The 84,074-nt window shown below is 45.4% G+C and carries 78 protein-coding genes and 1 other RNA gene; 36 read left to right on the forward strand and 43 right to left on the reverse strand.

Features of this window, described 5'->3' with window-relative positions; all coding sequences use genetic code 11:
• Positions 1-233: 233 nt before the first annotated feature.
• The 4 genes from QUA80_RS14915 to QUA80_RS14930 all read right to left on the reverse strand — a co-directional run bounded on the left by QUA80_RS14915 (position 234) and on the right by QUA80_RS14930 (position 4,277).
• Positions 234-515 (reverse strand): peptidoglycan-binding domain-containing protein, encoded by a 282-nt coding sequence (locus QUA80_RS14915; RefSeq protein ID WP_333425699.1) that lies wholly within the window; start codon positions 513-515, stop codon positions 234-236.
• A gap of 515 nt (positions 516-1,030) precedes the next feature.
• Positions 1,031-2,485: a hypothetical protein gene (locus QUA80_RS14920; protein WP_333425701.1), complete on the reverse strand. Its 1,455-nt coding sequence runs from the start codon at positions 2,483-2,485 to the stop codon at positions 1,031-1,033.
• A 142-nt stretch (positions 2,486-2,627) separates the two neighbouring features.
• Positions 2,628-3,248, reverse strand: coding sequence for a DUF3177 family protein (locus QUA80_RS14925; protein ID WP_333425703.1), 621 nt, complete (start codon positions 3,246-3,248; stop codon positions 2,628-2,630).
• Between the two features lie 792 nt (positions 3,249-4,040).
• The gene (locus QUA80_RS14930) at positions 4,041-4,277 is read right to left on the reverse strand and encodes a Calvin cycle protein CP12 (protein ID WP_333244407.1); all 237 of its coding nucleotides are present in this window, start codon (positions 4,275-4,277) and stop codon (positions 4,041-4,043) included.
• Between the two features lie 46 nt (positions 4,278-4,323).
• Here QUA80_RS14930 and QUA80_RS14935 point away from each other — a divergent pair, with 46 nt between their 5' ends.
• Both QUA80_RS14935 and QUA80_RS14940 read left to right on the forward strand, forming a co-directional pair.
• On the forward strand, positions 4,324-4,476 hold the full coding sequence (locus QUA80_RS14935; protein ID WP_333343631.1) for a hypothetical protein: 153 nt from the start codon (positions 4,324-4,326) through the stop codon (positions 4,474-4,476).
• A gap of 270 nt (positions 4,477-4,746) precedes the next feature.
• Positions 4,747-6,000 carry an FIST N-terminal domain-containing protein gene (locus tag QUA80_RS14940; RefSeq protein WP_333425705.1) on the forward strand — a complete coding sequence of 418 codons (1,254 nt, stop codon included), beginning with the start codon at positions 4,747-4,749 and terminating at the stop codon, positions 5,998-6,000.
• 135 nt (positions 6,001-6,135) lie between these two features.
• Here QUA80_RS14940 and QUA80_RS14945 read toward each other — a convergent pair whose 3' ends face one another.
• A complete protein-coding gene (locus QUA80_RS14945) occupies positions 6,136-8,229 on the reverse strand; it encodes an iron uptake porin (RefSeq protein WP_333425707.1) in 2,094 nt (697 codons plus the stop codon).
• 793 nt (positions 8,230-9,022) lie between these two features.
• Between QUA80_RS14945 and QUA80_RS14950 the strand changes: the two genes are divergently transcribed.
• Genes QUA80_RS14950 through QUA80_RS14960 form a run of 3 tightly spaced genes read left to right on the forward strand, consistent with a single transcriptional unit; the run spans position 9,023 to position 11,883 of the window.
• A complete protein-coding gene (locus tag QUA80_RS14950; protein WP_333425709.1) occupies positions 9,023-9,301 on the forward strand; it encodes a hypothetical protein in 279 nt (92 codons plus the stop codon).
• 17 nt (positions 9,302-9,318) lie between these two features.
• Complete coding sequence (locus QUA80_RS14955; protein ID WP_333425711.1) at positions 9,319-10,932, forward strand: glycosyltransferase family 39 protein; 1,614 nt, start codon at positions 9,319-9,321, stop codon at positions 10,930-10,932.
• Positions 10,933-10,938: 6 nt separating this feature from the next.
• Complete coding sequence (locus QUA80_RS14960; protein ID WP_333425713.1) at positions 10,939-11,883, forward strand: hypothetical protein; 945 nt, start codon at positions 10,939-10,941, stop codon at positions 11,881-11,883.
• Between the two features lie 58 nt (positions 11,884-11,941).
• Here QUA80_RS14960 and QUA80_RS14965 read toward each other — a convergent pair whose 3' ends face one another.
• Both QUA80_RS14965 and QUA80_RS14970 read right to left on the reverse strand, forming a co-directional pair.
• Positions 11,942-14,056: a hypothetical protein gene (locus QUA80_RS14965; protein WP_333425715.1), complete on the reverse strand. Its 2,115-nt coding sequence runs from the start codon at positions 14,054-14,056 to the stop codon at positions 11,942-11,944.
• Between the two features lie 128 nt (positions 14,057-14,184).
• Positions 14,185-15,444: a CHAT domain-containing protein gene (locus QUA80_RS14970; protein WP_333425717.1), complete on the reverse strand. Its 1,260-nt coding sequence runs from the start codon at positions 15,442-15,444 to the stop codon at positions 14,185-14,187.
• Positions 15,445-15,561: 117 nt separating this feature from the next.
• Between QUA80_RS14970 and QUA80_RS14975 the strand changes: the two genes are divergently transcribed.
• The gene (locus QUA80_RS14975; protein ID WP_333425719.1) at positions 15,562-15,708 is read left to right on the forward strand and encodes a hypothetical protein; all 147 of its coding nucleotides are present in this window, start codon (positions 15,562-15,564) and stop codon (positions 15,706-15,708) included.
• Positions 15,709-16,170: 462 nt separating this feature from the next.
• Here QUA80_RS14975 and QUA80_RS14980 read toward each other — a convergent pair whose 3' ends face one another.
• A complete protein-coding gene (locus QUA80_RS14980; protein ID WP_333425721.1) occupies positions 16,171-16,395 on the reverse strand; it encodes a hypothetical protein in 225 nt (74 codons plus the stop codon).
• 129 nt (positions 16,396-16,524) lie between these two features.
• On the opposite strand from QUA80_RS14980, the gene QUA80_RS14985 reads away from it, so the two are divergent.
• The 4 genes from QUA80_RS14985 to QUA80_RS15000 all read left to right on the forward strand — a co-directional run bounded on the left by QUA80_RS14985 (position 16,525) and on the right by QUA80_RS15000 (position 20,887).
• Complete coding sequence (locus QUA80_RS14985) at positions 16,525-16,662, forward strand: hypothetical protein (protein ID WP_333425722.1); 138 nt, start codon at positions 16,525-16,527, stop codon at positions 16,660-16,662.
• Positions 16,663-16,698: 36 nt separating this feature from the next.
• Positions 16,699-18,699: an FAD-dependent oxidoreductase gene (locus QUA80_RS14990; protein ID WP_445302238.1), complete on the forward strand. Its 2,001-nt coding sequence runs from the start codon at positions 16,699-16,701 to the stop codon at positions 18,697-18,699.
• Positions 18,700-19,130: 431 nt separating this feature from the next.
• On the forward strand, positions 19,131-19,817 hold the full coding sequence (locus QUA80_RS14995) for a class I SAM-dependent methyltransferase (RefSeq protein WP_333425724.1): 687 nt from the start codon (positions 19,131-19,133) through the stop codon (positions 19,815-19,817).
• Positions 19,817-20,887, forward strand: coding sequence for an aromatic ring-hydroxylating dioxygenase subunit alpha (locus QUA80_RS15000; RefSeq protein ID WP_333425726.1), 1,071 nt, complete (start codon positions 19,817-19,819; stop codon positions 20,885-20,887). Before QUA80_RS14995 ends, QUA80_RS15000 begins: the two co-directional genes overlap by 1 nt.
• Positions 20,888-21,138: 251 nt before the next feature.
• Here QUA80_RS15000 and QUA80_RS15005 read toward each other — a convergent pair whose 3' ends face one another.
• The gene (locus QUA80_RS15005) at positions 21,139-21,612 is read right to left on the reverse strand and encodes a hypothetical protein (protein ID WP_333425728.1); all 474 of its coding nucleotides are present in this window, start codon (positions 21,610-21,612) and stop codon (positions 21,139-21,141) included.
• Between the two features lie 468 nt (positions 21,613-22,080).
• On the opposite strand from QUA80_RS15005, the gene QUA80_RS15010 reads away from it, so the two are divergent.
• The 3 genes from QUA80_RS15010 to QUA80_RS15020 are packed head-to-tail and all read left to right on the forward strand — an operon-like array spanning position 22,081 to position 23,171.
• On the forward strand, positions 22,081-22,458 hold the full coding sequence (locus QUA80_RS15010) for a transcriptional regulator (RefSeq protein WP_333425729.1): 378 nt from the start codon (positions 22,081-22,083) through the stop codon (positions 22,456-22,458).
• A 4-nt stretch (positions 22,459-22,462) separates the two neighbouring features.
• A complete protein-coding gene (locus QUA80_RS15015) occupies positions 22,463-22,807 on the forward strand; it encodes a type II toxin-antitoxin system RelE/ParE family toxin (RefSeq protein WP_333425731.1) in 345 nt (114 codons plus the stop codon).
• Positions 22,779-23,171, forward strand: a complete 393-nt coding sequence (locus QUA80_RS15020) for a transcriptional regulator (RefSeq protein WP_333425733.1) — start codon at positions 22,779-22,781, stop codon at positions 23,169-23,171. The genes QUA80_RS15015 and QUA80_RS15020 overlap by 29 nt, the downstream gene beginning before the upstream one ends.
• Positions 23,172-23,187: 16 nt before the next feature.
• Here QUA80_RS15020 and coaBC read toward each other — a convergent pair whose 3' ends face one another.
• The 4 genes from coaBC to QUA80_RS15040 form a co-directional block, all read right to left on the reverse strand.
• Entirely contained in the window at positions 23,188-24,387 is a 1,200-nt protein-coding gene (coaBC, locus tag QUA80_RS15025) for a bifunctional phosphopantothenoylcysteine decarboxylase/phosphopantothenate--cysteine ligase CoaBC (protein ID WP_333425735.1), read from the reverse strand.
• Between the two features lie 261 nt (positions 24,388-24,648).
• The gene (isiD, locus tag QUA80_RS15030) at positions 24,649-24,861 is read right to left on the reverse strand and encodes a protein IsiD (protein WP_190743522.1); all 213 of its coding nucleotides are present in this window, start codon (positions 24,859-24,861) and stop codon (positions 24,649-24,651) included.
• 45 nt (positions 24,862-24,906) lie between these two features.
• Entirely contained in the window at positions 24,907-25,533 is a 627-nt protein-coding gene (locus tag QUA80_RS15035; protein ID WP_333425736.1) for an alpha/beta hydrolase, read from the reverse strand.
• A 282-nt stretch (positions 25,534-25,815) separates the two neighbouring features.
• Entirely contained in the window at positions 25,816-27,906 is a 2,091-nt protein-coding gene (locus QUA80_RS15040; RefSeq protein ID WP_333425739.1) for a CHASE domain-containing protein, read from the reverse strand.
• Between the two features lie 222 nt (positions 27,907-28,128).
• Between QUA80_RS15040 and QUA80_RS15045 the strand changes: the two genes are divergently transcribed.
• Complete coding sequence (locus QUA80_RS15045; RefSeq protein ID WP_333425741.1) at positions 28,129-29,343, forward strand: transposase; 1,215 nt, start codon at positions 28,129-28,131, stop codon at positions 29,341-29,343.
• A 224-nt stretch (positions 29,344-29,567) separates the two neighbouring features.
• Here the strand turns inward: QUA80_RS15045 and QUA80_RS15050 are convergent, their stop codons facing one another.
• Positions 29,568-31,478 (reverse strand): ATP-binding protein, encoded by a 1,911-nt coding sequence (locus QUA80_RS15050; protein ID WP_333425743.1) that lies wholly within the window; start codon positions 31,476-31,478, stop codon positions 29,568-29,570.
• A 352-nt stretch (positions 31,479-31,830) separates the two neighbouring features.
• On the opposite strand from QUA80_RS15050, the gene QUA80_RS15055 reads away from it, so the two are divergent.
• Together QUA80_RS15055 and QUA80_RS15060 are read left to right on the forward strand one after the other, a co-directional pair.
• Positions 31,831-32,028, forward strand: coding sequence for a hypothetical protein (locus QUA80_RS15055; RefSeq protein ID WP_333425745.1), 198 nt, complete (start codon positions 31,831-31,833; stop codon positions 32,026-32,028).
• Positions 32,029-32,394: 366 nt separating this feature from the next.
• A complete protein-coding gene (locus QUA80_RS15060; RefSeq protein ID WP_333425746.1) occupies positions 32,395-33,240 on the forward strand; it encodes a cyanophycinase in 846 nt (281 codons plus the stop codon).
• A 167-nt stretch (positions 33,241-33,407) separates the two neighbouring features.
• Here the strand turns inward: QUA80_RS15060 and QUA80_RS15065 are convergent, their stop codons facing one another.
• Positions 33,408-33,656, reverse strand: coding sequence for a hypothetical protein (locus tag QUA80_RS15065; protein ID WP_333425748.1), 249 nt, complete (start codon positions 33,654-33,656; stop codon positions 33,408-33,410).
• Between the two features lie 624 nt (positions 33,657-34,280).
• Positions 34,281-34,466, reverse strand: a complete 186-nt coding sequence (locus QUA80_RS15070; RefSeq protein ID WP_333425750.1) for a hypothetical protein — start codon at positions 34,464-34,466, stop codon at positions 34,281-34,283.
• 113 nt (positions 34,467-34,579) lie between these two features.
• Here QUA80_RS15070 and QUA80_RS15075 point away from each other — a divergent pair, with 113 nt between their 5' ends.
• From QUA80_RS15075 to QUA80_RS15095, 5 genes are all read left to right on the forward strand, one after another.
• On the forward strand, positions 34,580-34,726 hold the full coding sequence (locus QUA80_RS15075) for a hypothetical protein (protein ID WP_333425752.1): 147 nt from the start codon (positions 34,580-34,582) through the stop codon (positions 34,724-34,726).
• Between the two features lie 6 nt (positions 34,727-34,732).
• On the forward strand, positions 34,733-35,392 hold the full coding sequence (locus QUA80_RS15080; RefSeq protein WP_445302239.1) for an alpha-amylase family glycosyl hydrolase: 660 nt from the start codon (positions 34,733-34,735) through the stop codon (positions 35,390-35,392).
• Entirely contained in the window at positions 35,347-35,550 is a 204-nt protein-coding gene (locus QUA80_RS15085) for a hypothetical protein (RefSeq protein WP_333425756.1), read from the forward strand. The genes QUA80_RS15080 and QUA80_RS15085 overlap by 46 nt, the downstream gene beginning before the upstream one ends.
• A 255-nt stretch (positions 35,551-35,805) precedes the next feature.
• Positions 35,806-36,183 carry a BON domain-containing protein gene (locus tag QUA80_RS15090; RefSeq protein WP_333425758.1) on the forward strand — a complete coding sequence of 126 codons (378 nt, stop codon included), beginning with the start codon at positions 35,806-35,808 and terminating at the stop codon, positions 36,181-36,183.
• A gap of 368 nt (positions 36,184-36,551) precedes the next feature.
• The gene (locus QUA80_RS15095; RefSeq protein ID WP_333425760.1) at positions 36,552-36,968 is read left to right on the forward strand and encodes a DUF2294 domain-containing protein; all 417 of its coding nucleotides are present in this window, start codon (positions 36,552-36,554) and stop codon (positions 36,966-36,968) included.
• Here the strand turns inward: QUA80_RS15095 and QUA80_RS15100 are convergent.
• Positions 36,937-37,395 (reverse strand): response regulator, encoded by a 459-nt coding sequence (locus QUA80_RS15100; RefSeq protein WP_333425762.1) that lies wholly within the window; start codon positions 37,393-37,395, stop codon positions 36,937-36,939. The genes QUA80_RS15095 and QUA80_RS15100 overlap by 32 nt on opposite strands.
• 551 nt (positions 37,396-37,946) lie before the next feature.
• On the opposite strand from QUA80_RS15100, the gene QUA80_RS15105 reads away from it, so the two are divergent.
• Positions 37,947-38,750: a DUF2267 domain-containing protein gene (locus tag QUA80_RS15105; protein WP_333425764.1), complete on the forward strand. Its 804-nt coding sequence runs from the start codon at positions 37,947-37,949 to the stop codon at positions 38,748-38,750.
• Between the two features lie 402 nt (positions 38,751-39,152).
• A complete protein-coding gene (locus tag QUA80_RS15110; protein ID WP_333425765.1) occupies positions 39,153-41,804 on the forward strand; it encodes an EAL domain-containing protein in 2,652 nt (883 codons plus the stop codon).
• Positions 41,805-42,093: 289 nt separating this feature from the next.
• On the opposite strand, the gene QUA80_RS15115 is transcribed toward QUA80_RS15110, so the two are convergent.
• Both QUA80_RS15115 and QUA80_RS15120 read right to left on the reverse strand, forming a co-directional pair.
• On the reverse strand, positions 42,094-43,746 hold the full coding sequence (locus tag QUA80_RS15115; RefSeq protein WP_333425767.1) for an alpha-amylase family glycosyl hydrolase: 1,653 nt from the start codon (positions 43,744-43,746) through the stop codon (positions 42,094-42,096).
• A 495-nt stretch (positions 43,747-44,241) separates the two neighbouring features.
• Complete coding sequence (locus tag QUA80_RS15120; RefSeq protein WP_333425769.1) at positions 44,242-44,961, reverse strand: response regulator transcription factor; 720 nt, start codon at positions 44,959-44,961, stop codon at positions 44,242-44,244.
• A gap of 398 nt (positions 44,962-45,359) precedes the next feature.
• Here QUA80_RS15120 and QUA80_RS15125 point away from each other — a divergent pair, with 398 nt between their 5' ends.
• Entirely contained in the window at positions 45,360-47,222 is a 1,863-nt protein-coding gene (locus QUA80_RS15125) for an ATP-binding protein (protein ID WP_333425771.1), read from the forward strand.
• A gap of 386 nt (positions 47,223-47,608) precedes the next feature.
• On the opposite strand, the gene QUA80_RS15130 is transcribed toward QUA80_RS15125, so the two are convergent.
• Complete coding sequence (locus QUA80_RS15130; protein ID WP_333425773.1) at positions 47,609-48,136, reverse strand: orange carotenoid protein N-terminal domain-containing protein; 528 nt, start codon at positions 48,134-48,136, stop codon at positions 47,609-47,611.
• Between the two features lie 327 nt (positions 48,137-48,463).
• On the opposite strand from QUA80_RS15130, the gene QUA80_RS15135 reads away from it, so the two are divergent.
• A complete protein-coding gene (locus QUA80_RS15135; RefSeq protein ID WP_333425774.1) occupies positions 48,464-48,829 on the forward strand; it encodes a hypothetical protein in 366 nt (121 codons plus the stop codon).
• A gap of 206 nt (positions 48,830-49,035) precedes the next feature.
• Here the strand turns inward: QUA80_RS15135 and QUA80_RS15140 are convergent, their stop codons facing one another.
• The 13 genes from QUA80_RS15140 to QUA80_RS15200 all read right to left on the reverse strand — a co-directional run bounded on the left by QUA80_RS15140 (position 49,036) and on the right by QUA80_RS15200 (position 63,562).
• Positions 49,036-50,217, reverse strand: coding sequence for a glycerate kinase (locus QUA80_RS15140; protein ID WP_333425827.1), 1,182 nt, complete (start codon positions 50,215-50,217; stop codon positions 49,036-49,038).
• A gap of 129 nt (positions 50,218-50,346) precedes the next feature.
• Positions 50,347-50,652: an NADH-quinone oxidoreductase subunit NuoK gene (nuoK, locus tag QUA80_RS15145; protein WP_199292736.1), complete on the reverse strand. Its 306-nt coding sequence runs from the start codon at positions 50,650-50,652 to the stop codon at positions 50,347-50,349.
• Between the two features lie 127 nt (positions 50,653-50,779).
• Positions 50,780-51,403: an NADH-quinone oxidoreductase subunit J gene (locus tag QUA80_RS15150; RefSeq protein WP_333240447.1), complete on the reverse strand. Its 624-nt coding sequence runs from the start codon at positions 51,401-51,403 to the stop codon at positions 50,780-50,782.
• 116 nt (positions 51,404-51,519) lie between these two features.
• A complete protein-coding gene (ndhI, locus tag QUA80_RS15155) occupies positions 51,520-52,095 on the reverse strand; it encodes an NAD(P)H-quinone oxidoreductase subunit I (protein ID WP_333425776.1) in 576 nt (191 codons plus the stop codon).
• A 101-nt stretch (positions 52,096-52,196) separates the two neighbouring features.
• Positions 52,197-53,315 carry an NADH-quinone oxidoreductase subunit NuoH gene (gene nuoH / locus QUA80_RS15160; protein WP_333425778.1) on the reverse strand — a complete coding sequence of 373 codons (1,119 nt, stop codon included), beginning with the start codon at positions 53,313-53,315 and terminating at the stop codon, positions 52,197-52,199.
• 351 nt (positions 53,316-53,666) lie between these two features.
• Positions 53,667-54,063, reverse strand: a transfer-messenger RNA (tmRNA) gene (gene ssrA, locus QUA80_RS15165).
• A gap of 258 nt (positions 54,064-54,321) precedes the next feature.
• A complete protein-coding gene (locus QUA80_RS15170; protein ID WP_333425780.1) occupies positions 54,322-56,112 on the reverse strand; it encodes a serine/threonine-protein kinase in 1,791 nt (596 codons plus the stop codon).
• Entirely contained in the window at positions 56,100-56,333 is a 234-nt protein-coding gene (locus tag QUA80_RS15175) for a hypothetical protein (RefSeq protein ID WP_333425782.1), read from the reverse strand. Before QUA80_RS15175 ends, QUA80_RS15170 begins: the two co-directional genes overlap by 13 nt.
• A gap of 17 nt (positions 56,334-56,350) precedes the next feature.
• Positions 56,351-58,663 (reverse strand): hypothetical protein, encoded by a 2,313-nt coding sequence (locus tag QUA80_RS15180; RefSeq protein WP_333425784.1) that lies wholly within the window; start codon positions 58,661-58,663, stop codon positions 56,351-56,353.
• 1 nt (position 58,664) lies between these two features.
• A complete protein-coding gene (locus tag QUA80_RS15185; RefSeq protein WP_333425786.1) occupies positions 58,665-62,618 on the reverse strand; it encodes a hypothetical protein in 3,954 nt (1,317 codons plus the stop codon).
• A gap of 164 nt (positions 62,619-62,782) precedes the next feature.
• Positions 62,783-63,019, reverse strand: a complete 237-nt coding sequence (locus QUA80_RS15190) for a type II toxin-antitoxin system Phd/YefM family antitoxin (RefSeq protein WP_333425788.1) — start codon at positions 63,017-63,019, stop codon at positions 62,783-62,785.
• 58 nt (positions 63,020-63,077) lie between these two features.
• A complete protein-coding gene (locus tag QUA80_RS15195) occupies positions 63,078-63,347 on the reverse strand; it encodes a ParE family toxin-like protein (RefSeq protein WP_333325934.1) in 270 nt (89 codons plus the stop codon).
• Positions 63,344-63,562, reverse strand: a complete 219-nt coding sequence (locus QUA80_RS15200; RefSeq protein ID WP_333042039.1) for a hypothetical protein — start codon at positions 63,560-63,562, stop codon at positions 63,344-63,346. Before QUA80_RS15200 ends, QUA80_RS15195 begins: the two co-directional genes overlap by 4 nt.
• Positions 63,563-63,586: 24 nt before the next feature.
• Between QUA80_RS15200 and QUA80_RS15205 the strand changes: the two genes are divergently transcribed.
• Complete coding sequence (locus QUA80_RS15205) at positions 63,587-64,198, forward strand: hypothetical protein (protein ID WP_333425790.1); 612 nt, start codon at positions 63,587-63,589, stop codon at positions 64,196-64,198.
• Between the two features lie 23 nt (positions 64,199-64,221).
• Here QUA80_RS15205 and QUA80_RS15210 read toward each other — a convergent pair whose 3' ends face one another.
• From QUA80_RS15210 to QUA80_RS15225, 4 genes are all read right to left on the reverse strand, one after another.
• On the reverse strand, positions 64,222-64,464 hold the full coding sequence (locus tag QUA80_RS15210) for a hypothetical protein (RefSeq protein WP_333425792.1): 243 nt from the start codon (positions 64,462-64,464) through the stop codon (positions 64,222-64,224).
• A gap of 137 nt (positions 64,465-64,601) precedes the next feature.
• Entirely contained in the window at positions 64,602-65,129 is a 528-nt protein-coding gene (locus tag QUA80_RS15215) for a GNAT family N-acetyltransferase (protein ID WP_333425794.1), read from the reverse strand.
• Between the two features lie 42 nt (positions 65,130-65,171).
• Positions 65,172-67,325 (reverse strand): glycosyltransferase family 39 protein, encoded by a 2,154-nt coding sequence (locus QUA80_RS15220; protein ID WP_333425796.1) that lies wholly within the window; start codon positions 67,323-67,325, stop codon positions 65,172-65,174.
• 165 nt (positions 67,326-67,490) lie between these two features.
• The gene (locus QUA80_RS15225; RefSeq protein ID WP_333425797.1) at positions 67,491-68,066 is read right to left on the reverse strand and encodes a hypothetical protein; all 576 of its coding nucleotides are present in this window, start codon (positions 68,064-68,066) and stop codon (positions 67,491-67,493) included.
• A gap of 356 nt (positions 68,067-68,422) precedes the next feature.
• On the opposite strand from QUA80_RS15225, the gene QUA80_RS15230 reads away from it, so the two are divergent.
• A complete protein-coding gene (locus tag QUA80_RS15230) occupies positions 68,423-68,755 on the forward strand; it encodes a DUF565 domain-containing protein (RefSeq protein WP_333425799.1) in 333 nt (110 codons plus the stop codon).
• 98 nt (positions 68,756-68,853) lie between these two features.
• Here QUA80_RS15230 and folB read toward each other — a convergent pair whose 3' ends face one another.
• The 3 genes from folB to QUA80_RS15245 all read right to left on the reverse strand — a co-directional run bounded on the left by folB (position 68,854) and on the right by QUA80_RS15245 (position 72,372).
• The gene (folB, locus tag QUA80_RS15235) at positions 68,854-69,210 is read right to left on the reverse strand and encodes a dihydroneopterin aldolase (protein WP_333425800.1); all 357 of its coding nucleotides are present in this window, start codon (positions 69,208-69,210) and stop codon (positions 68,854-68,856) included.
• Positions 69,211-69,335: 125 nt separating this feature from the next.
• The gene (locus tag QUA80_RS15240; protein WP_333425802.1) at positions 69,336-70,694 is read right to left on the reverse strand and encodes a serine/threonine-protein kinase; all 1,359 of its coding nucleotides are present in this window, start codon (positions 70,692-70,694) and stop codon (positions 69,336-69,338) included.
• A 394-nt stretch (positions 70,695-71,088) separates the two neighbouring features.
• A complete protein-coding gene (locus tag QUA80_RS15245) occupies positions 71,089-72,372 on the reverse strand; it encodes a glutamate-5-semialdehyde dehydrogenase (protein WP_333425804.1) in 1,284 nt (427 codons plus the stop codon).
• 226 nt (positions 72,373-72,598) lie between these two features.
• Here QUA80_RS15245 and QUA80_RS15250 point away from each other — a divergent pair, with 226 nt between their 5' ends.
• The 8 genes from QUA80_RS15250 (at position 72,599) to QUA80_RS15285 (ending at position 82,369) form a co-directional block, all read left to right on the forward strand.
• On the forward strand, positions 72,599-74,323 hold the full coding sequence (locus QUA80_RS15250) for a zinc metalloprotease HtpX (RefSeq protein WP_333425805.1): 1,725 nt from the start codon (positions 72,599-72,601) through the stop codon (positions 74,321-74,323).
• 266 nt (positions 74,324-74,589) lie between these two features.
• Entirely contained in the window at positions 74,590-75,570 is a 981-nt protein-coding gene (locus QUA80_RS15255) for an SMP-30/gluconolactonase/LRE family protein (RefSeq protein ID WP_333425807.1), read from the forward strand.
• Between the two features lie 276 nt (positions 75,571-75,846).
• Positions 75,847-77,592, forward strand: a complete 1,746-nt coding sequence (locus QUA80_RS15260; RefSeq protein WP_333425808.1) for a hypothetical protein — start codon at positions 75,847-75,849, stop codon at positions 77,590-77,592.
• 154 nt (positions 77,593-77,746) lie between these two features.
• Complete coding sequence (locus QUA80_RS15265) at positions 77,747-78,343, forward strand: Uma2 family endonuclease (RefSeq protein ID WP_333425810.1); 597 nt, start codon at positions 77,747-77,749, stop codon at positions 78,341-78,343.
• 308 nt (positions 78,344-78,651) lie between these two features.
• On the forward strand, positions 78,652-80,112 hold the full coding sequence (locus QUA80_RS15270; RefSeq protein ID WP_333425812.1) for a DUF1565 domain-containing protein: 1,461 nt from the start codon (positions 78,652-78,654) through the stop codon (positions 80,110-80,112).
• Between the two features lie 239 nt (positions 80,113-80,351).
• Positions 80,352-80,687, forward strand: a complete 336-nt coding sequence (gene psb28 / locus QUA80_RS15275; protein ID WP_333425814.1) for a photosystem II reaction center protein Psb28 — start codon at positions 80,352-80,354, stop codon at positions 80,685-80,687.
• A gap of 83 nt (positions 80,688-80,770) precedes the next feature.
• Positions 80,771-81,277, forward strand: a complete 507-nt coding sequence (locus QUA80_RS15280; protein WP_333302386.1) for a MogA/MoaB family molybdenum cofactor biosynthesis protein — start codon at positions 80,771-80,773, stop codon at positions 81,275-81,277.
• Positions 81,278-81,757: 480 nt separating this feature from the next.
• Positions 81,758-82,369, forward strand: a complete 612-nt coding sequence (locus tag QUA80_RS15285) for a hypothetical protein (RefSeq protein WP_333425815.1) — start codon at positions 81,758-81,760, stop codon at positions 82,367-82,369.
• Here QUA80_RS15285 and QUA80_RS15290 read toward each other — a convergent pair.
• From QUA80_RS15290 to QUA80_RS15300, 3 genes are all read right to left on the reverse strand, one after another.
• Entirely contained in the window at positions 82,349-82,684 is a 336-nt protein-coding gene (locus QUA80_RS15290) for a transposase (RefSeq protein WP_333425817.1), read from the reverse strand. The two genes, QUA80_RS15285 and QUA80_RS15290, sit on opposite strands and share 21 nt — an antisense overlap.
• A gap of 238 nt (positions 82,685-82,922) precedes the next feature.
• Entirely contained in the window at positions 82,923-83,231 is a 309-nt protein-coding gene (locus QUA80_RS15295; RefSeq protein ID WP_333425819.1) for a helix-turn-helix domain-containing protein, read from the reverse strand.
• The gene (locus QUA80_RS15300) at positions 83,224-83,421 is read right to left on the reverse strand and encodes a hypothetical protein (RefSeq protein WP_333425821.1); all 198 of its coding nucleotides are present in this window, start codon (positions 83,419-83,421) and stop codon (positions 83,224-83,226) included. The genes QUA80_RS15295 and QUA80_RS15300 overlap by 8 nt, the downstream gene beginning before the upstream one ends.
• An 89-nt stretch (positions 83,422-83,510) precedes the next feature.
• Here QUA80_RS15300 and QUA80_RS15305 point away from each other — a divergent pair, with 89 nt between their 5' ends.
• Complete coding sequence (locus QUA80_RS15305; RefSeq protein ID WP_333425823.1) at positions 83,511-83,762, forward strand: hypothetical protein; 252 nt, start codon at positions 83,511-83,513, stop codon at positions 83,760-83,762.
• The last annotated feature ends 312 nt before the right edge of the window (positions 83,763-84,074 follow it).

Genomic DNA, 84,074 nt, shown 5'->3' on the forward strand with positions numbered 1-84,074 from the left:
AAACTTATGTTTTGCCGAGCTTGAATTGCCCATCAAGTGCGATCGCAATTTTTCCTAACTTATTCAGTAAGCCCTAATTAATAGTCCTGGATGCACTTTTGACGGGCATAAACGAGGTTTCGGCTTCGCTCAACCACCAAGTTTTTTAGCGTTTCTGGGGGGGTAAAGGAAGTCTTGCTGTGAAAAAAACCAGTTTCTTGCTACTCGTGCACCTAGGATTAGTTAACTTGGACTTAACATCCGGGTTCATCTGTATAACAAGCCCCTAATAGACTCCAAGTTTGAGGGCCGACAATGCCATCAACAGCAATCTTATTTTCCTTTTGAAATTTGATGACTGCTTGTTCGGTTTTTGGGCCGAAGAATCCATCAGTTGCGACGGGATATCCCTTTTTAACTAAGGATTGTTGGAGATAGCGCACGTTTTGATTGGCAGTGGTACTATTATTTCGTTGCAGTGTGGGCAGTGAAGAGCAAAGAGGCAATTGGGTGTAAATTGAATTTGTGGTTTGCATGGTTTGATTGGGGATTAGTGGTTTGCAAGTCGTTTGAACTTGCTATTCCCCAGTTGTAGCTGTGGGGGGAAGTGCTTTAACAGTCGCTTTTTATAGTGACGCTTATCTGAGGTAGCTCAGATGAGTGACAGCCAGCTATCAAATCCGTTTTGTATAAAATAATTGTCAAAGGCAAACAGCGGCGAATTTCCATTGTTTATCAACTTTTAGCATCTTTGCCACCAGCCCCACACCATAAGTAGGGCGGCGCGAAAAAACGCCCCTATTTAAACGAGGGCAAAGTCTCCAAAGGCTCTCTACTGGCTGATTTAAACCTGTTTACATAGTGTTGCATTATGCGGTTTAATCCCGCCTAGCTACTTACCTGTACGGCTGTCGGTGTCGGGATGGATAGGCAGATTGACGTAGAGAAAGCGAGGCAATCAATCCTGTCACGGTGTAATCGATCCACTGTTGTATAAGCTGAGTAAGGGTCTTTTCTATAGAGGAGGCAAAAATACTGTATTTAAAGCTAGTTAACCATTTAAGCGAAAAGGGCGATCGGGAAAATTAATCTGAGGTTGGGACTTTAACTTAGAAGTGATATCATAGAATCGGTAGATAGTAGATTTGCGGCTGTCAAACAACTTGACAATTGAATCAATAACACTTTCTGTAACTATCGGGTTAAAGTCGGAAATAAAGCCGTCAGCGTCCAGATTTTGCCGAAAAAACTCCTTAGCTCGATCGCACTGATAGCGCATTTCGTCAAAACCAACAATTTTCACCACAAACGTTGTCAGCGGTGAGTTATCCAAATCCGTATTAGAAATGCTTTTAGCCCGCCCATTTTCTAATAAATTCAATACTTCTGCTTCTAAACCACTTTTAGGTTTGTAAGGTTTATCTATTTCTGGAAAAAAGCTTTCCAGGCCCACGCATCGAGTAGCTCGATCTGGAAGTTCTCCCATCATCATCGCCAGAGAGACATCGAGTCCAAAACCCGAAGAAAGAACTTCCAGCAGTGCGATAGCAGCCAGTTTGCAGCCCAAATAAAGCTTCGCAATTTCAAGATTGTACTTAGCAGTAGTTTCCCAGCGCTGATAGGTGCGATCGTCTGGATATCCCTGAAACTGCCGAAAAATCACCTCTGGCTTGAGATTATTCAGAAAACCTTCCATCTTCAGCAAAGCAACTCGGTAGTCCCGAACCGTGTAAAAACCCCAGGATGTGAGATTGTGATTGGTTTCCGGCAGTAAATTCCAGGTATTTGCCAAAAAATGGGCTGAACTCTGGTGAGCAAAACTCATCACATCCCTGTTAGAAATTCGCACAGCTTTTTTCACCGTTTCCTGCAGTTGCTCGTCTGTAAAACTGAGTTTAAACAGGCTATTTATTGCTTGCAAGCGGTCATAAAGGTGCTGGCTTACCGTTACTCCCCACTCAGCGGAACGAAACGGAATGGTTGCTTCTATGCAGGCTGAAATTTGAAGCAATTGCTCGCGTTTGAGAAATGGTTCTAGAGCTTTTGCTGCTACCAAAGCGCTGAGAAATTCGTTTTGTCCTGTGAAAGGATTGAGCACTTCCCCCGGTACAAAACCGAATACTAGCATTACCATCTCAAAGGTAGCATCCGCAGACAGTTCAGATTGCTCCCGAATTTGTAGCTGTTTGTTAACTTCTTTTGTAACAGGAGTGATGTAGTAGCTGACGTTAAAGTTAATGCTGTGATCGACTTGCACGTAGACTGTATCGTGAAATAAAGCTGCCAAAACCTCGATCGCATCTTCATTTCCCCCCACATCAAAAATATGTTCGGGAGTGTGAAAAAATCGCCAGGGCCCCATCATCGGCTGAACTATCAGTTCGGCAATCCAAGCGAGTTCACTTGGTTCGACTTTTGCTTCTAGGCGATCGATCGCCCAAGTCAGCCTTTCTAAGCACTGCAAGTATGCCTGTTTGCTATCCATCACAGTCTTTTCCAATAACATTACTGTCACGCCAGCGATCCCGATATTGTTGTTAGTTTGATTGTTTCGTAGATGCGCCCCTGATTTTTTGATTTGAAATTTTTGAGTTTTTTGTTGAATATTTTAGCTAGAATTTAGGAGGCAAATACTTAATTGAAATCACTTAATTTCCGGTAGCTGACCTCCCCTGTTTTCCCAGTCTAATTAGGACAAAGTATGACAAGTAAAGTACATAAATTGCCAAACCTATCAGACCCAACAATCCCAAAAATTGAGGGTTTGCTGTAGCGTGAAACATCTCTTTGTACAGCCAAGGCGGGTCTAACCAAACGCGGCAAAAAGGTTCGTCAATTACCTGAATTTGAGATTTAAAGGCACAGCTTAAGAAGGGAATTTGAGCGATCGCGCCCAAACTGCTGTAAACAGTAATCGCCCACCGCCAAGCTGTAAAAGCCAGTTTCAGGGGCGACTGCGGTCGATCGGCAATTTCTTCGTTTAAATCCTGCCAAAACCACAGACAAGCAGGAATCAAAGCCCTCCCCATCACCGACGAGACAAAGCTCACTGGCAGCGCAGCCATCATCAGGTAAAGTGTAATTGCCAGCAAACTCGCCACCCGCCAATAAATAATCGACAAACGGACAATAGCCTCAGCTTTTGCAAAAACAGCCCAAATCAGAACTACCAGCGGGATCGAAATTGTTAATAACACAGACAACCGGTAATCCATCCAAACTAGCGGTTGAAACCAAGGCCCGGTGGCTGCCAATAAAAGACTCAACATCTTTGGGAAAATATACTCACTTATTTATGACAAATTCTACTTTGACACTCTGTACACTCTTGGTGACTGAGATTCTTGGTTCAACGAAGTCACTTGCTTGCGACAGGATTTCTCCAGCCTAAGTAGAGGTGTCTTCTCCCCAAGCGTTAATTCCGGTATGCCCTACCGTACTCGATCGGTTGTCTGTATGTATTTAGATTTTGGTTCAAATGCAAGTTTTCCCAGACAGCAACAACGTTAAGCGTGACTGCGCACTCAACAATAAGAGGGCGAGTTTTTGCGTTGTCTAGTTATACTCAATTTTTAACCTACGACAACGATCGTATCACGCCTAGTACAAGACTCACGAACACTCTTGACCCAACTCCAGAAGTGTCGCTCAAGTCAAGCGGACTAAAGTCTCGATCTTTTTCCGCCTCCAGTCTTTTTCTATAAAAATGCTAAAAAATCAGCGTTGCACAACTTGAGGATGATGCTTGTAGGGAGTAGGGGTTAGGTGTCCCACCTGCTGTGCAAATACACCCGACGGGATCGGGGGATCATCCGACACCACAATCAAAATCACCCCCCAATTATGCCATGCCAAAAAATCAGCAACTGGAACACTCTGCTTAATGTTCCAGTTGCTGCTGCAAAAATTGCCATATTCACTTGGCACGCTTTCAAATTTCGTATTTGAGACAGGATAGAGGGAAAATCTCGCCATTACCTGAAGGCTGAACCCGTGAAATCCTCCCGCGCCCAAAGTTAGACGGAGGCGCGGGAGGGAAGGCGTAGAGCTAAATTGCTCGTTTATTCGTCGTAGATGCGGCATTCAGCAGCGTCAGGGTTGTCGTCGCAATACTTTTCAAAAGAATTCTTAGGTTTGACTTGCTTTTGGTGGGAAGCTTCTGCTTGCAGTTCTTCAACTGCGTCCCACGCGGCCGCGCATTCCCCGGAAGTGGCGCCCTTGAGGTCACAGACGCTACGAGCGCTTTCTAGTTCTTCTGCAATTTGTTCTTGGATGTTGCCTGCGGGTGTTGTTGTCATAGTCACCTTATTGAGTAAGAAAGGTTTTCTTTTTGGATGTTAGTTTGTGTTGGATTGGCAGTTTCGGTCTGGCGACCAGGCTAATAGTAGCTGGAGATGCGCTGCTGTTGCAGCGGGCCAGATAGAAACCATCCATCAACTGCGGTTGCAGCAGGTGTCTCTACTTCCTGCTTTACTCTATCCCGTTGGCGGGTTTTAGTCGCCAGGCATCAATGTAGGTCGAGCCGACCTTACTTTCGATCAAAACATTACATGAAGTTGGTGTGTCAAACTGTATTGAGCTTTATCTTTTAAGATTTAGCGGAAGACGACATTTAACACCAAACAGATTTATTCGACCCTCATGTTAACTTATGTTAACACAAGAACCGCCTTCTGGGGGAATCGATCGCCCAAGAATACCGTCCCGCCAGCGGCCAGTTGCGGTTAGCCTAATGTATAGAGATAGTTTTATAGAGAAGTTCGCCGTATGTACACCAAAAACAAAATGCAGTGGGTCAGCGCTTTATCAACCCGCCCCTCTTTGGAATCAGCCCTCAAAGAAGTTATAGAACAAGCAGATCGAACCTTAGAAGGCCGGGCAGATTTAGCCCTGATATTTATCTCGTCTGCCTTTGCCAGCGAGTATTCTCGGCTGATGCCTTTACTCCGAGAACTGCTGCCGGTGCCAGCGATCCTGGGCTGCGGCGGGGGAGGAGTCATCGGCACGAACCGGGGCGGCCTCACCGAAGAAGTCGAGGGAGCTCCAGCAGTCAGCCTGAGTCTGGCGCGCTTGCCGGGAGTGAACGTCAGAACTTTTCACGTCAAGGCAGAAGAACTACCGGACTTAGACAGTCCCCCGGATACTTGGGTGAATCTGTTGGGCGTGCCAGCCCGGGAAGAACCGCAGTTTATTATTTTCGCCGACCCATTTTCGGCAAAAATTAACGATTTGCTGCAAGGGCTAGATTATGCCTATCCGGGTGCGGCGAAGGTAGGGGGGCTCGCCGGCGGGGACGGTGCGGGTAGGGGCGCAGCGCTGTTTTGCAACTATCAGCTTTATCGAGAAGGGACGGTTGGAGTGGCTTTGAGCGGCAATATAGTTTTGGAAACAATAGTCGCTCAAGGCTGCCGGCCGATCGGGCATCCTTATCGGGTGACGGAAGGAGATCGGAATATTTTGCTGAAACTCGAAGAACAAACCGACGATAGCAGCAGCGGGGGCATCGAGCGATCGCCCTTAGAGGCACTTCGAGAGTTAGTTCAAACTTTGAGCGAAGAAGACCGAGAATTAGCCCAGCACTCGTTATTTGTAGGCTTAGTCAGCGATGAATTCAAGCTGAAATTAGAGCCGGGAGATTTTTTAATCCGCAATCTGTTGGGAGTAGATCCGAAAGTGGGGGCGATTGCGATCGGCGATCGAGTCCGTCCCGGACAGCGCATCCAATTTCACCTGCGGGATGCCCGCACCTCCGCAGAAGACCTAGAAATGCTGCTCGATCGCTATCAGCGGGCCGCCGAGTACAGAGGTACATCCACTGCCGGGGCTTTGATGTTCTCTTGTCTGGGGCGCGGTGAAGGACTTTACGGCCAATCGAACTTTGACTCCCGACTCTTTGGCCGATACCTCAAAAACATCCCTCTGAGCGGCTTTTTCTGCAACGGCGAAATCGGCCCCGTCGGCGGCAGCACATTTCTGCACGGCTACACCTCAGTATTCGGGATTTGCCGCCAAAATTCATAATTTCTGAACTGTTGACTGTTGACTGATGACTGATGACTGTTGACAATCTCAAATCTCAAATCGATCGACTGATGACCAATAACTAAAAGCGGCAGTCGCCTGCCGCTTTTAGCTGTCACTAAATGTCTGGAAACCTTAGAAACTAAAGGTAGTCCGCAGGAGTCCGACCCAGATATCGTCGTTTCTGTTGTTGTGTTCGGGATTCAGAATCACGTAAACGCCCGGTGTCACCGCAATAAAGTCATTGACTTGGAAGCGATAGAAACCCTCTAAGTGATAAGAGGTGTTGCGGTTTCTGGCGACATCACTCTCAGTAACTTTTGGCGGTACACCGAAGACGAAGCCGAGGAGGTTGCCTTGCCGGCCAAAATCTGCCAGGGCCAAAGTGATAGCACCATTCTGGATGGTAGCGTCATTGTTGCCGCCCCGCAGTTGTTCAGCCTTCGTATAACCGTACCAACCGCCAATCTGAAAGCGGCTGCTGGGTTTGAAGTTAACCTGCACCCCAAAGTTATCGGATGCAGTGGGTGCTAGACCGAAGGGCTGGTTCGCCAAAGAACTGCCGGTGCTATTCAAGATGTTAACATCGCCTGCGCGATTGTATTTCCGGGTGTAAGTCAGGCCCAAATCAAACGGTTTGCTAAAAAAGCCTATCTGACCCAGAGCGCTGAAAGAACCGTCGGCAACCCCCCTGCCGTTTGCGGGGTTGGGAGCATCGCTCTCGCCGGCCAGATAGCCCGCGGTAGCTTGGAAGTTGCCGAAGTTGTAAGTCATACTTGCGCCAGCTCCCTGCGGCCCGCGGAATACGGCCGGGTTACTACGAGATCCAAATCTGGAAATTGAAGTTGTACCTGTAGACTTAAAGGGACTAGCTGTGTTTGCAATTTCATCCAGGTCAAGTCCTAGAGGACCGACAATGAATGTAGCGTTACCCGTCGGGAAACTATAGTACAGCTCCTCAAGTATGAAATTGCTACTCTCACCCCCCTCATAGCTTAGGCGAGCCATGTTGGTACCGGTAGCCGTGGCTCTGTCGTAGCGGGCGATGTTGCCTGCTTGCAAGCGGGTTTTGAGCAAATCTCGACCGGTGAAGCTTGTCAATAAGCTCAAGCGCACCCGGTAGCCGAAGTTGGTGACTGTTTTGTCGTCGCGAGTGCCAACTGCATCTCCGAAGGTGTCGCTGGCGGCAAAAATGACTTCTCCTGCCAGTTTGGTTGTGGTGGAGAACTGGTTGGCTTCGAGTTCTGCGGTGCGAGCTTCTAGGCCGTCTACCCGTCCGCGCAGGGTAGCGAGTTCGGCAGCAAATTCTTCTTGCAGGCGTTGCAGGATGGCTAAGTCGTCTCTGGTGACCAAGTTACCTGTTGACCCAATTAGTTGGGTTATGTTGTCTAAGCAAGCGTTGACGCCGGCTGCAAATTCGTAGCGAGTCAGGGCGCGGTTGCCGCGGTAGGTGCCGTCGGGATAACCTACGATACAACTGTAGCGTTCGACTAGGGATTGCAGGGCTTGGAATGCCCAATCTGTCGGGCGCACGTCGGAGAGCTGAGTGACTGATGTCACCTGGGACATGGTTCCGGACTGTTGGGCCGGCAGTGCTTGGGGAGCGACAGGGACGATCGGGCCGCCCATTCCTCCGGGTACTGCCTGAGCAATTTCTACCTTAGTAGCTGGGGTAGTAGCTGGGGTGCTGGCGACTGCTGGCACTTCTATTTTCGCAGCGGTGACTGCTGGCACTTCTATTTTCGCAGCGGTGTCTGTCTGGCTGCTTTGTAAGGCCAAGTCTGATGCTTGGGGCGACGACGGTTCGACTGTGCTGGCTGCTGCTACGGGTTCAGTCGCTGCTGCTGTGCTGGCGGGAGCGCTTGGGGCTGCTGAGTCGATTTCGCTCGCTGTGGTTTCGAGTGCTGCTGCGCTGGTGTCTGGTTCGATTGCAGCCAGTTTTTCAGGCTGTTTTTGGGCCTCGGCGGAGTTGGCGACCGGGGTTTGGGCAGCTTCAGCGCTGCTGTTTAAAGCCAGCTTTTCTGGGGCAGCAGGGGCTGCTGCAACTGGTTCTGCAACTATTTCTGCAGCTATTTCTGCTATTTTTGACTCAGATGACTGAGCTGTAGCTAGCTGGTTGGCTTCAGCGGTTGCTGGAGCTTCTGCTGCGATCGCAGCGGCACTGACGACTGATGATAACCCCAGAATTGTCGGGGATACTAGCAGTAAATTCCAAAAAGTTCTGTTCATTTTCCTCACACCTTCACACTCTATTCAACTCGATCGGCAATTCCCAACTGCTAATTTTTGTGGTTGCTTGCCTGTTGACAATAACTGCCAAAATAGAACCTATCCATAACTGTTGATTCACAGTAGGCGTGTCTAGTTCCTGGTTGAACGTAGGAGGCTGGCTCCTTGTACGGCCCAGGCATCAATTCAGGTCAACCCCACATTTCATTACAGTTGATTATACCATCACCTGCTAATCTCATCTCTAGATCGCCAGACTTGCTTGACTTGCTTTGCGGGCGATCGACAACTGGTTTTACGGGTTCGACCACTATCTGCCTTTAACTGACAACTGCCCAGAGCCTTCGGTTACGCCAGACTTAACAGACAGTTATAGGTAGGATTGTGGCTGCTTGTCGCATCCCTTATACAGCTTTTTCTCCTAGAATGTCAAGCTTTTTAAGCTAACTTTAAACCTCGCAGCGCGGCAGGGGGTATTTTTCAGCCAATAGTGGGGAAGTCAGAGCTAAAGGTTGGTAAATTTACCCCGTCCAAACCAAAGTTCCGGCTTGACCAATTTTGGTTTTTTGATGGCCCCAGCAGTCTCGACTTGCCAGCGCGATCGCTATTTTTGAGACTGCCCGTTGGCGGATTTAATTTCCCGCTACTTTAACACAATTTTTTTGCGGTCTGGCAGCAGCAGCCGACTGAATGTCTGTTAGCTGAAATTATAGTTTTGTGGTCTCCCTGTCTTGCGTTTGACAACCAGTTATTTTTTTGGCACAGCCTCGGGAGATCAAAGGACATTTTCTCTGTGATTTATGCCACTGCCAAAGTGTCCATTGATTCTCCGGGCATCCTGGACGCATCAACCGGGTTAGATGAACGCCAATACTTCCTTTTAGGCGATCGCTCAAAGTTAAAAAACCGGGTTTACGACAGTAAGGAGTGCATCCAAGACGGTTTTCAGTTGCTAAGAACACAAGTAAATGCCGCCAGTGATGGGAAGGCGATCGAACAACCTGTAGATTGGGCAATACAGTCGCTCTTTCTATGGTATGTTAAATTGAGGTGTGCCATCTATATTTTTTGACACCATCTCTGACTGGGATGAAAAGCAAACTGCGGCTGTTAGTAGTGGTATTATTGCTATTAGGATTTTTCTTTCGCTTCGTCAACATAGACAAAAAGTTTTATTGGTATGATGAAGCATTTACTTCCCTGCGGATTTCTGGATACACGCAAACAGAAGTTCTTCATGAAATAAGCAGCGGTCAGTTATTAGCAGCAAAAGATTTGATGAAATATCAGCGCCTCAATGCGACAAAAGATTTTGGCGATACTGTTAAAAGTTTGGCAATAGAAGAACCTCAACTGCCACCACTGTATTTTCTGGCAGTCAAGTGTTGGGCAAAACTATTCGGTGATTCTCCGGCAGCGATCAGAAGTTTCTCAGTTTGGATGAGTTTGTTAGCGTTTCCTGGTCTGTACTGGCTGTGCCGAGAATTGTTTGCACCGCCGGAAGTGGCGTGGATAGCCGTGGGATTGCTAGCAGTTTCTCCGTTGCACGTGCTTTACGCTCAAGAAGCACGTCCCTACAGTTTGTGGCAGGCCCTGATTTTGCTTTCTTGTGCCTCTCTGCTGCGAGCACTGCGGCTGCAAAACAAGCTAAGTTGGAGCATTTACGCAGTAGCAAATATTCTGGGATTTTACACTCATTTATTTAGTTTGTTAGTTGCGTTAGGACACGGATTTTATATCGCAGGAACTCCAGGTTTTACGTCGAATAAAAAGCTAGTGAGTTACTCGATCGCAATTGCCGTGTCGTTGCTAGCATTTCTGCCTTGGATGGAAATCTTACTGGTAAATAAAAGTGCAGCATCCGGGGCGACAAGTTGGGCTAGTCTAGGAAGTCAGAGGCTATCTTTAGTTAAAAATTGGGCCGGAAATATCGGTCGCGTTTTTTTTGATTTGGGGCTAACTTCTCATGCGAGATCCGTATATCTTATTGGTTTAGTGGCAGCGACTTTAAGTTTATTGACAATCGTAGGGTATGCAGTTTATTTTCTGTGTTCGGAGACGAACAAACAGGTTTGGCTGTTTGTATTGACGGTGATGGCGGTGACAGCACTGGCAGTGATGCTGCCGGATGTTATATTGGGAGGAATCCGATCGACTAAAGCTCGCTACCTATTTCCGACTTATTTGGGGATGCAAATCGCTGTTGCTTACCTTTTAGCGACTAAAATTACCGCGCTGGGCGTGCCAAGCTGGAAACGGCAAATGTGGAAAGTTTTGACAGTTGTACTGTTAACGGGGGGGGTGCTGTCGAATGCCGTTAGTTCTCAAGCCGAGACTTGGTGGACTAAGGAATGGGGCCGGGAAAATCCCGAAATTGCTCGCAGGATCGATCGTGCTCCAAAGCCGCTGCTTGTCAGTGATATCTCGGAAGTCAGTCTGGGAAATATACTCTCAATGAGTCATTTGTTAGAACCGAAAGTGCGGCTGCAATTGGTATTGCTTGACCCGGAAGCGCGCCGCCGAGCTCAGTTGTTTGACAGACCAACTATACCCAATATTCCTAGCGGTTTTAGCGATGTTTTTGTCTGCGGGCGATCGCAGAAGTTTAGTGCTAAGCTGGCGAAAATGCAAAACTTGAAAATCGAGCTGCTTTCAGAACAAAAAACCGAAACGCTGTGGCTAGGCAAGTTAGTAAAAAAGTGAGGGTTTATGGAAGATTTTGGTATTATTATTGCCTGCTGCGACCAGGATTATCTGTTTGCTAAGGGTTGCTGTGCTAGCATCCGATATTTTCTGGGAGATGTGCCGATTTGTCTGTTGATTGACGGTACGTTTTCTGTGAGTGCTTTGGAAAAGTCCTACGGGGTGCGAGTTATCGATCGCACAAGCGTTTCTGAAGAGGTTCTCAGAAAAAGAAGTTTTGGTTGGGGCAAAACTAAAATGATTGCTTTCTGGGAAAGTCCTTGGTCAAATTTTATGGTTTTGGATGCCGATACGATCGTTTGGGGCGATGTTCTCAAGTTGGCTAATTTTCAAGACTTTGATTTTATTGTAGACCAACCTTGTCAGGAAAATTCTGATGCAGATGTTTCAAAATTTTTCTTTGACATTCCGGGCGTTGAGAAGCATTTCCCCTCTTTTAACTGGTCGAAATATCGAGCTAATTATTTCTGCACCGGTACTTTTTTTGCAAAGCGCGGCGTTTTTAGCTTGGAAGAATACGTGGAAATTTTAGATTTTACAGCGGCAAATCCGGGGATATTTAAGTACGGAGAAATGGGGTTTTTGAACTTTATGATTTTCCGGGCCGCGCAAGAAAATCGGCTGCGGGTGCAGAGTGTGGATATGCAGTTGTTGGTGCCGGATTTTGACCAAGATGTGGTCAGAAAGCGGTTTCCGGTGGAAGAAAGCGGGCCTGCGGCCGATCGCACTCAGGCGACTGTGATTCACTGGTGCGGGCCGAAGCCGACTTTATCTAGTGGGAAAGTTTACTCGGAACCGATGAATTTTTGCCGCCGCAAGTGTGAGGAGGATGTTTGGAACCGCACGGGTTTGGCTGCCGAGATGTCGCTGCAAGTTGAGGATTGGCAGCGATCGATCTACGTGTACAAGAATAAGTTTAAGAAGAAGTTTCGGCAGTTGGCGGGGAAGTAAGTAGAATTTTTTAACCGCAGATGTCAGCGGATGAACGCGGATGCACGCGGATTTGGGCTTACCTATCCAGGGGTAAAGTTGGCCCGGCTGGGGGTAAAACTTGGCGGTGAACGCTTACTTTGTGGCTTTCCCGCTGAGTTTGCATTTCGACGGCGATAGCCTCAAATTCGACTTCCATGCAGCCGTAGGGAATCTCTAACTCGATACTTGCTCGGACGTTTCCCAACCCGTTAGATTTAAATTCGGTAATCCAGCGCGGCCCGTCGAGAATCAGGTAGGTTTGCCGATCGTACACCCAAACTTTCACATAAATCCGGGGCATTAATTCCGGGAGTTGCACTTGCACTTTTACCGGCCCGCCGGCGACGATTTCGGCGCGAGGCAATTCCAAAATGGGCATCGGTACTAACTCGTCTTCTGGCAAAACGTAGGGAATCGGGGGAGTGTCTTCTGCTGCGACAGTTGCGGTTTTTTGAGCAACTTGTTTCGGCTGCGGGGGCTCGTCAAAGACCACAAATTCTCTGGCTTCCGGGCTAGTGGATTTGGGGTCGGAAATTGTTTCGCTGGTTTCGGCTTGCTGCTGGGTGGGACTGCTTTCTTGGACAACGGCAATTGCGTCGCTGCTATTGGCGGTGGTTTTTGCAGTGGGGGACAGGGTGGTTGCTTTCAGCCAGTCGGGGGATTCGCCGTTGCTGGCTAAGGAACTCAGTCGCGACCAAAATCGACTTTCGACGTTTAAGGTTTGAAATGCCTGTTTTGTGGGTGCTGGCTGGGTTTCTGGGGCGGTTGTTTCTAATTCGGGGCTGTTTTCGGGTTTTTGGTCGATCGCTCCGATTTCCGCTGTTTTAGGGGATTGTGGAATGTCTGAGGGTTTGGTTTGTGGGTCGATCGACTCTGCGGCTGTTCGAGGCGAATTGGAGATTTCCGACAGCAATTGCGATCGGCTGCCCTCGGGCAGTTTGTTACCGAATGCGGGCAGTTCTAGGCCGCCTGCACTTGGAGTCTGACGGGAACTCAGTTGAGGGGGCAGGGCCTCAGCGGTTGGGGTTTCGGCGGCGGATGGAGGGTCTAAAGATTTTTCTACTAGCTTGAGGAAGGATACATTTTTGGGGCTGCGAGGCGGTTTTGAGGCTGTTGGGGAGGGTTCGGCTTGATGCTTTTCTTCGATGAAATTGTCTTTAATTTCCTCTAGAAGATGCTCTAAACGCGCTGTAATTGTGAATAGTTTGGTGGCAAGGGTTATGCTGCCGCTGGTGAGAATTGCTTCTCCTAAAATTAGGCGGCTTTTGCACTCGGTTGGGATGTAGGTGACGCAGGCAAAGATGCAGGGGGGAACTTGTTCTGGCATCGGCTGCTGGATTTGGGCGAGAATTTGTGAGGTTTGGGGGTCGCGCAGGTAAATTTGCAGTTGTGCTGAACCGATGAGTTGCTTGAGTTCTAGCGCTTCGGATTCGGGGATGAGAGTTGCTGTTTTTCTGGTTTTTTGGGGGGGGTGGGGAATGTCGATTTTGCCGGAAATGATTAAGGGGCGACCGAGTTGGGTGACGAAGGTTTCTCGATCGAGGGCGAGTTCGAGTTTGACGTGGGGTTTAGGTTGGGGGGTTTGGGGAATTGGAAATTGGTAGATTTTGGTCTGCTGCGGTGCCTCAGCGGCTGGTGGGATTTGGGTTGGGGCGGGACGATCGACCGCTGCGGCGATTTTTGGTGCTGCCGCGGCAGTGGCGGGGATTTTTGGTGCTGCCGCGGCAGTTGCGGGGATTTTTGGTGCGGCGGCGGCAGTTGCGGGTTCGGTTTGGTCGATCGGCGGTAGCGGTTCGGAAGTTTCCGATTCTGCGGGCAATACTTCCAACTGAACGCCGTACTGCCAAGGTTTTAATGGTGTTGATTTGGGATCTGGCAAGCAGGAGAGTTCCCACAGTCCCGGTTTGAGCCTGGTGTAGGGAATGATCACGACTAATCCTTCGGGGTTGGTGCGGGCCGATCGGCTTTGGACTTTCCGCTGCGCCCCTTGCTCGAAGGAAGTATGGGTAACGCGAATTTCGATGTCGGTGTTGGGGTGCTGAATCCTAGCAACCACGCGGTATTTGCCTTCTAGAATTTCCACGTCGGAGGTTTCTAGGGGCAACCAGGCGCGATCGCCTTCTTTCTGTAGCAAAAATTCTAATTTTTTCATCTTTCTTTCCCCTTGAAGGCTCCCGCTTGATTCATCACAGGTTGGTGGTGGTTTGTTGAGCGACAGCTACAGATATTAAATTACTTTATGTTGTATAGCCTATCACCTGTGTCGGTCAAGAGGCCCATTTACCAAGGACTGCCGATTATGCTGAAAGCTGCCCAATAATACGGATGGGATAAATCTTTGCTGTCGAGTGTGGGGATGGACGGGGGCAAGGGAATGTCGCCTCGGGAAGTTCGCAGTTGACCGCCTTCGATCGTCACTTTGCCTTCGATCGCGGCAATTTGTGCTTGCCTGAGAGCTTCCGCTTTAATCATGGGAGGATCTTTTGGCCTGCTGATTTTTAACTGCTGGTAAAACTCACTCATCAGGGCGAGAGTCCCCGCATCGCTGACGTACCACAGACTGGCGAGGGCTGATTTTGCTCCCGATTGCAGCGCTAAACCGGCAAATCCGAGTTCTGCTTCTTTGTCTCCCAATGCGGTTCTACAGGCACTTAATACTAACAGTTCAAGAGGCGGATTGTTCCATTTTAAATCTCTCATTTGATCGAGACCCAGTTGGGTGTCCCAAAATTGAATGTAGGAGTTATTTGGGGTTCCTGGGCGGAATTCTGCGTGGGTGGCAAGGTGGATGATTCCGTATTTTTGTTGCAGTCGCTGGGATTGCAAGTTTACTATGGTGAAATCTTCGTTGAGAAACGATTGACCGGGCCACTGTCGGGCGATCGCGCCCAATTCTAACGGCACTGCCGGCAGCGGTTCTTTGTTTGCCGTTTCTGAAAAATTTGATGCTCCCATTGCTAGGACTTGGGTGTTTCTGAGGTCGGTGTAATTGCTGTCTGTGAATTTGAAGGCGGGGATGCGGGCGAGGCTGTATTTTTGGATCAGAAATTGCTGTCCGTCGTGCATTGCTCCTAGTGGTACGGTTCGCAAACCTGCGCCGACGCAGAACAGCAATGTTTCAATTTTTCCTGTTTGCAAATCTGTTTCTAGGGGTGCAATTATCCATTTGTAGAGTTGTTGGGCTGGTTCTAGATAGCTGGTGGTGTTGAGTTTTACGGGATTGGTGATTTCGCTGCCGAATTCTTGGACTGCTGAGAGCAGTATCTCTTGTTTGGCTTCCGGGACGCTGCGGTTAATGGGCGGGCGATCGGGCAATATTAAGATTAATTCTAGTTGATCTGTGCGCGGGATAGCGTAAATTAAAGCTGGTTTTTTCTTTGTTTGAACTGCTAGGCGGGAGAGAGTTTCTGATATTGCTTGGGCGGTTTTCGCACGGGCCCTAAAGTCTTGTTCAAAGTATTTTTGATAGTCTTCTTCCCAGTCTTGTTCGATTCTGGTTAAGGCTTCGGTGAGGTTTCCCCGATCGAGTAAATTTCTCATTTCTTGCCCGTTAAGCCCCCCCTGGTCTGTGTTTTGGGCAATTGTAGCGAGGTTCGCCGTGCTCCAGCAGAAAAATATTGCTGTCAAACAGTAAAAAATAGCTTTTTTAATTTTTTTATGAGTCGCGTGTTTTTGGCGTTGCTGCGGGGATTGGTAGTGCATGGTTTTGTGGCGGTTGAGGGCGCAGTTGACGGCAGCAGTTGGCAAAAGCTGGGATGTGGCTGGGAATATTTGACTGTGCTGGCGATCGCGGCACGATTATAGCATTCAAGACAAACCGCAAATCTCTGCCGTAGGGCGTGGACACCAGCACCAACAGAGTCCCCGCGCCAAGAAATTCGCGATTTATGTAAACTTTTGTAAAGCAGGCAGAAGTTTTGCATCAACAGGACTTACGCAAAAAGCCGGTTTCTTCAAGTAAGTCCTGTGTCCTATAGCCTGTTTCAGATAGATGAGGTACAAGTTTAGATTTTAGATTTTAGATTTTAGATTGGGGGATTGAGGAATTGTTAATTAATTAGTAAATACCTCATTTTATGAGAAGCGCTATACATAGCACCCTGGTACATTTAACCGGCATTATCTCTACGGGCGTGTTTGACTTTTTGTCGCACATCCGCAGTTCTCAGGTTGAATCGGGTTTTGTCTTGGTGTTGAGAAAGAAATTACCCTGAATCGAGCGCCGATATATTGAGTTACTTCAGTAGACATATTCTCTGTATTTACTTATTTTAAAATAGTTAGGTTTTTTCGCGACAACTTACTTAAAGCTCGACTGATTGATTGTTTTTCCTCCGATATCTGCCCGGTTATTTCGTACAGTTCACAGAGACTGCTTTTGGCATAAGATTTTGCCTGGAAATTTCCTAATTTTTTAGCATCATTGGTGGCAGTTGCCAAGAGTTGAGCAACATAAATTAATGCGGGTGCTTCGATTTTTTTGCGTGGCACGATCGTTCTTCGGTTAAAAACTCTAAAATTTATCGCACTTCTCCCGATCGATCCAATAAGTGTGGCATATATCGCTCACACCCCTAAGTTATCAATAAACACACCTAATTATTTAGAGGATTTTACGCTATGCGGTCGATCGCTTTTTCCTTGTTGATTCTTGGTTCTCTCGCGACGATAACTGAAGCCTGCTTCCTTCGGCTATACATTGTGTGCGATCGCACTTGGCAGGGTGCGATCGCGATCGGACGGGGAAATCTGTCTTAGTATTTCTTCACATATCCTGCTTTCGGTCTATGATATATGCCTTATGGCGTATTTGTGTTTAAAGCCCGTTACCGCGTACCGCTGATGAGTCAATCAACCAATTCACCGCTATCCCAACCATTTTCTCGAAGAACCGCCCTGAAATTCCTCGGAGTCGGTGCCGCCGGCGGGCTGCTGGGCTACTCTCGATTTTCCAAGCCAGAGCCCGCCGTTTTTGTGCAAGATTCTATTGACTTGCCGCGAATGCTGAATCAGCGCAAAACCGTTGCAGTTGTCGGGGCAGGCTTGGCCGGGCTCGCCTGTGCTTACGAACTCTCCCAGCGGGGTTTCGCCGTAACATTGCTAGAGAAATCGCCCCAACTCGGCGGCAAAATTGCTAGTTGGCCGATTCAAGTCGGGAACGAAACTTTTATGATGGAACACGGTTTCCACGGTTTTTTTCCGCAATACTACAACCTCAAAAGTGTGGTTGAAGAACTAGAAATTACCGATAACTTTGTATCTTTAGAATCCTACGCCGTTCTGTTTCGAGACGGCAAATACGAACCCGAAGTTTTCCGTCCCAACCATTCAGCTTTCCCCTGGAATATAGTTGATTTGGGGATATCTTCTCCCAATCGGCTCAAGTGGGGAATCAATCTGACAAAACCCGCTCACTGGCAAGTGTTTCGGGAAATCGGCGGTTTTCAAACTCAAAAAACTTTCGATCGCCTCGACAATATCTCAGTTGCCGACTGGGTAAAAGGTGAATTCCCGCGCGGGCTTTATGACTTGTATTTTCTGCCTTTTGCCAAGTCCAGCCTCAACGCTCCCGACGAATTGAGCGCGGGAGAATTAATGCAATTCTTCCACTTTTACTTTTTCGGAAATCCAGAGGGTTTGGCATTCAACGGCACGCGGCAAGATATGGGCACGAGTTTGGTGCAGCCTATTGCCAAAGCCATTGAAAGCAAAGGCGGCAAAGTATTAACAGATGTCGCAGTCAGTGACATTCGCTGGGAAAACGGTCAGATTGATTCTTTGACTTACCAGTCGGCAGACGTGCAAACTAAAATACCTTTTTGGGTAAAGCGAAACGCGCTGTTAACTGACAGCAACTCTACCGAATATTTCGGCGCTGGGGACAGCGTATTTGCCGCCGCACCGTCGGGAAAAGAGGCAATTTCTCTGAGCTGCACTCACCAAGGCTGCACAGTTCAGAAACAGAACGACGGTCAATTTCACTGTCCTTGTCACGGGGCCGTTTTTGATGCCGAAGGGCGAGTTGTCAGCGGGCCTGCTCAGCGGGATTTGCCTCGATTTAAGGTAGTCGATGAAAAAGCAGATGAGGTACAGTTGGTTTCCGCCGCGAACAATTCCCAGACGCAGAATTTGGCGGAAACATTGAAGGCTGATTACTATGTTTTTGCGGCAGATGTTCCGGGGATGCAGCATTTGTTTAGTTTGGCCAGCGGTGAGGTAAATCCGCAGGTGCACAGCCGAATCGAGAGTTTGAAAATAGCCGATCCGTTTGCGGTGGGCCGTTTTTGGTTCGATCGCGATTTTCCCTGGGAGCACAGCAATTTCAGTTCGCTTTCCGGCTACAAACTGACTGACAGCATTACGCTTTACCACAAAATTCAGGATCGGTTCATCGAGTGGAATCAGAAAACTGGCGGTAGTGTAGTGGAACTGCACGCTTATTGTTACAAGGAGAAGGAATTTCCGAACCAGGAAGTTTTGCTGGCGACTTTTGAGCAAGAATTGTACGAAATTGTACCGGAATTAAAAGAGGCAAATATGCTGCACCGGGAATTGGTAAATCAAAAAAATTTCTCTGGATATCCGCCCGGCAGTTATGCGGAAAGACCAGAAACTTGCTGCGCTGTTCCCAATCTGTTGTTTGCGGGAGATTGGGTAAAAATGCCGTTTCCGTGCGGTTTAATGGAAAGGGCTGTTAGCAGCGGTTTGTTGGCAGCTAATGCTATTTTATATCAGGAGGGTTTGCAGAGGCGATCGCTCTTGACAGTGAATCCCGAAGGCGTGTTAAAAATCTAAGGTTTGCAGCGGGGCGGGTTTTATAAATCGTCAATTATTGGCTGCTATTCTCGGTGAAAACCGCCCCCAGCCATAGCATTTGAGATTTGAGATTTTAGATTTGAGAATTGAATAATTGGGAATGACCCGCCCCAAAATGGATACCGTGCCACCTACTCCTGTCGTGGAGAGAGAAAAATTTGCTATCCTACTTCAACCTGCCAGATTCATTTGTGGAGTAAATCTCAAATCTCAAATCTCAAATCTCAAATCGACTGACTGATTCAATCAGGGTTTGCAGGTTTGCTACAGTTGCATTCTTTTTTTAAGATAAGTTATGGTTTGTGGGTGTGGTTTCGGTGAGAAGAAAAAGCAGAGCTTGCAAAAAAAATATTTGCGTTGAGCTGGTGCATCTGCGGTTAAAATAGTCAATAAGTATAAAGCAATAATAGATGCTGAAGAATAACTGCAAAATTCGCAATAAATCTGTAATGTTTGATGCTTTTGCAACAGAATACGATTTCGCTGCCACTTTGCAAAGCCAGAATGATTTCTTTATTAAAAACCTATCGACTAGCAAAGGTGCAGCATTAGATATTGGCTGCGGCTCTGGAATTCTGGCTTTTGAATTAGCCCAGTATTACGATAAAGTAGTCGCCGTCGATTTATCAGCAAAACTGCTGGCTATAGCCAGTCAAAAACGCTCAGCTCCTAATATCGAATACATCCAAATGGATGCCAGTAAATTAGTGTTAGACCGCAAATTTGATTTAATAGTTAGTGATGCCACTTTCCACCACTTGCACAATCTCCCCGCCGCCCTCTCTGCAATAAAAAAAATGTTAAATCCGCACGGAAAAATTGTCTTTTTAGATAATATATCGGAAGTCGAAACACCTGCTACAATAGGCTACATATTAGGTGCAGCAAGAGATTTTATTCCTGACTGTTCCAAATACGGATTTCGCAATGCTTCAAGATTATTAAGATTTAGAGTGTCGCCAAGCTGGTTGAAGCATTTAGCTAGCGACAGATATTTGTCAGAAGGGAGATTTAGAAAAATTTACGGTCGTTGCTTTCCGGGCTGTTATTTTGTAAAATTGGGTTGTTTTATGGGCGTAATCTGGGAACATTTGTAATGCAAAACAACGCGATAAAATCGGAATCTGCAAGGGGACAAAAAACTCACATCCGCGAGTTGGGCATTAATCTCGATCGCTGGTATGCGATCGCCCGCAGCAGCGAGGTGCAAACTCAGCCCGTCGCTGCGAAAATCTGGAATCGGGCGATCGTACTTTTCCGCGACAGTGCGGGCAAAATCAACGCTTTAGAAGATAGATGTCCGCACCGACAAGTTAAACTCAGCCACGGCCAAGTTAAAGGCGATTTAATCGAATGTGCTTACCACGGATGGCGGTTAAATGCAAGGGGAGAATGCGCCGAAGTAGATTATTTAGCAGAAAATCAAAAGCTACCTAACTGCAAAATTCGCTCCTATCCCGTCAAGGAAAAAAACGGTTTTATCTGGCTGTTTCCCGGCGACGGAACCAAAGCAGAAAAAATAGATTTATTAGATTTATCAGAGTGGGAACATCTCAATTATATTGCCACAGTTTCAGTCATCGACTGTCACGCTCACTATTCATTTTTAATTGAAAATTTGATGGATATGTACCACGGACACTTGCACGATGATTGGCAAGCTTGGGCAAATCCGGTGTTAGATACTTTAGAAGAAAACGAGCATCAAGTAACTGCTCGCTATCAGGCACAAAGTTATTACAAAATAGATAAAATTTGGTCAATTTCTCAGTTATTTTTTAAGTCTCTGCGCCGACTGCACCCGGAACCGCTGGAGGTGAGCTATGTTTACCCGCACTGGGTTTCAACTTTGGGGAGCGACTTTAAGATTTACTGCTTGGTTTGTCCGGTGAGCGAGACAGCAACTCGCGCTTATTTAATTCATTTTACCTCATTAAATGCGTTTTGGCGGCTGCACAAATTGCCTGTTTGGTTTCGCAAGTTTATCAAAGATAGTTGTTTCGGTGCTGCTCAAAAGTTATTAGATGGTTTGGTGCGGCAGGATGTATTAATGATCGAGGAAGAACAGCAGGCTTTTTTGCAGAATTCAGAAAGAAAAAGTTATGAATTAAATCGGGCTTTAGCCAGCGTGCAAAAGTTGATGAGAAGTCAGGCAGAAAATGGATAATTCAGTCACAGATTGAAATCTGCACAGGCTAATATGTATATTTCCCAAAAATCAGGGAATTACAACCGAGGTAAATTCGGCTAGTCCTGAACGCAGAAATTGTATTTGGATGCGCTAGGATTTAGACTAACAGTTACTTTAAAAGAAGATGAATTGGCGATCGGCGAATGAAACCGATCGCCAATCTGCGTTAATCTGCGTTAATCTGCCCCTATCTGCGGTCAAAAAACCTAAATCCCGCAGCACAAACCTTACTTTTTAGGACGCTGCTGCTGGTAAACGCTGACAACCTTATCCGCATAAGTAGCAGTTGCCCCGCTTTTACAAGCTGCGGAGTCCCCTGTCATCCACCAGCAAGCGGCGCGGCGTACAGCGGTTAATTCATTGTTGCTGCTAGCTTTGTATTCGTCGCGCAGCAAATCGCCCACGATACAGGTAACAATTGATTTGGCTTTTGTCGCGTCGGCCTCAAATTGTTGCGGTGTTAAATCTTGTTTGGTACAGAACTTTGCCCAACGGGAAATATTGTTCGGTAAAACTTGCCACTGACTGTACATTCCGTCATTTGTGGCTTGTGGCGGGGCGGCTTGTCGCAGCGCTTCTACGAGGGCGGAAACTTGCGCGTCGGTGACTGCTTGCGCTGTGGCTGGAAGTGTTTGCAATCCGAGGCTAATTATCAGGCTGCCGAATAGTAGATTGGTTTTTGCGATCGATTTAAAATTCATTCACAATGCCCTGTTTGATTTAAACTTTGTTCCCTCAAACAAGGTTTACTATTTTGTCGCTCGAATGCCTCTGTCTTAAGTATGATTTGCTTTTTGAATGGACTGTCGATCGCACTTACGATAGAAATTGTTAATCAATTACGATAAAATCATGGAAGTACAACGAGAGAGAAATTCGCAACTACCTGAGAGCAGATGGGACAAATCCTTTTGAAGATTGGTATAACTCGCTCCGGGATACCACAGGCAAAAATAGGATTCGGTTAAGGCTTAAGCGAGTCATGACTGGTAATCTAGGAGATTGTAAGTCCGTCTGAGAAGGAGTTTTTGAACTCAAAATTGACTTTTGCCCTGGATATCGGCTTTACTTTGGACAAGTCTGGCTGACAATTGTACTTCTGCTAATAGGTGGAGATAAGAGCTTTCAAGAGCGAGAGATTGGCAAAGCTATTCAATATTGAAGAGACTATGAAAGACGTGAAAGCACCAACGAGTAGGAATTACCAAGAATGTCTGATCGAATCTCTGAGAAATGCCCAAGAAGCAGCAGGTTATATCGAGGTGACATTGACAGAAGCCAGCGATGAACCTAAATTGATCCAAATGGTACTCAAAGATGTTGTAGATTCTCGGCTAAAGTTCAACAATTTATCAGAGTCAGCTCAACTTCAATGGGACAAGCTCGACAAGATGTTGACAGAAAGTGCAGGTTCGGAAATCTATAGTTTGGTAGCACTGCTCGAAGCGTTAGGATTTAAACTAGGAATTAATATAGCTGATATTGAGTTGTCTGCTGAATGTACTACCGATCGCCCTACGATAGAAATTGCCGATCGACTGCGATAAAATTATGGAAGTACAACCGAGGGAAATTCGACGTTACACTACACCAGAAGGTACGGCACCATTCACCGAGTGGCTTGATTCGCTCCGCGATCGAAATGTTAGAGTTAGAATCAAGTCTAGGCTTGACCGAGTTGAGCAAGGCAATCTCGGAGATTTCAAGTCAGTGGGACAAGGAGTTTTTGAACTCAGAATTAATTATGGCCCGGGCTACCGCCTCTACTTCGGACAAGTCGGCTTGACAATTGTGGTAATCCTCATAGCTGGGGATAAAAGCACCCAAGAACAGGACATTCGACAAGCTATAGAATACTGGACAGATTATGAAAAACGTGAAAATGCCTACGAGTGACAGCTACCGCGAGTACCTAATTGAATCTCTCAAAGAGCCTGAAGAATCTGCTGGTTTTATCGGGGCTATCTTGGAAGAAAAAGACCCTGAACCAGCACTCCTGAGAAATGCCATCAGAAAGGTGATTGAGGCTAAAATCAGGATGAATGCTCTTTCGGAGTCAGCAAAACAGCATCACGAAAAACTTGATAAGATACTGACTGAAAGCGGCGGTTTGGAAATCTATAGTTTGGTAGAATTGCTCGAAGCATTAGGATTTAAACTAGCAATTACTGTCGCAGATACTGAGTTGCCCCCTGACTCCGAATCAACGGAAATTGGGGAATCAGAATTATCGCCCGAACCAGTAGTTAATCCCAGTTAAGGAGTAAATCGCGCCCTCACCCCTCCCTCACAAAATCAAACAACCGGTGAGCCATTTCTAGCTTGCTGCAAGATGCTATTTCTACTTGCTTCCCGGCGGCATTAATTAATATTGCTTCATTGGTATTGCTGCCAAAACCTGCACCTATTCGATCGATCGGGTTTGCGGCAATTACATCCAGTTTCTTCGCCCGCAATTTCTCCAAAGCTGGCTTGACAATATCCCCAGTTTGTGCTGCAAACCCGATTAATTTTTGGTGCGGCTGTTTCAAATGTCCCAACTCTGCCACAATATCCGCTACCGGTGCCAAAGGCAAACTATTCGGGAGCGATCGCTTCGGCAGTTTTTCACTGCTGTACTCAGCCGGCTTCACATCCGCTACCGCCGCCGCCATCACCGTCAAATCCGCCTCGTGAAAGCATTGCAGCATCGCCTGCCGCATTTCTCGGGCACTCGCTACTGCGATCGCCCGCACACCTGAGAGCGGCAACTCCCCAGTTATACTGTGTACCAGCGTCACTGTCGCGCCCCGGTGCCCTGCAGCTTGCGCCAAAGCTATACCCATTTTGCCGCTGGAAGGATTGCCGATAAACCGCACCGGATCGAGGTGTTCGCGCGTTCCTCCCGCACCGATCAACACCCGAAGGCCCGCTAAATCTCGATCGCCCTTCGCATACAACAGCGATTCAATATGAGGCAAAATCTCATCAGGTTCTGCCATGCGGCCGACACCCGCGCGATCGCACGCCAGCATTCCCGCCCCCGGATTGGCAGCATGATAGCGGGGATCGGTCAAAACTTCCCGCCAATTTCGCTGCACGGCCGGCTGTTCCCACATATCCGTATTCATCGCCGGTGCCAGCAAAATAGGGCAAGTAGAAGCTAAGACAGTATTAGTCAGCAAATTATCAGCAAAACCACCCGCCAACTTAGCCAAAGTATTAGCTGTCAGGGGAGCAATAACAAAAACTTCCGCCCATTCTCCGAGTTGAATGTGCAAAGGGCGGCCGTGATTTGCTTGCCAAAAATCTTTGTCAGTAAAAGCAGGATGGCGGCAAAGAGTAGCAAAAGTCAAAGGCGTTACAAACTCCCCGGCCGCATCAGTAAGAATAGCTTTAACTTCCGCTCCAGCTTTCGCTAAAGTGGAAACTACTTCGCAAACTTTGTAAGCCGCAATCCCGCCGCTAACGCCGATTAAAATTCGTCTGGCCTTCATGTCATACCATTTTAGATTTTAGATTTTAGATTTTAGATTTTAAATTTTAAATGGGGAATGACTGATGAATACCCGGTTGAGAGCTGGCATACATTCACATTCTTTTTGGAAACTGGTGTCATTTTATCATAAAAAAGAATCAAGAAAGAAATTAAGATAAAAACAGACTAAAATCCCTAATTCATCTGTTTAATCTGCAACAAAAGATGCTGCTAACTTCTTCCTCAATTCCGTCGAAAATTTTAAGCTAGATTTTTAAGTCTATGCTTCGTCGTAGGCTTCCATATCCAGAAGGTGGAGATAAGGTTCAACCAGCTCCGGCCGCTGAAAAGCAAGCGATCGCAACAAATGCCAATCATTCAATCCCTCAAAAGGATCTGCATAATCGTCAACTTCCAAACGGACAGCCAATTCTGCCACGTCCTGAGAAGTAAGTACAGCAATATCGCGCGATGCTTTGGTTAAAGTTTTCATTTTTTTCCCCTGCCCGAGACTTCCGCCATACTATATACTAAACCTTTAATCAGATTTCGACACAGTTTCTACAACAAAACTTCGCATTACATCTATAACTTCCGGCAGAATCTCGTGTCCCATGTTAAATTCTTGATACTGCACCGCAGCTTCCCAAGCAGTCAAACTGTCGCGCGATCGCACACCAGCACTAACGGGTACAATAGTATCTTGAGTACCGTGCACGATTAAAACAGGTGGTAAAACACTCCCGGCAACTGGCGAAATCGACGGGTGCAAATAACCGCTCAGACAAATTAAACCGGCTACGGGCAAAGTCAATCCCAAATCTAGAGTCATCGCTCCACCTTGAGAAAAACCGCCTAAAATTGTCCGAGACAAAGGCACACCCGTGCTGCTTTCCAAAGACAGCAAAAATTCCCTCAGCAATTGCCGACTTTGTACCAATCCCTGAGCGTCTTTGTTTTGAAGGTCATACCACATTTTGCCGCCCATTACATGGGGATGAGGAAACGGGGCATCGGGAAACACAAACTGATAATCCGGCAGATTGAAAGCCGGTGCTAAGGAAGTCAAATCCCGAGCATTAGCACCCCATCCGTGCAAAGCGACAATCAAAGCGACAGGTTTGCGATCGATGGTTGGCGGAATGCTAATAGATTGTAAAGACATCGTAGTTAGTAATTGGTAATCTGGCATTGCTACAATTATAAATTGTAGCAGCGGCTAAAACCCCAGATATTTGTTTGGGTGAGATTTGACTAGAAATTAGCACGCGCTTGCCAATAACTCTAACTAGGAAATGTTAAGTTTTAGGAGTTAACTGTACGCTGTGCAGAAAAGCACCTTTCTTAAACTAATTAACCAAGGGGAGAACGGCGGCGCTCTAGCGTCCCCACGAGAAAGGAAGATGCGAGGGAGAGCGAGACTCGACTAGAAGCGAGATCGATCCCGCTACTTCCAATTGACACCTACTGCAGGTGAAACCTTAGAAACAGATTGCTCGAACTGTTGCCGTATGGGTATCTCAATCCAGAATTCAGTTCCCTCTCCCGGAGCCGATACGCACCTGAGCGAACCGCGATGTTTTTCCACTATTTGATAGCCGATAGACAATCCCAAGCCAGTACCTTTCCCTACAGGTTTGGTAGTAAAAAACGGCTCAAACAAACGTTTTTTTACATTTTCCGTCATGCCCGCTCCATTGTCAGCGATTCGCACGCACACACAATTAGAATTTAAAATTTCAGTGCGAATCCGAATAGTAGGTGAAAATGCCGAAATAGGTGGATTTTTCACGAGGGAAAAACAATGATTTGTTTCGTCATATAAAACATCAATGGCATTAGTCAAAATATTCATAAATACCTGATTTAATTGTCCCGCCCAGCACTCCACCAAGGGCAAATTTCCGTATTCTTTGATGACCTGGATGCCCGGAAAATCAGCTTTAGGTTTCAGCCGACCATCCAAAATCATCAAGGTGCTGTCAATGCCTTGGTGAATGTCAACCGACTTCATTTCAGCTTCATCCAAGCGCGAAAAATTCCGCAGAGAAAGCACGATTTGACGGATGCGTTCAGCTCCCAAATTCATAGATTTTAGGACTTTAGGCAAGTCTTGACTGATAAAATCCAATTCGATCTCTTGTAGTTTCGCTTGCACTTCGGGCGTTGGGTTCGGATATTGCTGCTGGTATATTTCTACAAGTTCCAGCAAGCTTTGAGTATATTCGCCTGTATGGATCAGGTTGCCAGAGATGAAGTTGACAGGATTGTTAATTTCGTGGGCAACTCCAGCCACCAACTGCCCCAAGCTGGACATTTTTTCAGTTTGGATTAGTTTCAATTGAGCTTCCTGCAAATTTTTCAGTGCCGTTTCTAGTTCAGCGGTGCGCTCTTTTAGTTGAATTGTACGATCGTACACTTGCTGTTCTACTTTTGCGGTACGTTCTACAGACATCAACAGGTAAATCGTCAAGCTGCCAGTCATCAATAGTCCGATCGCGCCAATTGCCAGCGAACCCTGATACGTCCTCAGACTGTTGTACCCCTTCCCGGGCAAAACTAGCAGCATCCACTGGCGGTCTGCTACGTTAAATAGGCGAGTGCAAGCACTCGGATATTGACAGATTTTTGCCGACAAATTACCTAACTCTGGCTTTTCGTGTTTTGGGCGATCTATCAACTGCTTAGCTTGTGAGTCGTAGCGCACCAGAAAGCGTTCTTTCTCTATAGCAGAGTTGTCATAGAGGTAAAAATTAATGTTGTCTAAATTTAGCGATTCTAAAGAGAAATCGACCATATTGGTAATCTGAAACAGACCCGCAATAACTCCCATGAGGTTTTGGCGGCTGTTGACCGAGTTATCAGCAGAATTTGTGCGGCGGGGTACTGGTAGAAATACTTGCAATCCCGGTTGATTGTTGCTGACTAATCTAATCCGCCCGGAAGCCGCTATTTTCCCGGTATTCACCGATTTCTCTAAAGCTGCTTTGCGATCGGGGTTGGAGGCAACATCAAAACCGATCACTTTGTTATCTTCTTTTAGTGCTTCTCTGTAGGTAATTGGAAAGTATTCCGATCGCAAAGCAACTGCGATCGGCTGTTGGTCAGGATCTCGTTCGTAAATTTGAAATGCCGGAAAACCTTCGGCTCGAATTGTCCGTTCGTAAGCTGCTTTTTGGGCAGCAGGCACGCGCCGAATCCAGTTAACAGAATGTATAGCAGAATTTCTGGAAAGTGCAGATTGAGCGAATTCCTTAAAATCTTGTCTGGTAACTTCAGTAGATCCCCTATAGAATGCTTCAAGTGAGTAGAGAAATTCTAAATTTTTATTGATGCTTTGCTGCAATGCCACATTCAGGCGATCGGCTTGCTGATGAAATTCAGCTTCCATTCGTTGGTTTTCCTCATGCCAAACGACCGCCGCGGCTGCCAAGGACAAGCTCGTACCGGTGCAAAGAGTCAAGGCTGCTGGAATGTAGCGACGGTGCGACAGTAAACTTTCCCTCACCGAATGAAACCAATTGCTCGCAACATTCATATTCCCACACCTTCTGCCACCGGAGTGCAATTCGTTTAAAGACTTGTGAAATTCCTTGATAGCACGAAGGACAGCGCAGAAACCAGATTGTCTAAAAACTTACCGGAAAACGAGAGGAAAGCCCCCGAATTCAGGCGTGGGGATGAACTCGGCAGCGGATGCGGCCGCCTACAGTCTTAGAAAAATCCTGGTTGATTTCTAAAAGCATGATATGATTATATCATGCTAACAGTAACTCACGAGTACAAACTACGTCCGACCAAATCTCAAGTTCAAATATTTGAGATTTGGTTGTCTGTTTGTCGTCAGGTTTATAACTATGCCTTGCGAGAACGGAAAGATTGGGTGAATTCTCGTAAGTCTTCTGTTAATGCTTGTTCGATAGTTGGTGAGTATATTATCTCACCGGATACTCCTAGACCAACCTATGCTAGTCAGTGCAAAGGTTTGGCAGAAGCTAAGAAGCATTGTCCCGAATTAAAGACCCCTCATTCGCAAGTATTGCAGCAAACTTTAAAGGTTTTAGAGTCGGCATTTGTGGCAATGTGGGATAGAGGGCATGGGTTTCCTCGCTTCAAAAAACGGATGCGCTCGTTTGTTTTCCCGGCTGTTAAGGATGCAGCAGTGGAGAATGGAAAGGTTAACCTGCCGTCTATTGGGTGGGTAAGGATGAAAATGTCTAGACCCACACCAGAGGGTTTTCTACTCAAGCAAATTAGAGTAGTTAAAAGGGCATCAGGATATTTTGTCATGCTGACCTACCAGTTAGCAGTCAACCTGCCCGAGCGCCCACCGTCAGGACATCCATTAGGGGTAGATATTGGGCTGGACAAATACCTCGCAACTTCAGATGGAGAATTAGTCAACGGACCGAGATTTTTTCAGGCACTTCACCGCGAGTTAAAATCACTGCAACGAAGATTAAAGCATCAAAGAAAAGGGTCTAATAATTGGCTTGATCTCCAGAAAAAGATTGCTAGAATTCATCAAAAAATCAGTGATACCAGAAAGGATTGGCACTATAAATTAGCTCATCGGTTATGTGACCGAGCAGGAATGATATTCGTTGAGGATATCAATTTTAAGGCTTGGGCAAAGGGGATGTTCGGTAAACATACTCTGGATGCAGCCTATGGTCAATTCTTCTCGATTCTGTCTCATGTGTGTTGGAAGCGCGGGGTGTATTTTGCTCGTGTTGATAAAAACTATACGAGTCAAATTTGCCCCCAATGTGGAACCCATACTGGTAAGAAAACCTTGGATGTCAGAATCCATAGTTGTCAGTCCTGCGGGTACACCACTCATCGCGATACAGCAGCAGCACAAGTAATTAGAGACAGAGGTATCCTTGCGGTCGGGCAGCCCGTGAGTAAAACTGCTTCTGGAGGCGTTCTATCGGGGCTCGATAGTAATATCGGTCTAGAGTTGAGCCTGTGAGAGAAGAATCCCCCGCATTCTATGCGTGGGGAGTGTCAAGAATAGTGCATCCACGACTGAGGAATTGAAACCAATTGTAACTAACTGTAACGAAGCGAGTTCCTATCTGGGCGTTCCCCAACTTCGTGCCCCGCAATAACCCAGGAACGAGAAAAATTATTTAAAATTTTGTAGGGCGGACACTCCTGGCCCGCCCTACAAAGCAAAGTTAAATCTAGAACAGCTTACAAAACAGTCCCTATTTCCTTCAAATAAACCCGCGTAAACGGTTCCTCATCCCCCAGATTATACTGTTCGATCAGCCCCTGGCGGCGAATAGAGATACTATTTCCTTCCCTCACCACAACAGTATCTTCATCAGTGCTTTCTCTGACCAAAATCATCTCCGTTTCTGTCGGATTGTCCAGCACCACCATATTGCTGCCCCGATAAAACATTCCCTCATCTTCCAAAATATCTTCGGGATATTCAGCAATTAACAAATCGAGCTTGGGATGCCGCAGCAAACTTTGCAGGTTAAGATGGTAATTTTTATTCAAAACTTTTTCAGAACGGTTGACAAAAATTCCACCGCGACAAACAGCACCGACTGTCCAATCGGGATGCTGCAACAGAATGTGGTCGATGGTTTCTTGCAGTTCTTGCACCGAAATTCGGTTGAAAGTAATAATCGGAATTCTGGCGGATTTTCCCGATTGAAAGAAAGTTTCGATAATATGCGAAGGCACATCAACACCTTCGCCGACAGCCGGGTTGAGGTGCATGAAAATTCCCGGCGCGGCATTGATCTCGATAATCCCAAAATTGCCTGTTTTCCAAGATTTGGTGAGAGTTTCTGTTACCACATCAATCCCCAAACAAGTTAACCGAAAATGTAGGGCGATATCTTGAGCCAAAACAATGTTATCCGGGTGAATAGTGCGGGTAGCGTCGATGCTGACGCCGCCTGCGGAAAGATTGGCGACTTTGCGCAGAGACACAGTGCGATCGCGAGTTAGCACGCTATCCAATGACAGCCCTTGTTCTTCCAGATACATTTCCATCGCTTCGTCGGACTGAATTTTGCTCAGGGCCGAAGTTGGCGTATCTAAACGTTCTGGTTTGCGGTTTTCGCGGCGGATTAATTCGCGAATTGTTGAGTCGCCATCACCTGTTACCCAAGCGGGTCGGCGTTCAGTTGCAGAAACAAATTTGCCGTCAACGCACAGCAGCCTAAAATCCGATCCTTTGATGCTGTTTTCCACAATTACTCGCACCGGGTCTGTTTCGGGAATTGCCTTAACTGCTCTTTTAAAAGCCGCCTGCAATTCCTCAGCATCTCGGACATCTGCTGTGACGCCAATTCCTTTATGACCGACTACTGGTTTGATAGCAACTGGGTAGCCAATTTCTCTCGCAACTGTCAGAGCTCCGTTTTCTGTGGAGACGATATCGCCTTTGGGGACAGGAAATCCTAATGTAGCGAGAAAAGCTTTACAATCGTCTTTGCGCGTGGTAAAGTCTGAGTCTAAGTGGCTGTCAGAATCAAAGGTAGTTGCAGAGCCGCGAATCAGTTTTTTGCCGTACCCGTATTGCATTAGTCCTTCATCCCACAAATAAAATGCGGGAATGCCTTTTTGGGATGCCGATCGCATTAATGAATAAACTGTCGGGCCTCCGTAAACTGACTGCCGGAACATATTTTGCAGCGCGCCCATTTGTGCTTCCAAGGGAAAGTCTTGATTTTGATTGATGGCTTCAAACCAATCCCAAACAGCGTAAACGACTGCTCTGGCGCTGCGGGCGTGAAGCGCTTCTATGCTGATTCTGTAAAACTGAGAAAACGGCTTGACGTTCCAGTGTTGGAAATGCAAACCCATGTCGAGTTTTGCTACTTCTGAGGCGGTACGGCCGAACAGTTGGGCGTGGTTCGAGAAAGTTTCTTGCAGGAGTTGCGGGTAGCGATCGCCAATAATTTCCTGGTAATGCGCGATCGGCAAAGGTTCCCTAGCGCCCGTCACCGCTAAATCAAAAACTAAAGCCGCAGTGTCTAAATAAGGGTTTGGCCCGATATAGTGTTTGAAGTTGAAAATATCAAAAATATCGGTTTTTCGAGCATTGACGCGGGCTGTTTCGGTGCTTTTTTCTTGCAGCATTTTCTAACCTCCTTTGAGCTAACTTTTTACAGTAAGTCTCTTGTCGGTTTATGGGATACTACCTGCGGGCATAGATATGGCAGCAGCGAGACAAATACTGCGACCAATTCTGTCTTCAGCATAGCGGGAGAGGAGGACTGGGAGAGTGGGAGAGTGGGGAAATGGGCAGAGGGGGGAGAGTGGGAAAATATTCCTTCTTCCTTCAACATCTGACTGAGCAGTGATGGCTGAGCATTTATGGCTAATGACTGCTTTCTTCCCAGTTCACAAAAAAAACCTATAACTTTTGAGAGGTGCAGCGCCCGCTTAAATTGTTTATCACTGTGAAAGAGAATTTAAGAGGCAGCAAATCATGAACATAGCACAAACTGCTCTCAGGGATAAAGTTCACGACTTGGCTGAGGAAGCATTTCACCGGAAGCTGATTTCTGGCTACGGCGACGGTCAAAACAGCAACGAATATCAGATTGTCTGGAACGGCAAACCCAGACACCTACCTTTAGAACGGGCGCGTACAATGTTGAGCAATTTGATCGAACGCTCGCACTAAGGGGCGATCGGACTAATTTAGGACTTACGCTCATCCACCCGGTTTCTGCGAGGAAGAAGAGGTTTATGGGGGAAACATCCAGTCAGAAATCGAGTTTATGACCCGCGCGCGCGTAAGTCCTGATAAATTCAACTGATTTTTTGACCCACCTCTATCCGGTTAGGGTAGGGGGGGTTAAGTTTTTTTTAGCAAAAAGCTGTTTACAGCCCGGGCCCGAGCAAACAAACCCCAGAACCCTTGAGTTTTGTCCGTCCAGGAATCGTCAAATTCAAATAATTTTGTGTATCTATCTATACCTTTGGGCAGTTTTCAGAAAAAACAATTTTGTGTTTTAGTGAAATTTAATAAATTAAAAGTGGAGATCGTATGGCGAGCAACGAAAATCAGGGGAAGTTGCTAATTATTGGGGGCGCGGAAGACAAAGAGGGGGAGTGTAAAATTCTGCGGGAATTCTTGCGGTGCGCCGGAGGCACTAAAGCCCGCATTGTAGTGATGACGGCTGCGACCAGCCTGCCGGGAGAAGTAGGAGATAATTACATCCGAGTGTTTGAGCGACTCGGCGCTGAAGATGTGCGAGTTGTTGACACCCAGAGACCCGAAGATGCCAACAATCCAGATTATTTAGAAGCGATCGAACAAGCGACTGGCATATTCTTTACCGGCGGAGATCAAGCGCGGATTATTAACTGCTTGAAAGACACCAAACTCGATGCAGCTATGCACAAACGCTACTCGGAAGGGATTATCATTGGCGGCACCAGTGCCGGCGCGGCGATGATGCCAGACATGATGATTATTGAAGGAGACTCGGAGACAAATCCCCGCGTTGATGTGGTAGCAATGGGCCCGGGAATGGGTTTCCTTCCGGGAGTTGTCATCGACCAGCATTTCGCCCAGCGAGGTCGTTTGGGACGCTTAGTTACCGCACTCTTGCTGCAACCGGCCGTGTTGGGATTTGGTATTGACGAAAATACAGCTATTTTAGTCAGCGGTGACGAGTTGGAAGTTATTGGCGAAAGCGCTGTAACAATCATCGACGAGTCGGAAAAACTCCACGACAATATAGATGGACGGTTGAAGGATGAGGGTTTGGCGATTTGCGGCGCCAAGTTGCACATCCTCCCCCACGGATACCGATTCAACTTGAAAACTCACCAGCCGGTGCTCGATAACGTAGCAACTACAGCAGATAGGGAAACGGCGATCGCCTGATTTACTTCCAACGCCGCCAAAGTAAATGTCAAAATTATGTAGGGTGCGCAGTGCACACCTTACCGCTTCAACAAAGTGTCGCGGTTTTTAAACCCCGATATTTCGTTGAGAACTAATAAAAAGAAGAGGTAAACTCCTCTTCTTTTTTTCTTGTGGTTTCTGGTTTTTCAAGCACTTTTCTGTTCACCAAAAATCGACTGCTGCCCTTCTTCAGTCGATATTAAATTCCACCCTTGAATTTTCAGCTTCTGAAAAGTTGCCCATCCCTTAGAACCGCCCGGTTCCCGGTAGTCGGGTGCAGCGTACTGCGGAAAAGCTGTATAAGGCCGCCACGCTTGACGGGCTTCGGTGCGCAAGTGCAGTATCTTTTCTCCATTCCCTCCCAATCTGGGCAACCAACACATTTGTTTTAGCATTTTTAACACTCCAGAGTTTTACAGTAACGGTAATTTGGCAACATCCCCAATTAAACTTTTAGAACCCTAGAGACGCTACTCGGAATATCTAACGGGTAACAGGGACGGATGAGATTTTCACCGATTACCAATTACTGAGGTAGCAGCAGTCGTTAAAGCTGATGAAAGGTTCTACAAAGTTTGCCAGTCAAAAACTCGAAAATAAGAGCTGCCAAGACATAAGCAAAAATAATCATTGCTATTCTCGGCTCAAACTTGACTTAAGGTCGATCCCGAGAAAATCCAGTTGAATAAAGCATTCATTTTTCTGGTTTCCCTTGCCTTTCAATTACAAGCCGATCCTCTCCTTTTCCGCTTAAAAAGACATCTTTCTACAGTATTAGCTCTGTCAACGAAAAAATGTTCCTTTAGTTACAATTATTAAATTTTTATCACAATTTATCTAGTTATCAAAAGTTAAATTAATTTTCATAAACAGCGCTTAATAATTTTTAGTTACTTTAACTACATTTTAGATTTAAATCTGACCTCCGGGTGCTGATAGGCGGATCTTACTAAATCCTCCAGGTGTTCATCAGCACCCTAAAACATAAGAGTTACAAGTTTAACTCTTAAGAACGATGGCTACAGATTTGCTAAATTGTAAAAATAAATACTAATCACAGTTATAAGTTCTGCCAATAAAGTATTCACGGCCGCAGCAATTGAATTCAAACTGTTCCCTCCCAACAACAAAGCAGCTACACCGATCGGCTCATTTTCCAAATCGGATGAAATTCCCTGACAAAAAGATGATAAATATTTCCGCACTAAAATTCAGTTAGAAGACGGTATTTATCAATACAAATTCCGAGTTCAATCGCAAAGTCCGTGTTTTGAACTGGACGAACGGGTAGAAATAAACGATCCCCACGCCACTGAAGTTGACTGCACTACTCATAGAAGTGCAATTCGCAGTTGGGCAGCACGACGACAAAAAACTCCCAGAAAATGAAGAATTAGTGATTCACGAACTGCACGTTGCTGATTTTTGGGGCGCAGAGGGTTCTGACAGCCGCAGTAAATTCTAGCAGGTTATCGAGAAATTAGATTATCTGTGCGATTTAAGGATAAATGCGATCGAACTAATGGCAGTTAATGAATATCCGGGCGATTATAGCTGCGGCTACAAAGTCCGCGATTTCTTTGCCGTAGAGTCAAGCTACGGTGGAACCGCAGATGTGAAGCGATTAATTGACGAATGCCAAATTTTTCGCATTTTTGCCAGAGAAAATCTCGCGGGGAAGACTTTCGATATCGAAAAGCTCAAGCAAGTTCTGGATGGCAAACAACAAGGCGATCGAAACACAACTAATGCGATCGATTATTTCGCCAGTCACGACCGCGACTGCTTGCTAGCGGAAGCAAGCTTTCGGATTCTCGACCGAGAAATTGCTTTTAAACAGGCTAAATTGGGAGCGGTTTTGTTAGTAACCGCAGGAGGAATACCGATGCTGTGGATGGGGGAAGAGTTTGGACAGTCCACTCGGGAAACTCCCAACCAGCCGAATAAACTGCAATGGTCTTTGTTGAAAAATCAGCCCAATCATGAGTTGTTGGAATACCACAAACACGTGATTCGGCTGCGGCGAAATTTGCCGTCATTTTATAGCGAAAATCTTGAATCGATCGCGAAATTCCCCAAGCCAAAGTGCTGGCTTACGACCGCTGGAGCGATGAGGGAACGCGAGCTGTAGTTGTAGCCAAATTTTCGGATACTTATCTATCTGGTAACAGCATTCTTAACTTTCCGGCGGGAACTTGGCACGAGTGGATGTACAACAAAATCGTAGAAGTTGGGGAAGAAGGCTTTAAGTTTGATTTGCCGGAATGGTCAGCGCGGGTATTTGTTTGAAAGCCGGAGAATTTATGTCTCCAGGCAGATGAGAATCACAGTTGTACAACATTAAATGGTAGTTAGGACTGGCAAACCAAACTCAAGAAACCGGGTTTTTCTACCCTGGCGGATAGCTGGAACGATACTTTTTTGTAGAAAAACTCGGTTTCTGCGTCAACGCCGTGCGATCGCAATTCCTGGTATTGAGAATAACAATTGTACGGGGACGTGCCAACTGTCAATTAACACAAACTTTGTGGGAGGACAAACTCTATGGGCTGGTTAAAAAGACTGTTTGGTTTAGAAAAACTTGAAAATCAAGAAACTGTTGACGCTCCTGCTTACCAAGCACCTGTAGCTCAAGCTCAAGCTCAAGCTCAACCTGCTGCGAGCGCTCAGACAATTCCGCCGGAACGCATGGGATTGAATGGAGAATACGATCAAAGCGGTTTAGCTAAACGGGTGGCTCAGGCCTTTGATGCAAATCCTGATGTTGCGGATATTGAGACCGTTTATGTGGCTCAACACGGATCTACGGTGGTTCTCAAAGGTACAGTTCCCAGTCAGGAAATTGTCAACAAGTTGGTGACAATTGCTAAAGGTGTTAAGGGTGCAACTGGGGTAGAAACTAATCAAGTTTCTGTCGGCTAGCGCGCAGGTTGTTGATAACGGTTAACGGTTAACTTTTACAGGACTTAGGCATTCCGACGCCTAGAAACCGGGTTTTTTAGCGAAGCGGCGGGCGGGAACGAAATATTTCATAAAAAACCCGGTGGCTGATTCCTTATGCGTAAGTCCTATGTTCGCAGTTAACGGTTAACTGTTAACGGTTATAAGCTGTTGGGCATTCTTGCGTTGTATTGACGGTAAAATTTAAATGGGTCGGGGCTTAGCAACCGCCCTGACGATTATGGCGTTCTTAATTGCACTTTCTGCATGCGGTCGATTGCAACTTCTGTCTTCCTTCTTGCTTCTTCCATAACTATTTTTTTCAGTTATCTTGCTTGACGTAAAAAAATATGACCGGGGAAACTTTACAACCTACTCGCGGAAAATTAGAAAGGACTATTGCCCAGGGAATTCAAGCTTTGTACCGCTCTCAACTCGGACACCAAACGAGTCAGGCACTGTGCAATATTTTGGATGACAAACTGATAATTGTGATCGAAAATGCGATTACTCAACCTGAAAAACTACTGGCTCAGAACGGTCAGGAAGATTTGGCTTCGCAGGTGCGATCGCAACTAGAATCGGTACTAGAATTGCAATTGAAAGACTTAATCAAAGAGGTTTTGGGCGTGCGAGTCACTGATTTGCTCACCGATGCGACTTTGGAGACTGGCCGCACAGCGACGATCGCAATTTTGGAGTCTGCACCTAAAGTTCGCGATTCTAATTCAAAGTCTAAAACTCAACCAAAAACGGCTGGAAGTTGAGGTGGTAGCGGATAATTGCTTCTAAATCCTTGATGTTAAAAGGTTTGGAGAGATATGCAACGCATCCGGCTTCCAGAATCCGATCGCGGTCTTCTGTTTTTGCTAGTGCTGTGATAGCGACAATCGGAATATCTATGAGATCCGGGTTTTGTTTGATGAGGCTTACTAATTCTATACCGTCTATATCTGGCAGGCAAATGTCAAGTACGATTAGGTCGGGATTGCGATCGACTGCTGCTGAAAGAGCTGCGTACCCGTCAACTACGGCCACGCATTCGCAGCCGAATAAATCCAGTATTTGTGTCAGAAGCTCTAAGTTGTCGTGATTGTCGTCTACTGCCAAAACTAAAGGACGGTTGTAAACCGCCTGTTGAACGTTATTGAATGACGAGGGTTCCAAATTCTTCTTCCAATTAGGGTAGTTCATAAATGCCGATCGAACTATATTCGATCAAAAAAGTTGTCCCCGAGGCATTCCTCAAGTGGCGATCCGGCACTTGAAACAGATTGGCTCGTATTTGTAGCTCTCACAGGGCTAGTCTTGAGTCTAGCTCGATTGTACAATATCCATGCAAGCTGGTGCACAGGCTGCACCAGTGGATCGATGCCATAACATTTCCCTATTTTTACCTATCCCAGCGCAATTTACCAGCTTAGGCCATACAGGTGCGTCAGCCTTGGCAACAAAACGCGATAAATACGAAAAATATTATTAAGAAATAATGCTCGCTTAATTGCTTTCAAGAGTGGCGGTAGATTTTGCAGGATACTATCAAAATTAGACCCCGATGTCCCCAGGTTAATCTATCTCAAGGAAGATTATAAAAAAAACTTAATTTAAAAAACTTCCACCTGCAGAGATATCTTTATTTGTCTAGTTTAGAGTTCAATATTTTTAAGTAGTAATTGTCACAATTTTAGCAAGGAAGAATATCAGTTTTTACTTGGTTTAACCCGAGATTAACCTAGGAGATTTTTATGACAATTGCAATCAGAGACGACCTGACTTACATTTTGCTGAAAAAAATTGGCAGCGGCAACGGCGGCGGAGATTCGGAAATTAGGAACGCAGCCGAGGAGTATGTTGGTAGAGAGGTGGCAGAAGCAGAATTGCTCGGTCATTTGGACTACCTCAACCAAAGGGAATTTATCAAAGCGGACTTTAGTGGAGAGCCTTACGGAGGAGCTGAGTTATTGCCGCCTTTAGTAGCATTTCAAGAAGCTGATTTAACAGAAAAAGGTCAGAAACTGTTACAGAAAATGGAGACGAATCCTCCGAAGTCTCTCCACCAAGAAGGATCGGCAGTTCCTATCGCTTCTGAGGATATGCCGTTTTTGGAAAAAGTGATGCTAAAAGGTCACTTGGAGGATATTTTTGATGCCCGGGACATTACCGAATTAGTGTACCGGATCATGCGCGATGTGATGACAACAGAAGCCAGCGATCGCGTGGAAGCTGAACTGCACAAAGAAGTTTTGCCTGCGGACGACAAAACCCTGCAAAAAGAAATAGCAGACCTCTGGAAAGATACGAATCCGCTGGTGGGATGGCTCAGCCGGGTGCGTCGGCCTTTGACGGGCGAACCTGCACCTTTGGGGATTGATGGCAATTTGTTTGCACGGAGGGTGGAACTAGAAGGCGGACTTCCTCCGGGAGTCAAACCGGAAACTGCGATCGCGGCTGTATTTTCTGCGACCAAGGATGAGCTGTCCGAGGAGCGAATTCAGGAAATAGCGGGCTTTTTGCCGGACAGAATTCGGGAAATTTGGGAGTCGGCTTAACCGGATTTTTCTTGGTATAAATACTTACAAACCGGGTTGCCGAACCAGCATTCTGCGCTCTTGAGCCAGAAGCTTGTTTCATCAACTCGGTTTCTGTATACCTCTTGTCTTGTAACTCTGTAATTGTTGTATAGTGGTAATTTAAGTCCCGATCGAACTCGCTCGGACTAGAGTTCTCACTACTGTGTTCGATCGCTCGTTTCTTGCCTTGTAATTGCTGTGAGAAACCGGGTTTCTAGCCGAAATTGTAAGAAAACCAGAAACATCCTCAGAAACTGAGTTTCTCGCTCCCGGGTTGGGTCAAGCCCATAGATGCCACAAAAGTGTTGTAATGTATAATACATGGCGAGTTAACACCGTGGCTCGCAAAAATGCTGTTAACAGCCCTGGAGATCAAAAGGGATGGCCCGCACTAAAGTCAGACAAATGTCACGATCGACTCTAGAACAAGAGATTTTACTCAATCGAATTACCAATCGCATCCGCAACTCTCTAGAACTGCAAGAGATTTTGACGACAACTACCAGAGAAATCCGCAGTTTTTTAGCCAGCGATCGGGTAAAAGTTTATCGCTTTGAGGCCGACGCTAGCGGTGAGGTAATTGCTGAGTCCATCAACGGCGGCAACTTGCCATCTCTTTTGGGTTTGCGCTTTCCAGCAAGCGACATTCCCCATAGTGCTCGCGAAATGTTTGTCAAAGCGCGGCAGCGAGTGATTGTAGATGTGGAATTAAAGCATCAAACAATTAATCGCTTAGATTGTCCCGAAACCGGCAAAGCTTTAACAGTTGAAGATATTCGCTATTGTCCCGTAGATCCCTGTCACGCTGAATATCTGAAGGCTATGGGGACACGTTCTTCTTTGACGGTGCCGATTTTGCATCAAAATCAGCTTTGGGGGCTGTTGGTGTGTCACCACAGCCAACCCAAACGGTTTAGCGATCGAGAATTGAAAATCGTGCAGTTGCTTGTCGATCAACTTTCAATTGCGATCGCCCAATCTTTTTTACTCAGTCAAGCTAGACAGCAAGCGCGCGACGAAGCCGTTATCAATCAAATCACCAGTTTGCTGCATTCTCCTCTGGAACTAAACGAAATTCGGAAAGCAGTTCTCGAACAAACAGTCAAACATTTAAATGGTTCGGGAGGGCGGCTGTACTTTGCAGCCGAGTTTGGCGATCGGCCGGCTTTACTTTATACCTGCGGCCTGCAGCCCCCGGAGATCGACCTCGAACTCAGCCCGTTTTGGCAGCAAATCATGGGGTTTGCCAACCAAGAAGATCGAGCAAAAAATGCCGATCGTTCCAGCCAATTAGCTATTTTTCAAAATCTATATTCCCAGCATTACACTTCACTTGACACAAATATTTCAAGTTTAATAGTACCGCGCTTGTACGCAATTTCTGATATTGCTCAAGAACCTCAACTTAAATCTGTATCTGCCAATTTTTTAGCAGCCTCCATTCGATCGTTTTTAGCAGTACCGCTGCAATACGGCCAACAGTGCATCGGCTGTCTCACCGTTTTTCGCAGCCCGATAGAAACCGAAATTTTGTGGGCGGGCTGTTGCACTTCCGACGCCAGGAACGATCGTCCCCGAAAGTCTTTTGCAGCTTGGAAAGAAATCAAAATCGGCGCAGCTCAAAATTGGAGCAGCGAGGAACAGAAGCTAGCAAAAGCTTTAGGAACTCACCTGTACATGGCTGCAATGCAGAGGCGCGTCGAGGCGATGATCAGACATCAAGCTTCTCACGACCAATTAACCGGTTTACCTAATAGATTGCTGTTTAATGAAAGGCTGTCTTTAGCTTTAGCTACCGCTCACCAAAACGCAGAAATGCTGGCGGTGATATTTCTAGATTTGGATAGATTTAAAAATGTTAATGATACTCTCGGCCACCCAGTGGGCGATTTGTTGCTGCAAGCTGTATCTCAGCGTTTGACTAACTGTTTGCGCGCGGGGGATTCGATTGCCCGTTGGGGCGGGGATGAATTTACTGTGCTGCTGTACAATCTCAACAGCCGTGAGGAAGCAACTAAGATTTGCCAGCTAATTATCCAGAGTTTAAGCAGTCCTTTTGATTTTGACGGTCTGGAACTTTATACTAAAGCTAGCTTGGGAATTGCTTTGGCTCCTTACGACGGAGAAGATGCAGAAACTTTACTGAAAAATGCTGATGCTGCGATGTACAAAGCTAAACAGAAAGGTCGAAATAACTATCAGTTTTACACGCGGGCGATCGGCAGTAAAGTCTCCGAGGATCTTAACTTAGAAAATCATCTTTACAAAGCTCTGAAAAAATCCGAGTTTGTGCTGCACTATCAACCGCAAATCAACTTAAATACCGGCAAAATAGTCGGCATGGAAGCTCTGATTCGCTGGCAGCATCCCGATCGCGGTTTGATTTCTCCCGATCGCTTTATTCCCTTAGCTGAGGAAACAGGATTCATCTGCGAAATTGACGAATGGGTGATGCGGACTGCTTGCTTGCAAAATCGAGCGTGGCAGTTACTGGGATTGCCGCCGATGCGGATAGCTGTGAATTTATCAGCCCGCCAGTTTCTGCAAAATAACACGGTAAAAACTATCGCTGCAATATTGTCAGAAACCGAATTAAATCCCGAGTATTTAGAAATAGAAATTACCGAGAGCATTGCCATGACAGATGTGAATCTTACGGTGTCGGTATTGCAGCAGTTGCAGCAATTGGGAATTCAAATTTCTCTGGACGATTTTGGCACCGGTTATTCTTCGCTTTGGTCTCTGAAAAACTTTCCCCTCAATAATTTAAAAATAGACAAATCCTTTGTGGCCGATTTGGTGCACGGCAGCAGCGGTGCTACTATTGTGAAAGTGGCGATCGCCTTGGGACAGGGCCTGAATTTACAGGTGATTGCTGAGGGAGTAGAAACAGCAGAACAGTTAGCATTTTTGCAGTCGCTTCAGTGCGATATGGGTCAGGGTTACTTCTTTAGCAAACCAATACCGGCGGCTGCCGTAACTCAATTGTACCTAGAAAATCGAACGGGCAACAAAAAAGATCTTCTATTTTGAGCGATATCTGTAGAGACAAAAGCTTTCGCAGTTTCCGGCGCTGGGTCTAGGACAGGGCATTGCCGTTTCCCTACGGCTGGCTTTTAATAATTGGTATAAGATTCAGGACTAAAATCATCATCAAAATAGGAGCACTTTAGTCCTCAGTACAAACAGCTTGATTGAGCTGTTGCGGCATTTAAATTATCTGTCAAAAAAATCAAACTTTTGTGGGACGCTGCTGTGAGCAACGCCCCGAATATACAATTTAAATGCGCGACAGCTTAGAGGTAATTCACCTGATTCGATCTTACTGCCAAACAAACACTTTCGCTTCGTATTCCGGCAAGTCAATTATAATATTGTCATCGCCCGATTCCACATCATAATTGCCCGTCCATTCGTGCCAAGTTCCGTTTGCCGGAAAGTGCGGAACGCTATAACCTGCCAGATAATTTTCCGACATATTCGCCACTACTACAACTCTCGAGCCTTCATCGTTCCAGCGAGTGTAAGCAAAAACTTTCGAGTCGAGGTCTTCGTGAAAAAACTCGATGTTTTCTGTGTAAAGTGCTTGGTTATTTTTGCGAAGGTGAATCAAGCCTTTGTAGTATTCCCACAAACCTTTATTCATGTCATTTCCTAGCAGCGTCCAGTCAATTTTAGCTTGCTCAATTGTTTTGGCTTTGTATTCGCCAAATTCTTCGCCCATCCAAATCAGCGGCACGCCAACTGCTGTCATTAACAGCACGGTTCCCAACTTCGCCCGTTTGAATGCTGCTTCATCCAAAATCCCGCGCGAACCCAATTCGGCAAAAACGCGATCGTGGTCGTGATTGCTCAGATAATTCACTACATTCGTAGCACCCAAGTAACCTTGCCGCTTGCAGTCAATCACATCTTTGAGACGTTCTAAATCAAAAGAATCGCCGCAGAGTTGTGGAATGATGCAGTGATAGAAACTGTCGTGCCAGCAGCCGTCCATCGGCCCGTCTAGATTCGTGATGCTGGGATCGTCGGGAATGTATTCGGCAACGGTATAAAACGGTTTGGGGCCGGCGGCATTTTTGGCTTCTTGAACGATCCAGTGCATGAAATCGTAGTTAGCAATTTGTCGCGCTGCGTCGAAACGAATTCCGTCGAGATGATATTCTTGAACCCAATAGCGGACTGTATCGCCAATAAATTTGCGCGCGGGGTAAGTTCCTAAATTTTCGTCGTAGAATTCGTAGTTAAATTCCGGGCCCCAATTGTTGTCGGGATCGCGGGGTGCGTGGTGATACCAATAGTCGTGATCGATTTGAGTTAGGGGGCTCGATGATTCGGAGTGGTTGTAAATCCCGTCGATGATGATGCGAATCCCGCGGGCGTGACACTCGTCTATCAGGTTTTTGAGTTCTTCTGTGGTGCCGTAGCTGGACTCGGTAGCGAAGAAGTAGCGGGGGTTGTAGCCCCAACTGTAGTCGCCCGGGTATTCTTTGAGGGGCATGAGTTCGATCGCGTTGACGCCGAGTTCGACTAAGTAATCGAGTTTTTCAACGACGTGTTTGTACTTGCCGCGGGCGAGGGGATCGGCTTCGCCGCCGGAAAAGTCGGCAACGTGCATTTCGTAAATCACTAATTCGCGATCGGCCGGCAGCGGTTTATCGTCATGCTGCCACACGTAGGTATCGACAATGCGATCGCCGTCTTTGATCCGAACAATGCCGTTTTGACTGGGATCGTCGATGTCAGTAGCGTAGGGATCGACCACATCTACCCACCGATCGGGTTCCAGAAACCAGCTTTTCGACTGAACGCGAAATTTGTATTGATAAACGCCATCCTTCAACTCAACTTGCGTGCGGAAATAACCTTCTTCGTCCTTTTCCATCGGGATCTCTTCCCAATTAGAAAAAGAGCCAATCAAGGCAGCTCCTTTGTTGTAAGGAGCAAATAACTTGAATTCAATAGGAGCGGACATAATACCTCTTTCTAAAAGATTTCAGTAGCAGTTGATACTTTTAATCTCCCAATTTTAAGCGAACTCAGGCATCACTCTGCAGATATAAATTTTTTAACCCTTAACTATTCCTAAAAGTATGGTAATATTGCCTCTGCCTGCGCCTTTTATGAATTGATATCGGGCAATATTGGCAGTGCGACCGAAATTAATCTAGCTGGGGATCGCTCAACAATAAGTATTATTAATTGGATATTTTTTGAGCATCTATCTTAAGGTAGATGAACTTGTTAAAATTTTAAAAAAAATATCTGTACATGGATAGATGCAGCTTTAAACTTTATCAATTTTTTAACTTTTTTAACAACAAACAATTCCTCTGCTGGTGCGCGCTGCCTACCCTAATTTTTTGGTAACAATTAGTCAGTCGGCGTGCACTGCACACCCTAAATCAGCGGCCGTAAGGTGCGCATTGCGCACCCTACTTTTAACTTGATTTTGCCTGATGATAAGGCTTCATCCAACCAAGCCAGAACGCAGGGCGAGAACGGCTGCCTGAGTGCGGTCATCAGCGCACAACTTGTTCAAAATATTGCGGACGTGGGTCTTGACTGTACCGACAGTAATGTACAGCTTTTCGGCGATTGCAGCATTGCTGTAACCCTGCACGATCAGTTCCAAAACCTCTAATTCCCGCTCGGTTAAAGGGTAAGTCTCAATGATGTGACTAAACTCGGGTTCGGCAGCCTTAATTGTGACTCTTTTGCCCTCAGCCTTCGGTTCTTCCGGCGCGGGTTCCTGAGTGCGAGCTTGTTTCAGGACGATGCGGGCGATCGCCGGATCGATCCAAGAGTTACCTTCGTGAGTTACTTTTACTACATCTAATAACTGATCGAAGCTAATATCTTTCATGCAGTAAGAATCAGCTCCGGCGGCAAAAGCTGCCAGAACTTCTTCTTCATTGTCCTGAAAAGTCAGAATCAAAATTTTTGTATCTGGATCGGACTCCGCTACCGCTTTTTTGAACTTTTGTGTCAGTTCAATGCCATCAAAATCCGGCAAGCCAATGTCTACAATTGCCACGTCAGGTTTTGAAGACTGAAGCAGTTTCAATCCGTCTGTAGCGTTAGCTGCATCGCCGACAACTTCTATCGTGTCACGCTGTTGTAAAGCTGTGCGGATGCCGACTCTTGTCAGGTCGTGGTCTTCTATCAAAGCAACGCGAATTTTACTCATCTTTTTTCCAATACTCCAGTAAACTTTAAAAATATCGTCAACTGACTCAGCTAAACTGAGTAAATTTGAGAATGTGTCCTGATTTATGGTTTGACAGGCCGCACATCATTTTTAAGCATACTCATGCAGCCGCCAAGAATGCAAGTTAATTTTTAAGTTATTTTGCGGCGATGCCTGCACGCTCCTTCCTCGGGACAGGTAAGCTCTCAATGCTTTAACAGTTTAACTGAATTATCTCATTGTCCGCCCGTTGATAGAGGTAAAGATACCACTACCCCGATAAATTTAAAGTATAAAAAATTTTGATGCACTCGGGCCGTCAAAATCAATAGAACTAGCAGCACGAGTCTTTCGCCGGTGTTAGGGCTCAAGTAGAGTGCTTATTTATAAAACCTGTTATGACTCAGTATCACGGCAATAACTGTTTTCGCTCGGACTTTTCCGATGCGGAAATATTACAGAAAGTATCTGAAATAACATCCCCCCAAGCGCAAGTTTGCGACCGCGAAACTCAGGACGATCGCCCGCAGTCGGCAACTCCTCAAATAAGTTGGAAAGCATATGCCGACGGCTGGGTGACTTATTTAGGTCAGCACTGGGAGGAATATACGGGGGTACCAGCAGCAGCAGCTTTGGGTTTCGGCTATCTGGCGCGCGTCCATCCAGAAGACCGCCCTCGTCTTTTGGCGAGTTCGCGCACTTGTGAGTTCCCGCCGCCAAGTTACGAAATAAAATTTCGCCTGCGGACGCGAGAGGGCACTTATCGGTGGAATCTGGCCAGAGGAACGCCCGCCAATCCAGACAATCAGGAAGTTTTGGAGTGGGTGGGAACCTACACAGATATCGATGCGATCGCAAAAACTCAAACCGATCCCCAAGCAGAACTAGAATTTTTGTCGCATCAAGCGCGTTCTGAAGCCAAATTCAGAGCAGAAAATTTGTGCGAAGCCGGGACGGTAAGGGACGCGGGGCGGGATTATTTCCACGCGCTAGAGCTATTTACAAATCTGTTGAGCCAGCGCGCGGGTAACTTGTGCCAGTTGTTGCAAGCGATCGCGGACGCGGCTGTAGAGGCGATCGCAGGAGCGGAATTTTGCCTGGTTGCTCTCCTGGAGTCCGATTGCAGCGACCTCAAACTCAGCGCTGTCGGGGGTACGGACAACTTTAGTGGGGGCAAAACCCCGCACGTGCAAAAAAAGCTGCTGTGGGAAGCGTTTGCGACGGGAGAGTCTGTACTGTGGCGGTCGGAGTACCACCAAGGCTTGCTGCCCGCGGCCGCCTGTGCAGCGGCGATCGAGTCGGAGGAAACCGGGCGTTTGGGCGTGTTGGCGATCGGCAACGCGAAAGACAGTACGGCGATTGACGGAGAAACTCAGCAACTGTTGGCGGTAATGGGAAAACAAGCTGCGATGGCAATTAACAATGCGCGGGCGATCGAAATATTAAAAAAGCAGGAACAGCTTTTAGACTTGCAAAACGAGCTGCTAATTCGCCAGCAGGAAGAACTGGAAAATCAGGGCCGGCGCATTCAACAGCAAAAATTGCAACTGCTAGAAGCAGCCAAGTTAAAATCGCAATTTTTGGGCACTATCTCCCACGAATTGCGAACTCCCATGAATTCGATTATTGGTTTTTCCCAACTGCTGCTGCGCCAGCACAAACAACTGCTGAGCGCGCAGCAAACAGAGATGGTGGGGCGCATTTTACATAACGGCAAAAACCTGCTACTGCTGATTAACGATATCCTCGACCTCTCCAAAATCGAGAGTGGCCGCACAGAACTAGAAACTGAAGAATTTGATTTAGCGCATTTAGTAATGGATGTCGCCATGCAATTTGGAAATCAAGCCACCGAAAAGAATGTGGCAATATCCGTCAGCGCGTGCTTGCAGAATCAGTTTATAGTTAATGACAAGTTGCGCCTGCAGCAAGTGTTGGTCAATCTCATTTCCAACGCGGTTAAATTCACCCATCAGGGCAGCATTTGCATTGAGGTGCGGGAATTAGATAGCGATCGGCTAATTATCACTGTTCAAGATACAGGAATCGGCATCTGTGAAACCGATATTCCCCACATTTTCGACAAATTCCATCAAGCCGACCAAAGCGCAACCCGCCAATATTCAGGTACCGGTTTAGGACTAGCCATTAGTGCCTCTTTAGTCAAAATGATGTACGGCACAATTACGGTCGAAAGTCAACCCAAACAAGGTTCGACATTTCAGATAGAATTTCCGCGAAATATTAAGCCTAATAAATAAACTCCTGTCCGCTAACTGGCAACATTGTTTTTATATCTATTTTTAGATAATATATAACAAGGTAAAAAAACTGCTGCTGGAGCATTTTTTAAACTCTACAAAACACTAAATAATTAACATGACTAAAATAGTTTTTGACTCGTAAATGCGATCCGAAAAACAGAAAATAGTGCTTGTCTTTGGTGGCAGATTGAAGGAGAATCAGGCAAAAAAATGGTTTGACTCCCGAATTATAGCGGTAAGGTGCACCGAAGATAACCCTACATATACAGGAGTCAATCAAAAAAGGGTTTGAGCTGCGAATAATAGCGATAAGTTACGCAATTTAGTCCGCAGAGGCGGACTTTGTTTGAGTCTATGCAGCGGCTTGAACTGCCAAGTTGTATCTACAGACTAGAAGTTTTCCCTACTCGATCCTGAGTAGCAATTGGTTTAACATCGGTGTAGCCCATATTATTAGCTACGTCGCGCAGCACCGAAATTTGCTGTTCAAAATCAAGACCTTCAATTTGACCTAAAACACCATTAACAGCCTCAGTTGCCTCATATCCTTCCGGGATATCGACAATTGTTTCTCCCATACCAATAGCCCAAGCATACCAAACCAACAACTGATTGTTGGCAGTTAAAGCTCCGTAAGCGTGAGAATACGGGGTGTTGTCGCGGTTGACAATACCTCGCATTATATTCAGTTGTTGGTCATGGGAAAGGTTGTAAAAATCATCTAGCAGCACGGGAGCTAATTGTGGTTCAGCGGCTACGGGAGCGGCCGGTGTAATTGACTCTCCCATTTTGTCATAAACAAAGTAGAGCAGCGCCAGTTTTTCATCTGTACCCAACCCGTTGATTGTCTGAACGATGTTTTGAGTGTCGTTGGAGAGAGAGTGAGGATTGGTCGCGGCGGGTGAGTTCATAAATAAAGTTCCTTAAAAAGGCTTCCAGAATATATAAATATCAACATTTGTAAGTACAAGTCACCCTCCCCGAGAGGTAATACGATTTTAACTTTTAAATTTAAGATTTTAGATTAAATAATTGAGAATGACAGATGATGTATGGGTTTGGAGCTTGCATACAGTTGAATTAGTTTCGTAAACTCGTGTAATTTTGGCCGGCAACATTAGAATAAATCAGCCTTGAGATAGAAGCCGGCGATACATCTACGGGTAGATTAAAAAGCAACGAAATTGAATAATAATAAATACAGTGAATTGTTAAATAAAACTAGAAAGGAGTCGGCGATGTCTGAAATAAATACAGAATCAAATAACGAGCAAACATTTGACGCTCAGCAGATAAATGAAAGCGTGGAAGCTGGAGAACAAAAGTTGCCGACGGTTGATGTATCCGCCGATTACGAAGCTTCAAAAGAATTTAGTGTTAGTGAAATCGATCGCACGGGTGCCGGTGCCCAAGCTGCTGCCGCTGCAACAGGACCTAAATTTAATGTTCCCAGTCCTAAAGAGATCGCAAAGCCCACAGATTCCAGCGGCAATCCCAAGGATTTTAGTTCGATGGCTCAGGAAATTAACCCCGCAGCTACACCGGACAATGTTACCGACGATGTGATGCAGAAAGCGATCGATCTTGGTACTCCTGGCAGTTAATTTAGCAATTCTCCATCCTCGATGCACAAACTCTATTTGTAGGGTGCTGATGGCGCGCCTTACTTCTATAATTCGCGCGTCAAACCACTTTTTGGCATGAGCCCTGAATTCTCAATTGAGTGCACGATAAGCTGCTATACCGTAGGGACACAACATTGTTGTGTCCTTAAGTGTTGCAATACTTAAAGGGTTAATTTTAAGTCTCGCTAATCGCTTAATTTTAAGTCGATCGCCCGACAAATTTTGCCGACAGTGCGATCGCCCAAAATTTCAATTACTAAATCCACGCCATCGCCGCCCTCCACCATCGACTTAATAAATAACTCGGGATGCAGCGCTTTCCAGAAATATTCGACAAACCGATTAATTTCGGCCTCTGTCATTCCCGACTTTCCCGCAGCCATCATTTCTCGTTCCGCCTGATTGCGCCAAACTTGAGAAATGCGATAATCTTGGGGATACAAAACCATCAACCGATCTAATCTTTTCCACAGCGGCAGATAGTCGTGCAGTTTCGCATTCATATCGCGGGCAAACTGACAGTCGGCTGGAGTAAAAATCGGAAACGGCGCACCCGCCAAAAACTCGTTCAATTTGGCATCAATCACCGGATTCACGCCGACAAACCAACCTTCAAAAAGTACAATATCTGCACCAGAAATAATTTCCGGTTGAGTTCTATCTCCTGCACCTCCCCAGGCAGATTTGTCAAACCTGGGAATTTCTATATTTTTAATTATATCCGGTTGTAGCGCATCAGATTTTGGATGGTCAACTGCTGCTAATTCGCGAGTTTGAGAACCGCGCAACTTGTCTAAAACTGCTATTCCCAAGTCAATATCGTGAGTGCCGGGGGGGCCGCGCCAAATTAAACGCGGGTCTGCTTTTTGGAGTTGTTGGCGATCGGCATAAGTCTTATAAATATCGTCTAAAGAAAGGCTGACAGTAGAATATCCCAATTTTCCCAGAATCAGCCTCAAAATTTGGCATAAAGTAGTTTTTCCCGTTCCTTGCCCTCCTAAAATTCCTTGAATTAGAGGACGGTTTAAACTTTGTTTTGCAGTCGATAATTGCATTGCCAGCGGCAGCCACAGATTCCACAAAGTTTCCAGAAAAACAGTTGACTTTAGAGGGAAAGTATGCAGTTCGCCAACAAGAGAAAAGAATAAATCAGTTTTGCAGCGGACAACATCGGCTACAGTGTCAGGAGTAATGCCAAAAGCGCGCGATCGCACATCATCGGCAAGTTCCCAAAAAGCCAGTCGATCGAAGTCGGGAGCGAGCGGGCGATCCTCTTCGTTGGCATAGCCCCCGTAGGGGCGGGCTTCGCTTACGCCAGCTTGCCACCGATGCAGAATTTCAACAGGGGTTACAGTCGATCGATCCATATTCTCAAAACTCTCTATGCGGGGGCGGGTTTTGTCCAAATACTATCTGCAACCGACACATATTTGACCCTAAACCCGCCGCTACAAGCCCCTACAATTCCCTACAAGCGACTAATAACTAAGGACTAATTACCACTTGAGCAAATTAAATTCTTCCATGTCTACGGTATTGCGGTTGCGGTAAATCGCCAAAACAATGGCCAAACCCACCGCTGCTTCAGCAGCCGCTACCGTAACTACAAACACCGTAAATACTTGACCTTTAACTTGTACGGGGTCAAGATAGTTAGAAAAACCCATCAGGTTGAGATTGACTGCATTCAGCATCAACTCGATCGACATCAACACCCGGACTGCATTTCGGCTGGTAATTAAACCGTAAATGCCTATACAGAACAGTGCAGCAGCTAATAACAGGAAATACTGGAGTTGCAGTTGCATAAATTTTTTGAGTTTCTCTCAGTCAAAATTACTACAAAACAGGCAGATAGAGGAATTGCCAACAAACAGAAACCTGGTTTTTCGCCTGAGGTGCGCACTGCGCACCCTACGGTTGCTGCTGTTACTTGGTGTCGGGTGAAGAAACATCACCCGCAGAAACCAATTCCCGCGGCCGTTCTGGCAAACTCAAAGCGGGTGTTTCTGATAGCTTCTTTGACAGTTCATCCGGGAAGAAATCGCGGCGTGCCAAGACAATTGCCCCTACCATTGCCATCAACAAAAACACTGATGCTAACTCGAAAGGCAACAAAAAGTCGGTAAAGAAATGTTTGGCGATCGTGACGATCGAACTTTCAGCAGGTGCTCCCGCAGTCGCCACAATAGCCCAAGGAGTAGACACCACCATCGTACCCAAAAGCCCGAATAAACCAGCACAAACCAGTGCAGTTGCTCCTTGACGCACCCAAGCGTTGGGAATTGTGCGGAAGTCTTCTCGTTTGTTTACTAGCATGATGGCAAACAAAATCAAGACGTTAACAGCACCAACATAAATCAACACCTGCGCTGCTGCGACAAAATCAGCATTCAGCAACAGGTACATACCCGCAATGCTGGTAAATACGCCGCACAGCAAAAATGCTGAGTAAACGATATTGGAGAACAGCACTACTCCTAATGCTCCTCCAATCATCATTAGGGACAGTATGCCAAATGAAACAATTTGAACGCCTTCGGCTAGATTCACAATTTTTAATCCTCAATCATTAGTTTTCGATCGTTCGTTTTTATTCATTAATTAGCAGTCATTAATAATTAGTTATTTCACTAATGACTGATGACTGCTGACTAATGACTGATTACCTACTTTTCGATAATTTCCTCTGGACGGAGACCGGCGCGGCGATCGGTGTAGGAAACTTCATGGGGGTCGATCGCACCTTTGGGCAAATAAGCGAATTCCCGCATCGGTGTCACCATCGGGTCATCTGTAACCTTGTAGGGCAAGCGTCCCAGGGCCACGTTGTCAAAATTCAATTCGTGGCGTTCGTAGGAGGCTAACTCGTATTCTTCTGTCATCGACAAACAATTAGTCGGACAATATTCTACGCAGTTGCCGCAGAAGATACAAACACCGAAATCGATACTGTAGTGCTTGAGTTGTTTCTTCTTACTGTCTTTGTTAAATTCCCAATCCACTACAGGTAAGTTGATCGGACATACGCGAACGCAAACTTCGCAGGAGATGCACTTGTCAAATTCAAAGTGAATTCTGCCCCGAAAACGTTCCGAAGGAATTAATTTTTCGTAAGGATACTGCACCGTAATCGGCCGGCGTCTCATGTGGTCAAAAGTAACAGATAGCCCTTGACCGATATACTTAGCAGCTTGAAAACTTTCTTTGGCGTATTCGCCTACTTGATTGAGGAATTTTAGCATCGTGTTCTCTCTCTGTACTTGAGTTTTTGGTAATTGCTAATTGATAATAGGTAATTGGTTAACAGCTATTTTTTTAGCTTTTGCCATTTACCTATTATCAATTAACCGCCAAAAGCAAAAGGAAAGGCAAGCTTCAAAGCTGCGGTCAATAGCAAATTAACTAAAGCAACGGGCAGCAAAAACTTCCATCCCAAATCTAGCAATTGGTCGATCCGAACTCGCGGCAGAGTCCAGCGGAGCAGAACTGCCAGAAACAGGAAAAAGTAGGCTTTCAGCATGGTCATCGTAATGCCCAGCGTGCCGGTAATTACCTGCAACCAAGGAGTCGTCTCGCTCAATCCCAAGGCATTTGTGATGACTCCGACCGGAATCGGGCATTCCCAGCCGCCGAGGTACAAAACTGCTACTAGCAGGCAAGAAAGGACGAGGTTAACGTAGGAAGCGATGTAGTACAAAGCAAATTTCATGCCTGTGTACTCAGTCTGATATCCTGCTACCAATTCTTCTTCTGCTTCCGGGAGGTCAAAGGGCAACCGTTCGCATTCTGCTAGTGCTGCAATCCAGAAAATCAGGAAACCTGCGGGTTGCCGCCAGATATTCCAGCCGACAATGCCGTAGCCGGCTTGCTGGTGTACGATGTCGATCGTACTGAGGCTGTTGGACATCATCACAACTGCCAATACTGCCAAAGCTAGGGGAATTTCGTAGCTGAGGGATTGAGCCGCGGCCCTGAGTCCCCCGAGGAGGGCGTATTTGTTGTTAGAAGCATAGCCCGACATCAGCAAGCCGATCGGCTGAATGCTAGACAGGGCAATCCACAGAAATATCGCTGTCCCTATATCGGCGATCAGCATATGCTCTCCGAATGGCACGATTAAGTAGGACAGAAAAACTGGAATTACCACAATTACCGGGCCTAAGGTGAACAGCAGCGCGTCAGCTTTAGCCGGCACAATGTCTTCTTTGAATACCAACTTCAGCCCGTCGGCAACGGGTGCTAGCGTTCCCAGAGGGCCGATAAATTCCGGGCCTATCCGCTGTTGAGCGGCGGCGGAAATTTTCCGTTCCAGCCAGACGCTAGTGAGTACCCCGAAAACGGCAGCGACAATCATCAGCAACATCGGCAGCGGTAGCCAAAGCACTTGGGCGATGTCCGCCGGTAAGCCCAAATTCATGAGGGCTTCTACGAAACTTCCTTGTAAGTCAATTCCTGGGTTCATTTGTCCAGCTTTTGAGCGCTCAGCATATAATTTTTCACCCGTCCTTCGTAGGAGTAGGCTTAGAAATCGGGGTCTTTGTAAAGATTTTTAATGCTTTACCGCCTAATAGTATATCGCCCGACAGGCTCCAAGAACGCACAGACAGGGTGAAGTTCTAATTATATGAGCCAGCAGCCTAACTCATGGATGGGTTATTTATGTATTTTTACTTAGCCGATCGAGCCGATCGATTTTAGGTTTTAGATTAAATATTCAATGCGAAACAAAAGGGCCCAGAGTTAACTCTGGGCCCTTTTAATGGTTTAAAGTAACTTTCAAATGGCTAAAACCATTGATTTTACGTCACTTTTTTTATGGAACTGGGCAGAATCGAACTGCCGTCCAAAGCGGGTATTTACCTTCCGATCGTTCACAGGTTTATCCCCTCTCATCCTCGGGGCGGGAACCATCTTTATCCCAAATGGGGGGATTTTCTAGTGATTGCTTTCCTAGCTAGCCGACTAGAAACGTTTAGCTAGGGCATCCGTTGGGGGTTGTTATGCTACCGTTAACGGAGTTAGGTGGCATACGCTCTAAACTGGGCTTAAGAAGTTTTTAGGCTACAGCAACAGTTTTGTTTACACGAGCGAAAGGAACGATGTTGTTCGCATTTACTTTTTTGTTTGAGCCGATATTAGCGAGAGGAGACTCACTCTCGACCTGCATCACGGAGCAGCTTTCGCCACCCTGTCGAAACCATTACAGCCCCTCGTGCGTTCTTTAATCATAGACAATATTTCGTGTTGCGTCAAGTCAAGCGATTTTAGATTTTAGATTTTAGATTTTAGATTTTGGATTTTGGATTTTGGATTTTGGCACAAAGCTGAGTCGGGAATATTTACCTCTTGCACCATTTTCTTGAACAGGCAAGATGCCTGTTCCACAAGAGTTGAGTTTTCCTGTGGGGTGGGCCGAAGAGCCCGCCCAAGTTTATTGACAAGGGTGCAGGATGTCAGCGCTGCCAAGTTTAATGCAAGTTCTCGTCCCAGACGCCGATGTAAATCCGATCGCGCTCGTTGCGTTCGATCGTCCCTTCCAGCGAACCCTTCCTAAACGTAAACCGATTAGTCCGGCGCTGCTGCACGTCGCGCAAGCCTTGCAAAATCTCCCGGCTGGCACCGCCCACCATCCCGTTTAACGCGGTTCGCACCACCAAATCGTCCACCGACTGGGCAAAAGAACCCTCTGTTTGTACTAGCTGGTCCGAATCGCGATCGTAAATGTAGCCGAGAGTAATCCGGTTCGGCAATATTTCATAAAGTGCGGTGCGAGTATTCGGCCAATAGCCCCGGGCTTGAGAGTCAGTCGGTTCTCCCAATTGAGATACAATCTGGCTTTCGGGCGTACCAACGGCAAACCCAGGGATTGTGGGAGTCTTCTGATAATTGGTTCCCGGTTGTTCGGGGCTGGGTGCGGGCGATCGATCTGGCGGCAACTCTTTGTCAACAAGTTTTTCTGTTGGTGTGGGTTCGGCAGCCTCGGGAGTTGGCGCTGGTGTTGGAGTTGGCGCTGGGGCTGGTGTTGGAGTTTCAGCAGCCGGCGCTGGAGTTTCAGCAGCCGGCGGCGGAGTTTCTCTGGGAGTCGGCGCTGGAGTTTCAGCAGCCGGCGGCGGAGTTTCTCTGGGAGTCGGGGCCGGCGTTGGTGTCGGCGCGGGAATTGGTGCGGGGTTCACGCGCGCGTCTGGATCTGCGGGGGTCGAAGTGCGATCGTCCTTGGCCACCGGTGCGGGTTCCGAAGACGGCCGGTTGAGGAAAACTCTAGCAATACCGACCAAACCTGCAACAATAAGTGCGATCGCCACCAATCCCAAAATCCACCAAAGCTTGCGGTTGTTGTCCCCAGAAGACACCACAGCAGGAACTGTTCTGGAAGCAGCAGGCGACTGAGGCCCGTGTCCCGGAATCACCGCCACCGTCGGCCCGGTGCTCGGCGACGCTGCACCAAGAGGCTGCCCCTGCAGCAGCGACAGCCACTCATCCACACTAGCAGGGCGATTTTGAGCTTCTACCGTCATCCCCCGCATCACCGCTTGGCTGACTGTCGGACTCACTTGAGGCTGCAAATCGCGGGGTGAAGGCATCGGCTGACTGGTACGCAAAATTGCAGCCACTGGCACCTGTGCTGTCAGTAAAGTGTAAAGCGTCGCCGCCAGACCGTAAACATCTGTGGCGGGCGTATATTTTCCTTGGGCGAAATACTGTTCGGGGGGTGCGTAGCCGTCGGACACCATATTAGTGTGACTTTGGGTTGCACCCAGAGTAAACTCGCGGGCTATGCCAAAATCGATCAGGACAACTTCTTGGGTGTTTTGGCGCAGCAGAATGTTTTGCGGCTTGACATCTCGGTGCAGCAAACCCTTTTGATGAACAACTTTTAAAGCAGCGCCAATTTGAGTGATGTAGAGAATAGCGAGTTCTTCTGGCAGCGGCCGATTTGGGAATACGACATCGCCCAAATTCTGACCGGCAATGTAGTCCATCACCATGTAAGGCTGCCCGTCTTCCACAAAGAAATCGCTGACGCGGACAATATTCGGATGAACGCAGGAAGCCAACCGCCTCGCTTCGTCTTGAAACTTGCGATCGAACTCAGCAAAATTGGGTTGCTGGCGCAGGGATTCGTTGAGAGTTTTAATGACTACAGGCTGTCCTAAATAGCGGTGATTTGCCCTGAAAGTAATCCCAAAGCCGCCGCGTCCCAGTTCTTGTTCGAGGGTGTACTTTCCACCCTGTAAAGTTTTGCCGATTAGCGCATCCATATGTCCAGGCGATCGCGTACCAGAGAATATGGCTGATTATTGCACGTATGGTCGGCTCTCCTCACCAGTCCTAAGAGCGATCGAGGAGGGCGATCGGCTCTAAGTAGCAGGTTGGCTTCTAGCTGACGTTGATACTTGTCTCCGGCCTCACACCAGATGTGAGTGTATCCGATGCTCTTGTGCGATCGCTGAACTATCTGGATGCTTTCTGAAAGCAGCATTCAAATTCCTCCTTTTTTCAATTTTCAATTAATACTTTTGCCACTTTTTCTAACAGAGATGACTGACTGTTTTCACCGATTTTTAAAACATTTTGAGTTAGCGTACTAAAATGTAAAGCTGTAATGGGATGGTCGATCAGCTCAGATGTAGGAATTGACTCTCCGGAATATCTATTCCCAATCAAATGATAGACTCTAAACCCTTTCTTAAGCGATGCTACGAGATTTTGTGCGGGAGGCACGTAATACTGAATAAACATTTCGTTTTTCAAATCCAAACTTATCATATTTTGGATTCTGTTAATAGGTTTAATCTCGCTGTTGTAATGGGATACCAAAGGTAAGAATCTACTACTATTTTCACCTTTGTTTTTTCTGTCGATTGTTAATTGGCCGCTTTCCATATCTGCAATAATACCAGTCCGTCCAATTAATGTGGGCGTATAAAAATCATCTGTATAACAACTAATATACAGTGCCTCTGATTCATCTACAAAATATTTTTGATCGTTAATTAATTTTTCTGAAAATTTTTTTCTCCTTCTTAAAAATCGAAATTTCGATTCTATTTGTTTCAAATCGCGCATTACATTTTTTATGTATAGGTAACCATCTTGATACAGAAATTCTACCGCAACCGCTTTAGCTTCCTTATTTTTAGGGCTGCGTACATAAATACTAAAAAATTGTTTTTCAGGAAATGATTCATGAGTAATACGCAAGCCCAAGTTCGGATTTGACAAACTCTGTGAGATCCAGTTCTTAATTCCCAACTCAATCAAGATTTTCTGAAATTCAGGGGAAATCTTTATCTTATATTTATCGCAGAAACTTTCCCATTGTTCGCTATCTTCTTGTCCTATTAAATAGCAGGAAATATAACCCTCTACATCCAATAATCTCCCCTCTGTAAAAGCTTTCGTATCGTTTTGGAGACTATCCCGATCGATTTGAGATGTATAATTAAGAACCGCCCAAGCTGATTTCTTATTTCCGACACCAGTAAATTCAGGTATATTTCTGCCCTGGGTGCTAACAAAAACTCCTGTCTCTAAATAGTTAAATCTATTCTTTAACTGTGAATAGAAATCTACTGGCGATTTATTATCTAATGTTGTTGATGGACACCAGAGAGCGTCTTTTCTCTGGTAGGCCATCGAACCCGCTTCTTCCTCCAAAAGTTTATTGAAAACCAAATAGTTTTTTCCCGGTTCTAGTTGAATTTCTGACCATTTAATAGATTCGCTAATTCTCCAGCAAACTTCGTCCTCACCGTCAGGTACTTGTTCGTAGGTACTGACAGTTTTTCCTTCATTGTAAAATGCGATCGTAGATACCCCTTGATGTTTCAGGAAGCATTGCAAAAATTGTCGGTCAGATTCAGTTAAATCGACCCCAGTATTGTTAATAATCTCTAAGGAGCCTACAGACTCTATGTTTTTGATGAAAGGGTTTTCTAAGTAGTAGTCAGCCTGAAAATCAAGAGATTTAAATTTAATCTGGCACTCACTTAAAAAGCCCTCAAGTTTTGTCATGAGGTTTTGGTAATGATAAAGCTGAGTCTTTTTGAAATTGTCATAATTTTTGGGATCGCTATCAAATTGCATAAAATTTATTTTATTTTTTTTCCTAGCATCTAGGTCTCGCTCGAAGTAGTAGTTCTTATTGTCGTAGACCAACAAATCTCCTAAATCATCACCATCTATGGTACTGTAGCTATCTTTTGGTAAGAAGAGTCGGTGTTTTCGAGACAAGGTTAATGTGAGTACGCCATGTTGATTGTATTTGATTAACAAGTTTTGTCCCCACACCAAAAGAGCCTCTTTCGATTTGCTGAGATTCCTGGAATGGAGTAACAGTAATTCTTCAAAACCATTCAGTGTCTCAAAGTATAAGCCTTGAGACAGAATATAAAACTTGAAAATGAGGTTGAAAATTCTTTCTCGATCGCTAGAATTGTCTGTAAATAACCTTTGCCATCCCGAATGATTTTTATTAGGCGATAAAAAAAACACATATTTTTTGCCACCAGTATAGGATAGGAAGTATTGAATGTCTGAATTTTCCCGTTCTTTCCCATGTTCAGCCAGCCTTTTGTTGATTTCATTTTTAATGTATTTATGCCGTTCTTTATAAAAGCTAGCCCCTGAATCCTCATTCTCAGAATCTTTATCTTCAGCAAGCCGATATTCAAGAGTAAAATGTTCTATCCCTTGTCCGCTTTTAAATAAATACTGAAACAGTTTTTCGGCAACTTGTTGTGGAGTTTCTACGATTTTTAGTTGGTTGGTTCGCGATATATCTGATAAGGCTGCTGTTTTATTTTTCATTTTATTTCTCCTTTTGAAACAAAAACTCTGTGAGGATATTGGATTGTACTGGACAATTGCGATCGTCAAAGAAAATCAAATTTCCCGAAAATAACATGGGTGAGTGTTGTTGATTTTTTTCTTGGGCGGCGTGCAAGTTAAGAAGTAACCCTCTCGCAGTGCTAAATTCTCGATACTCTGAAACAATTTCCTTCAGCTTGTTTTCGGTTTTATCCAGCGTCTTTTTGGACAGGCGATTTCCCGAAGCCACGCTCCAAGCTTTAACATCAATACAAAATAGCGTATTCTCCTTGACATAGTACAAATCAAACCGCTCGTATAGCTTACGATACTTTTGGAAATCTCGCAATGGCTCAAAACGATAGCTGGATTTTATGTCTTTCCAGTCTTTGCCTTGGAAAATTTCATCTTTAATCCAGCCTTCCACAAAATTTTCAGCGAGTGAGGGATACAACACATCGTAAAAGAAATGCGGACGCGGAATATAAGTATTAAAAACTTGCGGTTGTTGCATCAACTTGTTGTACCGTCTGTAGATTGAATCAGTCGAAGGATCTAGGGAGCTAATTTCATTACCTTCTAAGTCATAGCCACGCTCGCTGATTTTTAGATATTCAGGATATAACCGCTTCTGGTAAGGATAGATTTTTTCCCCATTGATGCTATCACTGATAATCTGGAATTTTTTACCGCTTTCTTCCTCTGAAGCTAAATAGGGCGTAAATTCAACTTGTTCTGGGTTGTGATAGAATAATGACTCAATAAAATTATCAGGAAATAGCCCGGAATTTCGCAACTTTTCCAGATACTTGGCTGGGTCTTTGAAAACAATTGGGTCGCGCAACGCATCCCACGTTTGTGCGATATCAAAAGTATGTTTATTAAGATGAAAGCGATCGATTTCCTCCAACATTTGTGTTCTAAACTCTTGAAAAGCCAGAGTCGCATCAATCTCATCAATAACATGATCGTCATAATCCTTAATCGCTCGTTTTTTCTCTTCTTCTCGAACGCTTAAGTAGACTTTGTGGTTGTTAACGGAAAATTTCCGAATTTCCTCCTTTTCTTTCCCTTCCAGGTATCTGTAAAAATTCACTAAGTTTTTCCTGGTTTCTTCATTAACAAATATTTTTACTACTTGGTTGGGAAAATCGCGTCTCTCAGATCTGCCGATCGCTTGCAAAACTTGTTTACCTAATAAAATCTGGTGTTGCTGCTGTCGAAATGCTTCAGCTTCTGGTTGGCTGAGGTATTTGTTGAAATCTTTGATTTCAAGATTAGACTCTCCCAAGTTTACAATACTTTTCATTAAGGCAAAATGGTAAAGCGTAATAGATAATCCCGAATCTTTTGATTTGTTAAGCGATGGACCCATTACTGTATAGTAACTGTCCATTAACAAAACTAAAGAGTCGAAATCTTTTTCATCGCCGTGATGGTTTTTGATGATTGGATTCAATCCTTTGGAAGCTGATTGATAAGCCGATATAAAGAAGATTTTTTCCCCTTCTTTTTCAACCAGCTCATTCAAATACGTGTTAGGAGCTTTTTTGTCGCAGTAAAGACTGTTGAATGAGGCATCATACAAAATTATTTTAATCCGAATCTTACTCTGATAGTTTTTATGCTTCACTTCCACATAATATATGTTTGGATGCTCTGGTGACAACTCAAATATAAAGTTAGCATGATTGAGCCGTTCGCAATGTTGAATTAACTTTTTAATCCAGCGTAGAGTTTGAGTAAAAGCAATTGTTTCTTGAATTGAGTCATCCTCAAACAGGTAAAACAAGAAACGAATAAACTTTTGAAGTTCTTGGATTTTGTAAATACCCAGCCAATTCCCATCCTGTTTTATATCGTCGATAAAACTTTTTAAAATAGTTTCTTCAAATCGTTCCACAACTTTTTGAGTTTCGTTATTTGGGAAAGACAATAAATCCTCACCGAAAAACTTTACTGCAATCTGTCGCTTCGCCTCACGACTCTCTCTGATGTTTTCGCAAAGCGATACTTCTTCCTCGCTCATTTCCTTAAACGAACTTTGACCGGATTCACTAGCATTCCGCAATTTATCTTTTAAATACTGCATATCATAACTCGTGCTTAAATCTCCTAAAATTCCTCCTGTTGCTGAAATCAAAAACATCACATTACTATTATTGCATAACATGGAATTTATCTTGAATTCAGGCGAAGTCAATATAGCCGTACTACCAATAGAAACTTCTCTAAGGGCGCGATCGATGAGATTATTTTTAGGATTTTGATAACGAGAAATTTCTTTTATATTTATGATCGACTTATAATTTTCATAGACATAAGCAGTATTTAAGTATTTTAGCAGTTGATTTTGCGAGGGGCTTTCTTCACGTGCCTTTTGGACTCTAGCTATTTGTTCTGACCAAATTTCTAAAGAACGGGATTGAGAATCTTCAGCATCTAAGACCTTCGCTAGAAAATCTTTGATGGTTTTGATTTGCGATCGCACAGCTAGAATGGCATAAATTAACTCTGCTACAGAGGTATTATCTGCAACTTTTTCCTCTGTGATTTGGACGTGGCCGCCAGAAGGTTTGATTAAAAACAATTTTTGCAGGGGTTCTAGGTTGTAGATGTATAGGTTGTTGTATGCAAAAATGTTCATTAAATCATCACATATTTTATTGTAAAGCTTTTGAGGAATCAACAAACTTCTATTATTCTCAAATTTTGAAATAACTCTGGATAACATTTGAAAATCTACTATAATGGGATTTTGTTCATCATTATTATCAAAAATCCCAACAATTTCTTTCATTGATTCGTCAAGCCCATTTTTAATTTTTACTATTTTTTCTAAAAAATTGATAGAGTTTCCCTCCTCAAAGGTCAACCGTTGATATATGCGGGCGAATTTTTGCAGTGTGGGTTCTAGGGCTTTGTCTTTTTCAAAGTGTTCTTGAAATTCGTAAAAAGCTCCCTTATTCTTATCTATAAAATTTAAAAAATTTCTGTTTTCATTGTTTTGAGTTGAAAACAGCATAGAAAATTCTCTATTGATAGATGACAGCGCATTATTGATTGCCAGTTTTTCAGGAGAGATGATATCAATCTTCTTCTCTAGCATAATTTGATAGCCATCTTCCTGCTCGTCCAAGGCAAGGATAAACTTTCGGGAGTTGTCTGTATGATCGATAACGTATTTATCGAGATGACTGCTTTTCTTTACCCATTTTGTACCATTGTGGATAAAGTACGGAATAGCTGTTTCAAATTTATCATAGGTGAGCATCAAAATCCCCGATTTTTTTTGCAGAAGATGGAGGGGGTAAAATATTTCAATTAACTTTAAACATTCAGCCGGACAATTTCTTTGATCTAATTCACCTTTGATAAAAAAGTCTAAAAATTTTTCAATTAAGTTGTTCAGTTCCCGTATTGCTTTCGTAGTCTCAGATTTATTAAAATCCTCATCTCCAAAGCCTGTGCTTTTTACATATTCAAGGCGTTTAATCACATCTTTTACTTTCTCCAGGCTTCGTCGATTTTCCTGAACATTTTCATCAGAACATACTTTTTTATCAATTTTCCAAATATTTTTGTTTTTGAGAATTGAAGATATCAAGTCCTTGTATGATTTGATATACTCATCCGTCGTTTTCATTTCTAACGAATTTATTTTATAGACCGGAATATTTGGGTATTGGCTCTCAACTGAAGTGGGAACGCATAAGTGTTCTCTCAATGGCGCCACATATATACCGATTATTTGAATATTTGAATGTTCTTCTATGGTTTTATAAATTGCTTGAAACAATTGGTGAGTTTTTCCTGAACCCGTACCATAATTGATGAGTTTTAGTTGGGGACGGTTTTCTCGAAAGCTATCTTCAATAGTTGCCAGGTAGGAATTAATAATTTGGGAACGAACTGATTCTAACTGCTGATTAATATCGTCTATTTGCTTTTGCATTATGTGTTATCACCTTATCTAGAGTAAATACATATCGTGGGATAGTCTTTTATTTGACTGATACCCATAGTAGCGCCTGAACTCTTGTGCTTTGTCTCGTAAATCGCTATACACCAGTTTTTTGGCATCTTTCTGTGCCTGTTTGGTGTATACCAGATTCCCATTCACCACTGCAACTGGCGATCGCAATCCTCGATCGACCTTGCCATTCCTTCCCGAATCGATTCCCGCATCCCTGGCACTGATAGAAGATACAGTGTCTCCTGCACAGATGCCCCGTCAGATTCAGATAATAACACTGCATTGCTAGTCTGTCCTGCAATCACAATAGGTTGATGCGACTGACTCACCGCATCGATCAACTGCTGTAACTGCTGTTGAGCTTCATTGATTGGGATCATAATTTTGCACTTGTCTAAATACACTTTTCTAATTGATATTGGCTGGCTGTAGACACTGCTACAACTGCCCCAGAAACTTATCGTACTCTGCGTGTGAACCAACCCAAAACCAGATTACAGTGTCTCCATCCAACTGACCAACTGCTCGATAGTTTTTGCTAATTCGGGCTGAGTAGATTGGTAAGTCAGGATGCACCTTCTTGAAACGCAGGCTTGGATGACTTGGGTCTTCCTTGAACTGGCGATACGCCCCGCGTGTCTGCTGTTGAACTTGTTCGGGTAAATCAGCAAATAATCTACGGAACTCGGTTGTAGTGTTTGACTTCACAATGTTTCTGGATCGAGTTCTTGGGTTTTGCCTGCACGATACTCAGCCATTGCGGCCGCTGCGAGTTTAGCAAGAGCATCTGGGGAACGGGAGAATGCTTGATCCCAGCGCCTATCGTCTTCAAGTTCTTCCAGAATCATTGAAGCGAGAGCATCTTGCTCGCTGGCAGACAATGTTTTCAACTTGGCGATCGCACGTTCGAGTAACTCAGTCATGGCTACCACACTTTTAGAATGAAAATGGCATCTTATCCATTATCCATTGTTTCAGCCAAGTTGAGGGTAGCTCGAACAAATGGCAGGCTAATTATCATCATTAATAACTACGGGAAACCCACTTCTATGTTTTTTATTAGCTTTTTTATGCACTTAAATACATCTCTATATCTCGCAAATGCAGGAATTCCACTATTCAGTCAGAGTGTTTTCTATCAAATTATTTTGCTCATCCCAATTATCGCCATAGAAGCTTATATTCACAAAAAGCTACTCAATCTCAGTATCCTAAAAGCAATTTTTATTACTTTTATAACAAATATCATATCGACGATAGGGGGAGGTTTTATTATCGTATGTATTGGGGCGTTTATGGGACATATCGTCTTCCACACAACCGTGCCTGTACAGCCTGGTTCTTTTCCATTTCTGCCGTTGGAAATTATGATTACACTCATTCCTATGTTTTTCTTTTCCGTTTACCTAGAATTATTAATAGGGAGTTGGGGAGTAAAAAAAATTGAAAAAAGCCAAGTTAATAAATCATTTTTAATAGCTAATTTATTCACTTATTTAATGCTTGAGATATTAGCTTTTACCCAACTTGTCAAGGGATACATTGAAGGGCGGGGCTAACCCAAACTTTCTATATCGTCGGGTTACTGATTGACATCTTCAGCCACCATCATTGCATTGATGTGGGTAAAGATGCGATCTAATTCCCCAATAGCGTCGAGTTCCGCTACCTCTTCTGCCATTAGTTGGTCTGCCTTCTTCTTCTCTAACAATTGTTCCATGCGCTGTTGGAGCGATTCACTAAATTTGAACAACTTCCACCGATCGACTTTTTCCATGCAAATCTCATGGATTAACGAGGAGGGTTTGTTGAGAATTGAAACCATTGTAGGCTCCGAGCTTCGGGTTTTAGGTAGTGACTGGATTATAGCTTTTATTCAATCTGCCAGATTTAATGCTCCAACCGAGAACCTTCAAATTACCGCCAAAACCAGTGACTTAAACAGCCAAACGGCGTTACAGTTCAAGTCGGATGATATTCGTCCCTGCTTATTTGCCATCGCCATATCTTGCCTTCTTCAGGATCGCCCACCTCTGCAATGAACTTCATTCCCACTTTTTGCAACACCCTATTCGAGGCATTTTTTTCAGCTAAAGTGTGAGCGATGACTGCTTTCACCTTCTCGTGAGCGAAAGCATAATCGATCATTGCCTGTGCCACCTCAGTTGCAAATCCGCGATTCCAATATTCGGAAGCAATTTCATAACCTATCTCTACAGTCCCCGACTCATCAGGTGAGCCTTTGAAACCTCCGTTGCCGACAAGCACTTCATTTTTTGGATGAATAAAGAAGTAGCTGCGCCAGTCAGTTGGAGGCGGATTGAATTCGCAAGATTCGTCAGCGGGGAGGGAAAATGCTTCCGGGAAATGAGGCCAGCTATTAGGCACGATGACATTTAAAATTGCTGCCAGCTCGCTTTTATTGCGTAAGAAAGCTTCTACGTGAATCCTTTCGACGGGAAGTAGTTGAAGATTGTTAGTTTCAATCATTTTTCTACCTTGTTTAACAAGTATGAGATCGCACTACAGGCACTAGCGAAACGCCGTTCTCGGAACCCTGGCGAGTTGGTAAGCGCCCCGACTGTCCAACAATTGATATTGATTTGGCTGCAATCCTAATTGCACAAATTTCTCTGGATATCCCAGCAACAAAATAGAGGGAGAAGTTGGGTTTTTAGATTCCTTAATGTAGTCGATCGCCTTTGGGACAGCTCGGTAGTAAGTCACCGGCCCTTGGGTATAAAAAACCAGACTTGGTTTCCAGAAACCAACCATAATAAACTCTTCCCCTGGCAGTTTTTGTTGAACCGCAACCTGTGCTAACTGTCTCAGAGGTAACTGGCGGTTGATATCGACCACTTTGTAGGCGGGAGTAAGACCAAAGATGATAAATGCTACTAACCCGATGAGGTTAGCAACCAAAATCCAGCGCTGTTGCCGCTTCCAAAGTAAAAGTGCGATCGCCGCTGCTGTAGTTATCCAAATCGCACCGCCTACAATCAGCAATCCCGACTGCTGAATTGCTTGGGGAAAATTGGGCATTGCCGGGTCGTCTCCCAGCCAGTTGTAGCTGTAGAAAATTGCTCCGGCTACAATTAATAAAAATATGACATTGAAAATGTATGTAACTAACAGCCCTCGCGGTAAATAATTAGGTTTTTTTTCTAACTTGATCCGCCTGTTTTCTGGTTCGTTGCCTGCAATAATGTCGCTCCACAGCAGCGTTACCAAAATCGCAGCGGCGGGGATTAAAGGCAATACATAACTCGGCAATTTGGTCACGGCGATCGTGAAAAAGCCAAAGATGCAGGCGAACCAAAATAGGGCAAATAAACTCAACTGAGCCGATCGCGGTTGACGGCGCCAGTAACTGCGCTGCCAAAAACGGGTGCGGGCGATCGCCGCAGGCAAATAAATCGACCAGGGTGCAAAACCAACTAGCACGACAAAAAAGTAAAAATACCAAGGCGCCGAGTGCTTGTTGACTACTCCGGTAAAACGCTGGAAATTGTGATAGCCAAAAAAGCTGTCAATATAAGTTTGACCGTTGGCTAAAATAACCAAAATGTACCACGGCAGGGCGATCGCCAGAATAATCAAGATTCCAGATACCGGACGCATTTCGCGCCAAAGTTGCCGAAAATTTCCCAAATAAAGCCCGAAGCTGCCAACAATCAGCGCTGGCACGACAATTCCCACAGGCCCCTTAGCCAGAATTGCTAAGGCAATTAGTACGTAAAAAGTCAGATACCACTTATTGGGAAATCGGGAAGCGGAAACCGTAGAAAATTCTGTTTTTTCTCTCTGTTCTTCGAGGGTGTAACCGAGGAAAAATGCGAGCATTGCCGAACACATACAGCCGACTAATAGCATATCTGAAACGCCAGTCCGTCCCCAGGCAATAGTTTGGGGATTTAAAGCTATTAGGGCAGCACCAATCCAAGGAGTAGAAAAAAAGAGGGGAAGACGGCGAGTTTTGAGTTTTGAGTTGTTATTCTCTGTTTCTTCTTCCGGCTGCCATCGGACTTCTTCCTTCTTGCTGACATCCGTGACATCCGTTAAATCCGTTACATCCCGTACAGGGCTCGTTGCCGAACTTCCTTGTTCCTTCGAGCGAGTGAACTGTTGTAGAGTATAGAATCCGAGGCAAGTCAGACCGATCGCGCACAAGGCCGAGGGAAGACGCACTGCCCATTCGTTAACGCCCAGAGTGCGGTAAGCCACTGCCATCAGCCAGTAAATCAACGGCGGCTTGTCAAACCTGGTTTCGCCGTTGAAATAAGGAGTGATGAAATCTCCTGTCACCGTCATTTGACGGGCGGCTTCGGCAAACAGCGGTTCGGTTTCGTCAACTAAACCGATGTTACCGAGATTCCACAAAAAAGCCACCAAGGCGATGGCGCACAGCCACAACAGCGACAGCAGCTTTGGCGCGATCCTCTTCGTTGGCGTAGCCCCCGTAGGGGCGGACTTTCCTTCGGATCGCTTCGCTAACGGGCGATTCCTAAACTCTGACAAATTTTTAATAACTTCCTTCACCCAAACTTCCTGCGATTTTAGATTTAAAATTTTAGCTCGCATAGAGAGTCTACCGAAAGATTCGCATTCTCGAAACTCCCAATTCGATCGAATGCGGTTCAACTGAGATGTTGAACCCTTCTCAATAAAGCTTTTACGGGCGGGCATCCTGTCGGCCCCCAAAAAAAAATTCACTTTGTGGAACAGGCCCGAAAGCCTGTTCTTGATAAGGGTGCGGCGATGTGAGTTTAACCTCACATCGCCGCACCCTTCTCAACAAGACCGTATCAACCGGGTTTCTCGACCAAAATCTCGGCACTTGCACCTAAGGGTTCAAGGCTGCAAAATTAATTGCCATTCTCTGGCTGTGCGGTTCCAAGCGGGCGAGGGTGTCTCCCCGGCGACGTAAGGCCCCCAGTAGCGGCGAGAACCGTCCTGAGCAAAAACCACCAGAATGTCTCCCCGTTTGACTTGTAACTTGCCCTCCGGCAGCGATAGCATCAGTCCCTTGTCGCCTCCTTCTCCCGGCGCAAAATCCCAGTGCGCCGGTTTGCCGTAGGATTTCTCGGCTTGCCGTTTCGACAGCAGGGCCACTCGCACTGGGTGTTCGCTGCGGTTGCTGACGCGCAGACTACCGGAGGCTTTAGCATTTACAGGGATTAAGGAAACCAATTCCTCCTCTGACTGTGGGGGGGTTGGTATTGAGTCGGGTTTGGGTTCGCTGGGGGTGCCTGCAGAAGCTGTGGCGACTGGGGAAACCGGCATGGGGGGGAGTGCGGTGGCTTGTGAGGGCCAATCGCTCGACTGATTTGAACCGTTGGAGATAGTGATTTCAAAACGTCCTAGAAACATTCCTGTAATTAGGACGATCGTCACTCCAATTACGATCTGGTAAATTTTAAGCTTCATAAATTTTATGCTTAAAGGATAGACTGCACACCCGCAATTATTCATAACTATCCTTAATGTAGAACCCGGGGCTGCGGTGCCACAAGATACAGCTACACTTAACTACCTGACTGTTCAGGACTATAACTTGGCGATCGCTCAATACCATCTTAGATGTTAAATTTTAGATTTTAGATGGTGGCGTACTAACCCCGGCCAAGATTTGGAGTTGGTCTGAAGCAGCATTTTTTGACTCATCAGTATAACTTTTAATACCAGTTTAAAAAAAGATGCAACTATAGGCCCGTGCTCCAAACCCCGATCGTCATCAGTCATTCCCAATTCTTTAATCTAAAATCTACAATGGTATAACTTCTATGCAGAATACCCGAATTAACAGATTGATTGATGTTCTGGGCGAGCAATTCGGACGCTGGCTGAGCAATCCTTGGCGGCGGATTTCGATCCTGATAATTAGCCTGCTGTCGGGCACTTTTTTGGGAACAGCTATTTCGACGATTGCCGGACAATCCGCTGATTGGGATATTATCGCGGCCGGGCTGTTGGTGTTGTTGACGGAGTTGACGAACCGACTGGTTTACGGCGGCAAGAGGCCCGCAGCCGGTTATTTGTGGGTGGAGGTGCTCAATTCTCTGAAAATTGGCCTGACTTACAGTTTATTTGTGGAAGCTTTCAAACTGGGCTCTTAAAAAATTTTGAATCTATAGGGGCGGGTTGAGTGAGGCTATATGCAATCAAGCAAGTTTACCATTACCCAAACCCGCCCTCGCCACGCTAAGAATATAGATTAATTACTTCGGGTAATTTCTAGAGTAATTCTGCCGCCGAAGTCAGGGATGGGAGCGGCCGGTTTTGAGAGCTGTATCTTGACTTTTTCGACTAAAGGCAGTTGTAAAAGTGCTTGGGCGATCGCATCTGCTAGCCGTTCGATTAATGCAAACTTCGAGTTTTTGACTAGCTGTTGAACCAGAGTAATTGCACTCCGGTAATCAAGGGTATGTTCGATATCATCGCTGTTTCCGGCTGGGGATAAATCTAACCAGAGAGTGACATCCACTTCAAACCACTGCCCCAAGACCTGCTCTTCTGGCAGATACCCGGTGTAGCCGTAGCAGCGAATTCCTGTAAGTTGAATTGAATCCATTTTGAAATAAATTAAAACTGCATTGCATATACCAATTTACATTGAACCCGATCGAATTCTCATTCTTTTCACTCTGCGCCCTCTGCGCCCTCTGCGGTTCAATCATTCTTATTCTCTTTTAAATTTCAAAACTGCTCTCCCTTCTCCAACCTGTCCAAAAAATTCTCAGCAACTTGATACCATTTCTTTCTAATTTCTGCATCTTCGGGCTTGTCTGTCAATGTACGACCTTGTAATTCTGGATATTTGTTGTAAAATAATTCATCGACTTTATTATAAAAAATATCCGGCTCGATATTGAGATTTTTGCGGCGCTTGCCAATGTTCTCTTGCCTAGCTATTTCTGCATCTAAAGACTTATCTGGAAAATTCGGAAGTTTTGGCAGTTCTGGTAACTTTGGGAGAGTAAAACCAGATTTGACTGCACTAAAAGCTAGAATTCCCGGCAATAAAACCACACTTAAAGTCGCGAGTGTTTTCCAAGGAATTAGCTTAATTTTGCTAGTGTTGCGGTTAACAATTTGAGGGTTCTGCCCCACAGGAGTATTGTTATTCGTAGCAGTTTGAGTGCTGTGTTTGAAGGGGCGGCCGACAAAGTTCATTGTCACCATTTGGGAAATTATACTGCCAATTTGAGATAGTTTGGGATCTTTGAGTGCTTCGCGGACTTCTTTTGCGGACTGGTAGCGATCGCCCGGTTGTTCTGCTAGCATCTTATCCAACACAGTACCGAGATTTTGACTGACACTGACGTGCGATCGCCAATCCCAAGTTTTATTATTGATATCGTACAATTTTTGAGGCTTTTTGCCGCTTAGCAGTACCAAAGCCGTGACGGCTAAAGCGTATAAATCGCTAGCAGCAGAAACTTTCCCCAGCCGCATTTGTTCGGCTGGCGCATAACCCTGTTTGCCGATCGCCGTATCCGATTGTCCGTTAAACTGAAGTACGGCATTGGCTGCGATTTGCTTGACTGAACCGAAATCAATTAAAAATGGTAGTTTGTCAGCATCATGCTGAATAATATTATCCGGAGAAATATCGCGGTGAATTAAATTTTTTGAGTGGATGTATTCTAAAACTGGTAAAAGCTGAAATAGCAGTTGAGTCACTTCGGCTTCGGTAAAATTTTTACCTTGCTGCTGGCGCGATATCAATATCTCTTCGTAGGTTTGACCCTTGATATAATCTTGGACTAAAAATAAAGATGGATTCCCGCCCAAATCGGTTCGCAGCAGTTCTCGAAAGCGGGGAATTTGCGGGTGTTGGAGGTTGTAAAGCATACTCGCTTCGCGATCGAACAATTCGGCCGCTTTCGGGCTGTGAACTACCGGAGAAAACTCTTTGAGCACGCAGATTTCGCCGTAGCGGTTGATATCTTCTGCGAGGTAAGTGCGCCCGAAGCCACCGCGACCCAATTCGCGGAGGATGCGGTAGCGTTTTTCGAGAGTCGAACCTGGGGTGAGGAGGGAGGAGTTAGACATAAACCACGGCAAATTGTTCGATTTGGGGAGTAGCCGAGGACAGTATAGCTCATTGTAGCTAAGTTTGTTTGAATGCGAGGGAAGGAACGGCGATCGCTTTTTTTTGGGATGGATGAAGGAGAAGGGACACTTTACTTAAGATTTAGGATCTACAGGATATCGTAGGGGCGGGTTTTACCAACCATCTATGTTAGAAACCAAAAATATAATAAACCCGCCCCCACTTGGGCGGCAAATCCAAATCTACATTTTTGGCATTCGATCGAACATCAGGTTAATCTGATTATCGGCTGTCTAGGGGCGGGTTTATATAAATTGTTCGCGAACATCAAATATTGTTGGTAAAACCAGCCCCTACATTTTTTATTGTCGAGTTTGATAGGCTGTCAAGGATTTACAAATCCCGATGAGTAAACCCCTTCGCATCATTCCCTACATAACTAGCAGCAACATTGCCATCTCCAACAACTCGATACTTATAGGTAATCAAACCCTCTAAACCAACAGGCCCGCGAGGTGGCATTTGCTGGGTGCTAATCCCCACTTCTGCACCGAAACCGTAGCGGAAACCGTCGGCAAATCGAGTCGAACAATTGTGATAAACTCCGGCCGCATCGACTCCATTTAAAAATGTTTCGGCGGCTTCGCTATCTTCGGTGACAATGACATCTGTATGTCTGGAACCGTAATTATTGATATGATTAATTGCCTCTTCCACAGAATCTACTATTTTGATTGACAAAATTAAATCGCTGTATTCTGTAGACCAATCAGCTTCTTTTGCTTCGGCAATATTTTCGAGGATGGCGCGAGTTTTTTCGTCTCCCCGCAGTTCGACTTTTTTCGGCTGCAAAGCTGCGGCGACAGCGGGCAATAAAACGGGGGCGATCGCACTGTGAACTAACAAAGTTTCAATGGCATTGCAGGCTGCTGGATACTGGGTTTTTGCATCTACACAAATCTCTACTGCTTTCTGAATATCCGCTGCTTTGTCTGCGTACAAATGACAAATGCCGTCGGCGTGTCCCAACACGGGAATTCGGGTATTTTCCTGCACGAACCGCACGAAGGAATTAGAACCTCTGGGAATAATCAAATCTACATATTCATCCATTTTGAGCAGTTCGATTGTTTCTTCCCGCGTAGTTAGCAACTGCACGACTTCTGGATTAACCGCAGTTTCTGCTAATGCTTGATGTATCACTTTTGTCAAGATTTCGCAGGAACGAACAGCCTCTTTGCCGCCTTTGAGAATGACGCCGTTTCCCGATTTAATTGCCAAGGATACTATCTGAATTAAAGCTTCGGGGCGCGCTTCAAAAATAATGCCTAAAACGCCCAAAGGACAGGTGATGCGCTTGAGAATTAATCCTGTATCCAATTCGCGGTGAATTTGCACGGAACCTACGGGATCTGCGAGTTTTGCAACGTCGCGCACGCCTGCGATCGCACTTTTCAACTTGCTCTCATCCAACTTTAGGCGATCGTACAGCGGTTTCGCAATTCCATCCGTCTCAGCCGCCTTGCAGTCAGCCGCATTCGCCGCCAAAATATCTGGCGCAGCAGCTTCTAAAGCTTTCGCAATAGCTTCAATAGCTTGATTTTTGGCATCACCAGACAAAACTGCCAACTTTCTAGCAGATACGCGCGTTTTTTGGGCAATTTCAATAATAGACATGGCAGTAAGTTTTAAATATTTTTGATTGTTGGGTTTTGAATTTTGAGTTTTGAATTGAATCCGCACAAATAAATTTCGGGGCAGTTTTCAGTCTTAACAATTCTAGAATAAATTCTATATTTTTGTTGAGACCCCTGACAGCAATCCGCATTCACAGGTTAAAACAGTGAAGTATAGATAAAATCCCACGGTCATTTCAATTTGTCAATAACCTTAGGAGATTATTATGTCATCTCACGCCCCTTTACGCAAGGCAGGCCGAGCAGCCAAAGCCGGGGTTAAACTGATACAGAAAACTGGCGGAAACCTGGTTTTAGCTTCCGGCGTCACCATCAGCCTGCTGTTTGGTATGGTGTTAGCGCTATCTTTAGCCTCAGTTTTAATTCTCAACAGTCCCGATCCCGTTGCCGGATTGGCGATCGCACTTCCGATTACCCTGATTTTTAACATAGCTGCTTTTTTCCTATCGCCTTACTTGATGGACTTAACTCAAAATTGGCTGTACCATACTCGCTGGGTTTCCCTAGCAGAAATTGAAAGCCTAAGTCCCGAAACAGCGAAAGTTATTCAGAAGGTTTGCAAGCAGAAAAAACTGACTCAGCCGCGTTTAGGAATTATCGACGACCAAAACCCCACTGCTTTTACTTACGGTTCAGTTCCCAACAGCGCTCGCTTAGTCGTCAGTCAAGGTCTTTTCACCTATTTAGACGACGAGGAAATTGCCACTGTTTACGCCCACGAACTCGGTCACATCGTCCACTGGGACTTTGCAGTAATGACTTTAGCTTCGACTTTGGTGCAGATTACTTATTTAATTTACACTACAGCTCAAAGGATGGGTCGAAGTGGTGGCGACAAAGCTAAAGATGCGGCGGGTACTGTAGCTGCTGTTGCTTATTTGTTTTACATCGCCGGCACTTATTTATTGCTGTATTTGTCGCGGACGCGAGAATATTTTGCAGACCATTTTGCTGCCGAAACTACTGGCAACCCCAATGCTTTGTCTCGCGCTTTAGTAAAAATTGCTTACGGTATTTTGGAAGAAGGACAAAGGGCAACAGAACCCAGCCGCTTATTAGAAGGAACTCGCGCTTTAGGCATTTACGATGCCAAAGCTGCCACATCTACTGGGACTGCTTACAGGATTTCTTCGGAACCGGAAAAGATTGGGCGAGTGTTTTTGTGGGATATGTTTAATCCGTGGGGTTGGTGGATGGAGTTGAACTCGACTCACCCGCTGACTGGTAAACGAGTTCGCGCTTTGAGCACTTATTCCGAACAATTAGGCTTGGATGTTGAGTTTGACATGGGCCGGATTGTCGGCGAAGGCAATCTTTTGAGCAAGCGGAAATTGTACGGAAATTTTGTGTTCGATGTGCTGCTGTACAGTGCAGAAACTCTGGGGTTAGCGGTGGGTTTTGCGATCGGCATTTCGCTGTCTGCTGCAAACCCGATGATGATGGTTGCTTGTCCTTTAATCGGTTTGGGCGTGGGAATTTTGCTCAAGACTTTGGTAATGTTCCCGAATTATGAACAAGCAGAACGCTTAGATGTTTTAACCTTAATGTCTGACCCTTATGCAAGTCCTCTGCGGGGTCAACCGGCGCAACTGCAAGGCGAATTAATTGGTCGCGGCGATGCGGGTTATGCCTTCGGTTCTGATTTGAAATTGCAAGACAGAACGGGAATGATTTATCTGCGATATGCTTCTCGTTTTGGGCCAATTGGTAATTTTCTGTTTGGCATGAAACGGGTTGAAAGTTTGATTGGAATGGATGTTAGCGCTTTAGGTTGGTTCCGCCGGGGTGTTGCACCTTGGATGGATTTGATTCAGCTTGAAAGCGATAGCGGTACGACGGTTAAGAGTTATCACCGCTTCTGGTCTTTTGTGATGGGTATCGGTGCGATCGCGATCGGTATTGCATTTCTATTCGTGTCATTTCCAGCTTAACACTTGACAGGTGAAACCTTTTAAGTTAAATATAATTAAGCTCGACAATTCGAGCTTCTTTTTTTTGTTACATACGGTACTATCGAATTTAATACCCTCTAAATTATCTTTTTTTCTTATCAAAATAGTGAGGTAACTAACCGCTTTCGACGTGTTATCTAAGGGGCGCAATAGCGATATTGTCGCACAGAAAGAAGAAAGGAATAAGTAAAGAAGGAGATAGATAATCTTAGGGCGGTAAGGAAGTAATTCAGTTACGAGCAAACATGACAATCAAAATTGCTACAATTAGTTTGTTGTTGATAGTATTAACTTTAGCAGTCAGCAACCCCAGCAAAAAAGTTAGGGGTGATTTAACAAAAATGACCGCCCAAACGGCACACCCGGAGAAAAAAAACACCGTGCAAAGTATTCTCGATGACAGCGCAAAATTAGAAAAACTAGCTGGCGATTTCCAATTTATAGAAGGCCCGATTTGGCATCCAGACGGCTTTTTGCTCTTCAGCGATATTCCCGCCAATATTATCTATAAATTTGGATCAAACCAGCAAGTTGAGGTATTTCGCCGCCCTTCGGGAAAAGCCAACGGGAATACTTTAGACCAAGAAAACCGCTTGCTTACTGCCGAGCACGAAAATCGCCGCGTATCTCGCACAGAAAAGGACGGCAAAGTTATCACGTTGGCGGATAGATACGAGGGCAAGCGGCTCAACAGTCCGAACGATTTGGTTGTTAAATCCGACGGCAGTATTTATTTTACCGATCCGTCCTACGGTGTTAGTAAAGAGCAGGAAGAATTGGGTTTTTACGGTGTTTACAGGTTGGCACCCGACGGAAAATTAACTCTGCTGGTTAAGGATTTGGTGCTGCCCAATGGCATCGCTTTTTCACCAGACGAGCAAAAACTTTATGTCAACAATTCGGAAGCGGGATACATTGCCGTTTTCGATGTAAAACCAGACGGAACTGTTACAAATGAGCAGCTTTTTGCTGAGTTAAAAGACGCCAGTCAAAGCGGAGTACCCGACGGTTTAAAAGTTGATTTAGAGGGAAATATTTACAGCACCGGGCCGGGGGGAGTGTGGATTTTTTCCCGGGATGGCAAGCTTTTGGGGAAGATTTCTGTCCCTGAGACGGCGACTAATTTGGCTTGGGGAGAAAGCGATCGCAAAACGCTTTACATTACTGCAAGTAAAAGTCTTTATCGAATTCGCCTTAAAATTCCGGGCGTGCGGGCTGGAAAATAATCTAAAATCGGGCGAAGTTGAAAGTAAAGCTGCATTTGCAGGCGAATCTCATATAAAGTATTTGTTTGTAGTAGTTCTTAAGCGCTGCTGCAAACTTTTATTTAAGACATTTTTTGACCGAGAATTTTTTGATGGTACAAGCCCCCGTCTCGATCCGTGGAATCAATCGAAAGCATCTAAAATCTCAAATTCTCAAGCCCCCGTCTCGATCCGTGGGGTCGCCTCTAAAATCTAAAATCTAAAATCTAAAATCTAAAATCTAAAATCTAAAATCGAATGACTGCAATGTTCATAGCCCGCTTGCATAAATTTCTGACTGCGACTGTTGATGAAAAATCCCGATCGCGCACAATATTTTGGTTGACTCTCAGCTTGACATTTGCCGCAGTTTATAGTGTTTTAGGACTCAAGCAAGTCTTCAGCGCCGAGTATATGGTGCAAGACGATGCGAGGCAGCACGTTTTCTGGATGATGCGGTTTGTCGATCCCGCATTATTCCCCAACGATTTCATTGCTAATTATTTTCAATCAATCGCCCCCGCAGGATACAGCACCCTGTACAAATTAGCCGCAACAGTTGGCATTCACCCGCTATTTTTTCACAAAATATTGCCGCTATTTCTCGGCTTAATCTCCACTTATTACTGTTTTGGCCTGTGTCTAGAAATGCTGCCAGTGCCGATGACTGGATTTATTGCATCTTTGCTGCTAAATCAGCATATGTGGATGACCGATGATTTGGCTTCCACAACGCCAAGAGCTTTTATATATCCGATATTCCTGGCTTTTTTATATTATTTGTCGCGCAGTTCGTTGCTGCCTTGTTTGGGAGCGATCGCGCTGATCGGACTATTCTATCCTCCTTACGCCTTGGTTGCTGCCGGAATTTTAGTTTTGCGCCTGCTAGCCTGGAAAAACGGCAGTTTGCGCTTGTCGGGCGATCGGACAAATTACCTGTTTTGCAGTACAGGTTTGGGAGTAATCTTTTTAGTAATGCTGCCCTATGCCTTAGATAACTCGGAATTTGGCCCAACTTATACCGCAGCAGAAGCGAAGCAAATGGCCGAATTTGTACCAGACGGCAGAAATGCTTTTTTTCATTCAAATCCCAAAGATTATTGGCTGACAGGGCGGGGTAGCGGGATGTTTCCCAAGTCGCTGTTTACGCCTGTAACTCACTGTGTCGCGCTGTTATTTCCGCTGCTGCTGTTTTTGCGATCGGCTTTTCCCTTAGCACATCAGATTCAAAGCAAAATCTGGCTTTTGCTTCAGCTATTTTTAGCATCCTCGGCGATGTTTTTTGCGGCTCATGCCACCATTTTTAAGCTATATCAACCAGGTCGCTATACTGCATACAGTTTGCGATTTATTATTGTTTTAATAAGTGCGATCGTCTTAACGTTAATCATTGATGGAGTCGGTCATTGGGCATCAAAAACCGCAACAACATTTCATTTTAAAAAGATAATTGCACTAATGACGACAGCGACAATCGCTATCGCCGTTGTCCTTTATCCCTGCTTGGTCGAAAAATTTCCCACAGTCGGGTATCTAGAAGGTAAGATGCCGGCTTTGTACAAGTTTTTTGAGCAACAACCTAAAGATATCCTGGTTGCTTCAATAGCGGTAGAGACTGATAATTTGCCAACCTTTAGTCAGCGTTCAGTTTTGGTGGCAAAGGAATATGCAGTGCCGTATCAGAAAGGCTACTACAGCAGATATAGGCAGCGAGTTACCGACTTAATTCGCGCTCAGTACAATCCCGATCGAACTGTATTGCAAAATTTTATTAATCAATATGGAGTTGATTTGTGGATGCTCGATCGCAAGGCTTTGACTCTTCAGTATGTGGAGGATTACGGCTGGCTAAATCAGTTTGATACTACCCAAGAGGCGATGCTTTCTCTCAAACAAGGGAAAATTCCCGCCTTAGCTTCAGCAATGACAAGTTGTGCTGTTTTTCAAAATGAAGTTGTAGTGGTTTTGGATGCGTCTTGTATTGTGAAAGTGACTGGGAATTAAGCCGAGGCAGAGCCTTGGAATATACTTTCTCAGGAAGAGCAGGGGAACTAGAAAGAACTATTCGGATTCTGAAGCTACAATTGCTGCACGGATCTTCTGTAGGGGCGATCGCACAATGCGTTATAATGCCAATAAGAGATAATGGTGCGGGTCAATGACACAAGTTCTCGATCGGGAAACTCTCGATGGGCGAGTAGTGCTCAACGGCACTTGGGAGCAATTCAAGTTAATCCAGAAGGTTTCGGAAGATTCCCCTGGCATAAAGTTGTCTTTTTTTGCAGGGGCGATCGAGATTCTGATGCCGGGATTCCAACACGAACATTTATCTGAAATCATTGGTTACTTGGTGACCACTTTTCTGCTGCAACAAGGTATTAAGTTTTACCCTTCTGGTTCCATGACGCAGGAGAAGACGCCAGAAGCTTCAACTCAAGCAGACAAATCGTTTTATTTGGGAGAACCTAAGTTGATTCCCGATTTGTCGATCGAGGTGGTTTATACTAGCGGTGGACTGAGAAAGTTGCCAAAATATCGAGCTTTGGGCGTACCTGAAATCTGGTTTTGGGAAGATGGCACGCTGCGGCTGTATCATCTGGGCCAAGATGGCTACGAGCAAGTAATTCAGAGTCAACTGTCAGGATTGGAAACGCTGGATATCGATTTGCTAAGACGCTGCATTTTAATGGGTGAAACAGATTTGGCTGAAGCGGTTAAGGTTTTTGGGCAGGGAATATCGACCGATCGTACATGACAGCAAGACGTTCGATTTTCCGGTGGAGGCGATCGAAATTTTAGTGGTTTTGGCAACATCTGAAAAAAATAGAATCCCCAGATCCCGGACTTCTTAAATAAGTCGAGTTCTGCTTTTGCTGGGAACGAGAAATACAGTCTTTTGTAGTGGCAATCCCCTTGCGATTGCCACTCCCGATCGGTGATTTTGCGGATGTGGTGGAATTAAATAATCTCCTCAATCAAAGGTGAATATAGATCCGGGGTCTGCTTGGTAGAGAATGAAAAGTGCATCAAGGCTCGATCGCATATTATCTTTTCAACAAAAACATGGCAACACTTTACGTCAACCCGCAAACAGGCAGCGATTCCGCAGCCGGCACCCAATCGGCTCCATTCAAAACGATCGCCCGCGCGATCGCCCGCGCTGCATCGGGAACTACGATTCAGTTATCACCGGGAACTTACAGCGTTGGTAGTGCCGAACAATTCCCCTTGGAAATTCCCTCGGGAGTAAAAGTTCTTGGCAATGAAGCTAACAAAGGTAGAGGCATTCTGATTCAAGGCAGCGGCAAATTTGTAAGTCCCACCTCTGCGGGTCAAAATATTACTATACTGCTAGCAACTAATTCCCAATTGCGCGGAGTAACTGTCACCAATCTCGATAGTCGCGGCACGGGAGTCTGGATTGAGTCAACTTCTCCGACTGTGGCTAACTGCACTTTCACTCAATGCAAGCGCGAAGGCGTTTTTGTCACCGGAACCGCTAATCCTGCGATTCTCGAAAACATATTTGTGGAAAACTCAGCGGCTGGCGTAAATACGGCGGGAACTGCTAAAGGAGTAATACGGCGCAATATTTTTCAAAAGACGGGTTTCGGCATTTCTCTGCAAGCTCAGTCGGCTCCTTTGATTGCTGACAACCAAATTTTGGAAAACCGCTCGGGTATCGTTTTAGCGGGGGAATCTAAGCCGATTTTGCGCAAGAATCGTATTGAAAAAAATACCGAAGACGGTTTGACTGCGCTGGGGAAGTCGCTACCAGATATTGGTACGGCTCAAGATTTGGGCGGCAATATTTTTCTGAATAACGGTGAATTAGACTTGCAAAACTCGACTGGGGTTAAGATTTCTGCGGTGGGCAATCAGCTCAATGCTTCGCGGGTGAAAGGTTTATTTGATTTGGGCAATGTGACGCCAACTCCGACTCCCGGCGGGCTAAAGTTCAGCGACATCAGCACGCATTGGGCTAAGGATTTTATCGATCGCTTGGCAAAGATGAATATTGTTAGCGGGTTTCCCAACGGCACTTTTCAACCTTACGAGAGTGTAACTAGAGCTCAGTATGCGGCTGTGTTGGCGAAGGCGTTTGAATTGGTGCCGCGCCGTGAGGCGACGGTTTTTAAGGATGTGGCGGCGAATTTTTGGGCGCAGGGAGCGATCGCCCAAGCTAATCGAGCTGGGTTTTTGGTGGGATACCCCGACAGCACGTTTCGCCCGGAGCAGAATTTGACTAGAGTTCAGGCGATCGTATCTTTGGTAAACGGCTTGCAGTTGGCGGGCGGCAACCCCAATTCTTTGAGCGTTTATGTCGATCGAGCGCAGATTCCCAGTTTTGCCACCGACGAGATAGCAACCGCCACAGAGCGCAAAATCGTGGTCAACTATCCCGCGCGCGAAAAACTTTCCCCCGCCCGCGACATCACCCGCGGCGAGATATCCGCGCTCATCTACCAAACTCTGGTAGCCACAAACCGAGCCGAGCCAATTAACTCTCCCTACATCGTCTAAGTCCCCTAGCATCGGAATTAATATCGCTCGCCGTGTCCTCGGTATCATTCCGATGCAGCCGGAAACGATATCAGGTACACAGAACCAGCCCATCTCCCCTCTCCCTTGTCTCAGATTTTCCCAGTCTGCCCCACTCTCACCCTCCTCCACTCTCCCAAGTCTTGATTTGCGAGTACCCGAATCGTTTTATGATTAAACATTAAGAAATTAAGCAATCCTTAAGGTTCCACTGTCAGATTATGGCTAAAATTCAATTCTCTCGGGGTATAGACGAAGAAGCTGTGCCCCAAGTGCGCCTAACCCGTTCTAAAAGCGGAGAGCAAGGCACTGCCACGTTTACCTTTGAAAATCCCAAAGCTCTCAGCAGCAGCAGTACCGAAGACATTACTGGAATGTACATGATAGACGACGAAGGCGAAATCCTCACTCGCGAGGTTAAGGCTAAGTTTATCAACGGTCAGCCTGCTGGTTTGGAAGCTGTTTATATAATGAAAAGTACCGCAGAATGGGATCGATTTATGCGTTTCATGGAACGCTACTCGGAAGCAAACGGCTTAGGATTTAGCAAGGCATAATGGGTAGTTGGTAATTGGTAATTGGTAATTGGTAATCAGCCGATCGCCGATTGCCGGTTGCCGATTGCTTAGAAGAAGAAACTATGACGCAAATTCCTCACCCCGACTTATCTAAAATAACCGTAAATTGCGCTATCATTACTGTTAGCGACACGCGCTCGGCTGAAACAGACAATAGCGGCTTGTTAACTAAGAGGCTGCTAAAAGATGCGGGTCACTCTGTGGTAGCTTACACTGTTGTTAAAGATGATGCGGCCAAAATTGTATTGCAAATGCAGGCGTTTTCCCAGCGTGAAGATGTGGATGCAATCATTTTTAACGGTGGCACGGGCATCGCTCCCCGAGATACGACTTATGATGTGATGGAGAGTTTGCTCGACAGGATTTTACCGGGATTTGGGGAGATATTTCGGTTTTTGAGCTATCAAGAAATTGGTTCGAGGGCGATCGCCTCTCGCGCCGTGGCAGGCGTTTATCAAGGCAAGTTAGTCTTTTCTCTTCCGGGCTCTAGCAATGGCGTGAAACTAGCTGTGGAAAAGCTAATTTTACCTGAATTAGTTCACTTGGTGACGCAGTTGCGCGGTGGGTGAGAGCGAAAGTTCGGTTAATTGACTGACAATCAAGCAATTTGGTTGCAAATCGCCCGAGGCATCCGTGGAGTGAGAAAAAAGCTTTGAATCCTCATCGCCAGCCCCCGGTTCGATCGGTGAGGTCGCTTTCTTCAATCTCTTCAATCTCAAATCTCAAATCTCAAATCTAAAATCGACTCGCCCGAGGCATCCGTGGAGTGAGAAAAAAGCTTTGAATCCTCATCGCCAGCCCCCGGTTCGATCGGTGAGGTCGCTTTCTTCAATCTCTTCAATCTCAAATCTCAAATCTCAAATCTCAAATCGACTCGCCCGAGGCATCCGTGGAGTGAGAAAAAAGCTTTGAATGGGCGCATCTAATAGTTGGGGGAGCAGTCCCGGAAGGGTCTGTATCGGGAGCAGCTTCAGGGGAGGGGTTGGGGTAACATAAAAAAGGAATGTGATTGCACACATTCCCTGTCCACAAATTTTTTATGTAGCTCTATGATAGCATTATTGGAACGAATCATTGATGAAATCCCAGACTGGGAAACCCGCATATTAAAGCTAGAAACAGCTTCTAGCCTGGGAGCCATTGTTTGGGTGGCTTGGGGGATAGGATTAGAAGTGGCAAGAGTTCTGGTTGAAAATGAATTATGGAGTCGTGCCAAGTTACCAACTGAATGGCCCAACTGTCGTCATTGTGGTAGCCGACTCAATAGTAAGGGCTTTCAAAAACGCTCGATAGTAACCCTCGTGGGAACGGTTAACTGGTCTAGAAGAGTCGGGCGTTGCCCCCTCAAGTGTCAGAATAGCCAGAGAGTTCCTCTTGATGAGTTGCTCTTAATCAAACCTGACCAAAAAACCTCCGATGAAGTCATGAGGTTGGGATGTTTGTTAGCAATTTTTGTTCCCTTTGGGATTACAAGTCAATTACTAAAACAACTAACAGGAATTAAGGTTTGTAGTCAAACAATTGGTAATTGGATTGCCTCCAAAGGAAGGCTGACAATGGCAAAAACTCAGAAAGAAATAGCTGCTTTTGAGCAAGGGGACAACCCAATAGCTGAGTCTTTGCCCTGTGATACCAATTTCCTAAATTCCTGCTACAGATAGCCCCTCTAATATGAATGGATATCCTGTCAAAGAAGCAATCACTTCGTTAGTTAGCTTTTTCAACTCTTTTTGCACCGCTTCTCTCAATTCTTCTATGCCATCAAATCTTAACCATTTCAATTGTTCCTTGATATACCCCCATAGCCTTTCTATTGGATTCACTTCCGGACTATAAGCTGGTTGAAACAGTAAAATCACGTTTTCTGGTATACTTAGGTTCAATGAACTATGAAATCCTCCATTGTCTAGTTGAATTATATGCAAATCATCTGGATAAGCGGTGGCAAATAGCTCCAAAAACTTCTCAAAACACACGGCTCGTCTAGATGCGTAAATTCATAAAAAAATCCCTCTCCTGTTTGAGGCTCTACTACTCCATATAACCACAGATATATAAAGTCCCATTGCACTGCTCCGTGAGGCTTAATGCCTTTGCCAGTTAATTTCCTTCTTTGAACTGTGTGTAGCCCCATTCGACTTTCGTCTTGGCTCCAATATCGGATTTTATACCACTGCTTTAAAAAGCTCTCACTTTGACTCAGGCTGGCTTTTATCAAGGATGGCAGTTTTTTTTAAATTCTTCTACTGCACCTTTTTTCTGTTTTTCACTCACGGGGCGTGGCACTTTTAATTTTCCTTTCAGTCGGTATCTTGCCCATTGGTGTACTGTGCGATATGCCACTTTTACTTCACAGCAGCTTGTCAGCCATTGGTGTACTTCTTTGTAGCTATTGAATCCTTCTGGGTCTTGTAATTCCTTTGATAATCTCTCTACAGTTTCAGGATTCATTATGCTTGGTCTTCCGGAACGCGGTTTCTGCAATAATAATTCTTCTATTCCCCCTTTTCTATAACTAGACAACCATCTTTGTATTGTAGTACGATGTTTCCCGGCGCCGCACAGCCGCCGACAATACGCTATCTACCGTTTGGGTTTTAAGCCAATACAAAACTTGTAGTTTTTCATGGCGCAAAACATCTTTTTCTTTCTTCATAAGAGTGGTCAACTCTTCTGTTGTTTCCCGAATTTCAATCCGAACAACTCCTGACATTTTTCTTCCTTATATTTGGGAACTGGCTCACACAAACGATACCTACTAATTGTAGCACTATTTTAGGAAAGTGGTATGAGGTAGAAAAAATGGCTTTAGCTCTAGCTGCTGATGGAGTAATGGTGCCTTTTCGGCCCCAGGAAAAAACTCCATCAGGAGCCACACAATGGCCAGAAGTGAAAGTGGGAGTAATCGCCAGACTAGGAGCATATTTTACTCGCTCGGGTAAAACAGCAACCCGGTTACATCAACGGCGTCTAGTAGCGGTACTAGGAAATATTAATGACCTCTGTCCCCGGCTAATGCTAGAAGCCATTCGTTCTGGACTACACAGAGCCTAAATCGGTAGTGTGGCTCTCGGATGGAGGAGTAGGTTTTTGGAATTTATATTATCAATATTTAGCTCCATTAAATGTAATAGGTGTATGAGATTTTTATCAGGCGGCTGGACATTTGTGGTCAGCGGCAGCAGCTTATAAAGATGGCAGGACGAGGGAAGCAAAAAACTGGTTTAAACAGTGGCGACATCACCTGAGACATGGAGATTCAAGAGAAGTAATTTGAGAATTAGAAAAAGTTTTAGCGAAGGGTTGTTTAACCCCTAGCCAACGGCAAATTATCCGCCGAGTACATAATTATTTGAAAATTCATGA

Source organism: Microcoleus sp. F4-D5, from assembly GCF_036704885.1.
GTDB lineage: Bacteria > Cyanobacteriota > Cyanobacteriia > Cyanobacteriales > Microcoleaceae > Microcoleus.

What these genes read in the sequence shown, in the direction of transcription:
- QUA80_RS14915 (WP_333425699.1), bottom strand. Translation starts at nt 515, where the DNA reads ATGCAAACCACAAATTCAATTTACACCCAATTGCCTCTTTGCTCTTCA.
- QUA80_RS14920 (WP_333425701.1), bottom strand. Translation starts at nt 2,485, where the DNA reads ATGTTATTGGAAAAGACTGTGATGGATAGCAAACAGGCATACTTGCAG.
- QUA80_RS14925 (WP_333425703.1), bottom strand. Translation starts at nt 3,248, where the DNA reads ATGTTGAGTCTTTTATTGGCAGCCACCGGGCCTTGGTTTCAACCGCTA.
- QUA80_RS14930 (WP_333244407.1), bottom strand. Translation starts at nt 4,277, where the DNA reads ATGACAACAACACCCGCAGGCAACATCCAAGAACAAATTGCAGAAGAA.
- QUA80_RS14940 (WP_333425705.1), top strand. Translation starts at nt 4,747, where the DNA reads ATGTACACCAAAAACAAAATGCAGTGGGTCAGCGCTTTATCAACCCGC.
- QUA80_RS14945 (WP_333425707.1), bottom strand. Translation starts at nt 8,229, where the DNA reads ATGAACAGAACTTTTTGGAATTTACTGCTAGTATCCCCGACAATTCTG.
- QUA80_RS14955 (WP_333425711.1), top strand. Translation starts at nt 9,319, where the DNA reads ATGAAAAGCAAACTGCGGCTGTTAGTAGTGGTATTATTGCTATTAGGA.
- QUA80_RS14960 (WP_333425713.1), top strand. Translation starts at nt 10,939, where the DNA reads ATGGAAGATTTTGGTATTATTATTGCCTGCTGCGACCAGGATTATCTG.
- QUA80_RS14965 (WP_333425715.1), bottom strand. Translation starts at nt 14,056, where the DNA reads ATGAAAAAATTAGAATTTTTGCTACAGAAAGAAGGCGATCGCGCCTGG.
- QUA80_RS14970 (WP_333425717.1), bottom strand. Translation starts at nt 15,444, where the DNA reads ATGAGAAATTTACTCGATCGGGGAAACCTCACCGAAGCCTTAACCAGA.
- QUA80_RS14975 (WP_333425719.1), top strand. Translation starts at nt 15,562, where the DNA reads ATGAGTCGCGTGTTTTTGGCGTTGCTGCGGGGATTGGTAGTGCATGGT.
- QUA80_RS14985 (WP_333425722.1), top strand. Translation starts at nt 16,525, where the DNA reads ATGCGGTCGATCGCTTTTTCCTTGTTGATTCTTGGTTCTCTCGCGACG.
- QUA80_RS14990 (WP_445302238.1), top strand. Translation starts at nt 16,699, where the DNA reads ATGCCTTATGGCGTATTTGTGTTTAAAGCCCGTTACCGCGTACCGCTG.
- QUA80_RS14995 (WP_333425724.1), top strand. Translation starts at nt 19,131, where the DNA reads ATGCTGAAGAATAACTGCAAAATTCGCAATAAATCTGTAATGTTTGAT.
- QUA80_RS15000 (WP_333425726.1), top strand. Translation starts at nt 19,817, where the DNA reads ATGCAAAACAACGCGATAAAATCGGAATCTGCAAGGGGACAAAAAACT.
- QUA80_RS15005 (WP_333425728.1), bottom strand. Translation starts at nt 21,612, where the DNA reads ATGAATTTTAAATCGATCGCAAAAACCAATCTACTATTCGGCAGCCTG.
- QUA80_RS15010 (WP_333425729.1), top strand. Translation starts at nt 22,081, where the DNA reads ATGAAAGACGTGAAAGCACCAACGAGTAGGAATTACCAAGAATGTCTG.
- QUA80_RS15015 (WP_333425731.1), top strand. Translation starts at nt 22,463, where the DNA reads ATGGAAGTACAACCGAGGGAAATTCGACGTTACACTACACCAGAAGGT.
- QUA80_RS15020 (WP_333425733.1), top strand. Translation starts at nt 22,779, where the DNA reads ATGAAAAACGTGAAAATGCCTACGAGTGACAGCTACCGCGAGTACCTA.
- coaBC (WP_333425735.1), bottom strand. Translation starts at nt 24,387, where the DNA reads ATGAAGGCCAGACGAATTTTAATCGGCGTTAGCGGCGGGATTGCGGCT.
- isiD (WP_190743522.1), bottom strand. Translation starts at nt 24,861, where the DNA reads ATGAAAACTTTAACCAAAGCATCGCGCGATATTGCTGTACTTACTTCT.
- QUA80_RS15035 (WP_333425736.1), bottom strand. Translation starts at nt 25,533, where the DNA reads ATGTCTTTACAATCTATTAGCATTCCGCCAACCATCGATCGCAAACCT.
- QUA80_RS15040 (WP_333425739.1), bottom strand. Translation starts at nt 27,906, where the DNA reads ATGAATGTTGCGAGCAATTGGTTTCATTCGGTGAGGGAAAGTTTACTG.
- QUA80_RS15045 (WP_333425741.1), top strand. Translation starts at nt 28,129, where the DNA reads ATGCTAACAGTAACTCACGAGTACAAACTACGTCCGACCAAATCTCAA.
- QUA80_RS15050 (WP_333425743.1), bottom strand. Translation starts at nt 31,478, where the DNA reads ATGCTGCAAGAAAAAAGCACCGAAACAGCCCGCGTCAATGCTCGAAAA.
- QUA80_RS15055 (WP_333425745.1), top strand. Translation starts at nt 31,831, where the DNA reads ATGAACATAGCACAAACTGCTCTCAGGGATAAAGTTCACGACTTGGCT.
- QUA80_RS15060 (WP_333425746.1), top strand. Translation starts at nt 32,395, where the DNA reads ATGGCGAGCAACGAAAATCAGGGGAAGTTGCTAATTATTGGGGGCGCG.
- QUA80_RS15065 (WP_333425748.1), bottom strand. Translation starts at nt 33,656, where the DNA reads ATGCTAAAACAAATGTGTTGGTTGCCCAGATTGGGAGGGAATGGAGAA.
- QUA80_RS15090 (WP_333425758.1), top strand. Translation starts at nt 35,806, where the DNA reads ATGGGCTGGTTAAAAAGACTGTTTGGTTTAGAAAAACTTGAAAATCAA.
- QUA80_RS15095 (WP_333425760.1), top strand. Translation starts at nt 36,552, where the DNA reads ATGACCGGGGAAACTTTACAACCTACTCGCGGAAAATTAGAAAGGACT.
- QUA80_RS15100 (WP_333425762.1), bottom strand. Translation starts at nt 37,395, where the DNA reads ATGAACTACCCTAATTGGAAGAAGAATTTGGAACCCTCGTCATTCAAT.
- QUA80_RS15105 (WP_333425764.1), top strand. Translation starts at nt 37,947, where the DNA reads ATGACAATTGCAATCAGAGACGACCTGACTTACATTTTGCTGAAAAAA.
- QUA80_RS15110 (WP_333425765.1), top strand. Translation starts at nt 39,153, where the DNA reads ATGGCCCGCACTAAAGTCAGACAAATGTCACGATCGACTCTAGAACAA.
- QUA80_RS15115 (WP_333425767.1), bottom strand. Translation starts at nt 43,746, where the DNA reads ATGTCCGCTCCTATTGAATTCAAGTTATTTGCTCCTTACAACAAAGGA.
- QUA80_RS15120 (WP_333425769.1), bottom strand. Translation starts at nt 44,961, where the DNA reads ATGAGTAAAATTCGCGTTGCTTTGATAGAAGACCACGACCTGACAAGA.
- QUA80_RS15125 (WP_333425771.1), top strand. Translation starts at nt 45,360, where the DNA reads ATGACTCAGTATCACGGCAATAACTGTTTTCGCTCGGACTTTTCCGAT.
- QUA80_RS15130 (WP_333425773.1), bottom strand. Translation starts at nt 48,136, where the DNA reads ATGAACTCACCCGCCGCGACCAATCCTCACTCTCTCTCCAACGACACT.
- QUA80_RS15135 (WP_333425774.1), top strand. Translation starts at nt 48,464, where the DNA reads ATGTCTGAAATAAATACAGAATCAAATAACGAGCAAACATTTGACGCT.
- QUA80_RS15140 (WP_333425827.1), bottom strand. Translation starts at nt 50,217, where the DNA reads ATGGATCGATCGACTGTAACCCCTGTTGAAATTCTGCATCGGTGGCAA.
- ndhI (WP_333425776.1), bottom strand. Translation starts at nt 52,095, where the DNA reads ATGCTAAAATTCCTCAATCAAGTAGGCGAATACGCCAAAGAAAGTTTT.
- nuoH (WP_333425778.1), bottom strand. Translation starts at nt 53,315, where the DNA reads ATGAACCCAGGAATTGACTTACAAGGAAGTTTCGTAGAAGCCCTCATG.
- QUA80_RS15170 (WP_333425780.1), bottom strand. Translation starts at nt 56,112, where the DNA reads ATGGATGCGCTAATCGGCAAAACTTTACAGGGTGGAAAGTACACCCTC.
- QUA80_RS15175 (WP_333425782.1), bottom strand. Translation starts at nt 56,333, where the DNA reads ATGCTGCTTTCAGAAAGCATCCAGATAGTTCAGCGATCGCACAAGAGC.
- QUA80_RS15180 (WP_333425784.1), bottom strand. Translation starts at nt 58,663, where the DNA reads ATGAAAAATAAAACAGCAGCCTTATCAGATATATCGCGAACCAACCAA.
- QUA80_RS15185 (WP_333425786.1), bottom strand. Translation starts at nt 62,618, where the DNA reads ATGCAAAAGCAAATAGACGATATTAATCAGCAGTTAGAATCAGTTCGT.
- QUA80_RS15190 (WP_333425788.1), bottom strand. Translation starts at nt 63,019, where the DNA reads ATGATCCCAATCAATGAAGCTCAACAGCAGTTACAGCAGTTGATCGAT.
- QUA80_RS15200 (WP_333042039.1), bottom strand. Translation starts at nt 63,562, where the DNA reads ATGACTGAGTTACTCGAACGTGCGATCGCCAAGTTGAAAACATTGTCT.
- QUA80_RS15205 (WP_333425790.1), top strand. Translation starts at nt 63,587, where the DNA reads ATGGCATCTTATCCATTATCCATTGTTTCAGCCAAGTTGAGGGTAGCT.
- QUA80_RS15210 (WP_333425792.1), bottom strand. Translation starts at nt 64,464, where the DNA reads ATGGTTTCAATTCTCAACAAACCCTCCTCGTTAATCCATGAGATTTGC.
- QUA80_RS15215 (WP_333425794.1), bottom strand. Translation starts at nt 65,129, where the DNA reads ATGATTGAAACTAACAATCTTCAACTACTTCCCGTCGAAAGGATTCAC.
- QUA80_RS15220 (WP_333425796.1), bottom strand. Translation starts at nt 67,325, where the DNA reads ATGCCCGCCCGTAAAAGCTTTATTGAGAAGGGTTCAACATCTCAGTTG.
- QUA80_RS15225 (WP_333425797.1), bottom strand. Translation starts at nt 68,066, where the DNA reads ATGAAGCTTAAAATTTACCAGATCGTAATTGGAGTGACGATCGTCCTA.
- QUA80_RS15230 (WP_333425799.1), top strand. Translation starts at nt 68,423, where the DNA reads ATGCAGAATACCCGAATTAACAGATTGATTGATGTTCTGGGCGAGCAA.
- folB (WP_333425800.1), bottom strand. Translation starts at nt 69,210, where the DNA reads ATGGATTCAATTCAACTTACAGGAATTCGCTGCTACGGCTACACCGGG.
- QUA80_RS15240 (WP_333425802.1), bottom strand. Translation starts at nt 70,694, where the DNA reads ATGTCTAACTCCTCCCTCCTCACCCCAGGTTCGACTCTCGAAAAACGC.
- QUA80_RS15245 (WP_333425804.1), bottom strand. Translation starts at nt 72,372, where the DNA reads ATGTCTATTATTGAAATTGCCCAAAAAACGCGCGTATCTGCTAGAAAG.
- QUA80_RS15250 (WP_333425805.1), top strand. Translation starts at nt 72,599, where the DNA reads ATGTCATCTCACGCCCCTTTACGCAAGGCAGGCCGAGCAGCCAAAGCC.
- QUA80_RS15255 (WP_333425807.1), top strand. Translation starts at nt 74,590, where the DNA reads ATGACAATCAAAATTGCTACAATTAGTTTGTTGTTGATAGTATTAACT.
- QUA80_RS15260 (WP_333425808.1), top strand. Translation starts at nt 75,847, where the DNA reads ATGACTGCAATGTTCATAGCCCGCTTGCATAAATTTCTGACTGCGACT.
- QUA80_RS15265 (WP_333425810.1), top strand. Translation starts at nt 77,747, where the DNA reads ATGACACAAGTTCTCGATCGGGAAACTCTCGATGGGCGAGTAGTGCTC.
- QUA80_RS15270 (WP_333425812.1), top strand. Translation starts at nt 78,652, where the DNA reads ATGGCAACACTTTACGTCAACCCGCAAACAGGCAGCGATTCCGCAGCC.
- psb28 (WP_333425814.1), top strand. Translation starts at nt 80,352, where the DNA reads ATGGCTAAAATTCAATTCTCTCGGGGTATAGACGAAGAAGCTGTGCCC.
- QUA80_RS15280 (WP_333302386.1), top strand. Translation starts at nt 80,771, where the DNA reads ATGACGCAAATTCCTCACCCCGACTTATCTAAAATAACCGTAAATTGC.
- QUA80_RS15285 (WP_333425815.1), top strand. Translation starts at nt 81,758, where the DNA reads ATGATAGCATTATTGGAACGAATCATTGATGAAATCCCAGACTGGGAA.
- QUA80_RS15300 (WP_333425821.1), bottom strand. Translation starts at nt 83,421, where the DNA reads ATGTCAGGAGTTGTTCGGATTGAAATTCGGGAAACAACAGAAGAGTTG.
- QUA80_RS15305 (WP_333425823.1), top strand. Translation starts at nt 83,511, where the DNA reads ATGGCTTTAGCTCTAGCTGCTGATGGAGTAATGGTGCCTTTTCGGCCC.